The sequence below is a fragment of the Glaciihabitans sp. INWT7 genome (assembly GCF_014217685.1).
Lineage (GTDB): Bacteria > Actinomycetota > Actinomycetes > Actinomycetales > Microbacteriaceae > Lacisediminihabitans.
Map to the genome: position 1 here is coordinate 2,266,217 of NZ_CP043653.1, position 113,860 is coordinate 2,380,076.

Here is a 113,860-nt window from a genome sequence, read left to right on the forward strand (position 1 = left end):
CGGCACCGCCCCGATGGGCCGACCGAGTGACGCGGCGTGACCGGCGGTGTTGAGCGAGCCTGAGCGCCAGCCCGCCTCGAGCACGATGGTCGCCTGACTCGCTGCAGCGATCAACCTGTTGCGTTGCAGAAAGCGCCACTTCGTCGGCGGAGAACCGCACGGCAACTCGGAGACGACGGCCCCGGCCTCGACGATACGGGCGAGTAAGGCGTCGTGACCGCTCGGATAGAACCGGTCGACACCGCCAGCCAGGATGGCGACGGTCTGGCCCGAGCTCGCGAGGGCCGCACGGTGTGCCATCCCGTCGATGCCGTAGGCGGCACCGGAGACGATCGCGAAACCACGGTCGACGAGACCGGCGGATGCCTCCATCGTGATGTGCTCTCCGTAACCGGTCGCGGCACGCGCTCCGACAAGAGCGATCGAGTGGTCCGCTGCGGCCAGCGCCGATGCGTTTCCTCGAAGCCAGAGCGCGATCGGGGCATGAGAGCCGAGTTCGTCGACCCCGGTCGGCCACGAGGGGTCGCCCGGAACAAGGAGCTGCACCGCGAAACGGACGGCCTGACGGAGGGCCACGAGCGCAACCCCCGACTTGAGCCGGGGGCTCCAGCGGGCGAGCGCGGATTCGATGTCTGCGGTCGCGAGGTCCGATCCGGCGGCGGAGACGGCAGCCGCGATGCGGGCCACCGGCCACGCCTCGACCAACGCCGCCAGCGCTCCGTCCGCACCGAGGGCGGCCACCAGCTCACCCGCTGTGCGATCGCCGGGTTCGGCGATTCCCGTCCAACTGGCGCGAGCGAACAGTTCCCGCACCGTACCGCGATCAGGATCCGGGCAGAGGATGCGCACGAGGCCCGTGATCTCGGCGCCGTCGAGTCCGAACATGCTCATGGTGGTTCCTCTCTCGATGGTCTTGGTCCCGCCGCACTGGTTCACAGCGCCCTCCGCAGATAGAGCCCGCGACCGATATGGTCGGCGGTGGGAATGGTCGCGCCGGCGAGGTCTGCGATCGACCACCCGAGCCGCAGCACCCGGTCGTACCCGCGCATGGTGAGGCCCCCTCGCTCCAGAGCTCGGTCGATCGAGGCAGTAGTCGCCGTGGCGAGACGCCGTTCTCTGCTGCGCAACCACGCGCCGGGCACCTGCGAATTGAGGCGCCACGGTGTGCCCGCCAGGCGTTCGGCGGCGGCCTCGCGGGCATGCGTCACCCGGCGGCGTGCTTCGCTCGTCGTGATGCTCGGGCTTTCATCACCGAGCCGGAGCCGAACCGCTGTGACCCTGCTGATTCGCAGTTGGATATCGATGCGGTCCATCAGGGGCCCCGACAGTCGTGCAAGATATCTTCGACGCACGTGGGGCGTGCACACGCAGTCGGAGTCGGCGGCCCCGTACTGTCCGCACGGGCATGGATTCGCCGCCATGACGAGTTGGAATCGGGCGGGAAAATGCGCCACCGCATTGGCCCGGTGGATGCTGACCACCCCGGCCTCGAGCGGTTGCCGCAGTGCATCGAGTGCCGCCGGTTGGAACTCCGGAGCCTCATCGAGGAACAGCACTCCGTGGGAGGCGCGCGCCGCGGCTCCCGGGCGGATGACGCCACTCCCACCGCCCACCAGCGACGCCGCGGTGGCGGTGTGATGTGGGGACTCTAGGGGTGGACGCACGGCAAGGCTCGCACCAATGGCGAGGCCTGCCAGCGATCGGATCGAGCTCACCTCGAGAGCGTCCTCGACTCCGAGATCGGGCAACAGTCCGGGGAGCCGGGCCGCGAGCATGGTCTTTCCCGCACCGGGTGGCCCGAGCAGGAAGAGGTGGTGCCCTCCCGCGGCCGCAACGGTGAGCGCCTCGATGGCATCCTCGTTTCCGACGATGTCGGAGAGGTCGAGGCCATCGTCCACCGGATCATCGATGCGGGGTGCCTGGATAGCGTCGACCTCGACGGGCTCGAGTTCACCGCCGTGCCAGATGGCCGCGTCCCGCAGCGAAGCGACCGGTACGACGCGAATTCCTGGCACGAGTCCTGCCTCCCCTGCGTTGCCCGAGGGCACCATGACGATGGATGCTCCGGCGCGGGAGGCGGCGAGCACCGAAGGAAGGATGCCCGCGATCGGACGCAGCCGGCCGTCGAGGCCCAGCTCGCCGAGGTGTACCACCCGGGCGACAGAATCGAGCGAGATCATCTCTGCCGCTGCGAGCACCGCCATCGCGATCGCGAGGTCGAATCCCGACCCGTGTTTGGGCAGAGCGGCCGGCGACAGATTGACGGTGAGTCTGCGGTTGGGCAGCGCGCATCCGGAATTCGTTGCGGCGGCTCGAACCCGATCCCGCGCTTCATTGAGGGCGGCATCGGGAAGGCCGATGAGCACGAAGGAGGGGAGATTGCTCGAGATGTCGGCCTCGACATCTACCAGCGTTCCGGTGAGACCGAGTAGCGCGACCGCGGTCGTATGGGCGATCACCATCAGAACACCCGCGCGAGGTGGTCGATCTGGGGAGGCCCCACGGCCGGGGCGATCACCGAGACAGCGTCGATGCGGATGTTGCGGTGGTCGCCCGGATGCACGGCGCACCAGGCGGCGGAGAGACGCCGCAGCCTCGCGAGCTTCTGGGCGGTGATGGCCTCGAACGGATGCCCGAAAGCCACGCTCGATCGTGTCTTGACCTCGACGAACACGGTCTCCACGCCGTCCACTGCGACGAGGTCGATCTCCCCCTGACTGCAGCGCCAGTTGCGATCGACAATGAGGTAGCCGGCATCGGTGAGGAAGGCAGCGGCGAGGTCTTCTCCTCGCCTGCCCAACAGGTCTTTCGCAGCCATGGCCACCTCCTGGAGAGAGGATGCCCCGGGCCGATGAGCTGGTGCGCCGCCGCTCCGCCATTGGGGGACGGGCGATATCGGCGGGAGACTGTTGAGGAGAGGCCTCGGGTTCGCGGGTCTCGATGAGGGCGCTGGAGCGCCCTCCACGACCGACGCGGGTCTCGATGCGGGCGCTGGAGCGCCCTACACGACCGACGCGGGCGCCAGGGTCCGCCAGAGGAACTCGTAGATCAGGGCCTGCAGTCGCGCCGTATGAGCGTTGTCGACAGCACCCCCGTGTCCGCCGTCGGAGTTCTCGTAATAGAGCACATCGTCGATGCCCATCGCCTGCATCCGCGCCGCCATCTTGCGCGCCTGCACCGGGCCGACCCGGTCATCACTCGTCGCGGCGTAGAACAGCACCGGCGGGTAGGCGGCATCGGCGCGAAGCAGCTGGTAGGGCGAGAACGTGCGGATGTATTCCCACTCCTCCGCGACATCCGGATCCCCGTACTCCGCGATCCAGGATGCGCCGGCCGAGAGGTGCGTGTAGCGCTTCATGTCGAGCAGCGGCACGCCACAGACGACCGCGCCGAAGAGCTCCGGGTAGGTTGTCAACATATTGCCAACAAGCAGACCACCATTGCTGCGACCCTCGCACCCGAGCCGAGCCGGCACGGTGACTCCTCGCGCGACCAGGTCTCGGGCTATCGCCGCGAAGTCCTCGTAGGCGCGGGGGCGGTTCTGCTTGAGCGCCGCGGTGTGCCATCCCGGCCCGAACTCACCACCACCACGGATGTTCGCCAGCACGAAGACACCGCCACGCTCGAGCCATGCGCGGCCGACGATTCCGCTGTATTCCGGCAACCGGGAGGCCTGAAAACCGCCATAGCCAGAGAGCAGGGTGGGATGTGATCCGTCGAGCACGAGGTCGCGCGCGGCCACCTGGAAGTAGGGCACGCGAGTGCCGTCATCCGACACCGCCCAGTGCTGCTGCACCTCGATTTCCGCGGCATCGAAGAACGCCGGGGATGAACGGATGACCTCGAGCTCGACCGATCCGAGCACGCCCCGAAGCACCGTCGACGGGGAGGTGAATCCCGTCGCGTGCACCCAGAACTCGTCGGACTCGTCTGGATCGGTGTCGATCACCCGCACCGTGCTGAGAGCCGGGAGCCCGGCTATCGGTGACCGGGACCATCCGCGAGTCGGGTCGAGCACGACCAGAGTGGATGCCACGTCCACGAGCAGAGTGAGAATGAGCCGCGAATCGGTGAAGTCCCAGTCCTCGAGCGCCGTGTGCGCGTCGGGTAGGAATAGCAGGTCGAAGCGGCGATCGCCGGCGAGGAAAACGTCGAGCCGGATCGCGATGAGGGATCCGGTCGGGTAGACGACCGAACCGGTGCTCCAGTCGGACCGCGGCTGCACGAGCAGCCATTCTCGGCGCAACGAGAGGTCCGCGTCATCCGGAACCTCCAGCGGCACCAGCGTGTCATCGACGACCAGGAAGGTGCGGCTGCGATAGAAGTCGAGATGTTCGACGATGAGGTCACGTTCGAAGCCGGGGCTGTGATGATGGATGCCCGTCACGCTCAGGTCGGTCGCCGAGACTTCGTGCACCAGTTCGGCAGCTGCGACGGGCTGACCACGGCGAAGGCGCCGCACGGTGCGCGGATAGCTCGACTCGGTCATGCTGCCCGACCCGAAGTCGGTGCCGAGGAAGATGGTGTCACGGTCGATCCAGGAATAGCTGCTCTTGGCAGTGGGCACGATGAATCCATCTGCCACAAAACTGCGGCTCGGCAGGTCGAACTCGCGCACCATCACGGCATCCCCCCCATCCGGAGAGAGCGCGACGAGGGCACGGGTGTAGTCGTGGGGAAGAAGCGACGCCCCGGAAAACACCCACTCGGTGTGTTCGGTGCGGCCCAGATCGTCTACGTCGAGGAGCAGCTCCCAGTCGGTGTCGGCAGAGCGGTAGCTCTCGAGAGTGGTGCGTCGCCAGAGGCCACGTGGATGCTCGCGGTCGCGCCAGAAGTTGTAGTAGTAGCCCCCGCGCCGACTGACTATCGGAATGCGGTCATCCGAATCGATCGCTTCGAGCAGGCTCGCGGAAAGGGCGTCGAACTGCGGTGAAGCAAACCCGCTGAGGGTGTGCGCACTCTGCTCGGCCGCCCACCTGAGGGGTCCAGCACCGTGGATGTCTTCAAGCCAGAGGTTCTCATCGGTCATCAGACGAGCCTATGGGCCGCAGACACGCACTCGGCGAGCGTGCCTACTCGTCGAGCGCGAGTTCCTTCGGTAGCTCGAGCTCTTTGGCCGAGAGCTCTTCCACGTTGACATCCTTGAACGTGAGCACCCGCACGGACTTCACGAAGCGGTCGGAGCGGTAGACATCCCACACCCAGACATCGTTCATGGTGAGCTCGAAATAGAAGTCGTGTTCGGTGTCTTGACGCACGAGCTCGACCTCGTTGGCGAGGTAGAAGCGACGCTCGGTCTCGACAACGTAACGGAACTGGGACACGACATCCCGGTACTCGCGGTACAGCGCCAGCTCGACCTCGCGGTCGTAGTCTTCGAACTCGTCTTCGTCCATGCTGCGTCGATTCTAGTTCAGTCGGCCGAGACCGATTCGCCCGCATGCAACCAGCTGCGGCGATGGAAGTCTGTCGCTCCGAGTTCGGCGATCGCCGCAAAATGGTCGGCGCTGCCATAGCCCTTGTTCGATGCCCAGCCGTAGCCCGGGGTCGTCCCATGGGCGTCGATCATCAGCCGGTCACGGTGCACCTTCGCCACGACGGATGCTGCCGCCACCGACGCACAGTCGCGGTCGGCCTTCACGCGGGTGGTGAGCCGCAACGGACTCTGCAGTGCCGGTGTCAGCCAGTCGTGACTCCCGTCGAGAAGGATCACGGAGTCGCGTACCAGTGCTCCGGCCTCATGCAGTGACACGAGCGCGCGTTTTCCCGCGAGTCCGAGCGCCGCGATGATGCCCACCTCGTCGACCTCGCGCGCCGACGCGAGTCCCACCGCGCTGAAGAGGGCCCAGGATGCCGCGAGCGGCGCGAGCACCTCCCGCCGCTTCTCGCTCAGCAGCTTCGAGTCGCGCAAGCCCTCCGGCATCGCACCGACCGAGACATCCACGACACAGAGCCCCACGGCGACCGGTCCGGCGATCGCACCGCGACCGACTTCGTCGCAGCCGATCACGAAGCGGGCGCCGCCCCCGTGCAGCTGCGACTCGAAATCCAGAGTGGGAGAGGCGATGACCACCTATTTGGAGGTTCCGGTGTTCGCGGCGGAGACCCCACCGAACACAGTGGGGTAATCGTCGAGCCAGGTCCAGTGACTCGACGGCCAGCTGATCAGGAAGGCGCGACCGACGACATCGTCCATCGGCACGAAGCCCTTGCTCGGCGTCGTGGCGTGAGCGCGCGAATCCTCGGAGTTGTAGCGGTTGTCGCCCATCACCCAGAGTGAGTTCTTCGGCACGATGACCGAGAAGTCGTTTGCGGCGACCTTGGTCACGCCATCCGGAAGCTTCAGATAGGTCTCGACGAGCGGGATGCCGTTGACCGTCATCTGGCCGAAGGCGTTGCAGCAGGCGACCCTGTCGCCGGGCAGTCCGATGACCCGCTTCACGAGGTGATCGTTGCTGTCCGGAGCGGTGAGACCCACTACCGACAGCACCCAGTCGACCGCGGCCACCAGACCGTTCTGCCGAACGACGGGGCTCGGGGGCAGCCACCCGCCCGGATCCTTGAACACCACGACGTCCCCGTGCTGCAGCGGCACCATCCGCGGCACCAGTTCGTTCACGATGATGCGGTCGTCGACCTGCAGGGTGTTCTCCATCGAGCCAGATGGAATCCAGAACGATCTGATGAGGAAGGCTTTGATACCGACCGAGATCACTACCGCCGCAACCACGATCAGCACGATGTCGCGGATGAAGAGTTTCACCCCGCGCGACTTGCGGCGCCGAGTTTCGGCCACGTCCTCTGTGGACGTGGCTGGATCGATGTCTGTCATTAAACCCCTGAGCTCCCCATCATTTTAGGTGCTGGGGAGCTCATCCAAAACGTCAGTGGAACGGCGCGTCCGCCCGCCCCCTGCCGAGCGGATGGCGGGCGTCCGGGCTCACCTGCCGGCTCTGTCCACGCCGCCGAAGACCTTCGGATAGTCATCGAGCCAGGTCCAGCGATTCGATGGCCAACTGATCACGAAGGCGCGCCCCACCACCTTGTCGATCGGCACGAAGCCCTTGCCCGCATCGTCCTTGAGAAAGTGATAGGCCGAATCCGAGGAGTTGTAGCGATTGTCGCCCATCACCCACAGAGAGTCTTTCGGGACGGTGACGGAGAAATCCCCGGGCGTCACCCGGTTGGAGGTGTTGTCGAGCTTGAGGTACGGCTCGTCGAGGGGAATGCCGTTCACCGACATCTGCCCGAAGGCATTGCAGCAGACGACCTTGTCGCCGGGAAGCCCGATCACCCGCTTGACGAGGTGATCATTGCTGTCCGAGGCGCTCAGCCCGACCGCGGAGAGCACCCAGTCGATGCCGGCCGCGAGGGAGCTCCGTTGCACGACGGGCGGGGACCCGAGCCATCCGCCGGGATCGGTGAACACCACGACATCGCCGTGCTGCAACGGGATCATCCGCGGCACCAGTTCGTTCACGAGTATGCGGTCGTCGATCTGGAGGGTGTTCTGCATCGACGCGGAGGGGATGTAGAACGAGCGCACCAGGAAGGCCTTGATACCGACCGAGATGACGACGGCGGCCACCACGATCAGCACGAGATCACGGAGGAAGAGCTTCACCCCGCGCGACCGGCGACGCCGACTCTGCGCCTCGTCTTCGGCGGGTGTGGCTGGATCTCTGTCAGTCATTAAACCCCCGAGCTCCCCATCATGTTAGGTGATGGGGAGCTCGGAAAAACCTGGGGTGTGAAGGCGTGCCTAGTGGGCGTCGCGCTTTTCCTTGATCTTCGCCTTCTTGCCGCGGAGGTTGCGGAGGTAGTAGAGCTTGGCGCGACGCACGTCTCCGCGCGTGACGACCTCGATGTGGTCGATCACCGGGGAGTGCACCGGGAAGGTGCGCTCGACGCCCACCTGGAAGCTGACCTTGCGGACGCAGAAGGTCTCGCGCACGCCTTCGCCGGAGCGGCCGATGACGACGCCCTGGAAGACCTGGATGCGGGAGCGGGTGCCTTCCACGATGTTCACGTGGACCTTCACGTTGTCACCGGCGCGGAAGGCCGGGATGTCCGACCGAAGGGAGGCCGCGTCGACGGCGTCGAGGATATGCATGGTGGTTCGCTCTCTGCAACCGCCACAGGTCGATCGCGTGCTTAGGGTGTTACTCAGAAGGAAAGGGTGCCGATATCGATGACGACTCCCCTGTGGCAGAGTCGTGCGGTAGGCACAAGTCGCTATTCTGCCACATCGCCCGGAACTAAGCCACTCGGACGAGCGGGAGCGGGACTGTCCGCCTCGCGGCGACGCGTCAGCTCCTCGTAATCGAGTCCCGTGAGGCGGGTGACCGCTTCCTGGCGGGTCTCGACCAGATACTCGATGAGCACCACCCAGAGTGTCGTGAACGCGATGATGATGATGACCCCGCCCGCGATGTCCGCGATGGTGAAGGAAGCATCGCGAAAGCCCTGCCCGAAGACGTGCGTCGCGATCGAGGTGCCCGGCTCGTAACTGTGCACGGAGTCGACCACGAAGAAGCCGTAGCAGAGCACGGCGAAGTACCAGCCCGACAGCAGCACGGCATCCGTCTTCGATACGGCGCCCGATCGCCGGGCGCTCTTGCGTGCCCACGTGATCGTGGTGACCACCGCGAGGAAGATGAAGAGCAGCGGAGCGAGGAACAGGCCGATAGCGTAGTGCCAGCCGAGGATGACGCCGAAGAACACCCGTCCGATGAGCAGCCACAGTGGCAGCACGATGGTTGCGGCGAACTGGGTATTGAACAAAACCCGGCGATACCACATGAACGAAAGTTTACGCTCGACAGAAGCGACCGACCGCCCACGGGGCGACACAGTCAAGGGGAGATGGATGATCGAGCTCAGGACACCCGCGGAGATAGACGAGATGCGCGCCGCGGGCCGCTTCGTCGCGGCGACACTCACCGAGCTGGTCGCGGCCTCGAGAGTGGGGGTCAACCTGCTCGCGCTCGACTCGCTCGCCGCGCAGCTCATCCGCCGCGCCGGCGCGAAGAGTTGCTACGTGGACTACCATCCGTCGTTCGGGGCGATGCCCTTCGGCAAAGTGCTCTGTACTTCGGTGAACGATGCGGCCCTGCACGGGCTGCCCTACGACTACGCGCTGAAGGACGGCGACGTGCTCAGCCTCGACTTCGCGGCATCCGTCGACGGCTGGGTGGCCGATTCGGCCTTCACCATCATCGTCGGAACACCGAGCCCGGCGGATGTCGCCCTGATCGAGACGACGGAACGCGCGCTCGCGGCGGGTATCGCCGCCGCACAGGTCGGCGCGCGGATCGGCGATATCTCCGCAGCGATCGGCGAGGTGAGCCGAGCCGCGGGCTACTCGGTGAATGTGGACTTCGGCGGCCACGGCGTCGGCCGCACGATGCACGGAGACCCACACATCGCGAACGACGGACGCCCGGGTCGCGGGCTCCCGCTGCGGGCGGGACTGGTCTTCGCCATCGAGCCGTGGCTGATGGAGGGCACCGATCGCATCTTCACCGACCCGGATGGCTGGACCCTGCGCAGCATGGACGGCTCGCGCGCCGCCCACAGCGAGCACACGATCGCCGTGACGGACGCGGGGCCGGTGGTACTGACCGCGCGCTGACCGACAACCCGGCGCGAATCGACACACTCTCCTCGCCCGGGACGGCGGACGATGCCGGCCGGCCGCTGGTGCGGGTGCGCTACCGCGCGCTGCGCCACTCGTCGGCGAGCAGCGCGTAGGCGAGGCCATCGAGCCATTCGCCGGAGCGATGGAGCGATCCGCGCACGTCGTGCGACTCGCGCCGCATGCCGACGCGCTCCATCAGGCGCCAGGACGGCTCGTTGTCGGCGAAACACTCGGCGATCACCCGGCGGAGGTGGAGCTGCTCGAAGCAGATCCGGATCAATTCTGCGACAGCCTCGGTGGCGTAGCCCGTGCCGGCGAATGCGGGGTCGAGGCTCCAACCAAGCTCCGCCTGCACGGCGCGGGCCTGTTCTCGCACCTCGGTCTGCGCCCAGGCATCCCCGATGGCCAGCATCAGGTCGCCGATCACCGTGCCGTCGAGTTCGATGACCAGGGTCTTGGCCAACCTCCCCGGCTCGACGAAATCGGCGAGATAGTGCTCACTGTCGGGCTGGGCACTGGTGATCCAGCGAGACACGGACTCCTGCCTGCGATACAGCCAGGTCGCGGGGCCGTCCGCCGGGGTGGCGGGCCGGATCTGCAGGCGTTCCGTGCGGACGGGCCAGGCGACGGAGTCGAAACCCTCGCTCATGAGACCGCAGTCATGTTCCCGTGGGCGGATCCGCTGGGAGCAGATCGGGCCGAACCGCGCGCGTGCGCTCGAGTTGCTGCTCGTGTCGCCACTTCGCGATCGCACCATGATTGCCGCTGAGAAGCACAGGGGGCACCTCGAGTCCACGCCAGATGCCCGGCTTGGTGTAGCTGGGGTATTCGAGCAGGCCGTCGGAATGCGACTCCTCCACGAGGCTCTCCGGGTTGCCGACGACACCGGGGATCAGCCGCCCGATCGCCTCGATCATCGCCATCGTCGCGACTTCTCCCCCGTTGAGCACGTAGTCGCCGAGACTGACGAGACGCACTCGGGCCCGGGTGGCCGCGTAGTCGACGACGCGTTGGTCGATGCCTTCGTAGCGCCCGCAACCGAAGACCAGCCGGGGCTCCGTCGCGAGCTCGTGGGCGAGCTTCTGGGTGAAGAGCTCCCCCGCCGGTGAGGGGAAGATCACCACCGGGGCATCCGCCCCTTGGGCCTCGCCGGCGTAGAGGATGCTGTCGAGAGCTTCGCCCCAGGGCTCCGGCTTCATCACCATTCCGGCCCCGCCGCCGTAGGGCGTGTCATCCACCGTGCGGTGACGGTCGATAGTGAAGTCCCGAAGATCGTGCACGCCGAGCTCGATCAGGCCCGTCTGACGGGCCTTGCCGAGCAGGGACACATCGAGCACGGAGAAGAACTCCGGGAAGATGGTGACGATGTCGATACGCATCGGGCGGCCCCTCAGTTAGTCCGTCGACTCCGTGTCCGGCGACGGGGTGTCGGGTGCGTCGACGGGAGCCTCGTCGTCATCGGGAAGCTCCTCGAACAGCCCATCCGGCGGTGTCACGATGAGGGTGCCCGCGGCGATGTCCACGGTCGGCACGATGGCCTTCACGAAAGGAACGAGAACCTCGCCGGTCTCGGTCGTCACGTGGATGAGGTCCTGCGAGGGCAGGTGATCCACCTGGCTGACCGTTCCGACACGGATGCCGTCCCGCATTACCGCGAGCCCGACGAGCTGATGGTCGTACCAGGCATCCTCCTCGTCAGAGGCGGCGGCGAGGTCGTGGTCGATCCAGAGGATCGCCTTGATCAGGGCCTCCGCGGCGGACCGGTCGGAGACATCCTTGAAGAACGCCACCGGCTGGAGGTTGTACCACTTGAGTTCGATCAGCTCGAGGGTCTTGCCGTGCCAGGGGGACGAGGTCGGCACCTGGAGGGTGAACACGGCGCCCGGAACGAAACGGCGTTCCGGGGCATCCGTGTACAGCTCGACCTTGATCGCTCCCTTGAGGCCGTGGGCCTTGGTGAGTCGACCGACCCGCAACTGGTCGGACCCCGATGGGGCCGGTGCGGGCTGTGTGCTGGGTTCCGGGTTGTTAGAAATCGGTGTCCACCACGTCGACGCGCACCTTACGACCGTCGGCGATGGCCGAAACGAGGGTGCGGAGCGCCTTCGCGGTGCGACCAGCGCGACCGATCACGCGGCCGAGGTCCTCGGGGTGCACGCGCACCTCGAGAACCTCGCCACGCGGTGAGTTCTTTGCTACGACCTGAACCTCGTCGGGGTTGTCGACGATTCCCTTGACGAGATGTTCGAGGGCGGCTGCGAGCATTGCCTACGCCTTGTCGGCGCTGGCAGCCTCGGCGTCAGCCTCGGTCGCGTCGTCGGCCTTGGCTTCGGCGGCGTCGGAGACGGCCTCGACCTTCGCGGCGTCGGCGTCGTTCAAGCCCTCGACAGCCGGGGCGATCTCGGCATCCGGCGTCTCGGCAGGAGCCTCGGCCTTGGGCGCGGGCGCCTCGGCCTTCGGCTTCAGGACGGGCTTCTTCTTCTCGTCGGCGACGAAGTCGACCTTCGATTCCTTGGTCTTCACGGTGCTGACGGCGTTCTTGTCGCCCTTGAAGATTCCCCAGTCGCCCGTGAGCTTGAGGATGGCGGCGACCTGCTCGGTCGGCTGCGCGCCGACTCCGAGCCAGTACTGCGCGCGCTCCGAGTCGACCTCGATGAACGAGGGCTCCTCGGTGGGGTGGTACTTGCCGATCTCCTCGATGACACGACCATCACGCTTGGTGTGTGAGTCGGCGACAACGATTCGGTAGTAAGGAGCGCGGATCTTGCCCATGCGCTTCAAACGGATTTTTACAGCCACAATTCTCCAGAGATGATTTATGAGGGCGAACTGCTTGCCGTGAGCGTGGGGTGCACACTCGGCAGAAAAGCTCTGATGGGAGACGTTGCCGCCTGATTAGAGGGTCGAACGGCACAAGTCTCGACTGATCATTCTTGCAGGTTTTTGGGGATTCAGGAACCAATCGTGGTGCGAGGCGCCCGCGAGCGCCTGCGCGAGACCGCGACGCCCACCAGACAGACGACACCACCGACGATCGCGAGGGGCGCCGGAACCTCCCGGAAGAACAGCAGCGCCTCCACCACCACGAGCGTCGGAACGATATAGGTGGTGACCGCGAGCGGCCCGGCCGACATCTTCGACAGTGCGTAGGCCCAGGTGCTGAAGGCGATCGCCGTCGGCACCACACCGAGGTAGACGGCCCCGAGGATGCTCGTCACCGGTGCCCGCGAGAGGTCGTGGAGCAGAGCTCCGGTGAAGGGCAGACACGCGACGGCTCCCACCGCGCAGCCGAGGAAGGTCACCTGGCGGTTCGGCAGCCTGCGCAGGACCGGCTTCTGGCAGATCACCCCGATCGCGTAGGTGACCGCCGCGACGACAGCCCAGATCACGCCCGCGCCGTCGCCGATGCGGGTGATCCCGCTGGAGATGCCGATGAGGACCACCCCGAGGAAGGCGATGCCGGCTCCGATCGCGAGCCAGCGCGGGATGCCGTCGCCGAGGAACAGCCCGGCTCCCAGCGCGATGAGCACCGGTCCGATGCCCACGATCATCGCCGTCGTTCCGGCATCGAGAGACTGTTCGGAGATGTTGAGCGCGACGTTGTAGGCGGCGAACCAGGACAGTCCGAAGACCACGATCAGCACCCACTCCCGCGCCGTCGGTCGCACCCAGCGGTGTCCGATCAGCAGCAGTGACAAGACCACAGCGCCCACCAGCAGTCGCGCGAAGGCGAGAGATCCGCCGGCGAAGTGCGGCGCTACTCCACGGATCACGATGAACGCGCTCGACCAGGCGAGCAGGGTCACGATGATGGCGATCAGCACCGACGTACTGAGGCGCGGTGCCGAGAGCGGTGGGACACCCGGCTTCACGCCGGGGCTGGGGATGCTGGTCATCTGCTCAGGCTATCCACAGCTACCGTCGCCTCGGCACCACCGGGAGTTCGATGTCCGGAATCCGCGCAACCGTGACCGGAAACACCCCTGGACCGAGGTCGATCGGCGGCCGAAAGCGATCCACTGTGGCGCTATTCCGCGAATCCCGGTGCGATCCTCGGCCACGGACGGAGCCGCTCGAGCTGGCTGGCCAGAGAGAGGATCAGAGCCTCTGCGGCTCCATCGGGCTTCGGCTCCGCGATGATCTGCACGGCGAGAGGTACCTTCGCCGTGGCGTGCCAGCCGGCGGGGATGCTCGCCGCCGGCCACCCGAGGAGGTTCCAGGTCGACGGGTATGGCGCATACCGGATGTTCGAGATCATGTTGGCCCACCAGCCGCGCTCGTGCCAGCCACCGGCGACCGGCCCGGGCTGCGCGAGTGTCGGCGTGAGCAGCAGGTCGTAGTCGGCGAAGAACCCGTGGACGCGGGCGCGCAGTCGATCGACGGGCGCATCCTTCAGCAGCCCGGCCCGCCGTGCGATCCTGCCGAGCCTGGCGTGCACCCGCACGCGCCGCTCGAGCCGCGCAGGGTCCAGCATCTCCGCATCCGTCGCCGTACCGGCGAACCACCGGGCGAGCAGTGGCAACGGATTCGGGTCGTAGGGAAACGTGACTTCGGTGACGAGGTGACCGGCCCCGCGCAGTGCGTCGGCGGTTTCCGCGAGTCCGCGACGCCACTCCGGGTCGAGGGACACCAGCGGCGAGGGCTCCCCCGCCGCGATCGCGATGCGCAGCGGCTTCGACGGTTCGACCGGCGAGGCCAGCCCCGGGCGACCGGCCATCACCGAGAGCAGCAGCGCGGCATCGGCAACCGTCGTCGCGAGGGGACCGTTCTCGCTCATGCCGAGCCAGGCATCCACACCGATGTCCTGGGGCACGAGCCCCTTGCCCGGCTTGATGCCGACCAGGCCGCAATTGGCGGCAGGGATGCGCACAGATCCCATGCCGTCGTTGCCGTGCGCGAAGGGCACCTGACCGGATGCCACGGCGGCGGCCGATCCGCCGGACGAGCCTCCCGGGGCGCGCTCCGGATTCCACGGGTTGCGCGTGAGGCCGTAGACCGAGTCCGTCGTGCCGAAGACACAGAGTTCGGGAACCCGCGTGATGCCGACGACGATGGCTCCGGCCGCACGCAGTCGGGCGACAAGCTCGTGGTCGGCGGACTGAGGTGCAGCGCTCGTGGCAGCGGAACCGTCGCGCATGGGCTCCCCGGCCACCGGGATGTTGTCCTTGATGGCGATCGGCACACCGGCGAGGGAGAGCGCCGAAAGGTCGGCCCGCGCATCCACCGCCGCGGCCTCGGCGAGCGCCCTCTCGGCCCGAACCACCTGGAAGGCCCCCAGCGGCGCGCCCGCCTCGATCCGGGCCAGCGCTGCCCGGGTCGCATCGACGGCGGTGAGGGTGCCGGAACGCACTGCAGCGGCCGACTCCACGGCGGTGAGGAGGGTCATGGCCTCACAGCCTAGGACCCTCCTCAGTCCGTCGTCGTCAGGCGTTCTTGCTGTCGCGCCAGGAGAGCCAGTCGCGCACCGGGGCGAGGTCGTAATCCGGACCGCTGAGACCGATGGTGAACAGCGTCGTGCCGAGGGCGTGGAGGGCATCCGCTTCGTCGGGGGTGCGCCCGCGCAGCTCGGTCGAGATCTCGATCTGGGAGACGTCACGACCGACGGCTTCACCGTGCTCGGCGAGAATCCCGAGCTTGCGCTGCAGGGTCTCCGGGTCGCTGAAGGAGTGCCAGATGTCCGCGTGCTTCGCGACGATGCGCAGGGTCTTCTTCTCGCCTCCGCCACCGATGAGCACGGGGATGTGCCGGGTGGGAGGCGGGTTCAACTTTCCCCAGCGCTCCTCGATGATCGGGAGGTTGGCGGCGAGGGCGTCGAGGCGCTGCCCGACCGTGCCGAATTCATAGCCGTACTCGTCGTAGTCGCGCTCGAACCATCCGGAACCCGTGCCGAAGATGAAGCGGCCGGTGCCGGTGCCCTTCGCACTGATGTGGTCGATGGTGCGGGCCATGTCGGCCTGCAGGTTGGCGTTGCGGTAGCTGTTGCAGTTGACCAGGGCGCCGAGTTCCACTCGAGAGGTCTGTTCGGCGAGCGCGGCGAGCATGGTCCACGACTCGAAGTGCAAGCCGTCCGGTTCGCCGGAGAGGGGGTAGAAGTGATCCCAGTTGAAGAGGATGTCGGCGCCGAGATCCTCGAGCTCCGCGGCGGTCTCGCGGATCTTCTCGTAGCTCGCATGCTGGGGCGCGATCTGCACGCCGAGTCGGACGGGGCGGGTTGGGGCATCAGTCATGCCTCAAGCCTATGACGATCCGTGGGGCATCTTCATAGGATTGCGGCGTTCACTTGGTGTTCGTGAACCGCATTCGAGCCCGCACCTCCGCCCTGCTGATCGTCGGGGCGATGCTTTTGCTCTCCGGATGCTCGAATGCTGCACTCGCCACCGACACCAATGCGAGCTCCGCGGCGACGCGGCCGGTGGTGGTGGCCATCGGAGACTCGATCATGAAGGGGCACGGTCTGCCCGCGGCGCAGGCCTGGCCGGCGATGCTTGCGGCAACCAACGGCTGGGACCTGACGAACCTCGCCTGCGACGGAGCCGGTTTCGTGGCGGCCGGCGACGACAACGACTGCGGTGCGGACTTCTCCGGGCTGGTCAGCGAAGCGGTGGCCCTGCACCCGGCGCTCATCCTCATCTCCGGAAGCAGCAACGACCTCGGCACCGACAACGAGCAGCTGAACACCGAGACACAATCGGTGGTCTCGAGCCTGCGGGCGAAACTGCCGGCGACGACCATCGTCGGCATCAGCACGGTGTGGAACGACACCGTCGCCCCCAATCAGATGGATGACATCAACGAGCAGGTGCGCGCGGCGATCCTGGCGGTCGATGGCACCTATCTCGACATCGGCCAACCCCTGGCCGGGCACCGCTCCTGGTTGCAGTCGGACGACATCCACCCGACCCAGCGCGGACAGCAACAACTCGCGAAGGTGATCGCGGGGGCGATCCGCAGCGCCAAGCTGTCGATCTAGTCGGCCACTGCCGACGTCGCGCCCTTCTCGGGGTACCGCGGACATCCCGCTTTGCGCGCGGAGGTCAGGCGCGGAAGTCAGCCGCGACCGAGAAGCTTCTGCAGGCTCGCGAGTTCTTCCTCTGAGGGCCCCGGCTTTCCGGCGCTCCCGCCGAGCCCGAACCCGGATCCGGCCGCGCCGGTCGAGGTCTTCGCCCCCGACGCGAGAGCGGCGTTCTCCGCCGCCCGCTTGGCGGGGTTCCCCGACTTGGAGCCCTTCTTCGCCTGCACCTTCTTTGCCGCACCGAACTTCGCACCGGGGATCGGACCCATGCCGGGCACCTGCGGCATCCCGCCCTTTGCGACGGTCTTCATCATCTTGGCGGCCTGCTCGAAGCGGTTGACGAGCGCGTTGACCTCGGTGACCGTGGTGCCGGATCCGCGGGCGATGCGCACACGCCGCGAGCCGTTCAGCACCTTGGGCTGGCGACGCTCGCCGATCGTCATCGACTGGATGATCGCCTCGGTGCGGGTGATCTCCGACTCGTCGAAGTTGTCGAGCTGCTGGCGCATCCCCTTCGCTCCCGGAAGCATCCCGAGCATGTTCTTGATCGAGCCCATGTTCTTGAGCTGCTGCATCTGGCTGAGGAAGTCCTCCAGCGTGAAGCTGTCGGTCATGAACTTCTCGGCGACCTTGCGCGACTCTTCTTCGTCGAAGGTCTTCTGCGCGGTCTCGATCAGGGTGAGGATGTCACCGAGGTCCAGGATTCGGCTGGCCATTCGGTCCGGGTAGAAGGGCTCGAAGTCATCGAGCGACTCGCCGGTCGAGGCGAAGATGATCGGACGTCCGGTGACGGATGCCACGGACAGTGCGGCTCCACCGCGCGCGTCGCCGTCCAGCTTGGTGAGCACGACGGCGGTGAAGTCGACCCCCTCTTGGAAGGCCTTCGCGGTCGCGACCGCATCCTGGCCGATCATCGCGTCGATGACGAAGAAGACCTCATCGGGGTCGATGGCCCGGCGGATGTCGGAGGCCTGCTTCATCAGGTCGGCATCGACACCGAGCCGACCGGCCGTATCGACGATCACGATGTCGTACTGCTTATCGCGAGCGAACTTCACGCCGTCCTTTGCGACCTTGACCGGGTTGGCCGCACCTCCGAAGAACGACCTCGGCGCGGCATCCTCGGCACCGACGTTGCCGGGCTCCGGAGCGTAGACCGCGACCCCGGCCTGCTCGGCGACGACCTTGAGCTGGGTGACGGCGTTCGGACGCTGCAGGTCGGCGGCGACGAGCAGCGGGGTGTGGTTCTGGCCGGCGAGCCACTTGGCGAGCTTTCCGGCGAAGGTCGTCTTGCCTGCGCCCTGGAGGCCGGCGAGCATGATCACGGTCGGCGCGGTCTTGGCGAACTGGATGCGGCGCGCCTCACCACCGAGGATCGTGATGAGTTCGTCGTTGACGATCTGCACCACCTGCTGGGCGGGGTTGAGGGCCTTCGAGACCTCGTCTCCGAGGGCGCGCTCGCGCACCCGTCCGGTGAAGTCCTTGACGACGTCGAGGGCGACGTCCGCATCGAGCAGGGCGCGACGGATCTCGCGCACCGTGCCGTCGACATCCGCGGCACTGAGTTTGCCCTTGCCGCGCAGGTTCTTGAAGGTATCCGCGAGGCGGTCAGTGAGATTTCCGAAGGTGGCCATGATGCCACCAGTTTAACCCGGGATCATGAGCCGTTGCGTCGAATGGATGCGACCAGGATGCAGCCGGTGTGAGGTGGGTTCGGTGCTGATCCGCTGCCTCCATTCGCCAGTTTCCCCGCAATCGAGTCGGAACAAAACGCGAGTTGGAAGCTCCCCGGTCGCAACTACCCCCGACTCGAATCCACAACTCCATCCGCTCCCCGCCGACCGGATGCTCGGCTCTAGGCTCACAGCATGCGATTCGGAATCACGATCCTGCCCCAACAGCCCTGGGCCCAGTCGAAGCACCAGTGGGCCCGCGCGGAGGAGCTCGGCTTCGACCACGCGTGGACCTACGACCACCTCTCTTGGCGCAGCCTCGCCGACGAGCCCTGGGGCGCGACTATCCCCACTCTCACCGCGGCCGCCACCGTGACCTCACGCATCCGCCTCGGCACCTTCGTGTCGTCGCCGAACTTCCGGCATCCCGTGACATTCGCGAAGGATGTCGCCACGGTCGACGACATCTCCGGCGGTCGGTTCCTGCTCGGCATCGGCTCGGGCGGCACCGGCTTCGACGCCTCCGTGCTCGGCCAGCCTGCGCTCTCTCCCCGCGAGCGCCACGATCGTTTCGCCGAATTCGTGGAACAGCTCGACGGGCTGCTGCGGTTCGAGCACGACGGTGCGATCTCGTTCGCCGGCGAGTGGTTCACGACCCACGAGGCCCGCATGGTGGGAGCGCCGGCACAGCTGCCGCGGGTGCCTTTCGTGATCGCGGCCAACGGCCCGAAGGGGCTCGACCTCGTGGCGCGCTTCGGTCAGGGCTGGGCGAGCACAGGCAGAGATGGCGTCACGGGCGAGGAGTGGTGGCAGTCCGTCGCGACACTGGCCGGGCGGCTGGATGACGCTGCCGAGCGCGCCGGACGGGACGCGGCGGCCATCGACCGCTACCTCTCCATCGACTCCGGAGGCACTTTCGCGCTGTCGAGCGTCGGCGCATTCGAGGACCTCGTGGGGGGGGCGGCCGGGCTCGGCTTCACGGATGTCATCGCGCACTGGCCGCGGCACGACGGCATTTACGCCGGATCCGAGGACGTGCTCGAAGAGGTCGCGACTCGGTTGCCCGCGCTGCGCTGAGCGCTGCCGCGTCATCCATACCGCCTCCCGCACACCCGCGGGCGCGGGTTTCGGCGCCGGTGTCACTCGCGGGGCCGGAGACCGTCAGGGGGACCCCGGCGCGAGTCATCGCGCGCCCGAGCCACCTAGGCTGCAGGCATGCCCGACTCCGCATTCCGCACAGTTCCGCTCGGCTCCTCCGGCATCGAGGTCCGCGAGTTCTTCTTCGGCGGCGCAGCGATCGGGGGAATCGGATCCGCACCCTCCCGCATCGGACTCGGCATGAAGACGGATGAGGCACTCGAGCGGCTCGATGAGGCTTACGAGGTCGGTATCCGGGTGCTCGACACGGCCAATTCCTTCGCCGGAGGCGAGAGCGAACGCGTGATCGGTCGTTGGCGGGAAGAACGCGAACGCGCCGATGTCCTCGTCTCGACGAAGGTCGGAAACGTGGTCGAGCGTGGCCAGGAGACCATCTCGCTTGCCGCCGACCACATCGAGCGGCAGCTCGCCCTGAGCCGGTCGCGCCTGGGCTCCGTCGACCTCTACCTGGCCCATGGCTTCGACGATCGCACGCCGCTCGAGGAGACGATCACCGCGTTCGCCGCCGCGATCGACACCGAGCAGATCCGAGCCTGGGGATGCTCCACCGGATCGGTCCGCGAGGTCGAAGCCTGGCTGCTCGCCGCCGATCGCGCCGGGTTGCCGCGCCCGGCCTGGGTGCAGTCGGAGCTCAGCCTCGTCTCCCGCGGCGTGGAGCGGGATCTGCTGCCGTTCCTCGCGGAAGAAGGCCTCGGATTCGTGGCGTACTCGCCCCTGGCCGGCGGCTTGCTCTCGTCTCGCTATCTCTCGGACGACCCGGAGGAACTTCCCGAACCGCCCCCCGGCAGCCGTCTCGCCCTCGCTCCGGCGATGTATGCGACGGCGTTCACCCTGGCGAATCTGGCCCGGGTGTCCGCGCTCTCACCCCTCGCGCGCGAGCGTGAGGTGGGCATCCCGGCCCTCGCGCTGGCCTGGCTGCGGCGACATCCGCAGGTCACCGCCACGATCGTTTCTCCCCGACGAGCCGAGCAGTGGGACGCCGTGACGGAGGCCGCGTCGATGGACTTCGACGACGCCCTCGCCGAGCAGGTTGGCGCGCTCTTCGCCTGACGCCACGCCACGCCCCGCCACGCCCGAACCGAAAATGCAGGAGATTCGCCACCAAACGGGGGTTCGCGCGGCCACGGGGGCCTTTTCGAGGCGAATCTCCTGCGTTTGGGGAAAGTGGTTTCGAGTGGGCGTGTCCGATGAGGGGCGGGAACGATTTCGGGAGGGGTGCTGCCCGCGCCGCGCTAGCCTTAATGGATGACACTCGCCCTGCCTTTCGACGGCCACACTCCCGAAGTCGATGCCTCCGCCTGGGTCGCCCCGAACGCGACGCTCATCGGGAGGGTCACTCTCGCGGCGGACTCGAGTGTGTTCTACGGAGCGGTGCTCCGCGCCGACTCCGACTCGATCACGATCGGAGCGGGAAGCAACCTGCAGGACAACGTCACGGTGCACTGCGATCACGGAAAGCCCACGATCGTCGGAAAGCGCGTCAGCGTCGGCCACTCCGCCGTGCTGCATGGCTGCACCGTGGAAGACGACTGCCTGATCGGCATGAGCGCCACGGTGCTCAACGGTGCGGTAATCGGGGCGAGCTCGCTGGTGGCCGCGGGCGCCGTGGTGCTCGAGGGCACCATAATCCCGCCGAAGTCACTGGTGGCGGGAGTTCCGGCAAAGGTGCGGCGCGCGCTCACCGAGGACGAGATCGCCGGGGTCACCGCGAACGCCGCGCACTACGTCGAGCTCAGTCGGAAGCACTCCGCGCTCTAGGTCCCCGCGCGCTGCGCGCCCTCCGGCTGCGCCCCCTCCGCGCTGCGCCCCCTCGCGCTGAGTCCCTTCCGCGCTGCGCGCCCGGGCCTAACTCCTGCGGATTTCTGGCGGCAGCTCGGCATGCCCGCAAACCCGTGGGCATCGACGCCACCAGTCCCTGATAGCAGGAGTTATGCAAGTGGTGGTGCGCTCGGGTGCTGCTGACAGGCGTTGCCACTCACACTGGGCGACGTGCTTCCGAGAGTGCTGCGATAGGGGCAGCTGCAGACACCGGGACGGTCGGTGTATCGATGATGGTCGGAGTCTCGCCGGTACGAGGGCGACGGGGCCGCACCAGCACCGCGCGGTAGGCAAAGCCGTCTTGATCGCTGGCTTCCCAGTGGAAATCGACTAGCTCTCCGACGTCGAGGCTGCGATACCCCGGCAGCTCGAGAGCGGAGAAGTGCGTCCAACACCCCCCGGGGTTTCGCCCGAGGCGATCTAGCCCCACCCGTCATCGTCCGACCACTGTGCGACGGTTCCGAGGCTCAACTCGAGGCGAGAGTGCTAGCGACGATCCGCCAGCGCGATGACGATGATCGCGGCGATCGGGATCAGGCACACGGCGAGCGCGACCGTCGGCACCGTCTTGGACTCCGACCGCACGAGTCCGATGATCGCGAGAACGAGCGCGACGAACAACACCGACGAGCCGACGTAGAAGATGACGATGCTTGTTCCGATCACACCGGCGCCGTTGAGGGTTTCGTCGATCCCCGCGACGAAGCCCCAGATCGCGAGTCCGACACCGACCACGGCCAGGGTGAGGGAGACGAGAGCGACCCGGCTGAAGGCCCGTTCCGACGGCGTCTCGCTGGTGGACACCGTCATGACCCGATCAGGTTCTGCACGAACACGTGCGGGGTGAAGCCGGTCAGGTCGCCGATGCCCTCGCCCTGACCCACCAGCTTGATCGGAATGCCGGTCTTCTCCTGCACCGAGAGCACGAATCCGCCCTTCGCCGAACCATCGAGCTTGGTGAGCACCAGTCCGGTCACCCCGGCGTGCTCGATGAAGGCCTCGGCTTGGGCGAGTCCGTTCTGCCCGGTGGTGGCATCGAGCACCAGCAACACCTCCGCGATCTCGGTCTGCTTCTCGATCACCCGGCGGATCTTCGCCAGCTCGTCCATCAGACCGCTCTTGGTCTGCAGGCGCCCTGCCGTGTCGATCAGCACGATGTCGATGCCCTCACGCTGCGCCCGCTCCACTGTCTGGAAGGCGACGGATGCCGGATCCTGCCCTTGCTGTTGCGGACGCTGGATGGCGGCCCCGCCGCGCTCCGCCCAGGTGGCGAGCTGCTCGACGGCCGCCGCCCGGAACGTGTCGGCCGCGCCGACGATGACACTCCTGCCGTATCCGCCGAGGAACTTGGCGAACTTGCCGATGGTGGTGGTCTTGCCGACGCCGTTGACACCGACGACGAGAACCACCGCGGGACGGGCGCTGAGGGTGAGCGTGGGATTGAGGCGGGCGAGCCTCTCTTCGAGGGTCTCGCGCAGCATCCGCTTGAGATCGACCGGGTCGGTGGTGTTGAAGCGTTTGACGCTCGCGCGCAGCTCCTCGATGATCGCCTCGGTGAGATCCGGACCGAAATCGGCGGTGATCAGGGCGTCTTCGAGATCGTCCCAGGTCTCGTCGTCGATGGTCTTTCGAGCGAACATGCCCTTGAGAGCGCCCGAGAGGGACCAGGGAGAAGCCATAGGCCTATGTTACCGACCGGCCACAACGGCACCGGTGCATCCGCATCGACACGCGCTGCTCGGCTGTGCCCGGCGGGCGTGGTGGTGCTCGGGATGTGGTTGGGTGAGCACGGGGCACGCCGCCCTTCGCTGAAGGGAGATCGCCGTTGCGAGTCCTGGTCTGTGGTGCGGGTGTGATCGGGAGCGCATATGCGGCCCGCTTGCTCGGCGTCGGGGGCGATGTGACGCTCCTCGACCGAGGCGCACGGCTGTCCGAGCTGCGCGCCGACGGGCTGGTCGTCGATGAGCCGCTGGTGGAGACGAGCAGCGTCTTCGCCATTCGAGCCATCGACGAGATCCCCGTCACCGAGACCTTCGATCTGGTCGTCGTGGCGGTCCGGCCCGCACAGTTGGTCGGCACTCTTTCCCTGCTCCGCAGCATGACGGACGGCTCGGACGTGCTCTTCCTCGGTGACCTCGCCCCTCACCAGACCCGGCTCGTCGAGGCCCTCGGCCCGCGGGCACTGTTCGGATTCCCCTCGGTCAGTGGCGTCAGGGAGGGCTCGGTCACCCGCTTCGCCCAGATCGACCGGCAGAAGACGGTGCTGAGTGAACCGGACGGTGCGATGACCAGACGCGTCCGCAACCTGCAGACGGAGTTCAGCATCGCCGGATTCCCGACGGTGATCAGCACGAATTTCGCCCATGGGAAGCGCGCCCGAGACGCCTTCATGGTGCCGATCGACTGCGCACTCCATCGCGTGGGTGGCGACCCGGTGCGCCTCTCCCACGACGACGACACCCTCCGACTCATGGTCGCGGCCACCCGGGAGGCGTTCACCGTGCTCCACGATCACGGCAACAGCGACATCGCCGCGGATCTCCGGCTGATCTACCAGCATCTGCCGACGCAGGTCGATCTCGCCCACTGGCATCGGGTGCTGCGCGACCAACGCGGCGAGCTCTGGTTCGGCGCCCACGCCAGGGACACGACCGGCGTGCTGTCCTCCCGCGTCTCCGAGCTGAAGGCGGCTCTCGGCGACCACCCTGGCGCGACGCCGTCCTTCGACCAGCTGGTCTCCGGCTTCTGAACTCCGCGGGCGAACTGAACCCCACAGTCGGGCAGGGCAGACTCGGGCAGGGCAGACTAGAGGCGTGACTTTCGCCTTCATCCGCCATGGCCAGACCGAGTGGAACCGGGAGCTGCGGCTCCAGGGCTCCTCCGACATCCCCCTCAATGACACCGGGCGGGAGCAGGCTCGGGATGCCGTCGACGTGCTCTCCGGCACGCGGTGGGACGCCGTGGTGAGCTCGCGGCTCAGCCGCGCCCGCGAAACGGCCCAGATCATCGCCGACGGCCTCGGAATCACTCTCGGACCGAGCTACGACGAGCTCGTCGAGCGCCACTACGGCGATGGCGAAGGGGCGACGGCGGAGGACATCGAAGCCAAGTGGCCGCATCACGACTATCCCGGGATGGAGAGTCTCGACTCGGTGGTGGCGCGGGGCATCGCGGCGCTCGACCGCATCGCCGACGACTACGGCGACGCGAATGTCGTGATCGTCTGCCATGGCACGATCATCCGCTACACGCTGGGTGCCCTGGCCGGCCGGCAGCTCCCCGGCATCGAGAACGGGTCGACCGCGACCTTCGAGCGCTTCGGCGAGGGATGGCGCGTGCACACCGTCAACGACGAGGCACTCGTCATCACCTGAGACGTCACTCAGACCGCTTGTGCGAATCCGAGCTCGGTGTCGGCGAGGTGCGCGAGCTCCTCGGGGAGCTCGAGTCCCTTGCGTTTCATCGACTGCGCCCACAGCCGCCCGGCACGGTACGACGACCGCACGAGCGGGCCGGCGAGCACCCCGAGGAATCCGATCTGTTCGGCCTCCTTGATCTCGATGAACTCCTGCGGCGGGAGGTAGCGGGCCACGGGCAGGTGCCGGGCGGTCGGGCGCAGGTACTGGGTGACGGTGATGATGTCGGTGCCCGCGTCGTGGAGGTCCTGCAGCGCCTGGCTGATCTCCGCGCGCTCCTCCCCCATGCCCAGGATGAGGTTGGACTTGGTGATGAGGTCGGCCTCGCGCGCGCTCGTGATGACGCCGAGCGAACGTTCATAGCGGAACGCCGGACGGATGCGCTTGAACAGCCGCGGCACCGTCTCGACATTGTGGGCGAAGACCTCCGGGCGGGAGGAGAACACCTCGGCGAGCAGGTCGGGGTTGCCGGAGAAGTCGGTGGCCAGGATCTCGACTCCCGTGCCGGGGTTCACCGCATGGATACGGCGCACCGTCTCCGCGTGCAACCAGGCGCCCTCGTCGGGCAGGTCATCCCTAGCCACACCCGTCACCGTGGCGTAGCGAAGCCGCATGCTGAGCACCGAGTCCGCGACGCGACGCGGTTCGTCCGTGTCATAGTCCGCCGGCTTGCCGGTGTCGATCTGGCAGAAGTCACAGCGGCGGGTGCACTGGGACCCGCCGATCAAGAAGGTGGCCTCGCGGTCTTCCCAGCACTCGTAGATGTTGGGGCATCCGGCCTCCTGGCACACCGTGTGCAAGCCCTCGTCCTTCACGAGCTTCTGCAGCTCGAGATACTCGGGCCCCTGGCGCGCCACAGTCTTGATCCAAGGGGGCTTCCGCTCGATCGGAGTCTCGGTATTGCGGATCTCGAGGCGGAGCATCCGTCGGCCATCGGGCGCCGCGGTCATGCGGACACCGCCACGGCCTCGGCGACGAGAGCATCGAAGCGTTCCGCGACCACCTGCGCCGCGTCTTCGGGGGTGATCTCGCGACCGAGCTCACGGCTGATCGTCGTGACTCCCGCATCCCGGATTCCGCAGGCGACGATGTGCGCGTAGGCGTCGAGGGAATTGCTGCAGTTGAGCGCGAATCCGTGCATCGTGACGCCGCCCGCCACGCGGATGCCGATGGCCGCGATCTTCTCCTCGCGCGCGCCGTCGATGATCCACACCCCCGATCGCCCGGCGACCCGCACCCCCGTGACTCCGAAGTGGGCGATCACGTCGATGAGCAGTTCTTCGAGCCGGCGCACGTAGGCGACGACATCGACCGGGTCGTGCAGGCGCAGGATGGGGTAGCCCACGAGCTGGCCCGGTCCGTGCCAGGTGATCTTGCCCCCGCGGTCGACGTCGATGACCGGGGAGCCGTCATCCGGGCGCTCGCTCGCTTCGGTGCGGGTGCCGGCGGTGTAGACCGACGGGTGCTCCAGGAGCACCACGGTGTCGGGTCGGATTCCCTCCACCACTGCGGAATGGATGCTGCGCTGCAGTGTGAGCGCGTCCGGGTAGGGCAGGAGATCCGGTGCGAGTCCGGCGACGACGATATCGACCATGGGGCAAGTGTAGGCATTTAATGGACGCAGTCCAACAATCCTCCCGGATCCGGGACCGAGTGCCCAATGGACCGCAGCGGGCTGTGGACGCGGGCTATGGACGACCGTCGTGGGCGAACAATCATCGAGTTGCACTCTTCTGCGACCTGCCCGCCCGTTTCACCCACAAAAGAGTGCAATTCAGCGCGGATCGCACAGGAGTGAAGGCCCACATCGTCACAGGGTCGCTAGCCGCACGGCCGCACGGCCGCACGCCCGCACGCCCACACGGGGCTAGCTTGCCTGCTCCGCCTTCACGCGCTGGCCGACCACCGCGCTGATGCCGTCGGCGCGCATACTCACGCCGTAGAGGGCATCCGCGATCTCCATCGTGCGTTTCTGGTGGGTGATAACGATGAGCTGCGAAGTCTGGCGCAGGTCCTCGAAGATCTGCAGCAGGCGACCAAGATTGGCGTCATCCAGGGCCGCCTCCACCTCGTCCATGATGTAGAACGGGCTCGGACGCGCCTTGAAGATGGCGATCAGCAGAGCGACGGCAGCAAGGGATCGCTCACCACCGCTCAGCAGGGACAGCCGTTCGATCTTCTTTCCCGCAGGCCGCACGGTGACCTCGATGCCGGTTGTCAACATGTTGTCGGGATCGGTGAGGAAGATGCTCCCGGTGCCTCCCGGGAACAGGATCGGGAACACCGTGTCGAAAGCCTCTCTCGTGTCTTCGAAGGCGCTCGAGAAGATGTCCTCCATCTTCTCGTCGATCTCGCCGATGATCGTGAGCAGGTCGGTGCGGGTCGAGGTGAGGTCGGTGAGCTGCTCGGTGAGGAACTTGTGACGCTGCTCGAGTGCGGCGAACTCCTCGAGGGCAAGCGGGTTGACCCGACCGAGCTGCGCGAGCTTTCGCTCGGCTTTGGCGAGGCGCGCCTCCTGTTCTGCACGCACGAACGGGATGCCGTCTTCCGGCGCGCCCTCGACCCGACCGTCGGAGGCGCCCGACGACTGGGGCCGCGCATCGATACCGTCTCGGGGCACCGACTGCTGGGGGCCGTACTCGGCCACGAGCACGTCTTCGACCAGGCCGAGCTCTTCGCCGGCGCGCTCCAGCAGCGTCGAAAGATGGAGCTTCTTCTCGTAGACCTGCATCTCGAGCGCGTGCACGCCCTCGCTGATCGAAGTGAGCCGTTCACGCAGGGCATTCTCTCCCCGACGCAACTCGGCAAGCTCCTCGTTCTGGGCCGCGCGCTCTGCCTCCCGCAAGGCGAGCTGCACCCGAGCCTCCGAAACCGAACGGTCGACGGCATCCAGCACTGCCGGGAGGGCGTCGATCACCGTCTGGGCGGAGGCGACCTGCCGCCGTCGGATCACCGCGCGACGAGCGGCTTCGTCGGCCGCCTCGCGCTGCGCCTCCAACTGGCGCTTCAGCTGCACCGCGCGCAACTGCTCGGCCCGCGCGCGCTCCCGCGCCGTCTCCACCTGAAGCCGTGCCTCCACCTCGCGCTCGCGCGCCTCATCGAGGTCGGCGAGCACGCCCTCGCGGGCGGCGACATCGAGGATGGGACGCGGGCGGGAGACGAAAGTGCCGAGTTCCTGGGCGGCGCGCTCGGCGGCCGAGGCGGCATCCGTCACGGAGTCGGTGGCGAGGGCGAGCCCGCGCTCCAGCCGCTCGGCCTCCGCCGCGGCCGCCTCCACCTGCACGCGAACGCGGTTGAGCTTCTCGGTCTGCGCCGCGAGCTGCGAATCGAACTGGCGAAGCGCGGTGAGCGAGCGCGTCGACTGTTCCTTCGCGACCTCGAGACGTCCGCGCTGCTCGGCGAGCGCGAAGCGCGCCCGGTCGATGAGCGAGGTCACCTCGTCGAGGCGATGCGTGGCGGCATCGCGGTCGGCCACGAGTTCGAGGCGCGATCGCTTGGCGCCGGACCCCCCCCGCAGCACGTACTCCGAGAGCACATCCCCGGCCTTGGTGATGAGGGTGGTGCCGGAGCCTGCCTCGAGCCGCGACCAGGCCGAGCGTGCCGTCGGCAGATCGTCCGAGATCAGGATGCCGGCGAGCAACAGCTTCACCCCGTCCGGTGCGGTCACGACCTGGGCTGCGGCGACGGTGCCGTCACCGAGGTCTCGTGTGCCCTGAACGGCCTGTTTCGTCTCGCTCAGCACTACCTCGACGCGTCCGAGATCGTTCCGCGCGGAATACTCGAGCGCGTCGAATGCCGCGTCCCGGCTGTCGGCGAGCACGGCATCGGTGAGGGAACCGAGGGCCGCAGCGATCGCCGCCTCGTAGCCGGGCTGCACCTGCACATGCTCGGCGACGAGCCCCCGGATGCCGTCGAGCCGGGCTGCGACGAGCGCACTCGAACCGTCCTTCTGGTCCATCGCGGATGACAGGGCACTGACACGGGCCGCGAGCGCGTCGCGCTCCCTTTCGTTTCCGTGCAGGGCTTCGCGCAAGCGGTCGATCTCGGCCTCGGCGTCGACGAGCTCGGCCTGGGCGCTCTGATAGGCGGCGTCGAGATCCGTCTCACCGCTATCGGTCAGCACGGCCTCGGCCTCGAGCGCCACGAAGGCGATCTGCGCGGTCTCGCGTCTCTCGCGCGCCGCGTCGAGCGCATTCTGCTGACGAAGCACCTCTCCGCGCACCGCGGCGAGGCGAGAGGCGGCGCTGTCTTTCTGCCCGGTGAGCTTCGAGATCTCGAGGTCGTGACGGGAGACGAGGGAAGACTGGTAGGCGATCTGCTCGTCCAGCCCGTCGAGGTTGGCTCTCGCAACGGCCGTCGCCGCCTGTGTCTCCTGCCAGGCAGCCTCGGCATCCACGATCGTCGCCGCGATGCGCTCTACCTCGTCTTCGGCGTCGGCCACCATCTGACGCGTGACGCCCGGCGCCGCGTCCGGTCCGTCGGCCTGCTGGCCGAGCAGGGAGAGGCGTTGGTTGGCGAGCGAATACAGGTTGCGCAGCCGCTCCTGCACCGATTCGAGCCCGAAGGCGGTGCGACGGGCGACGTCCACCGCATCCCCCTCCTGCGACTGTTCGATGCGGTGCTCGCGCAGCTTCGCCTGGTCGAGCTGCTCCTGGAGGACGATGCGCTCCGTCTTGCGCTCGCTCTCGCTCCGGCTCGATGCCGTGATGGCGGCGCGCAGGGTGACTACCTCGTCCGCCAGAAGTCTCGCTCGCGCATCCCGCACGATCGACGCGATCGACTGGGCTTCCTTGGCGATCTCCGCCTGGTGACCGAGAGGCTTCAACTGGCGGCGGATCTCCCCGGCCAGGTCCGACAACCGGGTGAGGTTCGCCTGCATCGCGTCGAGCTTGCGGATCGTCTTCTCTTTGCGGCGACGATGTTTGAGGATGCCCGCGGCTTCCTCGATGAATCCCCGCCGCTCCTCCGGGCTCGCGTGGAGCACAGCGTCGAGCTGTCCCTGGCCCACGATCACGTGCATCTCCCGCCCGAGGCCGGAGTCGCTGAGCAGCTCCTGCACGTCGAGAAGTCGGCAGGTGTCCCCGTTGATGGCGTACTCGCTGCCGCCGTTGCGGAACAGGGTGCGCGAGATCGTCACCTCGGCGTAGTCGATCGGCAGAGCGCCATCCGCGTTGTCGATGGTGAGGATGACCTCGGCCCGACCGAGGGGGCCCTTCGTCGCCGTACCGGCGAAGATCACGTCTTCCATCTTGCCGCCGCGCAGGGTCTTTGCACCCTGCTCGCCCATCACCCAGGCAAGGGCATCGACGACGTTGGATTTGCCGGAGCCGTTGGGCCCGACGACGCAGGTCACACCCTGTTCGAAGGCGAAGGTGGTCGGTTGGGCGAAGGACTTGAAGCCTTTGAGAGTCAGGCTCTTGAGATACACCGGCCTGCCCTTCTCCGTTCGACGACGTCTGGGTCAACGGTACCGGAGAGGGGAGGGCATCCCCGGCAGGCGACACCGGCGACCCGCGTCGGGCGGGCTGCCCCCTCCCCCTCGCATAACTCCTGCAGATCGGGTGTGGCGCCCGTCGGCGCCCCGACGCCGGCGGGCGTCACGGTCACGGCGAGACGAACAGCAGGAGTTATGCAGCGGGGGGGGTGTCGAGGGCCGAGCCCCGCGCCGACGGGCTGCGGCCGATCTTCAGCCCCGCCAGGCAGAGTCGGCCACCCTGCATAACTCCTGCAATCCGGGGAGCGCGCGGCGCCGTTCCCCGTCCTCTCGGCGGCGGCCATCGATCCGCCACCGAATTGCCGGAGTTATGCCGGGCGCCACCGGTGACAAAAGTCACGGCGAGAGGGTGTGAGGAGTCGTGGCGCGAGATGGGAGCCGACCGGGAGGCTTGGCCTATGACAGCTCCCGCGATCCAACTCACCGGCCTTTCGAAGAACTTCGGCACCGTGCATGCCGTCGTGGATGTCGACCTGCGCATCGACCGCGGCGAGGTCGTGGCACTGCTCGGGCCGAACGGCGCGGGAAAGTCCACCACCATCGATCTCGCCCTCGGCCTCTCCCACCCCACCGCCGGCACGGCCCGGCTTTTCGAGGGTGACCCTCGCGCGGCGATCGTCGACGGACGCGTCGGCGCCATGCTGCAGGGCGGGGCGCTGCTTCCCGACCTCACTGTCGCGCAGACCGTCGCACTGGTCGCCAGCGCCCACCGCGCGCCGCTCCCCGTCGAGGAGGCGCTCGAGCGGGCCGGCATCCGCGACCTCGCCGCCCGCCGTGTCAGCAAGCTCTCCGGCGGCCAGCTCCAGCGGGCACGATTCGCCGTCGCGGTGGTCTCCGACCCCCAACTGCTGATTCTGGATGAGCCGACCGCCGCCATGGACGTCGAATCCCGCCGGGATTTCTGGCTGTCGATGCGACAGTTCACCGCGGAGGGACGCACCGTCGTCTTCGCCACCCACTACCTCGACGAAGCGGACTCCTTCGCGGACCGCATCGTGATCATGGGCGCCGGCCGGGTCGTGGCCGATGGGACCCCCGCCGAGGTCAAGTCGGTGGTCTCGGGCCGCACCATCCGGTTCGAGGTCGACAGCAGGGACGCGGATGCCGCGGCCGCGGCGATCCCGCAGCTGCCGGGCGTCCGGTCCTTCGACCGCAGGAGCGATCGTTTCTCACTCAGGACCGACGACTCGGATCTCACCCTTCGGGCTCTTCTCACCGCCGTGCCGGCGGCGCGGGACATCGAGATCACCGCCCACACGATGGATGACGCGTTCCTCGCCCTCACCTCCCCCACCCCGCAGTCCAGCGCACAGTCGCTTCTCACGAAAGCAGTCTGACCATGCCGTACCGCTACATCCTCCTCGAGTCCCTCCGGCAGTTGCGCAACGTGCGCTCCCTTGCCTTCACCTTCGTGATCCCGCTGGTGATGCTGCTCATCTTCGGCTCGCTCTACGGTTCGGGCGGGCAGCAGGAGCAGCGCTCCGGCCTCCCCTGGCTCATCGTCACGACAGTACAGATGGCCTCCTACGGCGGGATGCTCGCCGCCCTCTCACAGGCCTTCGCCATCACCACGGAGCGTTCGATCGGGTGGAACCGCCAGTTGCGCATCACCCCGCTGTCCGGTGTCGGATACCTCGTGTCGAAGGTCGCGGCTGCCCTGCTCGTGGCGCTCGGCACGATCATCGCCCTCTGCGCGGTGTCGATCATCGTGCTCGGGGCGCGGATGGACGCCCTGCACTGGTTCACCGCGATCCTGGGCATCTGGATCGGCGTCATCCCCTTCGCCCTCATCGCGGTGGCGCTCGGCCAATTCGCCCGCCCTTCTTTCGCCCAACCCCTCTTCACCGTGGTGTTCCTTGGCATGGCGATTCTCGGCGGGTTGTGGATCCCGCTCGAGGTGATGCCCACCTGGGTGATCTCGATCGCGCAGACGGTGCCCTCGTACTGGCTCAACAAGCTGGGGCAGATCGGGGCGGATGGCGCGGGCAACGCCCTGCTGCCCATCGTCGTCCTCGCCGCCTGGACTCTCGCACTCGCCGCCCTCATCACCTGGCGCTATCGCCGCGATGCCGCACGGGCCTGAGCCGCTCGCAATAGGGTGAATACCGTGTCGACAGAGACTGAAGTGAACGAACCACGGATGCCCGTGCGCGAGCGGCTGCGAGCAGCCGGCGCCCGCTCCTGGTACATCGGGGCCGCGTCCGGCCTGGTGTGGCAATCCATCCTGGTGGTGAGCGTCGTGTCCCTCGACCTTCCCGTTCTCTCGAAGGTGCTCGGACTCCTGCTTCTCGCGGTGCTCTACGCCGTCTTCTTGCTGCTCGGTCCGGTCATCTGGAACGAGAGTGTTCGCGTTCGACTGATGGCGATCGGGGCATTCTGGGCCGCCTCCTGCCTGCTCTTCCCCCTGATCGGGCCGATCGCGATCTGGATGTGGTTGCTCGTCGTCTCCCTCGCGGCCTTCACCAACCTCCCTCCTCGGCTGGCCGTCGGAATCTCGGTGCTGGTGATTCTCGTTCAGGTTGCGGTCGGGGCTTCGGTCGCTTTCATCATCGGCCTGCTTTTCGCCCCGGTCGTGACCGCGGTGACGGCCGCGACCCTCATCGGGCTCGGACTGATCTCCCGCTCCAATCTCAGCCTCCGGGTAGCGAACGAGGAGATCGCCCGACTGGCCGTCGTGGAGGAGCGGGCCCGATTCAGCCGTGACCTTCACGATGTGCTCGGCCACAGCCTGACCGTCGTCACGATGAAGTCGGAGTTGGCGCGCCGGCTGGTCACCATCGATCCGGCGAAGGCAGAGCTCGAGATTGCGGACATCGAACGCCTCACCCGCAGCGCCCTTGCCGACCTGCGCCTCGCGGTCTCCAACTACCGGGAGACCACGGTGGATGCCGAGCTGGTCGCGGCGAAGACGGCTCTCGCGGCCGCCGGCATCCAGTCCCACCTGCCGGAGTCGGTGCCCGCGATCGACCCCCGGCAGCAGGGAGTGTTCGCCTGGGTCTTGCGCGAGGGGGTCACCAACGTGATCCGCCATTCGGGGGCGACGGCATGCTGGGTGACCATCGACCACCGCTCCCTCACCGTGGCGGACGACGGGCGCGGGCCGGGCGCGACGCTCACCGATGCCGCCGTGCCGGGCAATGGCCTTCGGGGCCTCCGCGAGCGCAGCGCCGCTGCGGCGGCACAGTTGTTGGTGGGGCAGAGCCCCCAGGGTGGATTCCAACTCGTGGTGCGCGGTGCCGCGTGAGTGAGGCGATCCGCATCGTGATCGCCGACGATCAGGCGCTGGTGCGTGGCGCCCTTGCTTCCCTGCTGTCGCTGGAACCAGACATCGAGGTCGTCGGGCAGACGGGTCGGGGAGACGAGGTGCTCGCGCTGGTGACCGGCAGCGGGGCATCCGTCGCCATGCTCGACGTGGAGATGCCGGGCCTCGACGGTCTCGCGGTCGCCCGCCAGCTGCGGGACTCCGGCCTCGACTGCCGATCACTCATCGTCACGACCTTCGGTCGGCCGGGCTACCTCCGACGCGCGCTCGAGTCCGGGGCATCCGGTTTCGTCGTGAAAGACACCCCCTCGCACCAGCTCGCGGATGCCGTTCGCCGCGTGCACGCCGGGTTGCGGGTGGTGGATCCCACCCTGGCCACCGAGTCGCTCATCTCCGGCGCATCCCCGCTCAGCGCGCGGGAGACCGACGTGCTGCTCGCGCTGCGATCCGAGGGGAGCATCGGGGATGTCGCGAAGCAGTTGCACCTCTCGGAGGGCACCGTTCGCAACCATCTCTCCTCCGCCATCGGCAAAACCGGGGCGCGCAACGGAAGCGAAGCCGTGCGGATCGCCGCCGACAACGGCTGGCTGCTCTCCTAACGCTTCGGTATCGATCGACGTCGCAGAGCGCAGCCCGGGGGTACTCTGGTCGGCTGTCCCACCCCGGACGGCAGTAAAGGGGCCACCACTGTGACCGACTTCACGATCGAGCGGGTCGTCATCCCGCCTCATCTCGAGCATCCGGACGCCGTCGACTTCATCGCGACCGCCGAGGTGCGCAATGCCTGCGAGGTCGACGGTTTCGGCACCGAAGAGCTCGCCGTGACTCCGGCGGAGCTGCTGCCGGTCTGGCTCGACCAGGAGTACGAGCCGAAGCAGCTCTTCGCAGCGCGGCTGGAGGGACGCATCGTCGCGCGCGGGATCTTCGAGACCCGCCCCTCGGCAGAGGGCGACATGGCGTGGATCTCTGTGCAGGTGCATCCGCAGTTCAGGCATCGGGGCATCGGCACCGCCCTCACCGATCGCCTCGAGGCGATCGCTGCCGCCGACCACCGCACACAGCTGGTGGTGTACACCGTGTCGAAGGCAGCCGAGGGAGACCGGCTCGCCTCCCCCACCGGCTTCGGATCCGTTCCCGCCGACAACAGCGAGGTGAGGATGCTGCTCGGCCGCGGCTTCCGGCTCGAACAGGTGGAGCGCGCCAGTCGGCTTGCCCTTCCCGTGCCTGCCGCCGCCATCGACGCCCTCGTCGCGGAGTCCCAGCAGACCGCGGGCGCCGACTATCGCATTCACCAGTGGGCCGGTCGTACCCCGGCGCGCTGGCTCGACGACATGGCGCTGCTCTACACGCGCATGAGCACGGATGCGCCCACCGCGGGCCTCGAGGAGCCGGAGGATGTCTGGACCCGCCAGCGCCTGATCGACTACGAGGATCGCGCCGAAGCCGGCCCGAAGACATCCCTCGTCTCGGTGGTCGAGCACGTGCCGAGCGGGCGACTTGCGGGCCTCACCGAGCTCGGAGTGCCGGCCGAGACCGATCGCGCAGTCTCCCAGAACGACACGATCGTGCTGCGGGAACACCGCGGACACCGTCTGGGGATGCTGCTGAAAGCGGCCAACATCCGTCATCTTCAGGCGGCGGCTCCGGGGCATCCGTCGATCATCCCCTTCAACGCGGAGGAGAACCGGCACATGCTCGATGTGAACGAAGCCGTCGGCTTCACGCCGATGGGATACGAGGGCGCCTGGAAGAAGGTGCTCGGCCGCCCGTGACGGTCAGCTTGCCGACGGAGTGCAGTCCTTCCACGCCGGGCTGGATTGCACCGCCTTGGCGAAGGATTCGATGGTGGCTCCGTAGCCCCCGGCGACAGCGGTGTCGGCGATCTTCTGCGCCTCGGCCCCCTGTGCCGCCTTCGGGGTCGCGTGAAGAGTCTTGAGATCGGCCTTCAGACTCTCCGGCAGCGGCCGGAGCTTGTCGCCGCGGTGATCCTTTCGCCACTCGGCCCGGACTTCTACGCCGGCGCCGTACCCGCCATCGATGGCGTTGGCCTCGATCTTCTTCAGTGCGTCGCGACGGTCGGCGCCGGGCTTCAGGGCCCGAGCCGCCTTCAGGTCGGTGCGCAGCTCACTCGGAACCGCCCGCCAGGCCGAGACGAGATGCTCACCGAAGGAACAGCTCGCGGAGCTGGTGCTCACCGGCGTCGGGGTCGTGGCCGCAGTCGCGGCGAGCCCACCGGTGCCGAGAGCGAGAGCGAGCCCGGCGCTGACGGCGACTCCCGTTGCCCAGCGCGCGGCGGTCTTCGTGTTGTTCATGACTGTCCTCCCGTGGTGGCCGCCGTTCTGCGACCCTGAGCCAGAATGCTCCCCCCGTGTCCGGCGGCGGTTCGGCGAATGTTCGGGCAACGTAAGAACGCTGCGAATGCGCGACCCGGGCATCTTCGGTACCACCAGAATGGTGCCATGGAGTCGAAGGGTCTCATCGTGGTCGTCGAAGACGAGCGCGCGATCGCCGACCTGCAACGGCTCTACCTCGGCGAAGCGGGATTCGGCGTTCATGTCGAGAGTGACGGGCTCGCCGGGCTCGCGAGCATCCGCCGGCTGCACCCCGTTGCCGTCGTGCTCGATGTCGGCCTGCCTGGCCTCGACGGCATCGAGATCTGCCGACGCATGCGAGCCGCGGACGACTGGACACCCGTCATCTTCGTCACGGCTCGCGATGACGAGGTGGACCGAATCCTGGGACTAGAGCTCGGGGCCGACGACTATCTCACGAAGCCCTTCTCGCCCCGGGAGCTCGTGGCGCGCGTCCGCACCATCCTGCGTCGCCACGCGGGACCGCCCCTGGCCGCCCCGGTGGCTGCCGGCGCGGTGACCCTGGATGCCGCGCGCCGCCGGGTGGTGGCATCCGGTCGCCCGGTCGAACTCACCAGCACCGAATTCGACCTGCTGGCCAAACTGATGAGCTCGCCGGGTCAGGTCTTCACGCGGGAACAACTGCTGTCGAGCGTGTGGGGCCAGGCCGACTACGGGCTCGGGCGCACCGTCGACGTGCACATCGCCCAGCTGCGCGCAAAGCTCGGGGCCGACAGCCCCATCCGCACCTCGCGCGGGGTGGGTTACTCGGTGGCGGAGTGAGCGCCTGGTTCCATTCGCTCCGCGGTCGGATCACCCTCGTCACCGTGAGTGTCGCCGTGCTGGCCGTGCTCATCACCGGCCTGGTCTCGGCGCAGTTGGTACGCCAGTCGACGATCACCGAGGGCAGGGCCCAGCTTGCCGCGCAGGCACAGCTGTTGAGCCGGCTGCCCGCCGCCACCAATCTCGCGTCACTCCGGGAGCGGGTGCGCCTCGCGCTCGGCGACACGCGGGTCGCCGTGGTCGGGCCGCAAGGGCGAGTGTCCGGGCCGGGTGCCGCCTTCGTGTCGGCCGCCGATGTGACGACCCTGCTCGCGGGCGATCCGGTCTCCCAGACGGAGGGCCGCACAGGCAAGACCATGCTCGTGGAGGGTCGCCCGACGGCTTCCGGGAGCGCGATCGTGCTGGTCCGTTCGCTCGGCAATCTCGAGACCGCGACGGCCGCCACGGTGAGGCGGGTCTTCCTGGCGCTGGCGATCGGGGTTCTGGTCGCGATCGTCGCCGGCACCCTCCTTGCGCGCTGGCTCACCCGCCCGCTCGTGGCGACTGTCGAGACGGCGAGGCGGATGGCGGCCGGCGAACGCGGGCTCGTCATGGAGGCGCATCAGCCCACAGAGGTCGCCGCGGTCGCCGAAGCGCTCGCGACCCTCGATCGGGCTCTCAGCACGAGCGAGGGGCGCCAGCGCGAGTTCCTGCTCTCCATCTCGCACGAACTGCGGACCCCCCTGACCGCCGTGCGGGGCTACGGGGAGGCGATGGTCGACGGGCTCATCCGGGAGGGCGACATCGCCAGCGTCGGCGCCACTCTGGTCACCGAGACCGAGCGGCTCGACCGGTTCGTGGCCGACCTGCTCGAGCTGGCGCGACTCGAGGCCGACGATTTCGCTGTTGTCCGGCAGCGGGTGGATGTCGCGCTCATCCTCGAACAGACCGCCGACGCCTGGCGCGGAAGAGCCGCCACGCTCGACGTGACCGTGAAGGCGATACCCGGTTCACCCGGGCTCGCCATGGAGACCGATGCCCAACGGGTGCGCCAGCTCATCGACGGGCTGGTGGAGAACGCCCTGCGCGTCTCCCCCGCCGGATCGACGGTGTCCATCGCCGCGCGCGCCTTCGGCACGGGGGTGGTCATCGAGGTCCGCGATGGGGGGCCGGGACTCTCGTCCGAAGATCTGGCCGTGGCCTTCGAACGCGGGGCCCTGCAGGCGCGGTACCGCGACATCCGCGCCGTCGGCACCGGGCTCGGCCTGTCGATCGCCGCCCGGCTGGTCTCGCGCCTCGGCGGAAGCATCGCCGCGGGCAACGCCCCCGGCGGAGGTGCGGTCTTCGCCGTCTCGCTGCCGGCCGCGTGATCGCCCGCACCTCCTCTGCCCCTCCTCTGCCCCTCCTCTGCCCCTGCCGCTGCCTCTGCCTCTGCCTCTGCCTCTGCCTCATTACTCCTGCAATCTGTCGGATGCCGCCTGTGGGCTGCCGAATTCACGGGGCCGACCCGGTCACAGGCCCGAGTTGCAGGAGTTATGCCGGAGGCGAGGTGGCGCGGATCTTTTGGCAGTACGGGCAGAAGTGCGAGCCGCGGTTCATGAAGGTCTCACGCACAATCGGCCGACCGCACCGTGGGCAGCTCTTGCCGTGCTGACCATACGCGTTGAGCGAGTGCGAGAAGTAGCCGGATGCGCCGTTCACGTTCACGTATTGCGCATCGAAGCTGGTGCCGCCCTCCGCGAGCGCACGTGCGAGCACCAGCCGTACTTCCGCGAGAAGGGTGCGGGCCCGCGCGCGGGAGAGTGTCGCGGTGGGCTGGTCGTAGTGGATGCGAGCCGCCCACAGTGCCTCATCCGCATAGATGTTGCCGATGCCGCTGATGAGGCCCTGGTCGAGCAGTGCCCTCTTGATACCCGTGCGACGCGCGGCGAGTGCATCGAAGAAACGCCGGTCGCTGAAGGCCGGATCTAGCGGATCCCGGGCGATATGCGCCACCTGGCCAGGGATCAGCGCGGCATCCGAGCCGTATCCCGCCGCGTGGCCGTCCGGGGTGGGCAACAGGGGGTCGATCGCCATCGAACCGAAGATGCGCTGGTCGACGAAGTCCACGCGCAGCGGGCCATCGTGGGCGGAGGAGATGTCCAACCGGATACGAAGGAGCGCGTCATCCGCCTGATCGACATCGCGAAGCAACACCTGCCCGCTCATGCCGAGGTGCACGACGAGAGCCTCCGCCGGTTCCAAAAACGCAGGAGATTTGCCACCGATGGCGCCTTCTGCCGCCGATCTGCCCATTTCGTGGCGAATCTCCTGCGTTTTGGGCGTCGGGGCCGACAGGGGAAGCCAGAGGAACTTGCCGCGGCGTACGGCGGCGAGGATGCTGCGGCCGACGAGCCGCTCGACGAAATCCTCGCTCGGACCGTCGTGGCGGCGCAACGACCGTTCCTCGAAGACGGTGACCGCATCGATGGTCGCAGCGGTGACCGCCGGTTCGAGACCGGCTCGCACCACTTCGACCTCTGGGAGTTCCGGCACCCTCAGCGCTGCGCGGGAGCGGACGCGGAGAGGATGGTCCAGGCCTCGAGGGCCGCCGCGATCTCCGCCTGCTTCTTGCTCGTGCCGTCGCCCTTGGCGATGTCGGCGCCCTCGAGCGACACCGTGGCGTGGAAGCGCTTGGAATGGTCGGGTCCGGTATCCGTCACGGCGTAGTGCGGCAGTCCACGACCCGTTCGGGCGGAGAGTTCCTGGAGGCTCGTCTTCGGGTCCATCGCGGCACCGAAACGATCGGGATCCAGCATCAGCGGCGCGACGAGCCGCAGCACGAGCGCGGTGGCGGCCTCTCCTCCGGCGTCGAGGTACGTCGCGCCGATCACGGCTTCGACGGTGTCCGCGAGGATGGACGACTTGTCGCGGCCGCCGGTGAGTTCTTCACCGCGACCGAGCCGGATGTGACGACCGAGCCCGATGGTGCGGGCCACTTCGGCGAGCGCGACGGAACTCACCAGACTTGCTCGCCGTTTGGCGAGCTCGCCCTCGTCGAGGGAGGGGTTGTCGCGATAGAGCATCACGGTCACGGCCTGGCCCAAAATCGAGTCGCCGAGAAACTCGAGGCGCTCGTTGTGTGCGAGGCCACCATGCTCATAGGCATAGGACCGGTGTGTCAATGCGAGCTCGAGGAGTTGCGGGCTCACGTCGACCGCGAGAAACGTCTCGAGTTCACCTCGAGTCGCGTCAGTCCCCGGCATCGGATCGACCAATGGATCGGTGACGATAGCGGGGACTAAACGTCCGCGACCTTACGGCCCTTGTACTCCATGTACAGGGGAGCTCCGGTGGAGTCCTCGACGACCTTCGCGCGGTGCGGCAGGCTGTAGGTGACCTTGCCGCCTTCGACGGTCTTCACCAGGGTGGGCGGGGTCGCCTTCCACTGGGCGCGGCGCGCGCGGGTGCTGGCGCGGGACATCTTGCGCTTCGGTACGGCCATGAGTTTCTCTTTTCTCTACTCCGCGCTGCTGGCAGCGTCGGTCACATTCGTGGTGGTGGTGGAGTCTGTACTTCCGTCGAAACCGGCCAGGTTCTCGAGAGCCGCCCACCGTGGATCGATGGCGTTCTCGTGTTCGTGGCCCGGGTTGTCGAGGAGCCGTACCCCACACTGCGGGCACAGGCCGAGGCAATCTTCTTGACAGACCGGCTGGAACGGGAGTGACAACACCACCGCATCCCTGACTACGGGTTCGAGATCGATGGTGTCCTCGTGAACCTCGTATTCAAAAGCTTCGTCTGAAGAATACGCGAAAAGCTCCTGAATTTCGACCTGGACGGCCTGTTCGATGTCAATCAGGCACCGACCGCACTCCCCCGCGGCCGTGCCTTCGATGTCGGCGCTCACGAGGATGCCGTCGTGGAGGGACTCCATTCGAAGCTCGACGGTGAGCTCGCTGCCCTCTTTCACACCGATCATCGCGTTGCCGAATCCTTCGGGCACGACGATGTCCACCGTTCGCTCGCGCATCTCGCCGGGGCGGTGCATGAGGTCGTAGACGTCGACGGTGTAGGGGGTCTTGATCACGTGAGGCACCCGTCGAGTTTACGCGAGCGGCCACCTCGAGCCGAAGGGCTTCGCTGTGCTCTGCGCGAACCACTCGCAAAGCTCCCCGCCTGAAAGATGCACGGGTGGAGGAGCGGTCAACGCGGGGTGGCTCTCTGCCAGAGCGACACCGGCTTACTCGCGGGGATGGATGTGTCGAGCCCGCGATCCCGCCGCCGCTCCCGCACCGCCGCGACCGCGATCACCGTCATGTGCGGCACGGTGAGGGCCGCGAGCCCGATGAACACGAGCCTGATGATCCAGTCGCCCGCGAGCGGCCCGCCCGGCGCGAAATCACCCGCGAACATCGCGGTGAGGATGCCGACCGCGACGATCGGCACCACCGTGTAGACCACCGTGATCAGGATGGCCAGCCTGCCGCTCCCTCGCTCCTCGGCGAATCCGTGGCGCAGATGTCGCGCGCTGTGCAGTGCGCAGAAGTACACGACGAAGAAGACGAGAGGGGGCGCGACGAGCGCCAGCGCTCCGGCCAACAGGATCTCGAGCGCATCGGCGGGTCTGCGGCGCAGGGCGAGTGACGCTCCGACCAGCATCACGACGATCGCGACCGGCCCGAGCCAGGACTGCACATCCGCCACCACCGCTCCCCCGCTGCCCGCGAGGGTGCGGTAGATGCCCGTGACCTCGTCGTGGTGGGAGAACGCCGGAAGGGTGAGAAGGCCGACGCCCGTGAGCGAAGGGACGACCACTCCACGCCCGCCGTTCCAGTCCGCACCGAAGTGGATGCCAGAGACGAGGAGGAAGCCGACGAGACTCGCCGCGGGGGCGATCAGCCAGACGACGACCACCACCACCACGATCGCGATGTAGCCGAGATTGAAACCGGCGAATCCGAGCGGTGTGCGCCACAACCCGGCCCGGCGGGCGATGAGCGGATCGAGCGCCCCGTGCGGGAGCCCGAGAATTGCGACGAGCAGGCCGAGCACGGCAGCCTGCACGGGCAGCGGCGCGGCGGGCAGCCGCAGGGCGATGGCGAGAATCGAGACGAGGGCGAGAACCGAGAACAGCACGGTCTCGAAGGACGGCCGCACCACCGCCACCGCCGTCGCCACCGTCGAGCGCAGCGTGCCGCTCACGCGTGCACCAGCTCCTGGGGAACCGGAAAAGACGTCGGAGCCAGCTGCCGCAGGAACGGCAGCGTCGGCAGGCTGGCGATCAGGGCGGCGTAGTCGGTGAGTCGCGCCGCGTCGCTGAGGAATCGCACCAGTCCGGCGGCAGGCACCCCGCGGGCGAGCGCGAGGAAGTAGTCCGGCGTGCGCTCGAGATCCGCGCGCACGGCCTGCAGGAAGATCCGGTCCATCGAGCGTCTCAGGATCGGTTCTGACGGATGCCCGATCGGCGGCCCGCCCCGCTCGAGGGCCTCGGCGCACGCGCGCGCCCAGCGCTGGATGCGCAGGAAACCGTAGCCGGACGCGGCCCGGAGCGCGCCGCCGGAATTGCCGGCGAAGACCACACCCCGCGGGGATTCGGGGAGTCCGCCGAGTATCCCCATCGGCAGCACTCCGCCCTCCCGCCGGATGACGTGCGCCCCGGCCAGTCCCAGACGCGAGAGCTCCGCGTCGAGTTCGGCCCGCAGGGTCACGGTCGGCACGGGCGAGCTGCTGAAGCGCGTCCATTCCACGAGGGCGCGCGTGCGCCCAAGCGGAAGCGTGTAGCGGAAGTGCATGCCCCCCTCATCCGTCGCCATCGAATCCATCAGCCCCACCTCGTCGCCGTCGAAGGGCAACGGGTGCTCGCTCTCGATCTCCACGCCACTGAAGCTCTGATAGAGCATCGCGGGCATCGGCCGCGGCCGGGTGTCGATCACGTGACGGGCAAGGATGCTGCCGTGGTCGGTCTCCACCCGAACGACAGTGTCTGGCCCGTCGTAGAGCGGCACGAGCTCAGCGGCCCGAACGCCGGCATGGGTGAGGATGCCGGGCGCGCGATCGATCTGCTGCAGCGCGCGTTGGTAAAAGTCGCTCGCGCGGATGTACTGGTAGCGGAGTCCCGCCACCCGGTGATGCAGTGCCGGGCCGGTGGTACCCGAGAAACGCCAGCCGTCCCAGCTGTGGGAGACGAGATCGGAGAGGTCGTGGCTCTCTGGCCGCCAGAAGCACCAGCTGCGGTCGTCGTCGTATCCGCTGCGCGGCTCGACCAGCTGCACCCGCAGGGGACTCTGCGATCGCGCGAGCCGGGCGGCGAGCGTGAGCCCGGCGCATCCGGCTCCCAGGATCACGAGGTCGGCATCGGCAACTGCGGCGGGCCTCGTCATAGTTAAGAAACTAAGCTATCTAGCCCGCTCCCGCCGCCACTCTCGGGTTACGCACAGGTGAGCGCCCTCCTCAGGCCGACTCCACCGCCGTGAATGCCTCGTCGTAGATCACCAGGGCCCTGGCTACCTCGTCCGGGGTGACAACGCACGGCGGCACCACGTGGATTCGGTTGTCGGCCGAGAAGGGGAACAGGCCCCGCGACATCAGCTCGGTCTTCACCTGCGCGATGACCGCGCCGGAGACCGGGTCACGGGTCTCGGGATCGTCGACGAGGTCGAGTGCCCAGAACACGCCGAGTCCGCGCACCTCTCCGATCATCGGATGCTTCGCGGCGAGGGCCTCGAGCCCCGGACCCAGGTGGTCGGTGCCGATGACGCGAGCGTTGTCGACGATGCCCTCGTCATCCATGGCATCGAGTGCCGCGACGATGGACGCCATGGCGAGCGGATGCCCGGAGTAGGTGAGCCCGCCGGGGAAGACCTGGGTCTCGAAGGCGTTCGCGATCGATTCGGAGATCACCACCCCGCCGGCCGGCACGTAGCCGGAGTTGACTCCCTTGGCGAAGGTGATGAGATCGGGGGTCCAGTCCCCTTCTTGGGCCGCGAAGCCCTGCCAGGCGAACCATTCTCCCGTGCGCCCGAATCCGGACATCACCTCGTCCATGATCAGCAGGATGCCGTATTTGTCGGCGAGATCACGCACGCCCGCGAGGTACCCGGGCGGCGGTACGAGCACACCCGCGGTGCCGGGGACACCCTCGAGGAGGATCGCTGCGATGGACGCTTGCCCCTCCGACTGGATCACCCGCTCGAGGTGGTGCAGGGCGCGCGCGCATTCCTCTTCCGGGGATCCGGCCCAGAACTCCGAGCGGTAGAGGAACGGCCCGAAGAAGTGCACGTGACCGCGGGCGAACTCGTTGGGCACGCGGCGCCAGTCGCCGGTGGCGACGACGGCCGCTCCCGTGTTGCCGTGATAGGAGCGGTACTGGGAGAGGATCTTGTCTCGCCCGGTGACCAGCCGCGCCATGCGCATGGCGTTCTCGTTGGCATCCGCACCACCGTTGGTGAAGAAGATCTTGCTGAACGGGCGGCCGGCCTTGGCGAGGATTCGCTTGGCGGCCTCTCCGCGGGCGAGATTCGCGTGTGCCGGTGCGACCATGGTGAGGAGATCGGCCTGCGCCTTGATGGCGTCGATCACCCTCGGATGCTGGTGCCCGATGTTCATGTTCACGAGCTGGCTCGAGAAGTCGAGGTAGTGGTTGCCGTCGTAGTCCCAGATGGTGGAGGCGAGGCCCCCGGCCATCACGAAGGGCTTCAGCGCGCCCTGTGCGGACCAGGAATGGAAGACGTGTGAGCGGTCGAGGTCGTAGGCGACGGCGCCGTCGGACGGATCGACAGTGCCCGTGTCAGGGAGGGTGGGGTCGAGAGTGGTCATTCGGTGCCTTCTTTCGGTGGTGCGGGGGCCGCAGAAACGGCCCCCGCACCCGGTGGATCAGATACTACTTGCCGCCCTCTTTGAGAGTGACGGTGAGCGGGGTGAAGCTGCTCCCGGTCGTGTCGACGCCCTCGGCCTTCAACTCGGCGAGCGCCTTCTTGACATAGGTGTTGGAGTAGGCGGTCTTCGGCGGCGTGGCCGTGATGATCGTCGAACCGGTGTCATTCTTGGTGCCCTTGGCGATCTTCACGGTGGTGTCCCACGACTTCGTGTCGATGGTGCCGATTCCGCCGTCCTTCGACGGCCAGATCAGCTTGTTGACCTCGTTGGTCATCCAGAGCTGGTGGCTGGTGCCGAGAGTGGATCCCGCGGCCGTCACGATGTCCGCCGACTTCTCGGGGTTGTCGCGCACGTAGATCCATCCCTTGATCGACGCCTTGATGAACTTGACGGTCTCGGACTGGTACGCCTTGTCGTCGGCCAGCTTGCCGGCATCCGCCCAGATCGCGTCTTGCAGCATCGCCGTTCCGTCGTCGTTCCAGTTGATCACGTTGAGGTCATCGGCCGTGTAGAGCTTTCCGGTCGCCGGGTTGATCGTCTCGAGCACCTGGGCGTATTCGTTGTAGGTCATGGCCTGCGCCGCGTCGATGTCGCCGGCGAGGAAGCCCTTCATGTCGAACGCCTGCTGCACGAGGCTGATGCCGGAGGTGGTGTTGATGCCCGCATCCTGCATGCCGGCGAAGAGCTCCCACTCGTTGCCGTAGCCCCAGCTGCCCACCGTCTTGCCCTTGAGGTCGGCCGGCTTCGTGATGTCCTTGTCCTTGAAGGAGATCTGCGTGGTTCCGCTGCGCTCGAAGATCTGGGCGACATCGGTGACGTTGACGCCCTGCTCGATCGAGCCGAGCACCTTCGGCACCCAGGAGATCGCGTAGTCGGCCTCGCCGGACGCGACCGATTTGATCGGCACCGTGTCGGCGCCCGCCTCCTTGATGGTCACATCGAGGCCCTCGTCCTTGTAGTAGCCCTGAGCCACCGCGGCGTAGTAGCCGGCGAACTGCGCCTGGGCGACCCACTGCAGCTGCAGGGTGACGGGGGTGAGGGCACCGGCGCTGCTGGCGGCCTTGGGGGTGCTGCTGCTGCAGCCGCTGAGCGCGAGCGTGCTCGCCGCGGCGACACCGATGATTCCGAGAACAATTCTTCTGCTGTGTTTCATTGTTGCTTCCTCCTTGGTGGGCACTGAAGTGGGGCGGTGGTTTCGCCGGCGGCCAGGCCGCCGGACGTCAGGCGGGAGAGTGCCTCGTTGCAAATTTCTCCAGGGCGAGGGTGAGCAGGTAGAACACGAGTCCGAGGGCGATGGCGCCGAGCACGAAGGCATAGGCGAGGGCGTAGTTGCTGTAGGAGGCCGCGGAGGTGATCGATTTGCCGAGGCCGTCGACTGGACCGCCGAAGTACTCCGCGATCAGAGCGGAGATCACGGCGAGGGACGACGCGATCCGCAGTCCCGTGAAGAGGAAGGGTGTCGCTCCGGGCAGGGTCACCGTGCGGGTCGCCTGCCACGAACTTGCGGCATAGGCCCGCATGAGATCACGATGCACGGGTCTCACCTGACGGAGGCCCCGCAGGGTGTTGACATAGACGGGGATGAAGACGGCGAGCGCCGCGATCAGCTGACGTCCGGTCTCGGCTCCCGCCCCGAACATCGTGTAGAGCACCGGCGCGAGTGCCACGATCGGCACGACCGCGAGCGCGGTGACCACGGGCAACGAGATCTCATCGAAGACCCGCACCAGCGCCGAGACGATGGCGAAGAGGATGCCAAGCACAGCGCCGAGCAACAGGCCGATGAGCGCGTTGAATCCCGTGACCCTCGTGCCGGCCCAGATCGTGCCGAAGGCGCGCCCGAACTGGTCGCCGATCGCGGTGGGGCTCGGCAGAACATAGGGCTTGATCGCAAAGCCCACCACCGCGAGTTGCCAGAGCACCAGCACGACGACACCGAGGACGACCGGCGCGACGATCATCCGCACCCGTCCCGCTCCGGCCGACCTCATCGCGTCTCCACCCCGCGAACCTCGGCGGTGGGCGCGCCGTGCAGCGCCTCGCGCACCGCACTCACCGCGGCGAAGAATCCGGCTGCCTCACGCAGGCCGTCGTCGCGATTGCCGGCGCTGCCGAGCCCGACCGGCACGATCTCGCGGATTCGGCCTGGCCGAGGGGACATCACCACCACGCGGTCGGAGAGGAACACCGCCTCGGGGATCGAGTGCGTCACGAACACCACCGCGGCACCGGTCTCGGCGCACAGGCGCACGAGCTCGTCCTGCATCCGCTCGCGGGTCATCTCGTCGAGGGCGCCGAAAGGCTCATCCATCAGCAGCAGCTCTGGACTCTCGGCCAGTGAGCGGGCGATCGCGACGCGCTGCTGCATTCCGCCGGAGAGCTGGTCCGGGTAGCGGTCGGCGAAGTCGGAAAGCCCCACGAGAGCGAGCAGTTCGGCGGCACGCGCCCGTCGCGCGGTCTTGCCGACCCCGTGAAGCTCGAGGGGAAGCTCGATATTGCCCGTGACGGATCGCCACGGCAGGAGTCCGGCCTGCTGGAACGCGATGCCGTAGTCCTGGTCGATGCGAGCCTGCCGCGCCGTCTTGCCGAAGACCTCGATGCTGCCGCTCGTCGGCTGGTCGAGATCGGCGATCAGGCGGAGGAGCGTCGATTTGCCGCATCCGCTCGGTCCGATCAGGGAGACGAATTCACCGGGTGCCACCGTGAGGTCGATCGCCTCGAGGGCGACGACCTGCTTGCCGCGGGCGAGCGGGAAGGTCTTGGATGCTGCGCTGACGGTCACGGCGTCGCTCATGCTGCTACCTCTCCCCGACGGTACTTGCGAAGTCCGAGCCCGATGGCGGCCACGAGGCCGGCGGCGATCAGCCCGATCGCCACCGCGCCGAAGATGGGGGCCCAGGGTTTGCCCGGGTCGCCGCTGGACGCGGAGGCGTATTCGATCATCATTCGTCCGACCCCACCGCGGAGGCCGATCGAGACCTCGGCGACGACGGTGCCGATCACGGCGTTCGCGGCGGCGAGCCGTAGTGCCGGAAGCAGGTACGGGATGCTCGCCGGAATCCGCAGCGTCACGAGGGTCTTCCACCACCCGACCGCGTAGGTGCGCATGAGTTCGACATGTGCCCGGTCGGGCGCCTCGAGGCCGCGGAGGGCGCCGACGGAGACCGGGAAGAAGGCCAGATATGAGGCGATCAGGGCCACCGACATCCAGTCCTGCCAGCGGGCTTCGCCGAACTTCAGCTGCGCGCCGATACCGGCGACCAGGGGGGCGAGTGCGATGAGGGGCACCGTCTGGCTCAGCACCACCCAGGGAAGCAGCGCGGACTCGGCGGTGCGGAAGCGCTGCATGAGGATCGCGAGAAGCATGCCGACGACCACCCCGATCACCCAGCCGACCGCGGCGATGCCGAGGCTGAACCCGGCAGCCTGCACCACGGCGCTCCAGAGCGCGGGCGAGCCGGGCGCGGAGGTGACCGGCTCGAACAGGCGAGTGAACATGGTGACGAGGTGCGGCATCGCGAGGTCGTTCGTGCGCGGGAGCACGGTGAGCCCGTTGATCACGAAACCGTTTGCCGGACCGAGCGCCTTGTAGACCTCCCACAGCACGCCGAGCAGCACGACACCGACCACGCCGAGCAGGATTCCGCGGGTGCGGGTCATACCTTCGCCGTGATCTGGTCGCGCATCGCCGGGATCACGGTCTCGCCGTAGACCCGGAGCGTTTCCTCTTTATTGTCGTGCTGAAGGTAGCCGGCGAACTGGTCGACCCCGAGTTCCTTGAGTGCCTCGAGCTTCTCGATGTGCTGGTCGGCGCTGCCCAGCAGGCAGAACCGGTCCACGATCTCGTCGGGCACGAACTCGGCGTGCGAGTTGCCCGCCCGCCCGTGCTCGTTGTAGTCGTAGCCCTCGCGGCCCTTGATGTAGTCGGTGAGGGCCTTCGGCACTGCCGAGCCCTCGCCGTACTTCGCCACGATGTCGGCCACGTGGTTGCCCACCATGCCGCCGAACCACCGGTTCTGGTTGCGCATGTGATCCCAGTCCTCACCGATGTACATCGGCGCGGCCACACAGAACTTGATCGACAGCGGATCGCGGCCCACCTTCTCCGCGGCGGCCCGCACCGTCGCGATCATCCACTCCGCGACATCCAGGTCCGCCATCTGCAGGATGAATCCGTCGCCTACCTCACCGGTCAGCTTGAGGGCGAGCGGGCCGTAGGCGGCTACCCAGACCTCGAGTTCGCTGCCGACGCTCCACGGGAACTGCAGCTGGGCGCCGTTGTATTCCACCGAGCGGGAGTTCGCGAGTTCGCGGATGACGTGGATCGATTCGCGCAGGGTCTTGAGGGTGGTCGGCGCGCCGTTGGTCACCCGCACCGCGGAGTCCCCGCGACCGATGCCGCAGATGGTGCGGTTTCCGTACATCTCGTTGAGGGTGGCGTAGATGGATGCCGTGACGGTCCAGTCTCGCGTGGCCGGGTTGGTGACCATCGGGCCAACCTTGATCCGGTGCGTCTCCGCGAGGATCTGGCTGTAGATCACGTATGGCTCCTGCCAGAGCAGGTGGGAGTCGAAGGTCCAGGCGTAGTCGAACCCGTGCTGCTCGGCGAGCTTGGCGAGATACACCGTGCGCGAGGCGGGCGGGTTGGTCTGGAGTACTGCTCCGAATTCCATGGGGCTCTTTCTGTTCTGCTGGTCGATAAGCTCTACGATTCCGCTGGTCGAGTGGCCGCCCGCGGCCAGATCCAGCCCTTTCGGCCGGTCTCGATGCGCCCACTGGCGCTCGCTACTCGACCGACAGGGGGTCAGATCAGGTACTGGCTCAGGCCGCGTTTGAAGTACTTGCCGTCACCCTTCGTGCCGAGGTACCGGTTGTCGTCCACGATGACCTTGCCGCGGGAGATCACGGTGTCGACATGACCATCGATCTCGAAACCCTCCCAAGCGCTGTAGTCCATGTTCATGTGGTGCGAGCGACCTTCGCCGATGCCGATCGAGGTGTGGCCGTTCGGGTCGTAGATGACGACATCCCCGTCCGCCCCGGGTTGGATCACACCCTTCTTGCCGTACATGCCGAACATGCGGGCCGGAGTCGTCGAGGTCACCTCCACCCAGCGCTCGAGCGAGATCTGCTTGTCGACGACGCCCTGGTAGAGCAGGTCCATGCGGTGCTCCACCGAGCCGATGCCGTTCGGGATCTTGGAGAAGTCGTTCAGGCCCATGTCCTTCTGCCCCTTCATGCAGAAGGGGCAGTGGTCGGTGGAGACCATCTGGATGTCGTTGGTGCGCAGGCTCTGCCACATGTGGTGCTGGTGGCCCTCCTCGCGCGAGCGCAGTGGTGTGGAGCAGACCCACTTCGCGCCCTCGAAGCTGCCCCACTCTTCGCTCGAGGCTCCGAGCTGCTCTTCGAGCGAGAGGTAGAGATACTGCGGGCAGGTCTCGCCAAACACGTTCTGGCCGCGATCGCGGGCCGTGGCGATCTGCTCAACCGCTTGCTTCGCACTCACGTGCACCACATAGAGCGGTGCTCCGGTGAGATTCGCGAGCATGATGGCGCGGTGCGTCGCCTCCTCCTCCGCCTGCCACGGACGGGTGGTGCCGTGAAAGTAGGGCGAGGTGTTGCCGGCGGCGACGGCCTGCTGCACGAGCAGGTCGATCACGCTGCCGTTCTCCGCGTGCATCATGATCATCGAGCCGTTCGAGGCTGCCTTCTGCATGGCCTTGGTGATCTGCCCGTCATCCGAGAGGAAGACGCCCTTGTAGGCCATGAAGAGCTTGAAGCTCGAGACTCCCTCGGCGAGCAGCTCGTCCATCGCCACGAGTGAGGAGTCCTGCACGTCGCTGAGGATCTGGTGGAAGCCGTAGTCGATCGCGCACTGCCCGGCCGCCTTGGCCTGCCAGGCGTTGTACTGGTCGATGATGTTCTCGCCGGCGTACTGCACCACGAAGTCGACGATGGAGGTCGTGCCGCCCCAGGCCGCGGCCCGGGTGCCGGTCTCGAAAGTGTCGCTCGCATTCGTGCCGCCGAAGGGCATCTCCATGTGCGTGTGCGCATCGATCCCCCCGGGGATCACGTACTTGCCGGTGGCATCGATCACCGTGTCGACGTTGGCGGCGACATCGAAGCCGAGCAGCTGGGATCCGGGGGCCAGCACCGCGGCGATGGTCTCGCCGTCGATGAGCACATCGGCGAGCGCGGTGCCCGTCGAGTTGACGACAGTGCCGTTGGTGATGAGGGTCTTCACGGCGACTCTCCTACGGCTTCGGGATGCGCGTATAGGACTCCGGACGGCGGTCGCGGTAGAACTGCCAGTTGTCGCGCACCTTCCGGATCATGTCCATGTCGAGGTCGCGGATCACGATCTCCTCGTGCTCTCCGCTGCCGTAGCCGCCGATGATGTTGCCCTGGGGGTCGACGAATTGACTGTTGCCGTAGAAGGTGACCGCGAGATCCCCGTATTCGTTGTCTTCGCGTCCCACCCGGTTGGGGGCGGCCACGAAGTACCCGTTCGCCCCGGCGGCGGCGGGCTGTTCGATCTCCCACAGTCGGTTGGACAGCCCCGGCTTGGTGGCGTTGGGGTTGAAGACGATCTGCGCTCCGCCCAGGCCGAGCTCGCGCCATCCCTCCGGAAAGTGCCGATCGTAACAGATGTAGACGCCGATCGGACCGACCGCCGTGTTGAACACCGGGTAGCCGAGGTTGCCGGGGCGGAAGTAGAACTTCTCCCAGAACTTGTCGAGGTGGGGGATGTGGTGCTTGCGGTACTTGCCGAGGATCGTGCCGTCGGCATCCACCACCACCGCGGTGTTGTAGTAGACGCCGGGCATGTCCTCCTCGTAGATGGGAAGCACCATCACGAGGTTCAGTTCCTTGGCGAGGGCGGCGAACCGCTGCACGATCGGGCCGTCGGCCGGCTCGGCGTAGGCGTAGTACTTGGCATCTTCGGTGATGCCGAAATACGGACCGCAGAACAGCTCCTGGAAGCAGATGACCTGGGCTCCGTCCGCAGCCGCATCGCGAGCGAACTGCTCGTGTTTGGCGATCATGGACTCCTTGTCGCCGGTCCATGTGGTCTGGGTGATCGCTGCGCGTACGACAGTCAATTGGGCCTCTTTCGCCGAGCTGTATGTCTCAAGGTTTTTGTTATTGTGCGCCGTAAACATTTCCCTTATGTTTCTGTCTATGACGTTGGCGTAAACATAGGGCCGATTCGAATCCAGATCAATCATTGACAGCGGAGGCCGGATGTGAAGCCCATCGCCCCCGCCGTCGAAGAGGCGACACCTCATGGGATCGCGGCGACGGTCGCACGCATGATCACCTCGGGAGATCTCGCCCCGGGCGACCGCCTGCCCACCGTGAGGGAGCTCGCGCTCGACCTCGGCGTGAGTCCGGCGACCGTCAGCCACGCCTGGCAGGCGCTCTCCGGGGTCGGGCTCATCGTGTCTCGGGGGCGCAGCGGAAGCTTCGTGATGGCCGCCCCACGCAAGTGGCTCCCCCCTCGCTTCCAGGGTCTCGCCGGTCAACTCGAGGCGACTCGCCTCGATCTCTCGAGCGGCACTCCCGACCCGCAGCTGCTTCCCGCGCTCGGTCCCGCGCTCTCGCGGGTGGCGGAACGCGCTGGCACGGCGAGTTACCTCGACCAGCCCGTCATCCCGGAGCTCGAGACAGTGTTGAGGTCGAGCTGGCCCTATGAGGTACAGGCGATCACGGTGGTCGACGGCGCGCTCGATGCGCTGTCCCGAGCCATGGAGACCGTCATCCGATTCGGCGACCGCGTGGTGGTCGAAGACCCCGGGTTTCCCCCGATGTTCGACCTTCTCGACCACTTCGGGGCGGTGCGCGTGCCCGTGCGCCTCGACGAAGACGGCATGCGCCCCGACCTGCTCGCCGAGGCGCTGACCATGAGACCGACCGCGATCCTTCTGCAGCCTCGGGCGCAGAACCCCACCGGTCGCTCGCTCACGAAGGCCCGGGCGGAGGAGCTTGCCCGCGTCATCCGCCTCAGCCGGCACGCGAGCGATGCCATGGTGATCGAGGACGACCATTCCGGCGAGATCGCGGTCTCGCGCGATGTGAGCCTCGGCAGCTGGCTACCCGGGCAGGTGCTGCACATTCGCAGCTTCTCCAAGTCGCACGGGCCCGACCTGCGCATCGCGGCCATCGGCGGGCCGACCGAGATCATCGACCGGCTCGTTGCCCGACGCATCCTCGGTCCGGGATGGACTTCGCGCATGCTGCAGACGATCCTGCATGACCTGCTCACCGACTCGACCTCGATCTCGGAGGTCAACGACGCCCGGCGCATCTACCGCTCCCGGCAGAGGCGCCTCTCAGAGGCGCTCGCCGGTCACGGTGTTTCCCTTGCTCCCTCGGACGGCATCAACACCTGGCTCGAGGTGGCGGATGAGCGCTCCGCCATCGTGCAACTGGCGGCGGCGGGCATCCGCGTGGCAGCCGGGACGCCGTTCGAGGCGAGCGCCGGCGGCCATTTCGTGCGGGTCACCGCCGGGCTCGTGAGCCGTGATTTCGACACGATCGCCGAGCAGCTCGCGACGGCCTCGCGCGCCTGAGCCCGGCGACGTCGGTCCCTGCAGTCCCCCGTGTCGCGCGATCGGCGACGAGCGGCAACGGGGTCACGGAAGGGTCGATGCTGCCGGCACCGGAAGGCGCAGGAACAGGAGCGCGAGCAGCCCACAGACGAGATAGAGCGCGGCCTGGGCGTCCAGGATGGGAAGTACACCGATGCTGTCCGCGAGCACGCCGGATGCCACCAGTCCGAGCCCCTGCGCCGCCAGCCCGAGGGTGCCCATTGTGGCGACGACACGTCCGATCGAGCCCGGAGGGGTGACCCCCTGCACCAACGTGATCGTGCCCGCCGTCGTCGCGATCGCCGGGATGCCCATGGCAACGAAGAGAGCGACGTACACCACGACGACCGTGCTCACCGGAGCCAAATTCCAGGTGACCAGGGCGATGAGTCCGAACACCACGAAACCCCACCCGATGAGGGTTCGGGTGTTCAACCGTCGGATGAGCATGCCCACGACCAGACCGCCGAGGATGCCGCCGATCGCCTGCACCCCCCGTAGCAGGCCCACTTCGGTGTCGTTCGCTCCGAGGATGCGCACCACGAACACCACGAAGAGCACAAGGAAGACCCCTTGGGCGAGCGATGCGATGCACTCGATGAGCAGCACGATGCGGAGCGCAGGCGTCGTGCGGATCGTGGCCAGGCCCGCCGCGAGATCCCGCCAGAAACCCATGGTGGGTGCCGCTGGAGCATCGGAGGGTCCATCGACCCGGGCGGCGGACAACAGCACTGCGCTCACCAGGTAGCTCGTGACATCCATCGCCACGACTCCCCCGAGCCCCAGTGTGGCGAAGACGATCCCTCCGAGCGGTGATCCGACGAGTCGCGCGAGGTTGTCGCTCACCGCGACGAGCGAATTCGCCGCCCCCAGCTGAGCGGTCGGCATCAGTCGTGGCAAGAGCGCCTGGCGGACGGGCTGCAACCCCGCCGCGAGACCCGCCTGCACCGCCGCGACGAGGTAGACGATCCACAGCCGGTCTGTCGACGCGAGGAGAAGCGGCAACAGGGTGACCCCCTGGGCGAGATTCAGCGCGATCATCACCCGGCGATGGTCGAAATGATCGACGACCATCCCGAGCACCGGCCCGAACAGCAGCACGGGCAACAACTCGGCGATGAAGACCGTGGATGCCCCGAGCGCCGAGCCCGTCGCCGCGAAGACGTACAGCGGCAGCGCGATCATCAGCAGCCAGTCCCCCGTGTCGGAGACGAGGCTGCCCGACCACACCAACGCGAAGTCCCGGTCTCTGAGCGGCGAACGCTCCCTGCCGGTGGCGATAGTCATCGTCCTGCGTCTGGATGCCGGAATGCGTCGACCTGCAGGTAGACGACCTCGCTGTCCTCCGGCGGATCCGCCCGCGTGAGACCGATGTAGGGGCGGATGAGCGCATCGAGAGAGTCCGCGAGGATCCGGAGCTCGGTCGGCGTCATCAGCAGGGCGTAGGAGTTCGCGGATGCGGCATCCCGCCATTGCGCGGGAGTCTGCGCCTGCACTGCGAGGGCTTTCTTCTGCAGGCGGGCACCATCGTCGATCTGAGCCTCGCTGATGAGCCGCTCCACCGCCGTCGCCGCCGCATCGGTGCCCTCTTCCCCCCGGAACTCGAAGCCGGTGGCGGCGCTCCGCCAGGGGCGTTCCCGTCCGTCCGCCGAGGGAAGCGACTCCACGAATCCATACCGGGCCAGCGATCGCAAGTGGTAGCTGCAGTTGGACGCCGTCGAGCCGACGGCCTCGGCGCAGGCGCTCGCCGTCTGGGCGCCGAAAGCCATGAGGTGATTGAGGATCGCCAGCCTCAGGGGATGTGCAAGAGCCCGCAGGGCCCGGGCGTCGGTCACCGATGTGCGATGCTCCGGCACCGGTTCGATAGATTTGAAAGACATCTTTCAGATCATAGCGAAAGAAGGCCGCCGCGGGATCTCGGATCCCACGGCGGCCGGGTTCTCAACCTCGGGCTAGCGTCCCTTGGAGCGCAGGAGTTCTGCGACGCGGATCGCATCACCCTCCGGTGCGTCGGACTTGCGGTCCGGCCGGGCGATGAACAGGTACAGCAATCCGACACCCATCACGATCACCAGGCCGATGAGCACGATCCAGTCATTGAGGAACACCCCGGATCGCCCGGGAACGGCGAGCAGCACCATGGCGAAGACTCCGTAGGCGAGAGCCGCGACGTTGACCACGAAGCCCGCGCGCCCCAGGCTGAAGGGTCCCGCCGGGCGCCATCCCTTGATCCGCTGGCGCAGGGACGCGAGCACGACGGCCTGGAAGGCCACGTAGATGCCGAGGACGGCGAACGAGGTGATCTGCGTGAGCAGTCCGTCCGGCCCCACGAAGATGATCAAGCACAGGATCACCGGAATGCTGCACGCCACGATCAGGGCATTGGTGGGCACCTTGCTGCGCGGCGAGACCTTGGCGAGCCAGCGGTGACCGGGGATCATGCCATCCCGCGCGAAGGAGAAGAGCAGCCGGCTGGCCGCCGCCTGGAGGCTCAGAACGCAGGAGAGGAACGCGGTGAGAGCGACCAGCAGGAAGATCTTCGCGCCGACGTCCCCGAGTGACGCCTGGAGGATCGCGGGGATCGGGTCGGCGTCCTTGCCGTCCACGATCGACTGCAGGTCGGGGGCGGCCATCACGTAGCCGCCGAACGCGAAGAGCGACGACACCCCACCGACCAGGATGGTGAGGATCATGGCGCGCGGAATGCGGCGGGCCGGGTCAGCGACTTCCTCCGCCACGTCACCACAGGCTTCGAAGCCGTAGAAGAGAAACAGTCCGGCGAGCGCGGCGCCGAGGAACGCCACCCCGTAGGAGCCCTTGCCTTCGACCCCCATGGAATTGAAGAACACACTGAATTCCTGATGGCGCTGGAAGATCAGCAGGTACAGTCCCACCGCGATCACCCCGATGAGCTCCGCCGCGAGGCCGATGCGGGCGACGCGTCCGAGCGTCTTCGTCCCGGTGAAGTTGAGTCCGAGCGCCACGATCAGGAAGAGCACGGTGAGGCCGAGCGTGACCGCCTTGGTCACCGGCAGACCGATGAGGCTCGCCAGGAATCCGCTGCCGAACTCGGCGACGGCGGTGATCGTGACGATCATGGCCCAGATGTAGACCCAGGCCGCCATCCAGGCGTAGCGACGGCCCCAGAGGCGACGCGTCCACGGGTAGATCCCGCCGTGGATGGGGTACTGGGACACGACCTCGCCGAAGACCAGAGCCACGAGCATCTGCCCGCCGCCCACGATCAGCAGCCAGAAGATCGAGGGCGGTCCGCCGGTGGAGACGGCGAGAGCGAAGAGCGAGTACACCCCGACGAGCGGGGAGAGATAGGTGAAGCCGAGGGCGAAATTGGCCCACAGGGTCATCGATCGGTCGAACGTGTCCTCGTATCCGAGAACAGCGAGATGCTCGCTGTCGGATCGCTCGGAGGTGGGGGAAGAATCAGCGGGCATTGTTACCTTCCAGCCTTCTTTGTGAAGCACCACGATCGGCAGTGATCGCAGCTTCCTCACAGGGTGAGACACAATCTAGCGGGATGGCAGCCACACAAACGACCGCCCGACGCGGCGATTCCCCGGGCGGATCGTGGAGATCCCATTCGAAAGGGAGGCGAGCGTCGGAGGGAGCGTGGCGACGGGGACGGTAGCGCCCGGTCAGTCCCCGATGCGCGCAGCTCGGCGAATGCGGTTCCAGGCGGATGCCGGCATCAGCGCGGCACGAAGGCGACGTCCGCGATCGGTGGAGGAGCGGAGATCGTCGATCACCCTCCGCAGATCACCCGCCAGTGCCACCGAACCGGTGAGCACCGAACCCCTCGGCTGTCCGTAGCTCTCGCTCTCCACGGCCGCCCTCACCCGATCGATCGGGTCGCGGGATGCCGCGCCGACGGACAGGGCGAACAGTTCGGCCGCGTCACGGGGTGTCGCCGTTTCGGGGATGTCGATGCCGAGGTCGGTGGCTGTGTCGAACATCTCCTGCCAGGCCGTCAGAGCCGACGCACCGCCCGCGGCGAGGCCTCGGAGGAGGCGGCGGCGAACCAGCACTCGGAGGGCTGCGGGAGCCAACGCCAGCGCCACGACGACCACGAGGGCGAGAACCAGCCATAGCCACGTGCCCACTTGAGCGGCGCGTGCCGCCGCGGGGCTCGCCTGCGTGGTCTGCTCCGGAGCGAGCGGTGCGGCGGAAGAGGACGGCCGGGCCGTCGCACTCGCGGAGGGCGCCGGGGTGGCCGTGTTGACCGGTGTCGGCACATCCGGGGAGGCGATGTCCGCATACGCGGGCACTTCCCCTCGACCGACGGTGGGCTCGAACCGGGTCCAACCGATGCCCTCGAAGTAGAGCTCCGGCCAGGCGTGCAGATCGTGGGTGGTGACCGTGAAGGCCGTGCGTCCGTTCTGCCGCTCGGGCAGTTCCGCGCCGGGGAGGAATCCAACGGCGATCCGGGAGGGGATGCCGAGGCTGCGGGCCATCACCGCCATCGCCGAGGCGAAGTGGATGCAGTACCCCTCCTTGGCCTTGAGGAACGCCGCGATCACGGTCATCCCGGTGCCGTCGTAGCCCTGGTCGACCGGCGCGGTCTCGGAGTATTGGAAGTCGCCGTCACGGAAGAAGCCCTGCAGGAGCAGTGCCTTCTCGTAGTTGCTCGTTGCCCCGCCGGCCACCTCGTTCGCGGTGTCGGCGATGACCTTCGGCATGCCGGACGGGAGCGCGAGGAACCGCTCGAAATTAGCGGGCACCGTCGTTCCGGCGCTCGCGAGCTGGGCCGGCGTGGGGGTGATGACCAGACTCGTCGCGCGATACGTCTCGTAGGACGAGTCGCGACTGGGGCTCTTCACCGCGAGCCCGTCGGAGTCCCAGAACCAGTTTCCATCGAGTCCGCCGACGCTCGAGGTGGGGTAAGGCAGCGGCAACCACGGGCTGGTGAGACTGCCGACGTCTACGAACACCTGGTCCTCGGTGGTGGAGACATCGGGCGAGAGTCCGGGCGGGGCGCCGATCGCGTCAGTCGTGTTCGCGGAGCGCTGGCGGAACGCATCCGGCGCCCAGTCGGATCCGCTGAAGTCCTGCAGGCTGACCAGTCGCAGGTATTGCGCGGTGCCCGATTCCGTGGTGTAGCCGAGCACCGTCCGCTCCACGTCCTGCCGCAGGTTCTGCCCGAGCGAGAGCACCGGGTTGACCCCGGAGCTGAAGCCGGTGCCGTTCGTGTTCTGCGCCGGGTTAACCTCCGGCAGCACGAGCGGCGCAACGAGCGCCCCGACCACCACCGTCGCCGCGAGCCCGATAGTGAGCGCGGTCTGCCGGCGGCCCGCGGATGCTCGAAGCAACAGCAGGTAGGCGAGCGCCGCGAGCACGAAGATGATCGGGTCGGTGATGTCGATGGAGACGGCGCTCGGCACAGCCAGGAGCACGAGCAACGGAGCACCCGCCAGAGCCGGCGTGCGCAGGGAGTTCGCCAGCACGTCGGCGACGATGGTGAGGGCGCCGACCCCGAGACAGAGCAGGAACAAGATGGAGGTGACCGCCGTCGCCGGCAGGGACTGCCGGGCGATCGAGAAGTTACCCGCTTCGATGAGCTGTTGGAACGCCGCCCAGGACCCACCGGTCGGGATGATTCCCAGGATCGCCGTTGAAGGGACGAAGACCACGGTGACGGCGAGCAGCATCACGACGACGGAGACCACCGGGGGAAGTATGCGTCGATAGCCGGTCGTGCCGACGGCGGCGGACGCCGCAGGCAGGAGGCGTCGCACGATCGCCGCGCTGGCGAGCAGCACCACGCAGAGAAGCGCGAGCTCGAACCACCAGGCGACCCCGTCGAGAATCACGTGCAGTCCCGCGAGGGTCACCAGCAGTGCGAGCAGGAGCGCGCCACTCGTTCGCAGCTCCGCGGATCGCACGGCGGCGGCCGCCGTAGACTGCGCCGCGGTGCGTCGGGGTGGCCCGGGAGGCGCACTACGCGCGGGCCGAGTGGCCAGGTCAGGGCCGCTCATCGCGGGCCTCCCGTTCGAAGAGAATCGAGCTGTTCGGGTCGCGATCGGAGCGGGCGGGAGCGTCCTGGTGCGCGCCGAGAGCCAACCACGCACTCTCGATCGAGTCGTCGGGCTGCACGGTCACGCACAGCCACCCGGCCTCGGTGAGGGAGCGCTCGAGGGCGAGCTGCCGGGGCGCGACGAGGAAGGCGACGGCGAGGTCGAAAGCATGGCGCTGAGCCGCGAGCCGCTCGACAGTCGCGGCGTCGACATCGGAGACGATCGCGAATACCGAGCCCTGTGATCGATCCGGCCGTTGCACCCCACGGAGCAGAGAGAGCTCCTCCGGGGGTTCGTCGCTCAGCGAGACCGACGCGAGACTCTCCAGGAATTCGTCCGGATGCTCCGGGGAGGCCAGTTGGGCCGGCGCGGTCTCGATCACCTGCACGAGAAACCCGGTGCGTGCCAGATGCACCCCGAGCGAAGCCACGAAGGTCACCGCCCACTCGAAGGCCTCGCTCCGCGGCAGGTCGCTGTCCTCCACGCGCTCGGTGTCGCGATAGTGCACGAGCCTGGTGTCGAGCAGGATGCGCGCCTCGGCATGACTGCGCTGTTCCTCCTGGCGCACCATGAGCTGCCCGGAGTGCGCAGAGGCACGCCAGTGAACGCGCCGCAGGGCATCGCCGCGACGGTATTCGCGGGTCATGAGGTCGTCCTCGCCGCCGAGCGCCCGCCTCTGCAGCATCCGGGTCGGGCCCTCGTCGGCCGAGATGGAGACGACCCCGTCCGCGAGCGGCACGAGAGCCGGAGTCACCGTGAGGGTCTCAGAGGCCCCAGCCACGAGGGCGCCGTCGGCCAGGCCGAAGGGATCCGCGAAGTCGACGAGCATGGGGCCGAGCTCGAACACCCCTCGGCTGGGCGGCGTCACCTCGTACCGGAATAGCACGCTCGATCCGCGCCCGGCGAACCGGGGCCCGCTCGGCAGAAGTGCCGGCAGTCGCGCCGGCTCGGTCGCGTAGGGCGACCACGGCCAGGAGTCGCGCCAATTCGCCTCGGTCGTGGCGGAGGCGGACCGATTGCCGACCCTGAGATCAGCCATCGTCGGGTGCCCGGCGCTCACCACCGCGGGAGAGAAGGAACGGCGCACCGAGAGCCGCATGCGGCGGAAGCGCACGAAGGCGAGCGCGAGAAGGGGAAGCAGCGCAAGGAAGCAGCCGAGGTACAGGAGCTCGCGCCGACCCGCCCAGTAGGACGCGGGGATGGCGAGCGCGCCACACACCAGCAGCACCCAGCCGCGGCGGGTGAGGCGGGCGATGCGTCGGGCCACCACCGGCCCGCGGGAGGCGCCGATCTTCTTGAGGGCCCGTGCGGCGGCTCTCGACGCGGAGGGCGACCTCGTCCCGCGCGTCGGACTGTTGTTGCGACCCGGCATGGCGCGGGTCAGGCCGGACCAACGGCACCAAGGGGCACCGGGGTGGCGGCGACGATGCGCGAGATGATGTCCGCGACGGCTCCCGTGGCAAAGGGGTTTCCATTGCCGGAGACGCGGTTGGTCGGAATGAGCCGATGACCCATCACCGCGACGGCGAGGGCATCGACGTCATCCGGAAGCACGAATTCCCGTCCATCGAGGGCGGCGCGCGCTTTTGCCGCCCGCACCAGTTGGAGCGTCGCCCGAGGGCTCGCGCCGAGACGGAGGTCGCGGTCATTCCTGGTGGCCTGGGCGATGCTCACCGCGTACTGCTCGACGGCCGTGGAGACGAAGACGTTGCGCACCGTCGCGATCATCGCGATCAACTGCACGGTGGAGACCACCGGCTGCAGGTCGCCGAGCGGGCTGGCGGACTCGCGGGTTCGCAGCATCTTGAGCTCGGCCGCCTCGTCGGGATAGCCCATGGAGATGCGCGCCATGAAGCGGTCGCGCTGTGCCTCGGGAAGCGGGTAGGTGCCTTCCATCTCCACGGGGTTCTGGGTGGCGATGACGGTGAACGGCGAGGCGAGGATGCTGGTGGATCCGTCCACCGTCACCTGGCCCTCCTCCATGCTCTCGAGCAGCGCGCTCTGGGTCTTGGGACTCGCGCGGTTGATCTCGTCTCCGATGACGATGTTCGCGAAGATCGGCCCGGGTTTGAACTCGAACTCCCGCTCCACCTGGTTGTAGATCGATACCCCGGTGATGTCCGAGGGCAGCAGGTCGGGGGTGAACTGGATGCGATTGACCGTGCAGTCGACGGATTTCGCCAGCGCCCGCGCCAGCATCGTCTTACCGACTCCCGGCACATCCTCGATGAGCAGATGCCCCTCGGCGAGCAAGACGGTGAGGGCCGTCTGCACGGCATCCCTCTTGCCATCGATCACCGTCTCGATGCTGCGGATGATCTCGGTGGAGTTGCGATAGAAGTCGTCCAGTCGCATCGCGCTGTCGGTGCTGTTGCTGCTCAAGTCGTTGGTCGTCATGTTCTTCGCTGGTCCCGCCCACTCTTCGCCATATCTTTCGCGAGTCTGCCAGACCTGTGCGGATACTCAGTGACTTGTCTAGCGAATACTCAGGCACCATCGACCTGGCGCACAGGCGCTTCGGCTCGTCCGGTCGGGCTAGCGTTGACACCGTGAAAATTACCGTACTCTCCGGCGGCGTCGGCGGCGCCCGCTTTCTTCGCGGCCTGCGTCACCATCTGCGCGAAGTCCTCCCGGACGGATCCGGCGGCACCACCGCCGAGGTCACCGCCGTGGTGAACACCGGCGATGACATGTGGCTCAACAGCCTGCGCATCGCCCCCGACCTCGACTCCATCATGTATACCCTCGCGGGCGCCAACGACGAGGTACGCGGGTGGGGCCGCATCGGCGAGACCGAGCGGGTGAGCGCCGAGCTCAACGCCTATGGGATCGGATGGCCGTGGTTCACTCTCGGCGACCTCGACCTCGGCACGCACATCACCAGGACCCACTACCTGCGCACCGGCGTTCCCCTCAGCGAGGCGACGGCGCGCATCACCGCCCGGTGGGACCTGGGCGTGACCCTTCTGCCGGTGACCGACGACGAGGTCGAAACCCAGGTGGTGACCGACGAGGGCACGATGCACTTCCAGGAGTGGTGGACACGGCACCGGGCGGCCCTCGCGGCGCGCCGGTTCGAGCAGCTGAACGTGGGCGCCGCGACCCCCGCTCCCGGCGTGCTGGAGGCGATAGCCCACGCCGATGTCATCCTCGTCGCCCCCTCCAACCCGGTGGTCTCGATCGGCACCATCCTGGGCATCCCGGGCATTCGTGCCTCACTTCTCGGCACATCCGCCCGAATCGTCGGGGTGTCGCCGATCATCGCGGGCTCCGTCGTGAGGGGTATGGCGGATGCCTGCCTCACCGCGATCGGGGTGCAGACCTCCGCGGAGGCGGTCGCGCTGCATTACGGCGCACGCGACTCCGGCGGACTTCTCGATGCCTGGCTCGTCGACGAGACGGATGCCGACTCAGCGGCCGCGCTCTCCGCCTCCGGCATCGCCACGCGCGCGGTACCGCTCTGGATGCGCGACCTCGACTCGAGTGCGCAGGTCGCCGCCGACGCACTGTCCGCCGCATCGCTTCCCCAGGGTCCGCGCTAAGGATTCGCGCGCAACGCCTGAGTGGTTCGGGCACCGAGCCGACCCTCGAGAGGCCGGAGGGCGTCGGCGGAATCGACGTCGTTCCGCAACCCGGACTCGGAAGATACTTCGAGCGGCATATATCCCGCCGCGCGGTGGGCGGCGCTCGATCCTCGTCCGAAGGCCGGAGCATGGGTGGCGCCGTAGACGGCCGTGATGAGCGCCGTCCCCTCTCCGGCGGCGTCCTCCACCATCGCGAGCGGATGGGCGCGGGCGGCAGTGAGGGCCGCCGACAGTTCCTCCGGGGTGAGGGCGGGCAGGTCTCCGAGGAGCACGGCGATCCCCCGGCCCGGTTCGGTCATCTCGGTCGCGATCGACAGGCCGAGCGAGATGGCCGAGGCGAGTCCATCGGGCTGCTGCACGATCACGAAAGCCCCGAGATCGTCGAACACGGCCGACGCCTCGACGGTGGTGACGACGAGCACCCCTGCCACTCCGACCGCGTCGATCGCCGCCGCGACGGTGTCGGCGGCCATCGCCAGAGCGAGCGCCGAATGATCGCCGGGACCGAACCGGGATTTTGCCTGGCTCGTACCCTTCACGGGCACCACGACCACCCACTCGGTGGTCAGCCGACCGGCTGACCCGGCAGACCCGGATTTGCGGATGCCCGTGCTGGCCGGGCGCCGTCCGCCCGCCGGTCCCGGCGCGCTATTCACCCGCCGCCAGCCTTCCGGCCTCGAAACCCTGACTCCATGCCTCGTCGGTGCCGAGCCGGAACATGTCGTTCGCGGCCGGCCGCACCAGGGATCGGGCCCCCTCGGCATCCTGCGCCAGCAGGTGACCGAGCCCGCGCACGACCGCGACCGGCAGGCCGCCGCTCTTTCGTTTGACCAGGTCGGCTGCGGACGCGATCTCGTCCCCCGTCGCCGGCAGCGTCACATCGAGACGCCGCCCTTCTGCATCGAGGGTGCCTCGGAGGTCGTCGAGCACCCGCACACCGCTCGCGCCGATGGCCACATCGGTCTGACCTTCGCGCCAGGCGCGACCGAGCGTGTCGGTGATGATCACCCCGAGACGCACAGCGAAGCGGGTCTCGAGTGCGGTACGAAGGCGAAGCGCGGAGGCGTCCGGGTCGACTGGCAGCAGCAGCACGGTGCCCTCCGGCGTGTTCGAGGCGTCCACCCCTGCCGCCGCTGCCACGATTCCGAGGCGGTTCTCCACGATCCGTGTGACACCACCGGGATGGGTGCGGGTCGCCACCACGCGCACCGTCTCGTCGGTGATCGCCTGTTCACGGTCGGCCGCGCGCACGAAGCGCCCCTCCGCTTTCGACACGATCTTCGATGTCACCGCGAGGATGTCGCCTGCTTCGAGCGTGCCGACGAGACCCCCGATGATCGCCGCGAGATCGTCTCCGGCCGCGATCTCGGGGATGCCCTCGATCGCCCAGACTGTGAGCATCAGCGCACCAGTTTCGGCAGCACGTCGCGTCCGAAGACGTCGATCCATTCGCGCTGGTTGCGCCCGACGTTGTGCAGGTAGATGCGGTCGAACCCGAGGTCGAGGTACGACTGGATGGTGGCGCGATGCGCGTTCGGATCCTCCGACACGAGCATCCGCCCCTCGAAGTCCTCCGGGCGCACCAATCGGGCGAGCTGCTCGAATTCGAAGGGCGAGCGGATGTCGGAACGTGGGAATCGCATCCCCCCGTTCGGCCACTCGGTCATGGCATTCGCCATGGCCGCCTCGTGGGTCGATGCCCAGCTGAGATGAAGCCGGAGCACTTTCGTGCCGCCGGTGCGCCCGGACTCGCGGGCTCCCTCGTCGAACCGCGCGAACAGTCCGGCGATCTTATCCACCGGGGCCCCGTCGATGATGATGCCGTCCACGGTGCGGCCGGCGCGTTTCGCGGTGACCGGACCCGACGTGGCCACCAGAATCTCGGGCGCCACCTCCGGCATCGTCCACAGTCGAGTGGATTCCAGCGAGAAATGCGGGCCGCTGTGCTTGGTGTCGCGCCCGGCGAGCGAGGCGACGAACAGCTTCTTGATGATCTCGATCGCCTCGAACATGCGATTGATCCGCTCGGCGGTCTCCGGCCAGTAGGCGCCGGTGACGTGCTCGTCGATGGCCTCGCCCGACCCGACGCCCAGCCAGTGCCGACCCGGATACATCGCGGCGAGAGTCGCACTGGCCTGAGCCACCATCGCGGGATGCCACCGGAACGTCGGCACCGTCATGCCGGTGCCGAGGTCGCCTGAGCTCGCCTGACCGAGCGCGCCGAGCACATTCCAGACGAAACTGGCGTGTCCCTGGCGCGGCACCCAGGGCTGGAAACGATCGGCAGCCATCACGCCGCGGAATCCGCTCTGCTCGGCGGAGGCGGCAAGCTCGAGCACCTCGGTGGGGTGGAACTGTTCGAGCATGGCGGCATAGCCGACGTGCGGGGGTGAGCTGGGCATGACTCTATTGTCTCGAACACCGCAGTGCTCCGTGGCGCGTCGCCGGGATCGCTCTCAGTTCTCGGGACTATTCGGGCTGCCCTCCGCCTGCAGCGCACGCAGTTTCGCCTCGAGGCGGCGGAGGCGGTCATCCTGCTCCTGCTGCGCGATCTCACGCTCCAGTGCAGCGAGCTCGCGCTCGGTGGAGCTCTCGGGGAGCACCACGACCTCCCGTCGGCGCGGGTCGCCGAAGCTCCCCCGGTCGACCGCCTGCCCGTAATCCCGTCCGAGCACGAACCAGAGCACCGCGCCGATCACGGGCAGCAGGATGACGATGATGATCCAGATCGACTTGTCGAGGTACCGGATGCTCCAGCGGTCCGCCCGGATGATGTCGACGAGCGCGAAGACCATCACCAGCAGGTCCAGCGCGGGGATGAGGTACATGAGCAGAGCTTAGGGATCATGGTCCCAAAAGACGAGACCCCCGTCGCAGTCGAATCTCGCCCAGACGGAAGTCCCCAAAAAAAGTGCTTGCGCGATCCCGCGCTGTGCCGATAAGTTTGCCCATCGCCACTGACGAGAGGAGCCAGCGTGATTTACACAGATTTCTCGGGAATGACCCGCAATCGCATTACCGCCGGCTTCGTCGGCGCCGTCCCCGCCTGATCGGCATCCTCGCCTCCTGAGAGGCAGAGTCACCGCCGATCCCGTCGGTGCTGACGACGTCGAAGCCCGACCCTCGAGGTTCCGCACGCTCGCGTCTTGTGCAGCGTACGAACTCTTCGGCCTTCCCCGATCGATCTCGCCGCCCCGCGCGGCACTCCAGCAGTGAGGTACCACCGTCATGAAAACCGCTTTGTCGACCACGCCCGGTCGCACTGGCCAACCAGTCCATCCGCCCCCCTCACCCCCGCTCGCCGCGCCGCGGCAGGTGCGCCGGGTGAGCCTCATCGATCGCGCCGCTCTCCGCCTGGGGCTCGCCCTGATCACCTGGGGTCGCCGACCGCTCGAACTCGAATCCCGAGAGAGGCGTGCCCGTCACGCCGAGCAGTATCTCGCCCGGCTCGAGCGGGAACGGCGTGCCCGGCGGTGGCAGGGCCTGAACCTGCCGCCGCGCTGATGTCCCGCAAGTCCCGCGGGGTCGACCTCGCTGCATCCCGATCCCCTCGGGATGCCGCGGGGTCGCCTCGCGGCATCGTGCCGCGTGCGGGTCAGCCGTTCTGCAGGAAGTCCGCGACGGCCTTCGGCACATAGGGTGCGACATCCCCGCCGAGGCCCGCAACCTGGCGCACGAGGGAGCTCGAAACGTGGGCATGCGCGGGGTCGGGAAGCATGAAGATCGTCTCGACGCCCGCGAGGTTGCGGTTCACGATCGCCATCGGCGTCTCGTACGCCACATCGACCTGAGAGCGGATGCCCTTCACGATCACGCTCGCACCGACCTCGGTGCAGTAGTCCACGAGCAGGCCGACGCTCCACGAGGTCACGATGATGTCGCCCTCGAAACCGGCATCGAGGATCGCCCTCTCGATGAGGGCCACGCGCTGGGCGACGGGAAGAAGGGCCGTCTTCGCCGGGTTGTGCACGACGAGTACGTGGATCCGGTCGAAGATCTTCGCCGCCCGTTCGATCACGTCGAGGTGACCGAGAGTCACCGGGTCGAAGGAACCGGGGACGACGGCGATCCTGCTCATATGGCGAGCCTACGGCACCGGTGTTACGGCTCGATGAACGACGAGGCGTTTATGACGGTGCCGCTCAATTCTTGGCCAGAAAATCACGACTCGCCTCATCGAGCCGACGCTCGAGTGCCAGACGGAGTGCCGGATGGCCGCTCAGCGACGGATCATCCGCGAGCACTGCCTGGGCGATAGCCCGAGCCTCCGTGATGAGCACTCCGTCTTTCGCGACCCGCAGCAGCCGAAGGGAGGATCGACCGCCCGACTGGGTGCTGCCGAGCACGTCGCCCTCCTGACGAAGCTCGAGGTCTTTCTGCGCCAGTTCGAAACCATCGAGGGTGGATGCCACGACCTCGACCCGCTCTCGCGCGAGCGTCTCCTCCTCCGCACTGGTCACCATGAGGCAGAGCCCGGGCACTCCTCCGCGCCCGACCCGACCGCGCAACTGGTGCAGCTGCGATACGCCGAAGCGATCGGCATCGAGGATGATCATCGTGGAGGCGTTGGGCACGTCCACACCCACCTCGATCACGGTGGTGGCGACGAGCACGTCGATGTCCCCGGCTGCGAAGGCGCGCATCAGGGCATCCTTCTCGTCGCTCGGGAGGCGTCCGTGGAGCCCCTCGATGCGCCTCCCCTCAAACAGCGGGTTCGCCCGGAGCCGGGCGAGGGTATCGGTGACATTGGCGATCTCGACGGCCGCCGGCGCCGGGCCGACCGCGACGGCGTCTTCGACCAGCGGACTCTCGATGACCGTACTGTCGATCGCCGGACACACCACGAACCCCTGGCGTCCCTTGGCCAGCTCCTCCGCGAGACGTTCCCAGACGCGGTTGACCCAGCCCGGTTTGTCGGCGAGCGGCACGACGAAACTCTGGATCGGCACCCGGCCACTGGGCAACTCGGCGATCGTCGAGACATCCAGGTCTCCGAACACGGTCATCGCCACCGTGCGCGGGATCGGCGTCGCGGTGAGCACGAGCACATGCGGCGGCACCGTGCCCTTGCGACGGAGCGCCTCGCGCTGTTCGACCCCGAACCGGTGCTGTTCGTCGACGACGACGAGTCCGAGGTCGTAGAAGCCGACACTCTCGCTGAGCAGGGCGTGCGTGCCCACGACGATCTGCGCCTGCCCGCTGACCGTGGCGAGGGTGGCCTTGCGCCGATCCGCCACGGGAAGCTGACCGGTGATCAGGGTGGGGCGCAGCGTGGCCGCGAGGTCGGGGCCGAGGGTCTTCACGATGGAACGCAGGTGCTGGCCGGCCAGCACCTCCGTGGGAGCGAGCAGAGCGGATTGGCCGCCGCTGTCGGCGACCGCGAGCATCGCACGCAACGCCACGAGGGTCTTGCCCGAGCCAACCTCGCCCTGCACCAGCCGATTCATGGGAGCGGATGCCGCGATGTCCCGCGCGATCTCGGTGCCGACGGTCGTCTGGTCGCCGGTGAGGACGAACGGCAGCTGCGCATCGAAGCGCTCGAGCAACCCACCCGGCTTCGGCACGCGAGGGGTCGCCGACTGCAGCTTCACCAGAGCCCGCTGCTCGAGCAACGCGGCCTGCAGCACGAAGGCCTCCTGAAAGCGCAGGGACTTCTGTGCCGCGCGCCACTCGATGTCCTTCTCCGGGCGGTGGATGAGCTCGAGCGCCCGCGAATAGCTCATCAGGCCGCGATCGCCGCGCACCGCTCCCGGTACGGGATCGTCGAGGGGCGGCAGCGTGTCCAGCAGTACCCCGATCGCCTTGCCGAGTTGCCAGGATGCCACCGCTGCCGTCGCCGCATAGATCGGCACCGGCTGCTCGGCCCACTTGCGGGCGCGCTCCGCCGCGGCCGCAGAGTCGCCGCCCGTATCATCCGTCTCGAACAGCTCGTAGTCGGGGTGGGCCAGCTGGATGGTGCCGCGATAGTCCCCCACCTTGCCCGCGAAGATGCCGCGCACCCCCGGCTTGAGATCGGCCTTTCGCCAGGCCTGGTTGAAGAAGGTGAGGGAGAGGATGTCGCTGCCATCGCTGATCGTCACCTCCAGGATCGACCCCTTGCGCGCCCGCATCGTGCGCTCCTGCACGGCGAGCACCTCGGCCACGATCGTGACGTTCTCGTCCACGGAGAGCTGCGCGAGTGCGGTCAGCTCCCCGCGCAGAGCGTAGCGACGGGGATAGTGCGTGAGCAGGTCGCCCACGGTGGCGAGGCCGAGACCCTTCTCGAGGGCGGCCGCGGTGCGCCCGCCAAGGGCGGTGCTGAGCTTGGCGTCGAGCGGGGAGTCCACCACTCGACAGTAGCCGCCTCCTCCGGCACTTCCTCGCGTTACAACCAGCGCAGTTTGCGGAAGATCACGTACAGCCCGACGCCGACGACCAGCATCAGTCCGATGGCGAAGGGATACCCGAACAACCAGTGCAGCTCCGGCATCACCCGGAAATTCATGCCGTAGATGCCGCTGATGATCGACGGCGCGAAGAGGATGGCCGCCCAGGCGGAGATCTTGCGAGTCTCCTCCGTCTGCCGGTTGTTCGCTTCCGTGGTCTCCTGCATCTCCTCGTTCTGCCGCTGGGCCACGAGGGTCGCGTTGACGGTGAGGATGTCGCGGAGCAGGATGCGGAATTCGTCCACTCGCTCCGTCGCGTGCGCGACGTGGTCGGCGACATCCCGCAGGTACTGCTGCAGGTCTTCCCCGATGCCGTACTTGTCGAAACCGTTGGAGATCTGATCGAGCATGCCGACGAGAGGCACCGAGGCGCGCTGGAAGTCGATCACCTCGCGGGTCAACTCGTAGATACGACGGGAGACGCCGGGGTCTCCCCCGAACACCTGAGTCTCGATCTCGTCGATGTCGTTCGCGAGCCCCGCGACCACGGGGAAATAGCCGTCGACGACGGCGTCGAGGATGGCGTAGAGCACGGCTTCCGTGCCGCGGGCGAGCAGGTCTGGCGTGTTCTCCAGCCGACCGCGGACGAGGGAGAGGTCCGGGGATTCGCTGTGCCGCACCGTGATCACGAAGTTGCTGCCCATGAAGACGTGGAGTTCGCCGAACTCCACCTCCTCTTTCGCATCGAGATAGCGGGCGGCCCGAAGCACGACGAAGAGGGTGGATCCGTAGCGCTCGATCTTCGGACGCTGGTGGGCGACGATCGCATCCTCGACGGCGAGTTCGTGGAGACCGAACTGGCCGGCGAGTGAGGTGAGCTCCTCGGTGGTGGGGCGGTACAGCCCGATCCAGGCCATGGCACCCGGGCGCGCGTCGAGCGCAGCGTAGGTGTCGCTGAGCGATGCGGGCGTCTCGACGCGGTATCCATTCTCGTAGATCGCGTTGTTGATCAGGCTCGAACGCACCTCGCCGGGCTCTGGGGTCTCCACGCGCACGGGAATCTCTGGCATGCGCGGTCGCAGCGAGAGGGCGCGGAAGGGCTTGCGAAAATCGGGGGCCATGCTCAAAACGGTAGTCCCGTCGGGTGAACAATTCATGTAGCCCGATAGGGTCGGTTTCGATGACTCGAATAATCTCAGGATTCGCCGGATCCATTGCCCTGAAGACGCCCGGGAGCGGCACCCGCCCCACCAGCGATCGGGTGCGTGAGGCGATCTTCTCCGCGCTGGAATCCCGCGGTGTGATCGATGGTGCCCGGGTGCTCGATCTCTATGCCGGATCCGGCGCGCTCGGACTCGAAGCGGCGAGCCGGGGAGCCGCCTTCGTGCGGCTGGTCGAACGCGGCGGGCCCGGCACGGCGGTCTGCCGCGCCAACGCGGCCGCGGTGCTCGCCCAGGCGCCGCGAGGCTCCACCCTGCGGATCGAGGTCAGTGGTCGGCTCGTGCAGTCCTTCCTCACGAGCAATCCAGAGACCTGGGACCTCGTATTCCTCGACCCGCCCTACGACCTCGACGAGGCCGAGCTCGCGGAGAATCTCGCCTCGCTCGCCTCGCGCCTCGAGCCCGACGCGGTGATCTGCCTCGAGCGCAGCAGCCGCTCCCCCGAGCCCACCTGGCCCGAGGGGATCCAGCTCGATCGCCGCAAGGACTACGGCGACACGACCCTCTGGTGGGCGGATTCGGTCGCGTAACCCGCTGGTCGAGAAGGGCGCTCAGCACCCGTATCGAGACCTGGGTCGGCCGGCCTCGAGCAGCGAGTCGGGATCAGCCCGCGGATCCGGCCCAGTCCCGATAGGGGTCCCACCCTGCCGAGTCGTGCGGTGCTCCGTCGACGGTGAGTCCCTCCCCTTCGACACACACCCCGATGGCTCGGAATCCAGCGGGTAGGCCGATCTCTGGCGGGAAGGTCGCAAGCAGCGAATGATCCTCTCCCCCGCCCAGTGCCAGCACGGGGTCACTGCCCAGAGCGCCCGAAGCAAAGTCGATGCCCACCCCGCTGGCTCTTGCAAGCCGTGCGGAGTCGATGGCCAGCCCGTCGCTGAGATCGAGCATCGCAGTCGCGCCCGCGAGGGCGGCCGTGCGCCCGGCGGCGATCGGCGGGGTCGGCGCAAGCTGGGGCGCGGTGCGCGAGCGCAGTGCGGTGGCGAGAGCGGCATCCGGATTCCCGGAGGCGTCGACCGCCTCGGCGAAAAGCAAGTGCAGCGCAGCGGCGGCCGCACCGAGCACGCCGGCCACGGCGACGATGTCTCCGGGCGAAGCGCCGGAGCGCAGCACCGGGGCGCGCCCCTCGAGATCACCGAAGGCGGTGACCGCGATCGTGAGCGTCGCGGAGACGGACAGGTCTCCCCCCACCACCCCGCACCCCGGAGCCATCGATTCGCAGGCATCGCGAAGCCCGTCGGCGATGCCCTCCAGCAGGGTGACCGGCGAGTCGGCCGGCGCGGCGATCGCCACGACGAGCGCGGTCGGCACGGCGCCCATGGCGGCGACATCCGCGAGGTTGGAGGCGGCGGCCTTCCACCCGAGATCGTGGGGGCTCGACCAGGCCAGCCGGAAGTCGGGCCCGTGGATCATCATGTCGGTGGTCACGACGAACCGTCTATCCGGCGCGGCGACGACAGCCGAGTCATCCCCCGGACCGAGCATGGCGGATGCCGCGGCTGGCAGCCGCGGGAAGATACGCGAGAGCACGGCCGATTCCCCGATACCTCCGAGAGTGTCGGGAGCGGCGGATTCTGGCGTGATCGTCATGCTCCAAACGGTAGCCTGAATGGGATGCCTGCGATGTCGAGAACCCGGAAGCGCACCGCCCTCGTGGTGGGAGTGCTCGCTCCGCTGCTCCTCGGGCTCGTCACGGCCTGCACCCCCACGGTTCCCCTCACGCCTGCCGCCGATGCGACGAATCCGAAGTGTGCGGAGATCATCGTCAGGCTGCCGCAGAGTGTCGTCGACCAGCCCATCCGCGAGACCAATGCTCAAGCCACGAGCGCGTGGGGCAACCCCACTTCGGTGCTGCTGCGCTGCGGTGTCGCCCAGCCCGCCCCCTCGGCCAGCTGCTCCACCGTCAACGGCGTCGACTGGGTCGTGGATGTCTCGGGCTCGCCGCGCTACGTCTACACGACCTGGGGCCGCTCGCCGGCGACGCAGGTGGTGGTCGACACGAAGCTGACGCAGGGCCAGGAGGCGATCATCCTGGACGATCTGGGCAACGCCGTCGGCTCGATTCCACAGACGAAACAGTGCACCCGGAAAGACCCCGGTTTCGTGCCGGACAGCACGCCGGCGCCGACGCCGTAGTCGCGACCCAACCTCCGCCGCTGCCGCACTTTCTTCGGCACAACTCCTGCAGTTTGCCGCGCGTCACCGGTCCGCGCCGTGACCGCGGGGCCCGGCACGGCGCGGGCCGAGAACTGCAGGAGTTATGCAGACGGAGAGGAGGGCGGCGGGAGTCCCGCCGAACTACTCGACCAGGATCGCCGGGGCCTCATCGGTGGTCAGGTGCGGCGCGATATCGCGGGGATCCATCGTGCCGGCGAGAACCTGCGCGACCTGGGAGACGATGGGCATGTCCACCCCGCGCGCGGCGGCGAGCTCCAGGATCGGCGCCACAGAGGAGAGGCCCTCTGCCGTCTGGTTCATCTGCTTGACGACATCCGTGAAGCTGTAGCCCTGTCCGAGCAGTCGCCCGGCGGTGTTGTTGCGCGAGAGCGACGACTCGCAGGTCGCAATGAGGTCGCCGAGACCCGCCAGACCGGACAGGGTCTGCGCCAGACCGCCGTAGGCGACCGCGAAGTCCGTCATCTCCACCAGCCCACGGGTGATGATCGAGGCTTTCGTGTTCTCGCCGTAACCCACCCCGTCGACGATGCCGATGGCGACCGCGATGAGGTTCTTGAGCACCCCGCCGAACTCGGTGCCGATGACATCGGTGTTGACGAAAGAGCGGAAATAGGGGGCCGTCGCCGCCGCTGCCACGAAGGTCGCGGTCTCGAGCGAGAGGGACGACACCACGGCGGCCGTCGGCTGCTCCTTGGCGATCTCGAGCGCCAGGTTGGGTCCGGATGCCACGGCGACGAGATCCGGATCGATCTCCAGCTCCTGGTGGATGACCTCGCTCATGCGATCGCGGGTGCCCTTCTCGACACCCTTCATGAGGCTCACGACGATGGCGTCGGGCGGGATCACGTCGCGCACGATCCGCAGGTTCTCCCGCAGCGACTGGCTCGGCACGGAGATGAAGACGATCTCCGCCCCATCGAGCACATCGGGGATGAACGAGGAGGCCCACAGGTTGCGCGGCAGATTGATGCCGGGCAGATAGTCGCTGTTGCGCTTGGACTGCGAGATCTCGCGGGCCAGCTCGGGGCGCCGTGCCCAGAGCGCGACATCGGATCCGCCGTCCGCGAGCACCTTGGCGAAGGTCGTGCCCCAACTGCCGGCACCGAGAACCGCGACTCTCCGCACCCCCGGACGGGAGAGGCGGATGGGCAATGTCATCGGATTAGGGTTGTTCAAATCGACCGATCTCACTCTGGCTGTGCTTGGACGGGTCCCAGGTCTCGGCAGGCACCGGTTCGTCGCGCAGGTCCGCGAGCAGCCTGGTGATGTCGGCCATGAGAACGGCGGTCGCGGCGGTGAGCAGCTTCGGATCCACGCCCTTGCCGCGGAAGGCGGAGAGATCCACCGGATCCCCGATCTTCACTGTGATCGTCTTGCGCGGGAAGAGACTGATCTTCTTTCCGTACCGCGGCATCACGTGCTGGGTACCCCAGTGCGCGACCGGAATCAGGGGGATGTCGGCGAGCAGCGCCATCCGTACCGCCCCCGTCTTGCCCCGCATCGGCCACAGCTCCGGGTCACGGGTGAGCGACCCCTCCGGATAGATCACGACGGCATGGCCAGCGTGCGCGAGGGCATCGGCCGCGGCGATCGGATCCTGCCCGCGCACCACGCCGGTGCGCTCCACGGGGATCTGCCCGGAGGCGCGCAGGAACCAGCCCATGACCGGCACGGAGAAGAGGGATGCCTTGGCCAGGTATCGCGGCACGCGCCCCAGCTTGTACATGACACGTCCGATGACGACCGGATCGATCTCGCTGTAGTGGTTGGGAGAGAACACGAATGCGCCGGACTTCGGCAGTTTGTGGCCGTCGATGATCACGTAGCGGGCGAGAAACTCCATCGGCGGCACGAGGAGGAACGCCAGCAGGCGGAAGATCGGGATCTTCTCTGAGGCCACTCGCGTCGATGCGGTCGATCCGGTCACTGCGATGTTCAGCCCTCGTAGACGAAGTCGGCCCCGAGAATCGCGAGCTTGTCGATGAAGTGCTCGTAGCCGCGGCTGATGATGCCGACATTGCTCACTGTCGAGACGCCCTCGGCGCTGAGCGCGGCGATGAGGTAGCTGAATCCGCCGCGCAGATCCGGAACGCGCACGTTCGCGCCGTGCAGCTTTGTCGGACCGGTGATCACGGCAGCCTGCTCGAAGTCACGCCGGGCCACGCGGCGCGGATGATCCGGCAGGCCCTCCTTGTGCACCACGATGTTCGCGCCCATCTCGTTGAGAGCATCCGTGAAGCCGAAGCGGTCTTCGTACACGGTCTCGTGCACGAAGGAGACTCCCGTGGCCTGCGTCAACGCCACGATGAGCGGCTGCTGCCAGTCCGTCATAAAACCGGGGTGCACATCCGTCTCGATGGAGACCGGCTTGAGCTCACCCCCCGGGTGGTAGAAGCGAATTCCGTCATCCTCGACGTCGAACGCACCGCCGACCTTGCGGAAGACATTGAGGAAGGTCATCATCTCGCTCTGGCGTGCGCCCTCCACGAAGATGTCACCCTTGGTGACCAGCGCCGCCGCAGCCCAGCTCGCGACCTCGTTGCGGTCGAACAGAGCGCGGTGCTTGTAGCCCTCGAGTCGATCGACGCCCTCGATGAGGATGACGCGGTTGGGCTCGACCGAGATGATCGCGCCCATCTTCTGCAGGATGGCGATGAGATCCATGATCTCCGGCTCGATGGCCGCGTTCTTGAGTTCGGTGGTGCCCTTCGCGCGCACCGCGGTGAGCAGCACCTGTTCGGTCGCGCCCACGCTCGGGTACGGCAACTCGATGTCCGCGCCGTGCAGTCCGTCCGGAGCGGTGATGTAGATGCCCTCGAACGACTTGTCCACGACAGCACCGAAGGCCCGAAGGGCGTCGAGGTGGAAGTCGATGGGGCGGTCGCCGATTCGGCAGCCACCGAGGTCGGGGATGCGAGCCTCGCCGAGACGGTGGAGAAGGGGACCGCAGAACAGGATCGGGATGCGGCTCGATCCGGCATGCGCGTCGATCTCGGCGAAGTGTGCCTTCTCCACGTTGGACGTGTCGAAATGCAACTCCCCCGGCTTCGGGGAGGTGACGATCACGCCGTAGACCTCGAGCAGCCCGCGAACGACCTCGACATCGCTGATATCCGGAACGTCCCGCAGGGTGCTCGGCGTCTCGCCGAGAAGGGCTGCCACCATCGCCTTGGTGGCCAGGTTCTTGGCACCGCGCACAGAGATGCGACCCTTGAGGGGGTTGCCGCCGGTGATCGTGATCTCGTCGGAGGTCAATCCCACCCGCCGTCCTGCCTTCTGGGCATCTGTGGCTAGGGGATTCATCTATTCACCTGCATCGTTGTGGTTCGAGACCTGCTGTACCGGGAGTGTGAGGGGCCGCCAGGGTTCCCGACGAGTCTCGAACTCGGTGATCTCCGCTTCGTTGCGCAGGGTGAGTCCGATGTCGTCCAGGCCTTCGAGCAGCCGCCACCTAGTGTAATCATCGATCTCGAATGGCACGGTGACGTCGCCGATCGTCGCTGTTTTGGCGACGAGATCGACGGACGCCTCGATGCCGGGATTCGCGTCGATGGCGGCCCACAGCACCTCGAGGTCCGATTCGCTGATCTCGCCGGCGAGCAGCCCCTGCTTTCCGGAGTTTCCGCGGAAGATGTCGCCGAAGCGGGGGCTGAGTACGGCGGCGAATCCATAGTCGCGCAAGGCCCACACTGCATGCTCGCGGCTGGATCCGGTGCCGAAATCCGGGCCGGCGATGAGCACGCGGGCGCCGGCGTAGACGGGATTGTTGAGCACGAAATCGGGATCCTGACGCCACGCGTAGAAGAGCGCGTCGTCGAATCCGGTCTTGGTGACCCGTTTGAGGAACACCGCGGGGATGATCTGGTCGGTGTCGACGTTGGCACGCTCGAGGGGCACGGCCACGCCCGTGACCATGGAGACCTTGTCCATCAGTTGCCCGCCGTTCCGCTGGTCGAGGAGGGCACTCCAGCGCCCGTATCGAGACCCGAAGTATCGAGACCGAGGTCCCACGGCGAACTCAGCGTCCCGCGGATCGCGGTCGCCGCTGCCACGAGCGGCGACACCAGATGGGTGCGCCCACCCTTGCCCTGCCGACCTTCGAAGTTGCGATTGGAGGTGGATGCGCAGCGCTCGCCCGGGGCGAGCTGGTCGGGATTCATCCCGAGACACATCGAGCAGCCGGCGAAGCGCCACTCGGCGCCGAAGTCCTTGACGATCTGGTCGATGCCCTCGGCTTCGGCCTCGATGCGCACGCGGGCCGAACCCGGTACGACCATGACGCGCACGCCATCCGCCTTCTTCTGTCCCTTGATGATCGAGGCGAATGCCCGCAGGTCTTCGATACGGCTGTTGGTGCACGATCCCATGAACACCGCGTCGACGTGAATGTCTTTGAGCGGGGTGCCCGCTTCGAGGTCCATGTACTCGAGGGCTCGCTCGGCGGAGGCCCGCTCGTTCATATCGATGATCAGCGAGGGATCGGGCACTCGATCGCTGAGCGACGCGCCCTGCCCTGGATTCGTCCCCCAGGTGACGAACGGTTCGAGTTCGTCCGCATCGAGGTACACCTCGGCGTCGAACACCGCGTCCGCGTCGGTAGCGAGGGTGTTCCAGTAGGCGACAGCCGCGTCCCAGTCCGCGCCCTTCGGTGCGTGCGCGCGGCCCTCGAGGTAGTCGTAGGTCACCTGATCCGGCGCGATCATACCCGCCCGGGCTCCCGCCTCGATGGACATGTTGCAAACGGTCATCCGGCCCTCCATAGAGAGGGAACGGATGGCGCTGCCGCGGAACTCGAGCACATAGCCCTGCCCGCCTCCGGTACCGATCTGTGCGATGACCGCGAGGATGATGTCCTTGGCCGTCACGCCCGGTCGCAGGGTGCCCTCGACGGTGATCGCCATCGTCTTGAACGGGCTGAGCGGCAGGGTCTGCGTGGCGAGCACATGCTCGACCTCGCTGGTGCCGATGCCGAAGGCCATCGCGCCGAATGCCCCATGGGTCGAGGTGTGGGAGTCGCCGCAGACGACGGTGATGCCCGGCATCGTGAGGCCGAGCTGCGGGCCGACGACGTGGACGATTCCCTGATCGATGTCGCCGAGGGAGTGCAGGCGCACCCCGAACTCCGCGCAGTTGTTGCGCAGGGTCTGGATCTGCGTGCGGCTCGTGAGATCCACTATGGGCTTGTCGATGTCGAGGGTCGGGGTGTTGTGATCCTCGGTGGCGATGGTGAGGTCGAGGCGGCGCACCGGGCGACCGGCGAGGCGTAGCCCGTCGAAGGCTTGCGGGCTCGTCACCTCGTGCACGAGGTGGAGGTCGATGTAGATGAGGTCGGGGTTGCCGTCCTCGCCCTTCACGACGAGGTGGTCATCCCACACTTTTTCGGCGAGTGTGCGGGGTGCTGCGGGGTTTACATCGTTCATGGTCGTGCGCTCTCCTATACCAAACGGTGGTCAGCCAGCGGCGCGTAAACCCGCACCAGACTCCGCGACGAGGGAGGCCTGGAAACTAGGACTCGTCGCGGCTACGAAGAAGAAGCAGACCGAACAACACCGCTTCAGGCTAACACCGTTTGGGAATCCCCCTCGGATGATGGTTCGGCGCGCTCGCATCCGGTGCGGCAATCCCGCCTACGCGCTCTCCGGGGGCATCGAGTCGAGGGTATGTGCGGGTTCAAGCTGCCTCAGGTCGCCTTTAATCCCGAGTCGAAACACGGCGGCACCGAGCTTCCCGACGCTGCAAGGGGGAACCGATCTGGGGGATCAGGCGCGCACCACTGTGACGATGAATTCGCCGAGCTCGACCTCCGCGCCGTCGGGCACCAAGACACGGGTACCCGGGTCGACCTGTACGACGTCCATTCCCGGGGCCACGACGAACACGCCGTTGGTCGAATCGAGATCGTGCACCCAGAGGATGCCGCCCTCGAGCTCGAGCAGAGCGTGCGTCTTCGAGAGCGACTTGGCGGGATCGAGCGCCGGCAGGAGAGCGGCAGCGGGCCAGGCGGCATTGGCCACCGGATCCCGGCCGATGATCACGGCGGAAGCAACGGGCACGGACTGCCCGGTCGGCAGCACGATGCTCCAGGCAGTCGTCGAATCACGTCGGGTAACGCTCGCACGGGTCTCGTCGACCGAACCCTCGAGCGGTGCCGATGCGGCCTCGAATGAAACCGTCGGCACCGAAGCCGGAGCGGCCTCACCGGCGGCCGACGGAATCGACGGCACATCCTGCGCGCTCGGCACAACCGGTGGCCTACCCGGCATGACCGGGAAGAACACGATCTCGTCGACCGAAGAATTCGGGGAACCCGCGGAATCCGCCGGAGTGGCGCGGGGCGGCACGATCCGCGCGTTCGCCACGCGGTGCGTGGCCGAATCGGCGATGCCCGGGGGCAGCGTGATGAACTCCTCCGGATCATCCGGCTCAGTCTCGGCCGGTGCGGGAGCCGGGTTCGCGGCGGGCAACAGTCCGGGCGGCGGGGTGATCAGGAGGGGGTTGCCTTCGTCCGACACAGCGCCCTCCCCGGTTGGTCCGTCAGTCGAGCAATGCTAACGCACCCTTCGCCGGGCGTCGGCTAGCCCTGATCCTTGCGGGTGGTCATTCGTAGCGCCCAATCGCGGGCTTTGCGCACGCGATATCGGCTGAGGAACCGGCGAAGGCCCCCCACCGCCTCTCGGGCGGCCTCGATCGAGGCGGATGCCTCGGTCCAGACCCGATCGGTGGTCTGGTCGTCGACCGGGCGCCCGGAGAAGACGGCTTCGTCGGCGCGGATGGCCAGCGATCTCAGCATCACCGGCTGAGCCACCTGACTCTCGAGGTCGTCGGCGATGTGCACGCGCGTCGTCTTGCCGATCACGGAGTAGCCGAGCTCGGAATAGCGATCGAGCAACTCGTCCCAGGCGCCGGCCACTCGATCCTCGGTGCGAGCCGCCTCGCGGCGCCGTCGCGCGCGCCGGCGCTTCGCCGCGGCGATGATGAGCATCGGCACGAAGACGATCAGGGCCGGGATCAGGATGCTGAGGCCGAGGATGTAGACCCACCCCGGCAGCGAGAACAGCAGCCCCTTGTCCTGCTTCTTCTGCTTCTCCAGCTCTACCGGCGTCAGCAGGTCGTCACTGTCCTTCTCGGAACGCGGGGGCTGCCGCACCTGCGGTTGCGGGATGCTCTGGGGTTTCGGCACCTGTGCCTGCGGAATATCCGTCTCCTTCGGCGTGGGGTTGAACGCCACCCAGCCCACCTTGTCGAAGGCCACCTCCACCCAGGCGGTCACGTCGTTTCCGGTGACCTCCACCGACTTCTGACCCTCGGCGATCTTGGGCGCGAAGCCCATCACGACCCGGGCCGGATAGTTGTAGCTGCGCGCCATGAGCGCGAAAGCCGAGGCATACTGCTCCTGGTCGCCGATCATCTGAGGGCGTTCCAGCAGTTCGCTGATGCGGTCTGCCCCGTGGCCGGCCCGGGAGGCGACGGCATCGGAAGCGCGCCCGTGGCTGAGGAAGCCCTTCTGCACGAGGGCCAGTCGGATGGCCTCCAACTGCGCAATCGGAGTTGCCGCCTTGCCTGCGAATTCCTGCGCCTTGCTCGTCACGACATCCGGGCTACCGACGACAGGCGGCAGATTCACGGTGGCGATGGGGTCCTTGGCGAGGTCATCGGCGGGGATGACCTTCTGCTCTTCCGCAGTCATGGTGTAGCTGTCGCCCTTGACGAGACCGGTGGTGAGCACCGCCGTTCCGGTGGAGTCGTTGTAGCGCAGGCTGTCCGTGGCGGTTTTGGCCGCCCCGCCGGTGAAGTCGAGGCTGGTCGGGTAGCCGACGCTGGGCAGCCAGAAGTCCTTGTAGCCGGCGATCGTGAAGGTGACATCCTTGCGCACGACGGGCGTGATGAAGGTGGGATCGGGCAGCGTGCGCCCCACCAGGTTGAAGGTGCCCGAGCCATCCGTGCTCGTCTTCGGGCCTGTGACGTTCCAGAGCTTGCCCGTGTACGAGTCGAGGGTCGCCAGCCGGATCGTGTCGCCGGTCTTCAACCCGGTCACGGTGAAGAGCACGTCGTCGGTCGCCTGTTTCGTGTAGTGCCGGAAGCCGGACAGTGGGCTCGGGTAGTCCAGCGGATCGAAGGGCGGTTGGATCTCCTCGCGCAGCACGAAGCGTTCGTCCTTCGGCGGAGCGAAGACGAATCCGGCGCTGCCACCGAGCAGCACGGCGCCGGCGACGACGATCGCGGTTCCGGCGAGTTTGCGGGTGCGCAGGCGGTTGGGGCCGGCGGAGGTCGCGGTGATGGTGGGTCGACGCCAGCCCAGCCAGACGAGGGCGAGAGCCGCGAATACGGCCCCGCGGATGCCCGCCTGGTAAGGCACGTCGGTGCCGATCAGGATGCCCGCGAGATAGAGCGCCACCGGACCGATCAGCGTGATCGCGAAGCGCCAGGCCGACCGCGGCTTCGACGAGAGCCAGCGGGCGGCGAGTGAGGTGGAGACGAGTGCCACGAGCCACGTCGCGAAGTACGGGACCACCGTGATGTAGGCGGGAGCACCGATCGGGGTACGAAGCGTGACGATGTCCGACCAGCCGTAGACCGCTCCGATTGCGAGGCTCTCGAGCGACGCGAGAGTGGGGAGCACACCGAACAGCGCCTGCTGTGGCACCGCGATGGCCGTGCCGAAGAGGAAGTATCCGACGACGGCGACGAGCACCAGGGCGATGATGTTGACGCGGAAGACCGAGGCGAGGATGCCGGTCGCTGCTCCGAGCGCCAGGCCACCGAGGCCCGCGATCAGAAATCCGTAGCCTCCGAATGACGGTTCAAAACCGAGCACGCCCAGCACGGAGAGTACGAGCAACACGGTGATATCGGCCCAGGTGCGACCGGTCGGCCGCCGGATGCCGCGGGTGGGGATCGTCGTCTCCGTCATCAGCTGAGCCCCCGAACCAGCCGGGAGAGGTCGGAGAGGTCGCCGACGGTGATCACGGTGAGGCCCGCGACAGACGCGATCTTCGGCTGCGCACCGGCAACGACGTGGAATGCGACCTGCGCGGTGTCCTGCCCGAACAGCGATTCGACGCTGCGGTACTCGCCGGTCGTCATATTCGACCCGCCGATCATCATCACGACGCTAGGGGCGGGCAGCCGCCGGGTGCGTTCGCGGGCGAAGTCCCGGATGCTCGGGTAGACCCGACCGACCGGGTCGATGCGGCACGAGGCATCCAGCATCGAGGTCACGGTCTGGGTGCGCCAGACTCCCGACTCGCTCACCACGTTCATCTGCACGCCGTCTCGGATGACCTGAGCGGCGATCGACGCCGTGACCGAGATCGCGAGTTCGAATTCCTCATCCGAGGCGTAGAGGTCGCTCCGAGAGGCGAGGATCATCGTCACCTGCGAACGCCGCGTCTCTTCGAACTGCCGCACCATCAACTGGCCGATGCGCGCAGAGGTGCGCCAGTGCACATAGCGGCGATCGTCCCCCGGCACGTAGGGACGCAGGGCGTGGAAGGCGATGTCGTTGTTGGTGATCTTCTTGGAGACCTGCCCCTCGAGGTCGCGCACGAGACCAGCCGCGGAGGGGGCGAGACGCACCGTCTTCGGATGCACGAAGAGGTCAACGGCATCCGCCCACTTGAGGGCCCGCCGCAACATGCCGAGCTGGTCACCGCGCACAGATTCGGCCGGTCCCGCGATGATCACCGCACGCTTGTTGGTCGGCACCGCGAAGAGCTCTTCGTGCTCCTCCTTCGGCTTCATCGCGGGCAGCTGGAACTCCGCGATCGCGCGGCCCACCGGAAGCTCCATGCGGGTGGGGGTGAGACCCCGGGTGCCGATGTTCGTGACGACCATGCGCCCCATGGCCCGGTCACCCACGACGACCCGACGCGGGTTCAGCTCGACGAGCACGCCGTAGGACGCACGTCCGAAGAGGAACACCGCGCACAGCGCGAGGGAGGCGAGCAGGATGAAGCCGAGGTAGGTGAACTCCTGCCACCCGAAGACCGCACTGAGAACGAGTGCCACCACTGAGAGCCCGAGCACGAGCCATCCGGCCGCCGTGATCGTGCGGAACACCGGCCCGGCGAGACGCCAGACAGCCCTGACGACAGGCGCGATGATCGCACCGACGGCAGTGAGCAGTCGGGTACCGCGAGCTCCGAGCCTCTGAAGAGGCACGGCCAGCCCGGGTTTCGAGTCGGTGACGGTCATGGTCGGGAGGTCACGCCGCCCGGTAGGTGGGGGGCTCGATGTCGAGCAGAATGCGACTGACGATGTCTTCGGCCTTCACCCCGGCGAACTCCGACTCCGGGTCGAGGATGATGCGGTGCGCGAGCACCGGCACCGCGAGATCCCGCACGTCATCCGGCGTCGCGTAGGTGCGGCCCTGGGTGATCGCCCAGGTCTTGATGGCGCGGGCGAGTGCCATCGCTCCGCGCATGCTGACTCCCAGCACCACGTCACGGTTCTTGCGGGTCGCCTCGACGATCTCGTTGAGATATTGCATGACCGACTCGTCCACGAAGACCTCGGAGGCGAGTCCGGCCATGGCCACGATCGACTCCGGCTTGATGATGGGGGTGACGAGAGATGCCCTCGCGCGGGTGGCCGAGTCCATCAGCAGGGCGACCGCGGTCTTGGCATCCGGGTAGCCGAGCGTCGTCTTGATCAGGAAACGGTCGAGCTGCGCTTCGGGCAGCTTGTAGGTGCCGGCCTGTTCCACCGGGTTCTGGGTCGCGATCACCAGGAACGGTGCACCGACCCCGTGGCCCTCTCCATCGATCGTGACCACACCCTCTTCCATCACCTCGAGCAGTGCACTCTGGGTCTTGGGGCTCGCCCGGTTGATCTCGTCCGCGAGCACGATCGAGGCGAAGATCGGTCCCTGGTGAAACTGGAACTTGCCCTTTGACTGGTCGTAGATCTGCACCCCGGTGACGTCGGAGGGCAGCAGGTCGGGGGTGAACTGGATGCGCGAGGTCGTGCCATCCAGGCTGTTCGCGAGGGCCTTCGCCAACACGGTCTTGCCCGTTCCGGGGTAGTCCTCCAGCAGCACGTGCCCATCGGAGACGAGCGCGGTGAGCACGAGACGGATCACATTGCTCTTGCCGACGATCGCCTTGTCGACGTTCGCGACGAGTTTTTGGAAGGCGTCGGCGAACCAGGTCGCCTGTTCCTGGGTTACGGGCATGGATTCACTTTCGGTCGGGATCGCTAGAAGTTGAAGTTGACTGTGTTGCTCTTCACACCGTCGACGGTCACGTAGGTGCCGCTGAAGCCGCAGTACTTGGTGCTCAGGTAGGTGTTGCCGGAGAAGCTGGCCGACCCGAACGAGCCCTGGCAGTAGAAGTCGATCGTGTGGCCGCCGCCGCCGAAATCGTGCAGCGTCACGTCGTACTTGTGGCAGTTGCCGGAGCACGAGCCGCCCGACTGGCCGGGCGGATCCGCCTTCAGTTCGACCGAGGGGTTCAGCGGCGTCACCTTGATGTTGCCGGACGCGGTCCCGGCCTGCCCGTTGCCCGCGTTGTTGCGCGCATAGACCGAGATCGAATGGTTTCCGGCACCGAGATTGCCCTTGGTCACGCTCGTTGCGGTGGTGACCACGTTGCCGCCGCCATCGATCGAGTAGACGTATTCCATGTTGTCGGTGACAGCCGCACCGCCTCCCGGAGACGCCCAGTTGAAGCGGATGGTTCCGGGGTCCGTGTCAGCCACGATGGTGGCACTCGGGTTGATCTTGCCGGGAACTGTCTGGTTCTGGATCGCCACGGTGTTCGAGGTGCCGGTCGCGCCGGTCTTGCCGCCGGTGTTCTGAGCGGAGACGGTGAAGCTGTAGTTGCCGGCACCGAGACCGCTGACAGGCAGGCTCGAGGTTCCGGTGGTCGTGCCCGTCGCGCCGTTGCTGGCGCGCCAGGTGTAGGTGGTCGAACCACCGCCGCTGTTCACGGCACCCCAGGTGGCCTTGATGCTGCCGGACGGAGCCCATGGGCTCGTCACGGTCGCGGTCACCGCGGGCGTGCCGGGCGTGCCGTAGGGGGTCACCTGGTCGCTCTCCACCGACCATTGGCCCGCTCCGTGCACGTTGATGGCGCGCGCCGCGAAGGTGTAGGCGGTGCCGTTCGTCAACCCGGAGATCGTGCAGTCGGCGCCGGCCGTGCAGTTGGCTGTCGCTCCGCCGGGCGTGGCTTTCACGTCGTAGGAGGAGATCGGCTTGCCGTTCGAGGCTGGTGCGATGAACCGCCAGGTCGCGTTGCCGTCTCCACCGATCGCCGAGGTACGCGTGGGCTTCGCCACCTGGTCGGGCACATCGCTGACGATCACAGAGATGGTGCCGTTGACCTGGCGATCCTTGTCTTCCGTGGCATCCTGCACGGTGTAGACGATCTCGATCCGGCCGTCTTTGAGCGCGGCGCTCGGCGTCACGGTGACCGAATCCTTGGTGAACGAAATCGATGCCGGCTGCCCGCTGTTCTGCACCTTCGCGTCGACGATAGTGAGCTTCTCGCCGGTGGTCTGGTAGGGATTCGAGTCGTTGGTGAGCGGATGCGCCACGACGGCGCCGTCGCCGCGTTGCGTCTCGTAGGTGTCGGAGACGGCGACGGCGAGTGGACGGCTGGAGCCGACGACGGTCACGTTGATCGTGCCCGGCACGGTGAACTTGTCCCACTTGAGCGTCACGCCGAGCTTGTAGCTGCTGCCCTTCTTCGCGTTGCGCGGTGTCGTGAGGGTGAGCTGCGATCCGTTGAGACTGGCCTGGAGTCCGGCGGAGGCGCCGGTGATGTCGGAGTAGGTCACCTCTTGCAGGATCTGGGGATTCGGATGCCCGGTCGACGCTCGCAGGTCGAGGGTGGTGGTCTCACCGACCTCCACCTGCGCGTTCGGGCTCGTGAACTCCGGCGGCGTGTCCCGGAACTGCGGGTCACCCACCACGATGTTGAGAGTCAGATCGTTCTTCAGGCCCTTCGGGTCGTCCTTCGACGCCCCATCGGACACGGAGAACTTCACCGCTGCCGGGCCGCGGTAGTCCTTCGCCGGGGTGAAGGTGATCGTGTCAGCGTCGACGTAGGGCGAGGCACCGTTGCTCTGGAGAGCGCTCACCGTTGCCTTGTCGATGATGTGCGCCTCACGCCCGGAGGGCACCTTGACGATGTCCTTCAACTTCCAGGTGCGGGTCTCGTTCATGCTCACGTACTGCACCGGAAGCGAGGGATCGATCGTGGGTGGCTGGTCGAAGTCCTTCGAGACCGCGGCCGGCACGAGGATGAACGCCATGGCGGTCAGTTTGTCTTTCTCGTTGGTCACCCGGTAGGCGATCGCCTGGCGGGTCTTGCCCGGCGTCACCTCGATGCGGCCGTTCTTCTCGAGCAGTTTCGCCGAGTCGGCGTTCGGCCCCTCCACGCTGACGACGAGGTCTTCTGTGGGCCCGGAGGGGTTGAAGGCGTGGCCATCGAAGACGTCGACGGTGGTGGACTGCTTGCCGGCGATGGTCTTGGGAAGGATCGAGATGTCCTCTGCCGTGGGCGGAAGGATCGGGGCATCCTTCGTCACCTTCACCAGCACGTAGCTCACGGACTTGCCGCCGCGGTTATTGGTGAGCTCGTAACGCATCGAGAAGGACTGTTCGGTGTCCGGAGCGGTCAGCACCAGATACTGGCCCTTCACAACCGAGGCCTTGATGCCCTGCGGCACGTCGATGAGCTTCTTCGAGACCTGGATGGGCGCACTCTGCGGATCGGAGTCGTTGGCCACGAGGTCGACCTGAGCCACCCGCCCCGGCCGCACGGACACGCTGTCCGGAGCGGCGATCGGGTTCGACAGCGACTTGGGCGGAGGAATGACCGCGATCTTGATGTCGGCATCGCCGGTGGCGCCGAAGGCATCGAAGACCTTGTAACTGAAAGTGTCGGTTCCGGATGCCGCAGCCGACGACTTGTAGAGGAAGAAGTCGGCACCCTGGCTCTCGATCGAGCCGAGGCTCGGTCCGACCGGGAAGCTCAGCAACTGGGCGGAGTCGCCGTCGGGGTCGATTCCGTCGAGTGGGATCTGCACCTTGATCGAGTCGCCGGCGAGCACCCGCGCGGTGAGCGGGCGGGGGGTGGGATCCTGGTTCCCCTTGGCATCAAGGCCGATGACCGTGAACGTGGCCGTAGCGGTCGCGGTCTCTCCGAAGGGGTCGAGCACCCGATAGTCGACGGTGTACTCGCCCGGGGTCATCGGCGCCTGGTACCGCAGTTTGTTCTTGCTCACAAAGGCGAGGCCGGCCGTCGGAGCGGTCACCAGATTGGTGTCGAGAGTCATGGGCGAGCGGTCGGGGTGCACGTCGTTGGCAAGCACATCGAGAGTGGCGACGTCCCCGACACGCACCTTCGCGGTATCGTTCGCGGCGATCGGTGGCTGGTGTTTCGTCAGGGCGGGCACGGGCACCACGGTCACACCAGCAGTCGCCTCGTGGGAACCATCCGAGATCGTGTAGTTGAAGCTCACCTGGTCGGTGAGGGCAGCGGGCGAGGTGACGCGGATCTGCGAGCTTTCGAGCAGCTCGACGACGAGACCCTTCGCGATGAGCTCCGGGGGCACGGCAATGGACTGTACCGCGAGCACCCGGCCATTCGGGCTCACGTCGTTGGTGAGCACCGCCACCGTCGTCGGCTCATCTCCTCGGAGGTAGGCGGTGTCTTTCACCGCGACCGGGGGGAGCGAATCGTCTTGCGGCTTGTCGCGCACGTCGACCCGCACGAGACCGACACTCGTCGTCGCACCCGCCTGGAGCGTGTATTTGACGTAGTAGACGCCGGCCTCGGACGACGTGAAGGTGATCTCTTTGGAATCGGAATTGAAGGAGGCCACCGCCTTGCCGCTCGGAGCCTCCATGGCCACGAGTTGCAGCTGGGCGCCGGAGGGCGAGATGTCGTTGTCGAGGGGCTTCACGACGACCGTGTCGTTGGTGAACACCGTAGCGAAGTCCGGCGTGCCAACGGGATCGAGCGACCCGGCCGGCTTGACGTCCACCGTGAGCGTGCCCTGCACCTGGGCTCCATGGCCGTCGCTCACCACGAAGACGACGTCTTTCTTGCCCAGCTCGGAGGTCTGGTGGGTGAAGGTGATGAAGCCGTCCGGAGTGAAGCGCACCAGGTCGCCCGACTTCGGTGAGGCGTTCACGAGGTAGAGGTCGTCGCCGTCGGGGTCCCGCCAGTTGGTCAGTACGTTGTAGGAGACCGTCTGGTCGGCCTCGACGCTCACGCCGCCCTTCCGGATCTCGACCGGATCCTGGTTGCTGCTCTCCGGCACGACATGCGCGGTCACCCGCGCCGTCGCGGTGCCGCCTCGGCCGTCGTCGACCGTGTAGCCGAAGGACACCGATCCGACGAATCCCACCGCGGGAGTGAACTGCAGGGCGCGGCCGCCGTCGATCGGGTCGAGATGGCCGGTCGAATCCGCGATGCCCTCGAAGGCGGAGATCACCAGCACGTCGCCATCCGGGTCGGTGTCGTTGTCGAGCAGCGGCAGGATCGTCGTGCGTCCCGGGCGGATGCCGAAGTTGTCGTCGACGGCCGTCGGTGCTCGGTTCACGTCGGTGCGCTGGGCAAGAGTGTCTTCGAAGGACTGGGTTGCGGACTTCTGGTCGCCGGTCTCTTCGCTCTGCTTCTCAGCGGGAGGTGTCACGTCATCCCAGTTGTCCACGAGACGCATGTTTTCGTTGACGAGCCAGACATTGCCGTTGCTGAGGTCGTTGAGAGCGATGACCGTGCGGTTCACCCGGAACTCGAGCTCGCTGCCCCGAGTGGGCTCCTCGATGTCATGTCGCACGGGCTTCTGCCCATCGCACGCGAGCAGGTACTTCTGGGATGCCGCCCACGCCCCGTGTGCGCAGCCGGAGAGGAAGACGGGGGCGGAGACGCCCGCTGCGTTCTTCGCCGGGGTGGTCACGCCTGCCGGGATGGTCTTCACCGAGCCCGAACCGAGATCGACTTCGAGAAGGGAATCCGCGGTGGCGACGACGGCGTAGTTGGACTTCGCCCCCACCTGTTGCAGCCGCAGCCCGGTCTTCGGAAGCGGGTGTTTCGTGCCGTCCTGAGTGATGAGTTCGTTGGTGGACTGGTCGAAGATCACGGCCTGATCCCCCACCGCGGAGATCTGGAACTCCCCCACAGAGGGGAAGTCCGAGGCGACCGGCGGGGTCGCGAGGGTGTCCATCCGGTAGATCTTCTTCTTCGTCGGAGAAACCGCGACGATGGCGCCGCTCTTGGTGATGGTGGCATGGCCGCCGACGCCCAGTTTCACGAGCGGAGGGGTCGAGACGTAGTTGAACTGCAGGTCCCCGACAGAGGGCACCGCCCAGAGCTCGCCCTTGGGAGACACGATGATCAGGGTCGTGCCGCCGTACCCGACCTCCGAGTTCTTCGGCACATCGATCGCGGAGGTGACTTCGGTGGAGGCCGGGTCGACCGACTCGATGCGACCGGCATCCGGATTGTGCATGTAGAGCGAGTCACCGTCTTGCAGCACCTCGAACTTCGCGCTGGAGGCGACGACCGAACCGTTGAGCTCGTCGATCTGGCGGTTGAGGCGCCCGCCGAGCAGTTGCTTTCCGTTGGTCACCCACACGTCTCGAGAGGTGAGCTCCACATCCGTGACCGGAAAGCCCGGATGCAGCGCGGCGATGGTCAGCGGCACCCCGGCCACTACCGCGATGACGAGCGCGGACGCGAGCGTCTTGCGGCTCTTCACCCATCGTGCGACCGCACTCACGCGTGACCCCCCACGGCTGATTTACCGGCGATTTCCAACGGCCGTCCCCCGTGGGGCCGCGGCACATGGAATCAACCTAACACGGCGAATAATCGTCGGATAACCCGGGGCATGGGCAGCGCTACCCATGGTCGCAGGACGTTCTGGCTGTGCCGGCTTCTATCCGACCCGGTCGGATTCCGCCTTCGCCGCGACATCGGCATCATTTTTGGCGAGAAGGTAGAGGTCGTCCTGGCTCACCAACCGGGTCGCCACGGCATATTCGACCAGACGCAGCCGGCGGTTCGTCGCGAGATTGCCCTTTCCCCCGCGAAGCCCCTGCACGCCGATCTTGTCCAGCTTGTCGCATACGTTGTCGAGCTTGCGATTGAAGGTGGTCATCGACCAGTGCAGCCGTGCGGCAGCCTCGGCGGAGGTCGGGATCTCCCCCCGGCCCGGCGAGGATTGCCGCAGAACGCCCTCCGCGAGACTCACGATGAGCAGCCGTTGAGTACTGGTGAGGGCGACCGGCTCGATGGTGGTCGAGCCGCCGGAGCCCGCCATCGCCGAAGAGGTGCTGAAGTAGTCCTCCGCCGAGAAGATCGTGAACTCGTAGGTGGTCGATCCGGCGCTGAACAGCACCTGCATCTGCGGGAAGACGATCGGAAGGCGCGCTCCGGGCGCCAGCCAGGCCTGCACCTGGCCCGTGGCATCGGTCACGGTCGCCGAGAGGAGGTTGCCGACGTTCGAGAGCCACCACATGCCGAAGTCTTCGTAGATGCGGAGGAATCGACGGTGCAGGTAGGGGTTGTCGTCGATCACCAGGTCGGACTCGCGGCCGATATGGAAATCCTGGGGATGCGTGACTTCGTACCATTCGCCGCAGAATTCGATCTTGAGGGGCTTCATTGGGGATAGCACGTCTCCAGTGGGTCGGAGACCTTGCCGTCGCGGGCGACCGTGATCTGAACACAGACCGTGGATCCCGCGGTGTAATCCGGCACCGTCACGACTCCGTCCGCGCTCACGTGCAGGGCCTCATCCGCTCCACGATTGCTGATCTTCCAGCGAAAACTGTCGCCCTTGTTCGGTTTGGGATTCTTCGCGGTGAAGACGAGGTCCGTCCCGGCCACCGCCGGTGCTCCCACGAGGGTGGGCACGGGCACCGTTTCGACGATCGCGGAATCACCGCCGGATGCCTTCGGGCTCGGGCTCGCCGCACCGCTCGGATTCGCGCCGAGGGCAACGCCCGCGACGACCGCGGCAGCGATGAGGAGCACGACACCGCCAGCCACCCCGATGAGGATTTTGTTTCCGCGCGACATCCCGGCCGGCGCAGTCGCCTCCCGGGGCTCTTGCGGCGCCTCGGTCGCGGTCGCGGTCGCGGGCTCGATGGGAGCGGTGACCCGCCGGCGCACGATCGTCTCGCTCGCGGGCTCCGGCTGGAAGACGACCTTCGGCGCTCCGCGCACCTGGGTCTCGTCGATCGAGGGGCCGGAAGGTGGCGCGAGGATCGGGGACACCGGGGTGACCGGTTGGGCCTGGATCGTGGCGACGCTGCGGGCACGGGTCTCGTCCGCGTCATCCGCAGCCCCGGCCCGAGAGGGCGCCTCGATGTGCAGGTTGGGCACATCGATCGTGGTCGGGGAATAGCCGAGTTCGAGTTCCACCCGCTGAAGCGCCCGAGCGAAGTCGACCGCCGTGGCGAACCGGTCGGCCCGGCTGGAGGCCATGCCCTTCTGCAGCACCGCGAGCAGGGAGCGGGGGATGTCATCCCGCGCCATCGGGGTGATCGCACCGCGTTCGATACGCCCGATCAGGTCGAGAGTGCCGTTCGAGTGGCCGCGCAACTCGAAGGGGGTCTGGCCCGCGAGGATCGTGTAGATCGTGGCGGCGAGCGAGAAGACGTCCGACCGCACGTCGGGTTCCGGGTCGTCCTCGAACATCTCGGGAGGCGACCAGGGCACCGACATGCCCACCGACTGACCGGTGCCACCGGTGCCGGTGTCCTGCGCGAGTGCGCTCGCGAGCGTGCCGGTGTGGATCGGCAGCACATCGTCCTCGACCGCGGAAGAGATGCCGAAGTCGGTGAGCGCGGGCCAGCCGTAGTCGTTGGTGAGCACGTTCGCCGGCTTGATGTCACGGTGCAGGATGCCCGCCGCATGCGCCGTTGCTACGGCACTCGACAGTCTCACGCCGGTGCGCAGTGCGTCGACCACCGGGAAGGTCTCCTGCTTGTATCGTTCGGCCAGGCTCGGCCCGGAGCAGTACTCCATCACGAAATAAGGCCGATCGTCGCCCGCGACATCCGCCTGGTAGATCGTGACGATGTACGGATGCGTCGACAGTTGCGCCATCAGGTTCGCCTCGGCGACGAACGCGGCCCGATTCGCGCCACTCAGCTCCTCGGTGAGCAGCACCTTCACGGCGACGCGGCGCTTGGGCAGTTTCTGTTCGTAGAGGAAGACGTCGGAGAAGCCTCCCGATCCCAGCACCTTGACGAAGCTGTACCCGGGGAGTTCGGGTGGCAGTGACGGAGCGCGGCGCATCAGGCGTCATCCGCCGTTTCTTCGACGGTGAGGGTGACTCCGCCGCCGAGGTCGACCACGGTGCCGGTGATGACAGAGGTCGGCTCGCCGGCGCGGAGCTTCTGGGGCTCCTTGCCCGGAAGCACCACGAGCGTGCCGTTTCGGGAGTGCAGATCGGTGACCACAACGGTGCCACCCTCCAGCACGAAACGCACATGGGTGCGGGAGATGTCCTGGTCCGGAGTGCCCACCGTGAGCAGGCGCGGCATCTGACCGCCGGAGACCTGGCTCACGCTCGGGGAACGACCGACCAGGATGGGCTGGGTGAGGGGCTCGCGGGTGCCGCTCGACAGGGCGAGGAACACCCGGGCGGCGGGCGGTGCCACGGGGGGCGGTGTGGGCGCCCCGCGTTTGGCCCGACGCTCCGCCCGCAGTTTCGCGATGTCGGAGGTGAGCACGGTGTGGCCGTCGTGGTCGCCGGCCAATTCGGCCGTCGCCTCTTCTTCCGCAGGCGATTCCTGCACTGCGGCTTCCGCCACGCCGCGGAACATGGTGGCGCCGAAGAGATAGTCGTAGCCGTCGGCGGGGGTATCGGGCGTCGTCTCGGGAGGATCGATCCGCTCGGTAGGCGCCTCGGTGACGGTGGCCTCCGGATCGAACTCGATCGGCTGCTGGTCGAGTGGACGATCCGCGGCTACTTGCTGATCGACGCCGTCCGCGGCAGCCGGCTGATCGACGCCGTCCGCGGCCACCCGCTCGTCGAGCTGCCCGTGTGCGGCCACCCGCCGATCGACGCCGTCCGCGGCGCCCCGCTGGTCGAGTGGGCCACCCGCGGCCGTATCGAGACCGCCTGATGCTGCGAACGACAGTCGCAGTGACGCGACCCACGCCCCGCCGCTGCCCAGCGGCAGCTGGGCGACACCGTCAGCCGGCCCCGCCCCGACCACCGTGATCCCCACGGACGACACATCAGCCCAGGTCTGCTCCCGCCACGTCGTGACCCCGGATCCGTCGATCTGCGCAGAGCCTGCGGCGTTCGTCACGGTAGCGGCGACCTCTCCCCGCACGATGACGCGGAGCGACGCCGCGGCGCCATCGAAGAGCGCGAACGGCGGTGTCGCAGCCAGGCCATTGCTCGTGAGAACGTCGAGCACACGCTGGAATCCGCCCGTAGACCCGACCGCGTCCCACAGCGCGTCGACGGCCGGCTGGTCGGCGGGGGCACCGATCACCAGAAGTGTCTCGCCCGCCGTGAGCGCGAGCCATCCCCCGCTCAGCGCAGGCCTGAAGTGCACGGTCATGACGCTGGTCTACCCCCTTGGCTTCGTCTCTTCGAGGAAACCGGGCATCGCATCGCGATCCACCGTGTCTTCCGAAGACATCGAACCCGACCCTACAAGGTCGGATTCGACCATGACCACCGTCACGTTGTCCGAGCCCCCGGCCGCCACCGCGGCACTCACCAGCCGCTCCGCCAGAGTGAGGGGAAGACGGTCCGTCTCCCGCACCTGTTCTGCGCCGTGGAAGACGATGATGCGCGCGATCTCCTCGTCGCTCAACTCCTTGGTGAGGCCGTCCGAGCACAGCAGGAAGGTCTGGCGCCCCCGGGCCGGCAGCAGCCAGATGTCGGGATCGACCACGGCATCCGCGCCGAGGGCCCGGGTGACGATGTTGCGATCCGGATGGGTGTCGGCCTGTCGTCGTGTGATCTGGCCGAGCTCCACCAACTCCTGCACGGCGGAGTGGTCGACGCTCAACTGCGCCAGATGCCGACCATCCCAGCTGTAGATGCGGGAGTCACCCACGTTGAATGCCATCCAGTGATGGCTGTCGGTGGGGCCGATCTCCACGAAGGCGATGCCGCTGAGCGTGGTGCCCGAGACCGCACCGGGCTCGTTCGTGACCCCGAGAACCGCGTCGTTTGCGCGGTGGATGGTTTCGAGCACCTCTTGCGCGGTGGCACGGGTGGTGTCGGCGAATGCCGCGGTGAATGCGCCGATAGCGGCCTGGCTGGCTCGATCCCCGAAGGCATGCCCGCCCATTCCATCGGCCACCACGAAGACGGGAAGCGCTGCGAGATAACTGTCTTCGTTCAGTCGGCGAACGGCGCCACGGTCGGAATGTCCGCTGAATCGGAATCGAACCGTACCGCTCGCGAGCTCGAGCTCCTGTGCTTCGTCCACGACGCACCCCCTCCCGCTCAGCGCGTCACAACTCTATGGGCATCTTGACGGCGAACCGCCCGGCACCTCAATGGGCAGCACTACCCATTGACCGTACAGTGCATCGCTATTCGCCGGCACCGGGCCCCACGCGATTGCGGTCGTAGCGGATCTTGATCAGGCTGGCGATCACCGCGACAGCCATCGACACCACGATCACGCCGAGCGAGAAGAAGGTGCCGATCTCTGGCGCCCACTCGATGTGCTTTCCCCCGTTGATGAAGGGCAATTCGTTGGTGTGCAGCGCGTGAGCGATGAGCTTGAAGCCGATGAACGCGAGGATGAACGCGATGCCGTACTTGAGATACACCAGCTTGTCGATGAGGTCGCCGAGCAGGAAATACAGCTGGCGGAGCCCCATCAACGCGAAGACGTTTGCGGTGAACACGATGAACGGACTCGTCGTGATGCCGAAGATCGCCGGGATCGAATCGAGCGCGAAGACCAGGTCGGTGGTGCCGATCGCGATGAAGACCACGATGATCGGCGTGAAGACCCTCTTTCCGTCGATGATGGTGCGCAGCTTCGCGCCGTCGAAACCGTCGGAGATCCTGATCCGCTTGCGCAGAAGTCGGATGACGCCGCTTTCCTTCTCGTCCATCTCGTCGCTGTTCTGGAAGGCCTGGCCGAACGCCGTGTAGAGCAGGAAGGCGCCGAAGATGTAGAAGATCCAGCTGAAGTTCTCGATCAGCTGGGCCCCGAGCAGGATGAAGATCCCGCGCAGCACGAGGGCGATGATGATGCCCACCATCAGCACTTCCTGCTGGTACTTCCTCGGCACCGCGAACCTCGCCATGATGATCACGAAGACGAAGAGATTGTCGATCGAGAGGCTGTATTCGGTGAGCCATCCGGCGATGAACTGCCCGGCATGCTCGGCTCCCGCGAAGAAGTACATGAGTACCGCGAAGAGGATCGCGAGCAGCACGTAGAAGCCGACCCACAGGCTCGACTCCCGCGTCGACGGAATGTGGGGACGCTTGTAGGCGAGCACGAGGTCGGCGATCACGATGAGGATCAGAACGGCGATGCTGCTGACCTCGAACCAGAGCGGGAGTTGCAGGTCCATTACGGCCTTTCAAGAGAGGGATGACGTGGGTACGCCGAGATCCCGAAAGTCTCTTCCGCGCCGGCCCGGCCGGCACCACCGCACCCGGGCCAGCATCAGCGGTGACCGTCTTGACGAGTGCGGAACGGGGCGTTGACCGCCCGTGGGAATACTCCCCTTCGCGATAACAATCCTAGGTGGCAGGCGGAGCGGTAAGAAGCAGGCGCTTCTTTCAGCGAGAGCCGTCGTCCCGGCTTCAGGGGCTCTGCTCAGGAACCCTGCTTAACATGGGGCCAGCAAGGGGAGTATTCCCGCGAAGCCGTTTCGTCAATACGAACACCGCACAGTGTTCCGGGCGGCTTGCCCTGAATCCGCAGGGTGGAAGAGACCTTGGTCCGTTCATCGACTGACCAAGGAGTGCCCATGGCCATCACGCCGCTCATCTGGATCATCACCATCGCGATCACGATCGGCTTCTTCGTGTTCGAGTTCTTCGCTCACGTGCGCACGCCGCACACGCCGACCATCGGTGAATCCGCCCGCTGGTCGGGTTTCTATATCGGGCTCGCCTTGCTCTTCGGCGTGGGGATCGGCCTGGTGTCCGGCTGGGACTTCGGCGGACAGTACTTCGCCGGCTATCTCACCGAGAAGGCCCTGTCGATCGATAATCTCTTCGTCTTCCTCATCGTGATGACCGGTTTCGCGGTGCCGCGGCAGTTCCAGCAGAAGGTGCTGATGATCGGGATCGTCATCGCCCTGATCATGCGCGGTGCGTTCATCGCCGTCGGAGCGGCCCTGATCGAGAATTACTCCTGGATCTTCTACATCTTCGGTGCTCTGCTGCTCGTGCTGGCCTATCGACAGGCCTTCAGCTCCCACGAGAGCGACCCGGCCCACGGCCGGGTCGTGAAACTCGCCCGCCGGCTGCTGCCCATCACCGATACCTTCCATGGCGACCGCGTCACGGTGAAGATCGAGGGAAAGCGATTCTTCACCCCGATGCTGCTCACGATCGTGGCGATCGGCTTCATCGACCTGGTCTTCGCCGTCGACTCGATTCCCGCGATCTACGGGCTCACCGACGAGGCGTACATCGTGTTCACCGCGAACGCTTTCGCCCTGATGGGCCTTCGGCAGCTCTACTTCCTCATCGGCGGGCTGCTCGAGAGGCTCGTCTACCTCGCTCAGGGGCTCGCGGTCATCCTCGGCTTCATCGGCGTGAAGCTGGTGCTTCACGCGCTCCACGTCAATGAGCTGCCGTTCATCAACGGGGGGAGATCGGTGGAATGGGCTCCCGAGATCCCGATCTGGTTCTCCCTGCTCTTCATCGGCCTCACCGTCGCCGTCGCGACCGTGCTGAGTCTGCGCAAGACGCGGGGCGAACTGCGCGCGAACTAGGCGTACGGCGACCCGCGATACGATCGAGTTTCTGATCCCAAGGAGCGCCACCGGTGTCGCAGAGTCCCGCAACTGACAATTTTCGAGCCGCCCGCGATCAGTTGGTCGCCCTTCGGGACGACTACGTCGGTGCTGTGCGCGAATTCCGCTGGCCCGCTGTCGGAGACACGTTCAACTGGGGCATCGACTGGTTCGATGCCATCGCCCGGGGTAATTCCAGACCCGCCCTGGTCATCGCTGAAGAGGACGGATCCACCGCCCGATTCACCTTCGACGAGATGGCGACGCGGTCCGATCAGGTCGGCCGGTGGCTGCAGGGACTGGGCGTAAAGCGCGGTGACGCCGTCATGCTCATGCTCGGCAACCAGGTCGAGCTGTGGGATTCGATGCTCGGCATCATGAAGATCGGAGCGGTGATCCTGCCGACCACGACCGCACTCGGCACCGCGGATCTCATCGACCGGATGCAGCGGGGAGGCGTGCGGCACGTGATCGCCGCATCCGCCGATGTGGACAAGTTCGATGAGGTACCCGGCGACTTCACCCGCATCAGGGTGGGTGACGGAGCCGCCCCCTGGATCGATTTCTCGGATGCCTTCGCCTCGCCCGCCTCGCCGCTTCCCCATCCACAGACGGCCTCCCACGACCGCCTGCTGCTCTATTTCACCTCGGGCACGACGACGCGGCCGAAACTGGTCGAACACACCCAGGTCTCCTATCCGGTCGGCCATCTCTCGACCATGTACTGGCTGGGGCTCAAGGCCGGCGACGTCCACCTGGCGATCAGCTCCCCCGGTTGGGCGAAGCATGCCTGGAGTTGCTTCTTCGCGCCCTGGATCGCCGAGGCGACGATCTTCGTCTACAACTACGGTCGCTTCGACGCCGCGTCTCTGCTGCAGAAGATCCGTCAGGAGCATGTGACCTCGTTCTGCGCACCGCCGACCGTGTGGCGCATGCTCATCCAGTCCGACCTCACGGCCGGCAGCGGCGACCTCCGCGAAGCGATCTCGGCCGGTGAGCCCCTCAACCCCGAGGTGATCAGCCAGGTGCGCTCACACTGGGGGCTGACCATCCGCGACGGTTACGGCCAGACCGAGATGACCGCGGTGGTGGGAAACACCCCGGGATCCGCCGTGAAGGACGGCTCGATGGGCCGACCGCTTCCCGGCAGCCCGATCGTGCTCGTCGACCCGATCTCTGGCGAGCTCGCCGAGGAAGGCGAGATCTGCGTCGACCTCGGCCGTGATCCGGTCAACCTCATGACGGGCTACGTCGGGGATGCCGAGCGCAACGCCCGCACCATGCACGACGGCTACTTCCACACCGGCGACATCGCGGCACGAGATACCGGTGGCTACATCACGTACATCGGTCGCACCGACGACGTGTTCAAGGCATCCGACTACAAGATCAGCCCCTTCGAGCTCGAGAGCGTGCTGATCGAGCATCCGGCTGTGGCCGAAGCCGCGATCGTGCCCGCTCCGGATGCCGTGCGCCTGGCCGTGCCGAAGGCGTACGTCGTGCTCGCGGCGGGGTTCGAACCCTCGGCCGAGGTTGCGTTCTCGATCCTCTCCTACGCCCGGGAGCAGCTCGCGCCCTTCCAGCGCATCCGTCGCATCGAATTCATGGAACTGCCGAAGACGATCTCCGGCAAGATCCGCCGGGTCGAACTGCGTGCTCGCGAGGAGGAGGTCGCTGTCGGCACCGTCATCGCGATCGAGTGGCGCGACGACGAGCTTCGCGGACGCTAGCGCCCGCGCCCGCGCCCGCCAACCATCTCTGCGAACCTTCGACAGCACATGCGGTGTATTCCCCGCCGTGCTCTCGCAGCGTGCCCTTGGGCTAGGCGACCGGTGGAGGAGGGTTGGGCGATCTGCTCTCGCGCCAGCGATCGTGGTCGCGCAAGGCGTATCGCACCCCCAGTCGCACAACCCAGAACAGGCCGAGCGCGATGACCGCCGCGCCGAGGAGATACACCACGATGCCCACGACCGGGAAGAGAAATGAGGAATACATGAGCCAACCTTAGGGGTGTGGGACCTGCAGACCGCCCTGCACCGAGCCGTGGCGACAACCGGCTCGGCGATGCGCCTAACGCCGCTTGTAGTAGTTGCGCCAGATGAGACGGTGGATGGGGATGAGTCGAGGCAGGTCGCGCAGCCCCGGTATCAGGGGGACGATCGCCAAGAGCAGCGTGAGGATTCCCACGACGAAGACCACGAGGATGTCGGCGTTGGCTGCCGACTTGAATGGCTCGATCTGGTAGAAGAACGAGAACAGCCACAGCCAGGACTGTCCGGGGTAGTTGCCGGTCTCATTCATCATCCCCCACTGGTCGCCGCCGAGGTGCAGGTTCGTCGCGAGGTCGCCGAGGTACGCACCGTCGCCGAGGAAGAGCACGGAACGGGTGTAGTTGAAGTTGTAGAAATCGCCTCCCGATTGCAGAACGCTATCGAGCGATCCCTGCTTGGCCATCGTGAGGAGTGAGGTGGTCAATGCCGGCACCGGGCCGTAATCACCCTTCGCCACGTTCGAGGGGTCATTGCCCTTCGCCTTGGCGAGGGCCTTCCCATAGGCGTCGGTCCAGGCGGCCCGCTGGCTGCTCGTCGCCGAGTTCCAGTTCGAGACGGCGACCGGCGGATTCGGCAGGGTGCTGAGTGGCGCGATCACGAAGTCCTTGGCCGTGTCGATGGGGATCTTCACGCCGGCGAGACTCTGCAGGTCGAGACCACCGAGGGTCTGCGTGGCGTCCGGCGTCGCGTTGTAGGGAGGCCCGTATCCCGCGGTCTCGCTGGTGTGGCCGAGTTCGGCATTCGCGGTGGCGATGAAGTCGGTGGGCCGAGTGTTGGCCCAGGACTTGAGAGTGACGCTCTTGTCATCGGGAGAACTGAAGATCGCGGATGCCGCGAGCACCAGGAGGGTAACGACGATCACGCCGACCGTGAGTTCTTTGAACAGGTCGTACTCGCGGTTCGTGCCCTTCCACGAGCGACCGGCGATACCGGTCCCCCGTCGCCAGGACATCGGGCTGACTTTCCGTGGCGTGCTCATCGGACTTCCTCACCGGTCAACTGCGCGTCGCTGTCTGCTGCCTCTAGCGGGGGCGCTACCCCGTGCACCCGTACGAGCAGCACATGAAGAGCGACGATTGCCGCGACCGCAAGGGGCAGCAGCGTGATGTGCCACATGAACATCTGGCCCGCGTTGGCGACATTGAACCAAGCTCCGATGCCGGCGGCATTCAGCGCGTCCTTCGCTTCGAACGCGATCCATTCCGATTCGAAGTTCGTCTGCAGGAGGTAACCGGTGAACGCCGCTCCGATGGAGACGGCGAACGAGACCACGCCGGTGATCCAGGTGAGCAGCCGGCCGCCGCGCCACGAGGCCATCCAGAACTTGCCCCACAGGTGCACGACCATGAAGAGGAAGAAGAACTCCACACTCCAGAGGTGCGTGCTGTTGACGAAGTGTCCGAACGCGGAGACATGCCACCAGGTGGGTCCATTGAGGCTCAATACCACCCCAGAGGCGATGATCACCACGAGGGACGCGATCGCGCCCATACCGAAGACGTAGATCCATGAGGCGACGTAGCTCGGCTGGGTCTCCGGCAGAAGCTTCTGCGGCGGCAGGGTCTTGAGCATCCACCGCCGGGCCTTGCCGGTCCAGGTGTAGAACTCCTCTTCGGATCCGGTGTCGTCGCGGGAGTCGGTCGGCGGCGGAACGATGGTGGTCATTTGCGCTTCCGTCCCGCCGGGAAGGGCAGCACGAGCGCAAGGATGAACAGGGCGAACATCGTCACGATCACGATGAAGTTGCCCAGCTGGATGGTGAACGCCCCCCAACCGAGATAGACGGTGGGCGTCTCTGCCATCACCGTCGCGAATACTGAATGCACGTTTGCCTCCCGAGGTTCCAATACTCGAACCGTAGGCCTCGGAATCGTCCACCCTCGGGACTTTGGTCACCACCTCAGCGGGTGAGAAGAGCACGTTTGCGACCGACCGCAGTGAGCCGACGACGCGCGCGCGATTCGACGGCTAGCGTGGAGGGATGTCAACTGAGACTCAGCTTCTGCCCTTCGCGTCCCTCGACAGCTACATCGCGCTTCCCCGGGTGGAGGGCCTCGCCCTCTCCCCCGACGGACGCACGGTGGTCCTGACCGTCGCGACCCTGTCCCTGGACCGCACCACCTACCAGCGCGCACTGTGGTCGGTTCCGGCCGACGGATCGGGCACCCCGACCCGGCTCACCCGCTCGGCCAAGGGCGAATCCGGGGTGGCTTTCACCGGGTCCGGCGACATCCTCTTCATCTCCGCCCGTGCGGATGCCGCGGCGGAGAAGGATGCGGAAGCCGCGCAGCTCTGGATCCTGCGCGCCGCCGGGGGTGAGGCGCGAGCGATCACCCGGCTGCTTGGCGGGTTGTCCGAGATAGCCGCAACCGCCACAGGGAGCGACGGGGTGATCATCGCGGCGAACCTCCTGCCGTCTTCGAACAGTCTCGAGGCGGAGGCTGCGGCGCGCACCGAACGCACGACGAAGAAGGTCACCGCCATCCTGCACGAGAGCTATCCCGTGCGGTATTGGGACCACGACCTCGGGCCGGCTGAGCCACATCTCTTGGCGCTCGACCTGTCCGAACTCACGGACACGGTCCCGACCTCCGGCGGGGCTTCGGACACACCCCCGGAGCCGCTGCCCTATCCCGCGGACCTGCCTCGTCCGCGCGACCTCACGCCGAGCCCGGGCCGCACCGCCGACACGGCCGGTCAGGAGCTCACTCCCGACGGCAACACCCTCATCGCCTCGCTGCGGGTTCCGGAGCAGCGATCGGGTCGCTTCATCATCGTGTCGATCGACGTCGAAACCGGTGCGACGACGCCTCTCTTCGACGAGGAGCGGGTGGACTTCGAGGTGCCGGCCGTGAGCCACGACGGCACGCGGATCGCCTTCGTTCGTGCCGAATACAGCACTCCGAGTGGCCCGGCGGACCAGGAACTGTGGGTGGCCGACATCGACGGCAGCAACCCTCGCCGCATCGCCGAGGGATGGGATCGCTGGGCCTCGAGCCTCGTCTTCGACGCCGACGACCACTCCCTCATCGTCACCGCCGACAACGACGGTCGCGGCCCCATCTTCCGGGTGCCTCTCGACGGTGGAGCCCCGAGTCGGCTCACCGTCGACGACTTCAGCTACACCGATGTCGCGGTCGACAGCGCGACGGGTGAACTCGTGGCGCTGCGGTCATCCTGGGTCACGCCGCCGCATCCGGTGCGCATCGACCGCTCGGGAGTCGTCACCCCGCTCGCAACACCGGCGCAGCTTCCCCCGGTGCCCGGGTCGATCACCGAGGTCGAGACTGTCGCGGAGGATGGCTCGCGGGTGCGCGCGTGGCTACTGCTTCCCGAGGGCGCCTCGCCGCAGCATCCTGCTCCCCTCCTGCTCTGGATTCATGGCGGGCCGCTCAACAGTTGGAACGCGTGGAGCTGGCGGTGGAACCCACTGCTCGCGGTCTCCCGCGGGTACGCGGTGCTGCTGCCCGATCCCGCCCTTTCCACCGGCTATGGCCTCGACTTCATCGCGAGGGGCTGGGATGCCTGGGGCGCGAAGCCCTTCACCGACCTGATGGCGATCACGGATGCCGCGGAAGCCCGCCCTGACATCGATGCGACCCGCACGGCGGCGCTCGGCGGATCGTTCGGTGGCTACATGGCCAACTGGGTGGCCGGGCACAGCTCCCGTTTCCGGGCGATCGTCAGCCACGCCAGCCTCTGGGCACTCGACCAGTTCAACGGCACCACCGACAACTCCTGGTACTGGCAGAGCATCTTCTCGCCTCAGGGGATGATCGACAGTTCACCGCACCACAGCGTGCGCGACATCGTGACGCCGATGCTGGTGATCCACGGCGACAACGATTACCGCGTTCCGGTCGGGGAGAGCCTGCGACTCTGGTCGGAACTGGCCGAACACCATGCCGCCCCCGACGGCTCGACCCCGCACAAGTTCCTTCTCTTCCCGGACGAGAATCACTGGGTGCTGAAACCCCAGCACGCCGTGATCTGGTACGAGACCGTCTTCGCATTCCTCGACCAGCATGTTCACGATGCGGACTGGGTGCGTCCGACGCTCCTCGGCTGATGCGCGGGGTGCCCCGGTGCTCCTCGCCGCGGCGCACAGTCGGGACCCAAGGCCCGGTCTGCCGTGCTTTTCGATTCCAGACTGGAGCCCGGGCACCCCGTCCGCCACGAAAAGCAAACCCAAGAGGACCCTCATGAACCGTGTCTCAGGCAAAGTCGCACTCATCACCGGCGGAGCCAGGGGAATGGGCGCGGCCCATGCCCGCTTGCTGGTGGCCGAGGGTGCGAAGGTCGTTCTCGGGGATGTGCTCGATGCGGATGGTGAGGCCCTTGCAGTCGAACTCGGCGAGGCTGCCCGCTACGTGCACCTCGACGTGACGCAGGAGAGCGACTGGGCCAGTGCCCTAGAGGTCACCCTCGCGCAGTTCGGTCACCTCGATGTGCTGGTGAACAACGCCGGCATCGCCAACGGATCCCCCATCGCAGAATTTCCTCTCGCGCTCTGGCAGAAGACCCTTGAGATCAACCTCACCGGCAGCTTCCTCGGCATGAAGACCGTGTCGACCGTGCTCGCGGCCCAGGGGCACGGGTCCATCATCAACGTCTCGTCTGTCGAGGGCCTTCGGGGCAGTGCCGGACTCCACGCCTATGTCGCGACCAAATTCGCCGTCCGTGGGCTCACGAAATCGGTCGCGCTCGAACTCGGTCCATCCGGTGTGCGGGTCAACTCGATCCACCCGGGCTTCATCACGACGCCTTTGACCGCGGGGATCGACTCGCACCAACTGCAGATCCCGCTGGGCCGGGCCGCGGACCCCATCGAGGTCTCCCGGCTCGTACTGTTCCTCGCCAGCGACGAGTCGAGCTACTCCACGGGCTCGGAATTCGTGATCGACGGCGGACTCACCGCGGGGATCCCGCACTCGTGACGACCGCGTCGATTCTGCGGGGGGGGGTGTCCAGTGCACTGGTGATGACGGCTGACGGCACAAAAGTGCTGTCTGGAGCGGTATTGATGGCTGCGCACTTTGAACGCTTCGCCGCCTTGGCGGTCCGCGCGCCCCGCATCCGGACTCGTGCGGTTCTGGGCACCTGGCCGCCGCATCCGTTGGGCAGTGTGATGCTGGTCTGTGCCCCGGGGTGCGATTCCATCATGGTCGGCGAGAACCTTGCGGCGGCACTCGCGGCCGGAAACCGGGTGGCGATCTCTCTCGCGGGGGTCCCTGATCAGTTGATGCGATTGCTCTTCGAACTGCTTTTCGGCGTCTTCTCGACCGGTCAGTTCTCGGTACTCACGCCGGAATGCGGCTGGACCATATCGAGCGCCGACCTCTCGATCGTGGTGCTGACACCCTCCCGCGCCTACCTCAACGACCGGCCATGGATCTCGTCGCCGCAAACGGCAGGACACCTCACCCCCTCCACCGATCTGCTGCGTTTCTACAGCACTCGTGCCGCGGTCTGACCTCACGGCGCAATCGCACAGCACCGTGCTCTAGATTTGCTGCCACACGTCATTCACGCGAGGGAGCCACAATGACCGGTTGGCGCATTCGAGACTTCCATTCGGACGATCTCGACGGCATTCTTCACCTGTGGGAGGAGATCACCGCGGCGAAGACGGAGCCGGTGTACGGCCTCTCCGAGGTGCTCGCGTCCTGCCAGAAGGACCATGCCGTCGTCGCCATGCACGGTGAGACAGTCATCGGCGCCGCTGTCGGTCGGGCCGCCCACGCCCAGGGCTGGATCGTGTTCCTCTCCACGGCCCGGCAGTGGCAGGGTCAGGGCATCGGTACCGCGATGCTCGCCGCCCTGGAGAATCGGATGGCTCCGCACGGGTTGGCCAAGCTCTCGGCCCTGATGCCGGAATCCGCCAGCCGCGTGGATGCCTTCCTCAATCGCGGATTCGAGGTCAAGAAGAACCTCCGCTACTTCGAACGCCACATTCCCGTGCAGCGAGAAGAACTGCGATCGCTGAGCGAGCTGGGCGGACGCGTGCTTCCCCGAGACCTCTGGGAGGCGGTCGGGGGCATGCAGCAGGAGAAGGAGCTGCTCGAGCGACGCCTGGTAATGCCCCTGGCCAAACCCGATATGGCCGAGCAATACGGGGTCGTACCGCCCAAGGCCGTCGTGCTGTTCGGTCCGCCCGGCACGGGCAAGACCACCTTCGCCAAGGCGATCGCATCCCGCCTCGAATGGCCGTTCGTGGAGGTATTCCCCTCGCGGCTCGCCGCCGACCCCAAGGGATTGGCCGGCGCACTGCGCGAGACCTTCCTCAAGATCTCCGAGCTCGAACACGCCGTCGTGTTCATCGATGAGGTAGAGGAGATCGCCGCCCAACGCGGCGGGGAGCCGCCCTCGGCCCTGCAGGGCGTGACCAACGAGTTGCTGAAGATCATCCCGGCGTTCCGCGAACAACCCGGGCGGCTTCTCGTCTGCGCGACCAACTTCATCCGCGCTCTCGATTCGGCCTTCCTCCGCCACGGGCGCTTCGACTATGTCGTGCCGATCGGACTGCCGGATGTCGCAGCCCGCCTGGCCATCTGGGAGCGCTACATCCCCGCATCCGTCGACGGCCTGGTCGATCTCGAGGCCCTCGTTGTGGCGAGCGACGGGTTCTCCCCCGCCGATGTCGAGTACGCGGCGCGGCGAGCATCGCAGGAGGCGCTCGAGCGTGCCCTCTTCTCGGAGGCGGATGCCCCGGGGCCGGCCGGCCCGAGCACCCAGGACTACATCGCCGCGATCAGGTCCACTCGCACGACGGTGTCTCCCCAGGTCGCCGCGGAGTTCCTCGAAGACATCGAGAGATTGGCGCGGCTCTGAGATCGGCGCGGCTCTGATGTTGGCGCGGCTCTGAGGTTGGCGAGGCTCTGAGATCGGCGCACACGCTCCGATCGGCGACAGGCGCTGGTCGGCTACAGCCGCTCAGTGGCCGCCGAGCAGCATCTCCGGATGCGTGAGGCGCCACCACCCACCCGGCCCGGAGATCGAGCCGTCGAGCACGAGGGGTACCGAGATCACGCTCCCGTTGACGGTGAAATCGAGACTGCCGACCGTCGATCCGTCTGTGACGGTCTTGCCCGCGGTGATCGACAGCGGTCTGACGGTCATGGTGGAGCTGATCGGCGCGTCCGACCAGGTGAGCACGGAAGCCCGATCCCCCGTCACCACTCGAGCGCCGTCTTTCCAGGCGGTGCCGTAACGCCCCACCACGGTTCCGGTGGTCTCCAGCGTGACGACATGGAAGCCAGACTCGATGCTGCGGATCAGGATCTGGGCATCGCTGTTCACCGTCTCCCGGCTGCTTCCGTCCAGAATCACCCCGGTTATCGTGATCGGCTTCGGCAGGCCGACGTTCACCGTGGCCGAGAAGAGCAGGCACGAGCCGGCCGAGTCGAGGGTGCCGGTCTTGATGCCGTCGATCCCCTCCGAACCGAGGCTGATGTTGTTGTTCGGCACCGCTCCGACCCCCGGCACATCCACGGTGCGCGAGCCGACGATCGACGCCAGAGTCGGATTGGCCATCGCCAGTTTGCCGATGGTGATGAGGTCGGAAGGGGTGCTGACGTTCTTCGCATCGATTCCGGTCGGCTCCACGATGGTCGTGCCGCTGAGCCCGTGGGCCGAGAGCCAGGTCTTGACGGCGCTGAGATAGCGGGCGCGCGATCCGAACGCCCAGGTGCTCACCGCGTCAGCGTAGTTGCAGGCCGATGCCACCAGCATGAGCGCGAGCGCGTCGTGTTCCGACAGCGTGCTGCCCGTCTTCATCGGCTCGACCGAGGCGCCGAGCACGTAGTACTGGTCGTAGAGATCGTGATCGGCCTTGCTGAAGGTGAGCGTCGGTCCGGCGTCGTCGCCCGTCAGCGGCTTGGCCTGGAGCACAACCAGGGCGGTGATCAGCTTGCTGATGCTCGCGATCGGCAGCGGACCGGGCCCTCCGCTCGATGCCAGGATGCCGTTGGTGCCTACCGTGCCGGCGAAGGTCTCTGCTCCGGTGACGCTCACGGCAGACTCCCCCTGGGCCGGCAGCGTGAGTTGGACGGCCGCCGGCACGGTGAGGGCCGGTTTGGTCGCGGTGAGCACGGCAGTCGGCAGCGGTGCGAGCAGGGTGACGGGAAGGTAGGTGCCGACCGCTGCCACGATCAGGAGTACGACTACGAGCCCGGCGACGCGGCGCCGGGTGCGACGGCGGCGAGCCGACTCCTGCGTGGCCGGATCGAGCGGATCCGGTTCCGGGGCATCCGCTCCGCGCGCGAGCATCTCCGAGAAGTCCGCAAGGCCCGTCGGGCCGGAGGAGCCGCTCATCGTGCAGCCGCGGCGCGAACCGCGCCCCCCGAATTCGAATACATATGCTCATGTTATGGCTGGTGCGCGAACAGAACCCATCCTCAGGCGTAACTTTTACATCGACAGGAATGAGGAAGCCCATGACGCCGTGGCCAGGATCGATCAGCGCCATCACGCTCTTCGTCGACGACCTCGCGGCGACCAAGGCCTTCTACCTCCGGGTCTTCCGTTTGCCGATTCTCTTCGAAGATGCGAACTCCGCGGTCTTCCGGTTCGACAACACGATGATCAACCTGCTGAAGTCCTCCGAGGCGGTGGGCCTCATCGAACCCGCCGCGGTTGCGTCCGCCAAGGGCGGCTCGCGACTCCAGCTCACCCTCGACGTGGAGAATGTCGATGCCATGTGTGCCGAGCTCAGCGGGCTGGGGGTGCGGCTGCTGAACGGTCCGATGGACCGGGAGTGGGGCATCCGCACGGCCAGCTTCCAGGACCCGGGCGGTCACATCTGGGAGATCGCCCAGCCCCTCGGATAGTGCGGTGAGCGACGCTGGCGGCTTCGTGGATGCCGCCCTCCAGCTCGAAGCCACCTGGCAGCGAGCCATCACCGACGAGGCGCGGATCGGATCGCACCTGCAGTTCTACGGAGCGTCGGTCGGCGCCGTGCGGGGCACCATCCGCGCAGTGACCCTCCGCTACCCCGGCCTCGGGCACGACGAGATCACCGCGCTCGCCTCGGAGCTGTGGGGCGGTGCCGTCTACGAGCGCAGGCTTGCGGCGGTCGTATTGCTGCAGACCCACGTGCGTCGGCTCGACAACTCCGACCTCACCCGCCTCGAGGGCTTCCTGCGTGAGGCGCTGACTCCGGCGCTGGCCGATCCGCTCATCGTCGACGTGATCGTGCCGCTGTTCAGGTCTCTGGATGGTGGAAGCCGAGCGCGCGCGAATGTGGCGGTACAGCGGTGGACGTCCGACGAGAATCCGTGGCTGCGGCAGGCCGCTCGCCATCTCGTCGGGATCGACTGACGGTGGCGGCGGTGTGCACAGAAAAACGCCCGGAGGCCGGCTTTGGGCAGGCATCCGGGCGTCTCAGACGGATCGGGTGTCGATCCGAAGGCGGTATCACCGGCGTGAGGTGCGACGGCTTCCGACTCGGGTCCAGATGAGGAGCACGATGATCGCGCCGATGATGGAGCCGATGATGCCGGCCGGCTGGAAGAATCCACCCGAGGGGTCGGCACCGAGGAGCAGGTAACCGAGGAATCCGCCGACGAACGATCCGATGATTCCGAGGAGCAGGGTCATTCCGATGGACAGGTTCTGCTTTCCGGGCACGACCAGTCGCGCGATGGCTCCGGCGATGAGTCCGACGACGATGATGCTGATGATGAGTCCGAGCATGAGGTTCTCCTTGCGCTGTGTCTTGTGGGTGCGACCCTCTGCGGGCCACGTCTCTACCCAACTCCCTCCAGGGGTGGACCGTCACACCCCTAAGGAGGTAATGTGCGGGGATGCCGAGCCTCGCCCCACCCCGCCCCCTGACCGTCGCGCTCGTCGACGACTACGACGTCGTGTTGAAGGGCCTCGCCCACATGTTCGACGACTACCGGGACCGCGTCCTCGTCTCCGAAATCGACTCGAATGCGTCACTGGACGACTCGGTCGACATCGTGATGTACGACTCCTTCGCTCAGCCAGAGTCCGACCATCAGGAACTGAACGCGCTCGTCAACAACCCCAAGGCCCGCAACGTGGTGGTCTACACCTGGAACTTCCATCCGCGCCTCGTCGAAAGCGCCCGCGAGCAGGGGGTGAAGGGATACCTCTCCAAGACCCTGGCGGCGAACGAACTGGTCTCGGCTCTCGAGCAGGTGCACGCCGGCGAGGAAGTGATCAGCGATCCGGCTCGACGATCGGGAAGCGCACTGGCGCTGGACTGGCCCGGCCGCCGGGAGGGGATAACGGACCGGGAGTCCGAGATCCTCGCCCTGATCACTCAGGGCAAGAGCAACGCCGAGGTGGCGGCACTCACCTATCTGAGTCCCAACACCGTGAAGTCGTATATCAGGAACACCTATCGCAAGATCGGCGCGCAGAGCCGCAGCCAGGCGGTGCTGTGGGGCGTCGGCCACGGATTCACCCCCGACCACCACCGCATCGACCACTGGCTCGGCGGCCCTTGAGTTCGGCGAACTCCACCGTGGGCGTTGCTCGCCCAGCCGCCAGTCACCGCTGCACCGTGACCGCTTCCTCGCCAGCGTGCGACAGTTTCCCAGGGATGACCCCGCGACCCCCGGCCCGGCCCCCGCGCCGAGGGCCGAGCCGTCACAATCCGCGCTGAGCGGACGGCTTGAGAGCAGCTTTCGCCGGATGACGCGCACGGCCGCCGGCCGACCCGACTCCCGGCCCGCCCGACTCCCGGCCCAGCTACCCCTGCCGAGCGCCCAGCCGTCATAATCTGCGCTGGGCGGCCTGCGCGCGAGCACTTTGTGCCGGATGACTCGCACGACTGCCGGCCCGCCCGACTCCCGGCCCGCCCGACTTCCGGCTCGGCCGACTGCCGGCCCGCCCGACTGCTGGCCCGGCCTACTCCCGGCCCGCCCGACTGCCGGCTCGGCTACCCCCGCCGAGCGCCCAGCCGTCACAATCTGCGCTAGACGGCTCGCGCGAGAGCACTTTGTGCCGGGTGGGCCGCCCGACTGCCGGCCCGGCCACCCCGCCGAGCACCCAGCCGTCACAATCCGCGCTGAACGGCTCGCGCGAGAGCACTTTGTGCCGGTTGGGCCGCCCGACTGCCGGCCCGGCCACCCCCGCCGAGCACCCAGCCGTCACAATCCGCGCTGAACGGCTCGCGCGAGAGCACTTTGTGCCGGTTGGGCCGCCCGACTGCCGGCCCGGCCACCCCGCCGAGCACCCAGCCGTCACAATCCGCGCTGGACGGCTCGCGAGAGAGCACTTTGTGCCGGGTGGCCCGCCCGACCCCAAGCACCTTGCATGCGGCCGACCGTCACACAGCCCCGGGCCGCCCGGGCACAGGCCGCACGTTGGTGGCCGCCTTCTGAGGCGCACTCGCACGATCGCCGTCACCGGCGCCCAGTCGCCACAAATTGCGCTGGGCTGCCCAGTAGGGAGCGCTTTGCGACGGATGACCCGCGCAACTTCCCCTTGGCCACGCCCACCCGTCACCATCAGCCCCTGTCAGCCGCGCACGGGGCGTATATTGCCGGATGACACTGCGGCCAGCAGAAAACCCGTCCGAACACCCCGCGCCCAGCCCAACCAGCTCCGAACACCTCCGCGCCCAGCAGAAAAACACCCCCGCCGCCCACACAAAAAAGGCCCGGATCCCAGCAAACGCTGGCATCCGGACCGGTGGTGACCCCAACCGGATTCGAACCGGTGTTACCGCCGTGAGAGGGCAGCGTACTAGGCCGCTATACGATGGGGCCGCAAGTGGACAACTCAACGAGTATGCCACACGCGAGCAAGGCACACCAAAACGGTGTGGGATGCCCGGTCAGGGTGCGAGGATCCGCAGGGCGCCCGGCACGACTTCGATCTCGAGGGGCAGAGGCCCGACTCGTTCTCCGTCGGCGTAGGCGACCACGCCATCCGCTTCGATCGTCACGCGCTGGGCCCGACGGATCGAGACCCGCGGATCGCTCACGTGCGTTCCCTTGAAAACTCGAGGGAAGATGCCGAGGAAGGCGGTGCGCGACAGCGGTTCGACCACACACACGTCGAGCAGCCCGTCGTCGAGGAGCGCGTCGGGCGTGATCAGCATCCCGCCGCCGAAGGACGTGTTGTTGGCGATCGACACCAGAGTGCCGGCAGTGTTCCACTCGACCCCGTCGAGCACGAGACGGTACGTCGTGGGGCGGAGGGTCGCGAGTTCCCGCAAGAGCGCGAGGTTGTAGCGACTCTTGCCGCGGGGCCAGCGCCACAGGTTGGCGCGTTCGTTCACCAGGGCGTCGAACCCGGCGGAGAGCACTCCGGCGAACCAGCAATCCGGCTCGCCCGAGCCCCGCACGAGCACCGCGTCGATCACACGTGGCTCGCGGCCGAGCGCGACGAGCAGGACGTCGATGGCGGCATCCGTCTCGCCGATGGGAATCTTGAGGCCGCGAGAGACGTCGTTTCCGGTGCCGGAGGGCACGATTCCGAGGGGGATGGCGGTTGCGGCGACCAGGTTCGTGCCCAGGCTGACCATGCCATCACCGCCCACGACGACCAGGGCGTCCGGCGCGAGGGCGATCGCCTTCTCGGCCTCCCGCCGCAGATCAGCGAAGGTGGGTTCGCTCAGGGCGGTCACCCGGTGACCGGCACCTCGCAACGCCTGCACGACCGCGGGGCCGACCGAACGGCCCTTGCCGAACGACGCCGACGGATTGATGGCGACGACGACGCGCAAGCCCGTCACGAGAGCGGCGCCGGTGTCGTCATCAGCCCAGTATGTCGGATGCCGTGGGGAACATCCCGAGGCGCACTTGTGCGAGTACAGTCTGGAAAATGCGCGTAACCAAACAAGAACATGCCTGCCTCATTCTCGAATCCGCGGGCAAGACGCTCGTCATCGACCCCGGAGTCTTCACCACCGCCTTAGTCGGCCTCAGCGACGTCGTCGCCATCGTGATCACCCACGAACACGGTGACCACTGGACCGCAGACCAGCTCACCCGCATCCTCGACCGCAATCCCGACGCGAAACTGTATGGCCCGGAGGGGGTCGCGGTCGCCGCGACCGATTTCGACATCACCGTCGTGAAGGACGGCGACGTGATCGATGCGGATCCGTTCTCGCTGCGATTCTTCGGCGAGAAGCACGCCGTGATCCACTCCTCGATCCCGATCGTCGACAACGTCGGAGTGCTCGTGAACGACTCCCTGTACTACCCGGGTGACTCCTTCACCGTGCCGGAAGGCATCGAGGTCGACGCTCTCGCGGCACCGGTCGGTGCGCCCTGGCTCAAGATCGGCGAGGCCATCGACTTCGTGCTCGCCGTGCGGCCGCGCCGCGCTTTCGCCACCCATGAGATGGTGTTGTCGACGGCAGGCAAGGGCATGGGCGGGGATCGCCTCAAGTGGGCGGTGGAGCAGGGCGGCGGAGAGTACGTCGCGCTCGAGCCGGGTGACGCTCTCGACCTGTAGCGGAGTCAGATGTAGATCGCGGGGTCGGTGAAGGTCTCGTCGACCGGAGTGGCGACGCGCGGGCGCACCCGCGCCGGGATGCCGGTGAGGACGGAGCTCGGCGGAGCATCGGTCACCACCACGGCGTTCGCACCGATGATCGAGTCGTGACCGATAGTGACCGGCCCGAGAACGCTCGCACCCGCCCCGATGGTGACCCGATCACCGATCGTCGGATGCCGGCGCTCGCGCACTGAGCTGGTGCCGCCGAGGGTGACCCCGTGGTACAGCAACACGTCGTCCCCGACGACCGCCGTCTCGCCGATGACCACCCCCATGCCGTGGTCGATGAAGAGTCGACGACCGATGGTCGCGCCGGGGTGGATCTCCACCCCGGTGAGCGAACGAACCAGTTGCGAGTAGATACGGGCGGCGAGAAACCAGCGCCACAGCCAGAGCCGATGAGCGACGCGGTATCCCCAGACGGCATGGAGCCCCGAGTAGGCGAGAAACACCTCGGCGCTCGACCGCGCCGCCGGATCCTTCAGCCGAGCCATCCGCACGTCTTCCCGAACGCCCCCGAAAGGCACCCGGTCAGTCCGCGAGATCTTCGTACAAGACCGTCGAGAGGTAGCGCTCGCCGAAGCTGGCGACGATGACGACGATGGTCTTGCCGGCATTCTCCGGGCGGGCCGCGACCTCGAGGGCCGCCTGCACCGTCGCTCCGGACGAGATCCCGGCCAGGATGCCCTCCTCCGCGGCAAGTCGGCGAGCCATCGCCACCGACTGGGCGATATCGATGTCGATGATCTCGTCGTAGACCTCACGGTCGAGGATCTCCGGAACGAAGTTCGCCCCGATCCCCTGGATCTTGTGCGGACCGGGCGCTCCCCCATTGAGGATCGGGGACTCGGCCGGCTCGACACCGATGACCACGAGGTCCGGCTTCTGCTCCTTGAGGTATCCGCCCGTTCCGGTGATGGTTCCGCCGGTGCCGATACCCGACACGAAGATGTCGACAGCGCCCTCGGTGTCGTTCCAGATCTCGGGGCCGGTGGTGGCACGGTGGATGGCGGGGTTCGCCGCGTTGGCGAACTGCTTGGCGTAGACGGCGCCGGGGGTGTTCGCCACGATCTCGGCAGCCCGATCGACGGCGGCCTGCATACCGCCGGGGCCGGGGGTGAGAACGAGTTCCGCGCCGTACGCGCGCAGGATCATCCGCCGCTCCTTGCTCATGGATTCCGGCATCGTCAGGATCACCTTGTAACCACGGGCCGCGCCGACCATCGCGAGGGCAATGCCGGTGTTGCCGCTCGTGCTCTCCACGATCGTGCCGCCGGGCTTCAGCTCGCCGGAGGCCTCTGCCGCGTCAACGATGGCGATGCCGAGGCGGTCCTTGACGCTCGCGGAGGGGTTGTAGAACTCGAGTTTCGCGAGCACCGTGGCGCCGAGGCCCTCGGCGACCTTGTTCAGGCGCACCAGCGGGGTGTTTCCGAAGATCTCGGTGATGTCGTTGTAGATGCGTTGCGGCATGGGCTGCGCTTTCTGTTCCAGGCCATACGGCAGTTGCCTGTCGACGACGATTTTCGAGTACCACGGTGTCAACGCCTTCGGGGCGAAATCCTTCCCGATTATGGCCCGAAATGGCCGAGATTTCGGTGAAAGTTACGGGTTGCGACTGCCGGTGTGCCCCGTGGGGAGGAGAAGCGCGGCGCGGTCGATCGTCGTTCGCCGACCTAGAGCGCACGGTCCACCCGTCGGGCGCGCCCTGCCCGACGGTGGCGAGAAGCGCGCAAGACTTCCCCCCGCACGCGTGCCTAAGCTGGAGGGACCCCAGACAAGGAAGTCCCCATGAACAACTCCGCAGTGATCGTCGACGTCATCCGCACCCCGTCCGGTCGCGGCAAGCCGGGCGGTTCGCTCAGCGGGGTTCATCCCGTGGATCTGCTCGCCACAACTCTGCGTGCCCTCGTCGAACGCAACGGTGTCGACCCCGCCACCGTCGACGACGTGATCGGCGGATGCGTCGCGCAGGCCGGCAAGCAGACCTACA

107 protein-coding genes and 1 tRNA gene (2 of these 108 cut by a window edge) are annotated in these 113,860 nt (G+C 67.2%); 30 read left to right on the top strand and 78 right to left on the bottom strand.

Annotated features, from left to right (window positions below; genetic code table 11):
* From dprA to F1C58_RS11075, 10 genes are all read right to left on the bottom strand, one after another.
* A protein-coding gene (dprA, locus tag F1C58_RS11030; RefSeq protein WP_185201157.1) for a DNA-processing protein DprA crosses the window boundary here: on the bottom strand, positions 1–891 show its 5' portion. It extends 330 nt beyond the left edge of the window; the window shows 891 of its 1,221 coding nt (coding positions 1–891); its start codon is at positions 889–891; its stop codon lies beyond the left edge, outside the window.
* Positions 892–932: 41 nt separating this feature from the next.
* A complete protein-coding gene (locus tag F1C58_RS11035; protein ID WP_185201158.1) occupies positions 933–2,462 on the bottom strand; it encodes a YifB family Mg chelatase-like AAA ATPase in 1,530 nt (509 codons plus the stop codon).
* On the bottom strand, positions 2,462–2,818 hold the full coding sequence (locus F1C58_RS11040; RefSeq protein WP_185201159.1) for a YraN family protein: 357 nt from the start codon (positions 2,816–2,818) through the stop codon (positions 2,462–2,464). The genes F1C58_RS11035 and F1C58_RS11040 overlap by 1 nt, the downstream gene beginning before the upstream one ends.
* 183 nt (positions 2,819–3,001) lie before the next feature.
* Positions 3,002–5,029, bottom strand: a complete 2,028-nt coding sequence (locus tag F1C58_RS11045; protein WP_185201160.1) for a prolyl oligopeptidase family protein — start codon at positions 5,027–5,029, stop codon at positions 3,002–3,004.
* A 43-nt stretch (positions 5,030–5,072) separates the two neighbouring features.
* Complete coding sequence (locus F1C58_RS11050; RefSeq protein ID WP_097061390.1) at positions 5,073–5,396, bottom strand: DUF2469 family protein; 324 nt, start codon at positions 5,394–5,396, stop codon at positions 5,073–5,075.
* A 17-nt stretch (positions 5,397–5,413) separates the two neighbouring features.
* Positions 5,414–6,073: a ribonuclease HII gene (locus F1C58_RS11055; RefSeq protein WP_185201161.1), complete on the bottom strand. Its 660-nt coding sequence runs from the start codon at positions 6,071–6,073 to the stop codon at positions 5,414–5,416.
* Positions 6,074–6,832 carry a signal peptidase I gene (gene lepB, locus F1C58_RS11060; protein WP_185201162.1) on the bottom strand — a complete coding sequence of 253 codons (759 nt, stop codon included), beginning with the start codon at positions 6,830–6,832 and terminating at the stop codon, positions 6,074–6,076.
* Between the two features lie 108 nt (positions 6,833–6,940).
* Positions 6,941–7,693, bottom strand: coding sequence for a signal peptidase I (gene lepB / locus F1C58_RS11065; RefSeq protein WP_185201163.1), 753 nt, complete (start codon positions 7,691–7,693; stop codon positions 6,941–6,943).
* Positions 7,694–7,762: 69 nt separating this feature from the next.
* Positions 7,763–8,113 (bottom strand): 50S ribosomal protein L19, encoded by a 351-nt coding sequence (gene rplS, locus F1C58_RS11070; protein WP_185201164.1) that lies wholly within the window; start codon positions 8,111–8,113, stop codon positions 7,763–7,765.
* Between the two features lie 122 nt (positions 8,114–8,235).
* A complete protein-coding gene (locus F1C58_RS11075) occupies positions 8,236–8,802 on the bottom strand; it encodes a hypothetical protein (protein ID WP_185201165.1) in 567 nt (188 codons plus the stop codon).
* Between the two features lie 67 nt (positions 8,803–8,869).
* Between F1C58_RS11075 and map the strand changes: the two genes are divergently transcribed.
* Positions 8,870–9,634 carry a type I methionyl aminopeptidase gene (map, locus tag F1C58_RS11080; RefSeq protein WP_185201166.1) on the top strand — a complete coding sequence of 255 codons (765 nt, stop codon included), beginning with the start codon at positions 8,870–8,872 and terminating at the stop codon, positions 9,632–9,634.
* A gap of 79 nt (positions 9,635–9,713) precedes the next feature.
* On the opposite strand, the gene F1C58_RS11085 is transcribed toward map, so the two are convergent.
* The 8 genes from F1C58_RS11085 to F1C58_RS11120 all read right to left on the bottom strand — a co-directional run bounded on the left by F1C58_RS11085 (position 9,714) and on the right by F1C58_RS11120 (position 15,867).
* Positions 9,714–10,289 (bottom strand): GNAT family N-acetyltransferase, encoded by a 576-nt coding sequence (locus tag F1C58_RS11085; RefSeq protein ID WP_185201167.1) that lies wholly within the window; start codon positions 10,287–10,289, stop codon positions 9,714–9,716.
* A gap of 10 nt (positions 10,290–10,299) precedes the next feature.
* Positions 10,300–11,019: a tRNA (guanosine(37)-N1)-methyltransferase TrmD gene (trmD, locus tag F1C58_RS11090; RefSeq protein WP_185201168.1), complete on the bottom strand. Its 720-nt coding sequence runs from the start codon at positions 11,017–11,019 to the stop codon at positions 10,300–10,302.
* A gap of 15 nt (positions 11,020–11,034) precedes the next feature.
* Positions 11,035–11,676, bottom strand: coding sequence for a ribosome maturation factor RimM (gene rimM / locus F1C58_RS11095; RefSeq protein ID WP_185204114.1), 642 nt, complete (start codon positions 11,674–11,676; stop codon positions 11,035–11,037).
* Positions 11,669–11,905, bottom strand: coding sequence for an RNA-binding protein (locus tag F1C58_RS11100; protein WP_185201169.1), 237 nt, complete (start codon positions 11,903–11,905; stop codon positions 11,669–11,671). Before F1C58_RS11100 ends, rimM begins: the two co-directional genes overlap by 8 nt.
* Positions 11,906–11,908: 3 nt before the next feature.
* The gene (gene rpsP, locus F1C58_RS11105) at positions 11,909–12,439 is read right to left on the bottom strand and encodes a 30S ribosomal protein S16 (protein ID WP_185201170.1); all 531 of its coding nucleotides are present in this window, start codon (positions 12,437–12,439) and stop codon (positions 11,909–11,911) included.
* A gap of 152 nt (positions 12,440–12,591) precedes the next feature.
* On the bottom strand, positions 12,592–13,536 hold the full coding sequence (locus F1C58_RS11110; protein ID WP_185201171.1) for a DMT family transporter: 945 nt from the start codon (positions 13,534–13,536) through the stop codon (positions 12,592–12,594).
* Positions 13,537–13,667: 131 nt separating this feature from the next.
* A complete protein-coding gene (locus tag F1C58_RS11115) occupies positions 13,668–15,026 on the bottom strand; it encodes an amidase (RefSeq protein WP_185201172.1) in 1,359 nt (452 codons plus the stop codon).
* A 37-nt stretch (positions 15,027–15,063) separates the two neighbouring features.
* Positions 15,064–15,867 carry an LLM class F420-dependent oxidoreductase gene (locus F1C58_RS11120; protein ID WP_185201173.1) on the bottom strand — a complete coding sequence of 268 codons (804 nt, stop codon included), beginning with the start codon at positions 15,865–15,867 and terminating at the stop codon, positions 15,064–15,066.
* A gap of 62 nt (positions 15,868–15,929) precedes the next feature.
* Here F1C58_RS11120 and F1C58_RS11125 point away from each other — a divergent pair, with 62 nt between their 5' ends.
* Positions 15,930–16,610, top strand: a complete 681-nt coding sequence (locus F1C58_RS11125; RefSeq protein ID WP_185201174.1) for an SGNH/GDSL hydrolase family protein — start codon at positions 15,930–15,932, stop codon at positions 16,608–16,610.
* 77 nt (positions 16,611–16,687) lie between these two features.
* On the opposite strand, the gene ffh is transcribed toward F1C58_RS11125, so the two are convergent.
* Positions 16,688–18,286, bottom strand: a complete 1,599-nt coding sequence (ffh, locus tag F1C58_RS11130; protein ID WP_185201175.1) for a signal recognition particle protein — start codon at positions 18,284–18,286, stop codon at positions 16,688–16,690.
* Positions 18,287–18,520: 234 nt separating this feature from the next.
* Between ffh and F1C58_RS11135 the strand changes: the two genes are divergently transcribed.
* From F1C58_RS11135 to F1C58_RS11145, 3 genes are all read left to right on the top strand, one after another.
* Complete coding sequence (locus F1C58_RS11135) at positions 18,521–19,402, top strand: LLM class flavin-dependent oxidoreductase (RefSeq protein ID WP_185201176.1); 882 nt, start codon at positions 18,521–18,523, stop codon at positions 19,400–19,402.
* A gap of 138 nt (positions 19,403–19,540) precedes the next feature.
* Positions 19,541–20,533 (top strand): aldo/keto reductase, encoded by a 993-nt coding sequence (locus F1C58_RS11140; RefSeq protein WP_185201177.1) that lies wholly within the window; start codon positions 19,541–19,543, stop codon positions 20,531–20,533.
* Positions 20,534–20,728: 195 nt separating this feature from the next.
* Entirely contained in the window at positions 20,729–21,241 is a 513-nt protein-coding gene (locus F1C58_RS11145) for a gamma carbonic anhydrase family protein (RefSeq protein ID WP_185201178.1), read from the top strand.
* A gap of 546 nt (positions 21,242–21,787) precedes the next feature.
* Here F1C58_RS11145 and F1C58_RS11150 read toward each other — a convergent pair.
* Entirely contained in the window at positions 21,788–22,111 is a 324-nt protein-coding gene (locus tag F1C58_RS11150) for a hypothetical protein (protein ID WP_185201179.1), read from the bottom strand.
* Positions 22,108–22,980 (bottom strand): signal recognition particle-docking protein FtsY, encoded by an 873-nt coding sequence (gene ftsY, locus F1C58_RS11155; protein ID WP_185201180.1) that lies wholly within the window; start codon positions 22,978–22,980, stop codon positions 22,108–22,110. Before ftsY ends, F1C58_RS11150 begins: the two co-directional genes overlap by 4 nt.
* Before the next feature lie 173 nt (positions 22,981–23,153).
* Here ftsY and F1C58_RS11160 point away from each other — a divergent pair, with 173 nt between their 5' ends.
* Positions 23,154–24,050 (top strand): 2-dehydropantoate 2-reductase N-terminal domain-containing protein, encoded by an 897-nt coding sequence (locus F1C58_RS11160; RefSeq protein WP_185201181.1) that lies wholly within the window; start codon positions 23,154–23,156, stop codon positions 24,048–24,050.
* A 64-nt stretch (positions 24,051–24,114) separates the two neighbouring features.
* Positions 24,115–24,675: a histidine phosphatase family protein gene (locus F1C58_RS11165; protein ID WP_185201182.1), complete on the top strand. Its 561-nt coding sequence runs from the start codon at positions 24,115–24,117 to the stop codon at positions 24,673–24,675.
* Positions 24,676–24,683: 8 nt separating this feature from the next.
* On the opposite strand, the gene lipA is transcribed toward F1C58_RS11165, so the two are convergent.
* The 3 genes from lipA to smc form a co-directional block, all read right to left on the bottom strand.
* On the bottom strand, positions 24,684–25,667 hold the full coding sequence (gene lipA / locus F1C58_RS11170; protein ID WP_185201183.1) for a lipoyl synthase: 984 nt from the start codon (positions 25,665–25,667) through the stop codon (positions 24,684–24,686).
* On the bottom strand, positions 25,664–26,311 hold the full coding sequence (gene lipB / locus F1C58_RS11175; protein WP_185201184.1) for a lipoyl(octanoyl) transferase LipB: 648 nt from the start codon (positions 26,309–26,311) through the stop codon (positions 25,664–25,666). Before lipB ends, lipA begins: the two co-directional genes overlap by 4 nt.
* Before the next feature lie 273 nt (positions 26,312–26,584).
* Positions 26,585–30,145: a chromosome segregation protein SMC gene (smc, locus tag F1C58_RS11180; RefSeq protein ID WP_185201185.1), complete on the bottom strand. Its 3,561-nt coding sequence runs from the start codon at positions 30,143–30,145 to the stop codon at positions 26,585–26,587.
* A gap of 464 nt (positions 30,146–30,609) precedes the next feature.
* On the opposite strand from smc, the gene F1C58_RS11185 reads away from it, so the two are divergent.
* From F1C58_RS11185 to F1C58_RS11205, 5 genes are all read left to right on the top strand, one after another.
* Positions 30,610–31,548 (top strand): ABC transporter ATP-binding protein, encoded by a 939-nt coding sequence (locus F1C58_RS11185; RefSeq protein ID WP_185201186.1) that lies wholly within the window; start codon positions 30,610–30,612, stop codon positions 31,546–31,548.
* 2 nt (positions 31,549–31,550) lie between these two features.
* On the top strand, positions 31,551–32,294 hold the full coding sequence (locus F1C58_RS11190) for an ABC transporter permease (RefSeq protein WP_185201187.1): 744 nt from the start codon (positions 31,551–31,553) through the stop codon (positions 32,292–32,294).
* A gap of 24 nt (positions 32,295–32,318) precedes the next feature.
* Positions 32,319–33,455: a sensor histidine kinase gene (locus F1C58_RS11195; RefSeq protein ID WP_255461078.1), complete on the top strand. Its 1,137-nt coding sequence runs from the start codon at positions 32,319–32,321 to the stop codon at positions 33,453–33,455.
* The gene (locus F1C58_RS11200; protein ID WP_185201188.1) at positions 33,452–34,072 is read left to right on the top strand and encodes a response regulator transcription factor; all 621 of its coding nucleotides are present in this window, start codon (positions 33,452–33,454) and stop codon (positions 34,070–34,072) included. The genes F1C58_RS11195 and F1C58_RS11200 overlap by 4 nt, the downstream gene beginning before the upstream one ends.
* A gap of 90 nt (positions 34,073–34,162) precedes the next feature.
* Positions 34,163–35,245, top strand: a complete 1,083-nt coding sequence (locus F1C58_RS11205; protein ID WP_185201189.1) for a GNAT family N-acetyltransferase — start codon at positions 34,163–34,165, stop codon at positions 35,243–35,245.
* A gap of 3 nt (positions 35,246–35,248) precedes the next feature.
* On the opposite strand, the gene F1C58_RS11210 is transcribed toward F1C58_RS11205, so the two are convergent.
* Positions 35,249–35,785, bottom strand: a complete 537-nt coding sequence (locus F1C58_RS11210) for a hypothetical protein (RefSeq protein ID WP_185201190.1) — start codon at positions 35,783–35,785, stop codon at positions 35,249–35,251.
* A gap of 147 nt (positions 35,786–35,932) precedes the next feature.
* Between F1C58_RS11210 and F1C58_RS11215 the strand changes: the two genes are divergently transcribed.
* Positions 35,933–36,607, top strand: coding sequence for a response regulator (locus F1C58_RS11215; protein ID WP_185201191.1), 675 nt, complete (start codon positions 35,933–35,935; stop codon positions 36,605–36,607).
* The gene (locus F1C58_RS11220; RefSeq protein ID WP_185201192.1) at positions 36,604–37,956 is read left to right on the top strand and encodes a HAMP domain-containing sensor histidine kinase; all 1,353 of its coding nucleotides are present in this window, start codon (positions 36,604–36,606) and stop codon (positions 37,954–37,956) included. The genes F1C58_RS11215 and F1C58_RS11220 overlap by 4 nt, the downstream gene beginning before the upstream one ends.
* Before the next feature lie 163 nt (positions 37,957–38,119).
* On the opposite strand, the gene mutM is transcribed toward F1C58_RS11220, so the two are convergent.
* The 14 genes from mutM to F1C58_RS11290 form a co-directional block, all read right to left on the bottom strand.
* The gene (mutM, locus tag F1C58_RS11225; protein WP_185201193.1) at positions 38,120–39,121 is read right to left on the bottom strand and encodes a bifunctional DNA-formamidopyrimidine glycosylase/DNA-(apurinic or apyrimidinic site) lyase; all 1,002 of its coding nucleotides are present in this window, start codon (positions 39,119–39,121) and stop codon (positions 38,120–38,122) included.
* 2 nt (positions 39,122–39,123) lie between these two features.
* Positions 39,124–39,831, bottom strand: coding sequence for a ribonuclease III (rnc, locus tag F1C58_RS11230; protein ID WP_185201194.1), 708 nt, complete (start codon positions 39,829–39,831; stop codon positions 39,124–39,126).
* A 35-nt stretch (positions 39,832–39,866) separates the two neighbouring features.
* Complete coding sequence (gene rpmF / locus F1C58_RS11235) at positions 39,867–40,070, bottom strand: 50S ribosomal protein L32 (protein WP_185201195.1); 204 nt, start codon at positions 40,068–40,070, stop codon at positions 39,867–39,869.
* Positions 40,071–40,085: 15 nt separating this feature from the next.
* Positions 40,086–40,664 carry a DUF177 domain-containing protein gene (locus F1C58_RS11240; RefSeq protein ID WP_370543649.1) on the bottom strand — a complete coding sequence of 193 codons (579 nt, stop codon included), beginning with the start codon at positions 40,662–40,664 and terminating at the stop codon, positions 40,086–40,088.
* Positions 40,665–40,771: 107 nt separating this feature from the next.
* Entirely contained in the window at positions 40,772–41,770 is a 999-nt protein-coding gene (locus tag F1C58_RS11245) for a Brp/Blh family beta-carotene 15,15'-dioxygenase (RefSeq protein WP_185201196.1), read from the bottom strand.
* Positions 41,767–42,948: a lycopene cyclase family protein gene (locus F1C58_RS11250; protein ID WP_185201197.1), complete on the bottom strand. Its 1,182-nt coding sequence runs from the start codon at positions 42,946–42,948 to the stop codon at positions 41,767–41,769. Before F1C58_RS11250 ends, F1C58_RS11245 begins: the two co-directional genes overlap by 4 nt.
* Before the next feature lie 70 nt (positions 42,949–43,018).
* On the bottom strand, positions 43,019–44,383 hold the full coding sequence (locus F1C58_RS11255; RefSeq protein ID WP_185201198.1) for an aspartate aminotransferase family protein: 1,365 nt from the start codon (positions 44,381–44,383) through the stop codon (positions 43,019–43,021).
* Positions 44,384–44,447: 64 nt separating this feature from the next.
* Complete coding sequence (locus tag F1C58_RS11260) at positions 44,448–45,596, bottom strand: ABC transporter substrate-binding protein (protein ID WP_185201199.1); 1,149 nt, start codon at positions 45,594–45,596, stop codon at positions 44,448–44,450.
* 67 nt (positions 45,597–45,663) lie between these two features.
* A complete protein-coding gene (locus F1C58_RS11265) occupies positions 45,664–46,434 on the bottom strand; it encodes an ABC transporter permease (protein ID WP_185201200.1) in 771 nt (256 codons plus the stop codon).
* Complete coding sequence (locus tag F1C58_RS11270) at positions 46,431–47,237, bottom strand: ABC transporter ATP-binding protein (RefSeq protein ID WP_185201201.1); 807 nt, start codon at positions 47,235–47,237, stop codon at positions 46,431–46,433. Before F1C58_RS11270 ends, F1C58_RS11265 begins: the two co-directional genes overlap by 4 nt.
* A complete protein-coding gene (locus tag F1C58_RS11275; RefSeq protein ID WP_185201202.1) occupies positions 47,234–48,103 on the bottom strand; it encodes an ABC transporter permease in 870 nt (289 codons plus the stop codon). The genes F1C58_RS11270 and F1C58_RS11275 overlap by 4 nt, the downstream gene beginning before the upstream one ends.
* A complete protein-coding gene (locus tag F1C58_RS11280; protein WP_185201203.1) occupies positions 48,100–49,116 on the bottom strand; it encodes a TIGR03842 family LLM class F420-dependent oxidoreductase in 1,017 nt (338 codons plus the stop codon). The genes F1C58_RS11275 and F1C58_RS11280 overlap by 4 nt, the downstream gene beginning before the upstream one ends.
* 131 nt (positions 49,117–49,247) lie before the next feature.
* The gene (gene hydA / locus F1C58_RS11285) at positions 49,248–50,687 is read right to left on the bottom strand and encodes a dihydropyrimidinase (RefSeq protein WP_185201204.1); all 1,440 of its coding nucleotides are present in this window, start codon (positions 50,685–50,687) and stop codon (positions 49,248–49,250) included.
* 10 nt (positions 50,688–50,697) lie between these two features.
* Positions 50,698–51,546, bottom strand: coding sequence for a nitrilase-related carbon-nitrogen hydrolase (locus F1C58_RS11290; protein WP_185201205.1), 849 nt, complete (start codon positions 51,544–51,546; stop codon positions 50,698–50,700).
* 144 nt (positions 51,547–51,690) lie between these two features.
* Between F1C58_RS11290 and F1C58_RS11295 the strand changes: the two genes are divergently transcribed.
* Complete coding sequence (locus F1C58_RS11295; RefSeq protein WP_255461080.1) at positions 51,691–53,016, top strand: aminotransferase class I/II-fold pyridoxal phosphate-dependent enzyme; 1,326 nt, start codon at positions 51,691–51,693, stop codon at positions 53,014–53,016.
* A 63-nt stretch (positions 53,017–53,079) separates the two neighbouring features.
* Here F1C58_RS11295 and F1C58_RS11300 read toward each other — a convergent pair whose 3' ends face one another.
* The 6 genes from F1C58_RS11300 to F1C58_RS11325 all read right to left on the bottom strand — a co-directional run bounded on the left by F1C58_RS11300 (position 53,080) and on the right by F1C58_RS11325 (position 61,460).
* Positions 53,080–54,321, bottom strand: a complete 1,242-nt coding sequence (locus F1C58_RS11300) for an MFS transporter (protein WP_185201206.1) — start codon at positions 54,319–54,321, stop codon at positions 53,080–53,082.
* Entirely contained in the window at positions 54,318–54,914 is a 597-nt protein-coding gene (locus F1C58_RS11305; protein WP_185201207.1) for a helix-turn-helix transcriptional regulator, read from the bottom strand. The genes F1C58_RS11300 and F1C58_RS11305 overlap by 4 nt, the downstream gene beginning before the upstream one ends.
* A gap of 72 nt (positions 54,915–54,986) precedes the next feature.
* Positions 54,987–56,486, bottom strand: a complete 1,500-nt coding sequence (locus F1C58_RS11310) for an APC family permease (protein ID WP_185201208.1) — start codon at positions 56,484–56,486, stop codon at positions 54,987–54,989.
* 201 nt (positions 56,487–56,687) lie between these two features.
* Entirely contained in the window at positions 56,688–59,024 is a 2,337-nt protein-coding gene (locus F1C58_RS11315; protein ID WP_185201209.1) for a DUF3488 and transglutaminase-like domain-containing protein, read from the bottom strand.
* Complete coding sequence (locus F1C58_RS11320) at positions 59,011–60,435, bottom strand: DUF58 domain-containing protein (protein ID WP_185201210.1); 1,425 nt, start codon at positions 60,433–60,435, stop codon at positions 59,011–59,013. Before F1C58_RS11320 ends, F1C58_RS11315 begins: the two co-directional genes overlap by 14 nt.
* An 8-nt stretch (positions 60,436–60,443) precedes the next feature.
* Positions 60,444–61,460, bottom strand: coding sequence for an AAA family ATPase (locus F1C58_RS11325; RefSeq protein ID WP_370543650.1), 1,017 nt, complete (start codon positions 61,458–61,460; stop codon positions 60,444–60,446).
* Between the two features lie 152 nt (positions 61,461–61,612).
* On the opposite strand from F1C58_RS11325, the gene cofD reads away from it, so the two are divergent.
* Entirely contained in the window at positions 61,613–62,605 is a 993-nt protein-coding gene (gene cofD, locus F1C58_RS11330; protein ID WP_185201211.1) for a 2-phospho-L-lactate transferase, read from the top strand.
* On the opposite strand, the gene cofC is transcribed toward cofD, so the two are convergent.
* From cofC to F1C58_RS11350, 4 genes are read right to left on the bottom strand one after another with little or no spacing between them, the layout of a single operon-like run.
* Positions 62,602–63,303, bottom strand: a complete 702-nt coding sequence (gene cofC / locus F1C58_RS11335; protein WP_185201212.1) for a 2-phospho-L-lactate guanylyltransferase — start codon at positions 63,301–63,303, stop codon at positions 62,602–62,604. The genes cofD and cofC overlap by 4 nt on opposite strands.
* On the bottom strand, positions 63,296–64,048 hold the full coding sequence (locus tag F1C58_RS11340) for a coenzyme F420-0:L-glutamate ligase (RefSeq protein WP_185201213.1): 753 nt from the start codon (positions 64,046–64,048) through the stop codon (positions 63,296–63,298). The genes cofC and F1C58_RS11340 overlap by 8 nt, the downstream gene beginning before the upstream one ends.
* Positions 64,048–65,049, bottom strand: coding sequence for a TIGR03557 family F420-dependent LLM class oxidoreductase (locus F1C58_RS11345; protein WP_185201214.1), 1,002 nt, complete (start codon positions 65,047–65,049; stop codon positions 64,048–64,050). Before F1C58_RS11345 ends, F1C58_RS11340 begins: the two co-directional genes overlap by 1 nt.
* A 54-nt stretch (positions 65,050–65,103) precedes the next feature.
* Complete coding sequence (locus F1C58_RS11350; protein ID WP_185201215.1) at positions 65,104–65,475, bottom strand: PLDc N-terminal domain-containing protein; 372 nt, start codon at positions 65,473–65,475, stop codon at positions 65,104–65,106.
* Between the two features lie 496 nt (positions 65,476–65,971).
* Here F1C58_RS11350 and F1C58_RS11355 point away from each other — a divergent pair, with 496 nt between their 5' ends.
* Positions 65,972–66,151, top strand: coding sequence for a hypothetical protein (locus tag F1C58_RS11355; RefSeq protein ID WP_185201216.1), 180 nt, complete (start codon positions 65,972–65,974; stop codon positions 66,149–66,151).
* A gap of 91 nt (positions 66,152–66,242) precedes the next feature.
* Here F1C58_RS11355 and coaD read toward each other — a convergent pair whose 3' ends face one another.
* From coaD to F1C58_RS11370, 3 genes are all read right to left on the bottom strand, one after another.
* Positions 66,243–66,725 (bottom strand): pantetheine-phosphate adenylyltransferase, encoded by a 483-nt coding sequence (coaD, locus tag F1C58_RS11360; protein WP_185201217.1) that lies wholly within the window; start codon positions 66,723–66,725, stop codon positions 66,243–66,245.
* A gap of 64 nt (positions 66,726–66,789) precedes the next feature.
* Complete coding sequence (locus F1C58_RS11365; RefSeq protein ID WP_219731966.1) at positions 66,790–68,976, bottom strand: ATP-dependent DNA helicase RecG; 2,187 nt, start codon at positions 68,974–68,976, stop codon at positions 66,790–66,792.
* Between the two features lie 35 nt (positions 68,977–69,011).
* The gene (locus F1C58_RS11370; RefSeq protein WP_255461377.1) at positions 69,012–70,082 is read right to left on the bottom strand and encodes a magnesium and cobalt transport protein CorA; all 1,071 of its coding nucleotides are present in this window, start codon (positions 70,080–70,082) and stop codon (positions 69,012–69,014) included.
* A 110-nt stretch (positions 70,083–70,192) separates the two neighbouring features.
* On the opposite strand from F1C58_RS11370, the gene F1C58_RS11375 reads away from it, so the two are divergent.
* Positions 70,193–70,762, top strand: a complete 570-nt coding sequence (locus F1C58_RS11375) for an RsmD family RNA methyltransferase (protein ID WP_185201220.1) — start codon at positions 70,193–70,195, stop codon at positions 70,760–70,762.
* A gap of 73 nt (positions 70,763–70,835) precedes the next feature.
* Here F1C58_RS11375 and thiL read toward each other — a convergent pair whose 3' ends face one another.
* A complete protein-coding gene (gene thiL / locus F1C58_RS11380; protein WP_185201221.1) occupies positions 70,836–71,822 on the bottom strand; it encodes a thiamine-phosphate kinase in 987 nt (328 codons plus the stop codon).
* Between the two features lie 33 nt (positions 71,823–71,855).
* Between thiL and F1C58_RS11385 the strand changes: the two genes are divergently transcribed.
* Positions 71,856–72,368 (top strand): DUF3515 family protein, encoded by a 513-nt coding sequence (locus F1C58_RS11385; protein ID WP_185201222.1) that lies wholly within the window; start codon positions 71,856–71,858, stop codon positions 72,366–72,368.
* 162 nt (positions 72,369–72,530) lie between these two features.
* Here the strand turns inward: F1C58_RS11385 and F1C58_RS11390 are convergent, their stop codons facing one another.
* The 15 genes from F1C58_RS11390 to F1C58_RS11460 form a co-directional block, all read right to left on the bottom strand.
* The gene (locus F1C58_RS11390) at positions 72,531–73,568 is read right to left on the bottom strand and encodes an NAD(P)H-dependent glycerol-3-phosphate dehydrogenase (RefSeq protein ID WP_185201223.1); all 1,038 of its coding nucleotides are present in this window, start codon (positions 73,566–73,568) and stop codon (positions 72,531–72,533) included.
* Between the two features lie 4 nt (positions 73,569–73,572).
* Positions 73,573–74,337: a lysophospholipid acyltransferase family protein gene (locus tag F1C58_RS11395; RefSeq protein ID WP_370543651.1), complete on the bottom strand. Its 765-nt coding sequence runs from the start codon at positions 74,335–74,337 to the stop codon at positions 73,573–73,575.
* An 8-nt stretch (positions 74,338–74,345) separates the two neighbouring features.
* A complete protein-coding gene (murA, locus tag F1C58_RS11400) occupies positions 74,346–75,713 on the bottom strand; it encodes a UDP-N-acetylglucosamine 1-carboxyvinyltransferase (protein WP_185201224.1) in 1,368 nt (455 codons plus the stop codon).
* A complete protein-coding gene (gene leuD / locus F1C58_RS11405) occupies positions 75,714–76,340 on the bottom strand; it encodes a 3-isopropylmalate dehydratase small subunit (RefSeq protein WP_185201225.1) in 627 nt (208 codons plus the stop codon). It lies immediately after the preceding gene.
* A complete protein-coding gene (leuC, locus tag F1C58_RS11410; protein WP_185201226.1) occupies positions 76,340–77,830 on the bottom strand; it encodes a 3-isopropylmalate dehydratase large subunit in 1,491 nt (496 codons plus the stop codon). The genes leuD and leuC overlap by 1 nt, the downstream gene beginning before the upstream one ends.
* A 339-nt stretch (positions 77,831–78,169) precedes the next feature.
* Entirely contained in the window at positions 78,170–78,922 is a 753-nt protein-coding gene (locus tag F1C58_RS11415) for an FHA domain-containing protein (RefSeq protein ID WP_185201227.1), read from the bottom strand.
* Between the two features lie 62 nt (positions 78,923–78,984).
* Positions 78,985–81,321, bottom strand: a complete 2,337-nt coding sequence (locus tag F1C58_RS11420; protein WP_185201228.1) for a transglutaminase domain-containing protein — start codon at positions 81,319–81,321, stop codon at positions 78,985–78,987.
* Positions 81,321–82,604 carry a DUF58 domain-containing protein gene (locus tag F1C58_RS11425; RefSeq protein WP_185201229.1) on the bottom strand — a complete coding sequence of 428 codons (1,284 nt, stop codon included), beginning with the start codon at positions 82,602–82,604 and terminating at the stop codon, positions 81,321–81,323. Before F1C58_RS11425 ends, F1C58_RS11420 begins: the two co-directional genes overlap by 1 nt.
* Before the next feature lie 10 nt (positions 82,605–82,614).
* Positions 82,615–83,583, bottom strand: coding sequence for a MoxR family ATPase (locus F1C58_RS11430; RefSeq protein WP_185201230.1), 969 nt, complete (start codon positions 83,581–83,583; stop codon positions 82,615–82,617).
* Positions 83,584–83,606: 23 nt separating this feature from the next.
* Entirely contained in the window at positions 83,607–89,141 is a 5,535-nt protein-coding gene (locus F1C58_RS11435; protein ID WP_185201231.1) for an Ig-like domain-containing protein, read from the bottom strand.
* A gap of 159 nt (positions 89,142–89,300) precedes the next feature.
* Entirely contained in the window at positions 89,301–90,029 is a 729-nt protein-coding gene (locus tag F1C58_RS11440; RefSeq protein WP_185201232.1) for a hypothetical protein, read from the bottom strand.
* On the bottom strand, positions 90,026–91,669 hold the full coding sequence (locus tag F1C58_RS11445) for a serine/threonine-protein kinase (RefSeq protein ID WP_185201233.1): 1,644 nt from the start codon (positions 91,667–91,669) through the stop codon (positions 90,026–90,028). Before F1C58_RS11445 ends, F1C58_RS11440 begins: the two co-directional genes overlap by 4 nt.
* Positions 91,669–92,949 (bottom strand): FHA domain-containing protein, encoded by a 1,281-nt coding sequence (locus F1C58_RS11450; RefSeq protein ID WP_185201234.1) that lies wholly within the window; start codon positions 92,947–92,949, stop codon positions 91,669–91,671. The genes F1C58_RS11445 and F1C58_RS11450 overlap by 1 nt, the downstream gene beginning before the upstream one ends.
* Before the next feature lie 9 nt (positions 92,950–92,958).
* Positions 92,959–93,831 (bottom strand): PP2C family serine/threonine-protein phosphatase, encoded by an 873-nt coding sequence (locus F1C58_RS11455; RefSeq protein ID WP_185201235.1) that lies wholly within the window; start codon positions 93,829–93,831, stop codon positions 92,959–92,961.
* A 106-nt stretch (positions 93,832–93,937) separates the two neighbouring features.
* A complete protein-coding gene (locus F1C58_RS11460) occupies positions 93,938–94,939 on the bottom strand; it encodes a TerC family protein (RefSeq protein WP_185201236.1) in 1,002 nt (333 codons plus the stop codon).
* A 402-nt stretch (positions 94,940–95,341) separates the two neighbouring features.
* Between F1C58_RS11460 and F1C58_RS11465 the strand changes: the two genes are divergently transcribed.
* Both F1C58_RS11465 and F1C58_RS11470 read left to right on the top strand, forming a co-directional pair.
* Complete coding sequence (locus F1C58_RS11465; protein ID WP_185201237.1) at positions 95,342–96,316, top strand: TerC family protein; 975 nt, start codon at positions 95,342–95,344, stop codon at positions 96,314–96,316.
* Positions 96,317–96,369: 53 nt separating this feature from the next.
* Complete coding sequence (locus F1C58_RS11470) at positions 96,370–98,067, top strand: AMP-binding protein (RefSeq protein ID WP_185201238.1); 1,698 nt, start codon at positions 96,370–96,372, stop codon at positions 98,065–98,067.
* A gap of 91 nt (positions 98,068–98,158) precedes the next feature.
* On the opposite strand, the gene F1C58_RS11475 is transcribed toward F1C58_RS11470, so the two are convergent.
* From F1C58_RS11475 to F1C58_RS11490, 4 genes are all read right to left on the bottom strand, one after another.
* The gene (locus F1C58_RS11475) at positions 98,159–98,332 is read right to left on the bottom strand and encodes a hypothetical protein (protein ID WP_185201239.1); all 174 of its coding nucleotides are present in this window, start codon (positions 98,330–98,332) and stop codon (positions 98,159–98,161) included.
* A gap of 75 nt (positions 98,333–98,407) precedes the next feature.
* Positions 98,408–99,367, bottom strand: coding sequence for a hypothetical protein (locus tag F1C58_RS11480; protein ID WP_219731967.1), 960 nt, complete (start codon positions 99,365–99,367; stop codon positions 98,408–98,410).
* Positions 99,364–100,053 (bottom strand): cytochrome b N-terminal domain-containing protein, encoded by a 690-nt coding sequence (locus tag F1C58_RS11485; RefSeq protein ID WP_185201240.1) that lies wholly within the window; start codon positions 100,051–100,053, stop codon positions 99,364–99,366. Before F1C58_RS11485 ends, F1C58_RS11480 begins: the two co-directional genes overlap by 4 nt.
* The gene (locus F1C58_RS11490) at positions 100,050–100,214 is read right to left on the bottom strand and encodes a hypothetical protein (protein ID WP_185201241.1); all 165 of its coding nucleotides are present in this window, start codon (positions 100,212–100,214) and stop codon (positions 100,050–100,052) included. The genes F1C58_RS11485 and F1C58_RS11490 overlap by 4 nt, the downstream gene beginning before the upstream one ends.
* Positions 100,215–100,369: 155 nt before the next feature.
* Here F1C58_RS11490 and F1C58_RS11495 point away from each other — a divergent pair, with 155 nt between their 5' ends.
* The 4 genes from F1C58_RS11495 (at position 100,370) to F1C58_RS11510 (ending at position 105,219) form a co-directional block, all read left to right on the top strand.
* Positions 100,370–102,457: an alpha/beta fold hydrolase gene (locus F1C58_RS11495; protein WP_185201242.1), complete on the top strand. Its 2,088-nt coding sequence runs from the start codon at positions 100,370–100,372 to the stop codon at positions 102,455–102,457.
* Positions 102,458–102,590: 133 nt separating this feature from the next.
* On the top strand, positions 102,591–103,325 hold the full coding sequence (locus tag F1C58_RS11500; RefSeq protein WP_185201243.1) for a glucose 1-dehydrogenase: 735 nt from the start codon (positions 102,591–102,593) through the stop codon (positions 103,323–103,325).
* The gene (locus tag F1C58_RS11505) at positions 103,322–103,861 is read left to right on the top strand and encodes a hypothetical protein (RefSeq protein ID WP_185201244.1); all 540 of its coding nucleotides are present in this window, start codon (positions 103,322–103,324) and stop codon (positions 103,859–103,861) included. Before F1C58_RS11500 ends, F1C58_RS11505 begins: the two co-directional genes overlap by 4 nt.
* A gap of 71 nt (positions 103,862–103,932) precedes the next feature.
* The gene (locus F1C58_RS11510; protein WP_185201245.1) at positions 103,933–105,219 is read left to right on the top strand and encodes an ATP-binding protein; all 1,287 of its coding nucleotides are present in this window, start codon (positions 103,933–103,935) and stop codon (positions 105,217–105,219) included.
* Between the two features lie 102 nt (positions 105,220–105,321).
* Here F1C58_RS11510 and F1C58_RS11515 read toward each other — a convergent pair whose 3' ends face one another.
* Positions 105,322–106,701: a D-alanyl-D-alanine carboxypeptidase family protein gene (locus F1C58_RS11515; protein WP_185201246.1), complete on the bottom strand. Its 1,380-nt coding sequence runs from the start codon at positions 106,699–106,701 to the stop codon at positions 105,322–105,324.
* A 122-nt stretch (positions 106,702–106,823) separates the two neighbouring features.
* On the opposite strand from F1C58_RS11515, the gene F1C58_RS11520 reads away from it, so the two are divergent.
* A complete protein-coding gene (locus F1C58_RS11520; protein ID WP_185201247.1) occupies positions 106,824–107,216 on the top strand; it encodes a VOC family protein in 393 nt (130 codons plus the stop codon).
* A gap of 4 nt (positions 107,217–107,220) precedes the next feature.
* On the top strand, positions 107,221–107,706 hold the full coding sequence (locus F1C58_RS11525; RefSeq protein ID WP_185201248.1) for a DNA alkylation repair protein: 486 nt from the start codon (positions 107,221–107,223) through the stop codon (positions 107,704–107,706).
* A gap of 96 nt (positions 107,707–107,802) precedes the next feature.
* Here F1C58_RS11525 and F1C58_RS11530 read toward each other — a convergent pair whose 3' ends face one another.
* Positions 107,803–108,081: a GlsB/YeaQ/YmgE family stress response membrane protein gene (locus F1C58_RS11530; RefSeq protein WP_185201249.1), complete on the bottom strand. Its 279-nt coding sequence runs from the start codon at positions 108,079–108,081 to the stop codon at positions 107,803–107,805.
* A gap of 110 nt (positions 108,082–108,191) precedes the next feature.
* On the opposite strand from F1C58_RS11530, the gene F1C58_RS11535 reads away from it, so the two are divergent.
* The gene (locus tag F1C58_RS11535) at positions 108,192–108,863 is read left to right on the top strand and encodes a response regulator transcription factor (protein WP_185201250.1); all 672 of its coding nucleotides are present in this window, start codon (positions 108,192–108,194) and stop codon (positions 108,861–108,863) included.
* A 1,190-nt stretch (positions 108,864–110,053) separates the two neighbouring features.
* Here the strand turns inward: F1C58_RS11535 and F1C58_RS11540 are convergent.
* Positions 110,054–110,129, bottom strand: a tRNA-Glu gene (locus F1C58_RS11540).
* A 68-nt stretch (positions 110,130–110,197) separates the two neighbouring features.
* Positions 110,198–111,100, bottom strand: coding sequence for a diacylglycerol kinase family protein (locus tag F1C58_RS11545; RefSeq protein WP_185201251.1), 903 nt, complete (start codon positions 111,098–111,100; stop codon positions 110,198–110,200).
* Between the two features lie 89 nt (positions 111,101–111,189).
* Here F1C58_RS11545 and F1C58_RS11550 point away from each other — a divergent pair, with 89 nt between their 5' ends.
* A complete protein-coding gene (locus tag F1C58_RS11550; RefSeq protein WP_185201252.1) occupies positions 111,190–111,828 on the top strand; it encodes an MBL fold metallo-hydrolase in 639 nt (212 codons plus the stop codon).
* A 5-nt stretch (positions 111,829–111,833) separates the two neighbouring features.
* Here the strand turns inward: F1C58_RS11550 and epsC are convergent, their stop codons facing one another.
* Both epsC and cysK read right to left on the bottom strand, forming a co-directional pair.
* The gene (epsC, locus tag F1C58_RS11555; RefSeq protein WP_370543653.1) at positions 111,834–112,364 is read right to left on the bottom strand and encodes a serine O-acetyltransferase EpsC; all 531 of its coding nucleotides are present in this window, start codon (positions 112,362–112,364) and stop codon (positions 111,834–111,836) included.
* Between the two features lie 37 nt (positions 112,365–112,401).
* Positions 112,402–113,340, bottom strand: a complete 939-nt coding sequence (cysK, locus tag F1C58_RS11560; protein ID WP_185201254.1) for a cysteine synthase A — start codon at positions 113,338–113,340, stop codon at positions 112,402–112,404.
* A gap of 318 nt (positions 113,341–113,658) precedes the next feature.
* Between cysK and F1C58_RS11565 the strand changes: the two genes are divergently transcribed.
* On the top strand, positions 113,659–113,860 hold the start of the coding sequence (locus F1C58_RS11565) for a thiolase family protein (RefSeq protein ID WP_185201255.1). Its footprint extends 968 nt past the window's final position; 202 of the gene's 1,170 nt are visible here — the first part of the coding sequence; its start codon is at positions 113,659–113,661; its stop codon lies off the right edge, out of view.

What these genes read in the sequence shown, in the direction of transcription:
- F1C58_RS11445 (WP_185201233.1), bottom strand. Translation starts at nt 91,669, where the DNA reads ATGCGCCGCGCTCCGTCACTGCCACCCGAACTCCCCGGGTACAGCTTC.
- F1C58_RS11425 (WP_185201229.1), bottom strand. Translation starts at nt 82,604, where the DNA reads ATGACCGTCACCGACTCGAAACCCGGGCTGGCCGTGCCTCTTCAGAGG.
- leuC (WP_185201226.1), bottom strand. Translation starts at nt 77,830, where the DNA reads ATGAACGATGTAAACCCCGCAGCACCCCGCACACTCGCCGAAAAAGTG.
- F1C58_RS11310 (WP_185201208.1), bottom strand. Translation starts at nt 56,486, where the DNA reads ATGCCCGCTGATTCTTCCCCCACCTCCGAGCGATCCGACAGCGAGCAT.
- lepB (WP_185201163.1), bottom strand. Translation starts at nt 7,693, where the DNA reads ATGACTGACAGAGATCCAGCCACACCCGCCGAAGACGAGGCGCAGAGT.
- F1C58_RS11510 (WP_185201245.1), top strand. Translation starts at nt 103,933, where the DNA reads ATGACCGGTTGGCGCATTCGAGACTTCCATTCGGACGATCTCGACGGC.
- F1C58_RS11050 (WP_097061390.1), bottom strand. Translation starts at nt 5,396, where the DNA reads ATGGACGAAGACGAGTTCGAAGACTACGACCGCGAGGTCGAGCTGGCG.
- F1C58_RS11345 (WP_185201214.1), bottom strand. Translation starts at nt 65,049, where the DNA reads ATGCCCAGCTCACCCCCGCACGTCGGCTATGCCGCCATGCTCGAACAG.
- F1C58_RS11045 (WP_185201160.1), bottom strand. Translation starts at nt 5,029, where the DNA reads ATGACCGATGAGAACCTCTGGCTTGAAGACATCCACGGTGCTGGACCC.
- F1C58_RS11305 (WP_185201207.1), bottom strand. Translation starts at nt 54,914, where the DNA reads ATGTCTTTCAAATCTATCGAACCGGTGCCGGAGCATCGCACATCGGTG.
- F1C58_RS11340 (WP_185201213.1), bottom strand. Translation starts at nt 64,048, where the DNA reads ATGCTCACAGTCTGGGCGATCGAGGGCATCCCCGAGATCGCGGCCGGA.
- F1C58_RS11270 (WP_185201201.1), bottom strand. Translation starts at nt 47,237, where the DNA reads ATGAGCGACGCCGTGACCGTCAGCGCAGCATCCAAGACCTTCCCGCTC.
- F1C58_RS11210 (WP_185201190.1), bottom strand. Translation starts at nt 35,785, where the DNA reads ATGAACAACACGAAGACCGCCGCGCGCTGGGCAACGGGAGTCGCCGTC.
- lipB (WP_185201184.1), bottom strand. Translation starts at nt 26,311, where the DNA reads ATGGTCGATATCGTCGTCGCCGGACTCGCACCGGATCTCCTGCCCTAC.
- F1C58_RS11075 (WP_185201165.1), bottom strand. Translation starts at nt 8,802, where the DNA reads ATGTGGTATCGCCGGGTTTTGTTCAATACCCAGTTCGCCGCAACCATC.
- F1C58_RS11215 (WP_185201191.1), top strand. Translation starts at nt 35,933, where the DNA reads ATGGAGTCGAAGGGTCTCATCGTGGTCGTCGAAGACGAGCGCGCGATC.
- thiL (WP_185201221.1), bottom strand. Translation starts at nt 71,822, where the DNA reads ATGACGATCACGCCAGAATCCGCCGCTCCCGACACTCTCGGAGGTATC.
- F1C58_RS11430 (WP_185201230.1), bottom strand. Translation starts at nt 83,583, where the DNA reads ATGCCCGTAACCCAGGAACAGGCGACCTGGTTCGCCGACGCCTTCCAA.
- F1C58_RS11475 (WP_185201239.1), bottom strand. Translation starts at nt 98,332, where the DNA reads ATGTATTCCTCATTTCTCTTCCCGGTCGTGGGCATCGTGGTGTATCTC.
- F1C58_RS11465 (WP_185201237.1), top strand. Translation starts at nt 95,342, where the DNA reads ATGGCCATCACGCCGCTCATCTGGATCATCACCATCGCGATCACGATC.
- F1C58_RS11385 (WP_185201222.1), top strand. Translation starts at nt 71,856, where the DNA reads ATGTCGAGAACCCGGAAGCGCACCGCCCTCGTGGTGGGAGTGCTCGCT.
- leuD (WP_185201225.1), bottom strand. Translation starts at nt 76,340, where the DNA reads ATGGACAAGGTCTCCATGGTCACGGGCGTGGCCGTGCCCCTCGAGCGT.
- F1C58_RS11530 (WP_185201249.1), bottom strand. Translation starts at nt 108,081, where the DNA reads ATGCTCGGACTCATCATCAGCATCATCGTCGTCGGACTCATCGCCGGA.
- F1C58_RS11390 (WP_185201223.1), bottom strand. Translation starts at nt 73,568, where the DNA reads ATGACATTGCCCATCCGCCTCTCCCGTCCGGGGGTGCGGAGAGTCGCG.
- rplS (WP_185201164.1), bottom strand. Translation starts at nt 8,113, where the DNA reads ATGCATATCCTCGACGCCGTCGACGCGGCCTCCCTTCGGTCGGACATC.
- F1C58_RS11185 (WP_185201186.1), top strand. Translation starts at nt 30,610, where the DNA reads ATGACAGCTCCCGCGATCCAACTCACCGGCCTTTCGAAGAACTTCGGC.
- F1C58_RS11480 (WP_219731967.1), bottom strand. Translation starts at nt 99,367, where the DNA reads ATGAGCACGCCACGGAAAGTCAGCCCGATGTCCTGGCGACGGGGGACC.
- F1C58_RS11040 (WP_185201159.1), bottom strand. Translation starts at nt 2,818, where the DNA reads ATGGCTGCGAAAGACCTGTTGGGCAGGCGAGGAGAAGACCTCGCCGCT.
- F1C58_RS11515 (WP_185201246.1), bottom strand. Translation starts at nt 106,701, where the DNA reads ATGAGCGGCTCCTCCGGCCCGACGGGCCTTGCGGACTTCTCGGAGATG.
- F1C58_RS11135 (WP_185201176.1), top strand. Translation starts at nt 18,521, where the DNA reads ATGCGATTCGGAATCACGATCCTGCCCCAACAGCCCTGGGCCCAGTCG.
- ftsY (WP_185201180.1), bottom strand. Translation starts at nt 22,980, where the DNA reads ATGGCTTCTCCCTGGTCCCTCTCGGGCGCTCTCAAGGGCATGTTCGCT.
- F1C58_RS11420 (WP_185201228.1), bottom strand. Translation starts at nt 81,321, where the DNA reads ATGACGGAGACGACGATCCCCACCCGCGGCATCCGGCGGCCGACCGGT.
- trmD (WP_185201168.1), bottom strand. Translation starts at nt 11,019, where the DNA reads ATGCGTATCGACATCGTCACCATCTTCCCGGAGTTCTTCTCCGTGCTC.
- F1C58_RS11190 (WP_185201187.1), top strand. Translation starts at nt 31,551, where the DNA reads ATGCCGTACCGCTACATCCTCCTCGAGTCCCTCCGGCAGTTGCGCAAC.
- F1C58_RS11520 (WP_185201247.1), top strand. Translation starts at nt 106,824, where the DNA reads ATGACGCCGTGGCCAGGATCGATCAGCGCCATCACGCTCTTCGTCGAC.
- F1C58_RS11315 (WP_185201209.1), bottom strand. Translation starts at nt 59,024, where the DNA reads ATGAGCGGCCCTGACCTGGCCACTCGGCCCGCGCGTAGTGCGCCTCCC.
- F1C58_RS11485 (WP_185201240.1), bottom strand. Translation starts at nt 100,053, where the DNA reads ATGACCACCATCGTTCCGCCGCCGACCGACTCCCGCGACGACACCGGA.
- F1C58_RS11300 (WP_185201206.1), bottom strand. Translation starts at nt 54,321, where the DNA reads ATGACTATCGCCACCGGCAGGGAGCGTTCGCCGCTCAGAGACCGGGAC.
- F1C58_RS11085 (WP_185201167.1), bottom strand. Translation starts at nt 10,289, where the DNA reads ATGAGCGAGGGTTTCGACTCCGTCGCCTGGCCCGTCCGCACGGAACGC.
- F1C58_RS11325 (WP_370543650.1), bottom strand. Translation starts at nt 61,460, where the DNA reads ATGACGACCAACGACTTGAGCAGCAACAGCACCGACAGCGCGATGCGA.
- lepB (WP_185201162.1), bottom strand. Translation starts at nt 6,832, where the DNA reads ATGACAGACATCGATCCAGCCACGTCCACAGAGGACGTGGCCGAAACT.
- rpmF (WP_185201195.1), bottom strand. Translation starts at nt 40,070, where the DNA reads ATGGCCGTACCGAAGCGCAAGATGTCCCGCGCCAGCACCCGCGCGCGC.
- F1C58_RS11145 (WP_185201178.1), top strand. Translation starts at nt 20,729, where the DNA reads ATGACACTCGCCCTGCCTTTCGACGGCCACACTCCCGAAGTCGATGCC.
- F1C58_RS11035 (WP_185201158.1), bottom strand. Translation starts at nt 2,462, where the DNA reads ATGGTGATCGCCCATACGACCGCGGTCGCGCTACTCGGTCTCACCGGA.
- F1C58_RS11280 (WP_185201203.1), bottom strand. Translation starts at nt 49,116, where the DNA reads ATGGAATTCGGAGCAGTACTCCAGACCAACCCGCCCGCCTCGCGCACG.
- F1C58_RS11320 (WP_185201210.1), bottom strand. Translation starts at nt 60,435, where the DNA reads ATGCCGGGTCGCAACAACAGTCCGACGCGCGGGACGAGGTCGCCCTCC.
- F1C58_RS11375 (WP_185201220.1), top strand. Translation starts at nt 70,193, where the DNA reads ATGACTCGAATAATCTCAGGATTCGCCGGATCCATTGCCCTGAAGACG.
- F1C58_RS11260 (WP_185201199.1), bottom strand. Translation starts at nt 45,596, where the DNA reads ATGAAACACAGCAGAAGAATTGTTCTCGGAATCATCGGTGTCGCCGCG.
- F1C58_RS11255 (WP_185201198.1), bottom strand. Translation starts at nt 44,383, where the DNA reads ATGACCACTCTCGACCCCACCCTCCCTGACACGGGCACTGTCGATCCG.
- F1C58_RS11495 (WP_185201242.1), top strand. Translation starts at nt 100,370, where the DNA reads ATGTCAACTGAGACTCAGCTTCTGCCCTTCGCGTCCCTCGACAGCTAC.
- F1C58_RS11550 (WP_185201252.1), top strand. Translation starts at nt 111,190, where the DNA reads ATGCGCGTAACCAAACAAGAACATGCCTGCCTCATTCTCGAATCCGCG.
- murA (WP_185201224.1), bottom strand. Translation starts at nt 75,713, where the DNA reads ATGAATCCCCTAGCCACAGATGCCCAGAAGGCAGGACGGCGGGTGGGA.
- F1C58_RS11100 (WP_185201169.1), bottom strand. Translation starts at nt 11,905, where the DNA reads ATGCTCGCAGCCGCCCTCGAACATCTCGTCAAGGGAATCGTCGACAAC.
- F1C58_RS11275 (WP_185201202.1), bottom strand. Translation starts at nt 48,103, where the DNA reads ATGACCCGCACCCGCGGAATCCTGCTCGGCGTGGTCGGTGTCGTGCTG.
- F1C58_RS11500 (WP_185201243.1), top strand. Translation starts at nt 102,591, where the DNA reads ATGAACCGTGTCTCAGGCAAAGTCGCACTCATCACCGGCGGAGCCAGG.
- F1C58_RS11110 (WP_185201171.1), bottom strand. Translation starts at nt 13,536, where the DNA reads ATGACCAGCATCCCCAGCCCCGGCGTGAAGCCGGGTGTCCCACCGCTC.
- epsC (WP_370543653.1), bottom strand. Translation starts at nt 112,364, where the DNA reads ATGGCTCGGCTGAAGGATCCGGCGGCGCGGTCGAGCGCCGAGGTGTTT.
- F1C58_RS11350 (WP_185201215.1), bottom strand. Translation starts at nt 65,475, where the DNA reads ATGTACCTCATCCCCGCGCTGGACCTGCTGGTGATGGTCTTCGCGCTC.
- F1C58_RS11460 (WP_185201236.1), bottom strand. Translation starts at nt 94,939, where the DNA reads ATGGACCTGCAACTCCCGCTCTGGTTCGAGGTCAGCAGCATCGCCGTT.
- F1C58_RS11120 (WP_185201173.1), bottom strand. Translation starts at nt 15,867, where the DNA reads ATGACTGATGCCCCAACCCGCCCCGTCCGACTCGGCGTGCAGATCGCG.
- F1C58_RS11450 (WP_185201234.1), bottom strand. Translation starts at nt 92,949, where the DNA reads ATGACCGTGCACTTCAGGCCTGCGCTGAGCGGGGGATGGCTCGCGCTC.
- F1C58_RS11535 (WP_185201250.1), top strand. Translation starts at nt 108,192, where the DNA reads ATGCCGAGCCTCGCCCCACCCCGCCCCCTGACCGTCGCGCTCGTCGAC.
- coaD (WP_185201217.1), bottom strand. Translation starts at nt 66,725, where the DNA reads ATGAGCAGGATCGCCGTCGTCCCCGGTTCCTTCGACCCGGTGACTCTC.
- F1C58_RS11150 (WP_185201179.1), bottom strand. Translation starts at nt 22,111, where the DNA reads ATGACGGTGTCCACCAGCGAGACGCCGTCGGAACGGGCCTTCAGCCGG.
- F1C58_RS11250 (WP_185201197.1), bottom strand. Translation starts at nt 42,948, where the DNA reads ATGACGAGGCCCGCCGCAGTTGCCGATGCCGACCTCGTGATCCTGGGA.
- rnc (WP_185201194.1), bottom strand. Translation starts at nt 39,831, where the DNA reads ATGCCGGGGACTGACGCGACTCGAGGTGAACTCGAGACGTTTCTCGCG.
- F1C58_RS11140 (WP_185201177.1), top strand. Translation starts at nt 19,541, where the DNA reads ATGCCCGACTCCGCATTCCGCACAGTTCCGCTCGGCTCCTCCGGCATC.
- F1C58_RS11265 (WP_185201200.1), bottom strand. Translation starts at nt 46,434, where the DNA reads ATGAGGTCGGCCGGAGCGGGACGGGTGCGGATGATCGTCGCGCCGGTC.
- ffh (WP_185201175.1), bottom strand. Translation starts at nt 18,286, where the DNA reads ATGGCCACCTTCGGAAATCTCACTGACCGCCTCGCGGATACCTTCAAG.
- lipA (WP_185201183.1), bottom strand. Translation starts at nt 25,667, where the DNA reads ATGACCGCGGCGCCCGATGGCCGACGGATGCTCCGCCTCGAGATCCGC.
- map (WP_185201166.1), top strand. Translation starts at nt 8,870, where the DNA reads ATGATCGAGCTCAGGACACCCGCGGAGATAGACGAGATGCGCGCCGCG.
- F1C58_RS11440 (WP_185201232.1), bottom strand. Translation starts at nt 90,029, where the DNA reads ATGAAGCCCCTCAAGATCGAATTCTGCGGCGAATGGTACGAAGTCACG.
- F1C58_RS11115 (WP_185201172.1), bottom strand. Translation starts at nt 15,026, where the DNA reads ATGACCCTCCTCACCGCCGTGGAGTCGGCCGCTGCAGTGCGTTCCGGC.
- cysK (WP_185201254.1), bottom strand. Translation starts at nt 113,340, where the DNA reads ATGCCGCAACGCATCTACAACGACATCACCGAGATCTTCGGAAACACC.
- F1C58_RS11370 (WP_255461377.1), bottom strand. Translation starts at nt 70,082, where the DNA reads ATGCCAGAGATTCCCGTGCGCGTGGAGACCCCAGAGCCCGGCGAGGTG.